The organism is Flavobacterium sp. H4147 (genome assembly GCF_029360735.1).
Taxonomy (GTDB): domain Bacteria; phylum Bacteroidota; class Bacteroidia; order Flavobacteriales; family Flavobacteriaceae; genus Flavobacterium; species Flavobacterium endoglycinae.
In genome coordinates this window covers 230,685-346,027 of record NZ_JARKNB010000001.1, presented here as the reverse complement: position 1 = coordinate 346,027, position 115,343 = coordinate 230,685, and the positions used below count along the sequence as shown (strand labels likewise).

The following is a 115,343-nucleotide window of genomic DNA, read 5'->3' as shown; positions in this document are numbered from 1 at the left end:
AATACTGTTTAAAGAATTGAATAAAAAATGTGGATTGGTTTGCTTACGCAGATAAATTAATTCAGTATTTGTTCGGTGTGTTTCGGCAATTAATTTGTTTTGCTGGTTGTTATAAAACTCCGTCAGGGTTCTTATAACCGCGCTTATCGTAATAATTAAAATATAAAAGAAAGAAGGACCGATTTTAAAGAAAAGCGGCTGTCTCATTTCTACTCTAAGATGTCTGCCTCTGGGTATAAAATTAGGATCGGGAGGCATCATTCTGGCAGGAACAACATTCGCAGGGCGTAAATGTCTGAATTCAGGAATAAAATAATTAATCCTGATAATCATAAAAATGGCAACAATTGCAAAAACAAAAAGAAAGTATTTCCAATATTTTTTCTGCAGAAGCAAAGCCGGTACCAAATAGAAATAATTCAAATAGAACAAAACAATTCCAGTTATCCATTGTACATAGAAATCATTATTGATCCTAAAAGGACTTTCGTAGAACTGAATTAATGATGTCAGAATAAAGAACACCCAAATCATGCAGTGGAATAAGATTTTGTTTGAATTTGTATTTCTAATGGTATCTATTTTCATTATAATTTTATTTTTAATAAAATTAATTCATTTTTGGTTACCGTTGGCGATGTGTGTTCTTTGAGTTTCTCGACTACTAAATCGGCAGTTTTTAAAGCGTCTTCTTCGGTCGAAAAACTTTTATTTTCACTTATAGCGGGAATAATGGACTGCCTTATAATAATTTGATCTTTATAGGCAATTGAATATCCCCAGCCAGTGTTGGTTTGAAACGATTCTGTTTTTAGAACTTCTTTTTTGTTGCAGGATGCGATTAGTAAAACAAGGAATAAAAACAGTAAATTCTTCTGGATTTTGCACCAGAAGAATTTGTTATGATTAATTGTCATCGTCGCTCTGTTCGTCTAGAGGTTTAAACTCCCATGCGTCGTCAAAATAAGTTGAACCTACTCTTCCTAACATGTAAAAACCACGGTTGTTTATAGTAAAACCTACAGCATCAGTTCTTGTTGCACCTTCCATCGGAGTTCTTTCTACCCAAAGATCAGTCGATGGATTGTATTCCCAAACGGTTTTAATGTTTTCACCACCTACAATATATCCAAGTCCATTCATAGAGAAACTAGAAGCATTGGCTCTTACGATCGCATAATCATCATTGTATGAGTAATCGTCGTCAGTATCTTTATCCACATCTCTTTTTCTGGTCCATACATCTGTTGCGGGATCAAATTCCCAAAAATCTTCTTGATAAACACCGTTGTTAACTCCAGTTACCAAATACGCTTTATCTGAAATTACAAATACAGTGGCATTACGTCTTTTGTTACCGCTGAATCCGTTTACAAGAGTCCATGTATTGGCTTGATCGTCGTATTGATAAAAATCTTTCAAATAATTTCCATCATATCCAGTTCCGAAATATGCTTTTCCGCCAGCTTGAAAACCTACTGCTGCATAACGTGCAGTTCCGCCAAAATCAGTTTTTTGGGTCCAGCTGTTGCTTGTTGGATCGTACTGATAGAAATCTTTCAGTCTGTTCGTTCCATCGTATCCAAGACCAACATATCCCTTAGAGTTTAAAGCAAAACTAGATGCAGAACTTCTTCCCACCCCAATAAAATCAGCTTTTTGTTCCCAATAATCTCCAGTTGAATTATAAGCCCATAAATCTTTTAGGTAAACATCTCCGGTATAACCAGTTGCTACATAAGCATAATCTCCAATAACAAAACTTGTTGCACTAGATCTTGCAGGTCCGTCAAATGCTGATTTTTTGACCCAGTTTCCCATTAAATCATCATCGTCATCGTCGTTGCTGCAGCTTACAAAAAAGAGACTGGTAAGCAGTGTCGCGAATAATAATCCTTTTTTAAAATTACTCATAGTGTTAAAATTTATTTAGTGTTTGTATTTGATCCCTATTCCTAACATATATCCATTTCCGGTATTAAAATCATAAGTTGTATGATTATCGCTGTCAGTCAATTTGTATTGTTTATTAAAATTATATCCAGCTTTAAAATTCAAAAACCAGTTTCTATCTACGTTTCTTTCATATTCCAAGGAAGTAGTCATTTGCGATAAAGATGCTTTTACTGTATTGTTTAAATTACTCTGAGCATCTAAATTGTAAAAGCTTCCGTTGAAACTATTATTCAGCATGAACTTATTTCTTGTATTGTTTGAATAAGAAATGCTGGACTCCGGAAAACCAATCCATACATTCGTTTTATCATTTGGCGTATAGCGTATGGATGCAGTTGGCAGGAATTTTGGATTTCCAAAAACTGTTGTTCGGGCTGCTCCAATACTTAAAGTTGTTTTCGGATTTAATTGCTGGCTTATTTCAAAACTTCCTAAAAGCGTAAAATCAGTAAAATCTAAATCCTGCTGGAAACTAAACATTGGCGTAACCGAAAAATGAAGTTTTGTTGAGTTTGAAATTTCCTGTGAGAATTCAATTTTGTCTTCTATTTTTTGGAATTTGTCGATGTTTTGAAATGATTCAAAATCTCCTAAATCATAGTTTACATTTAGATTCGAATAATTCACGGTGTTTTTGATAATGCTTTTTTGAGTCAGTTTTTCGTTGAAGAACAATGAAAAACTAGTTTCATTAAAATCAATTTTATCGACTGGCTCTGTTTTAAAATTCAATGCGGCCGAAAAGTTTTCCTGTGCATTCATGTTTAAAAACAGCATTACAAAAAACAAACAAATTATAAATCTTACTTTCATTACCTAATTTATTGGCTCAAAAGTAGGCTGACGACCGGGCTTAAAAAAAGAATATATATATACGGCTCGTTTTGATAGACAAAACAGCTGTTTTTAATGCCGAATGAAATATTAATGAGCGTAACACTGTCATAGATGATTTAAGAGCATTAATAGACCAAAAACACGCAGTAGTATATGTTATGATGCAGTGCAGAAGAGGGCAATTTATATTTGTCCAAAAAATTAGTTATGCGTAAGTTTTTATTACTGTTGTTTTTTGCTTTGACGATGTTTTCATGTGGCACAGATACAGATGCGGGAGAATTTGTTGTAGGATCTGATTATTTAGCTTTAAGCAATAAAGTAGTTATGATCGATACAGTAACAGTCGAAATGTCTACCATCAATTTTGATTCGCTGGTAACTTCAAGTCAAAGCCGTATTTTAATTGGAAATTATGATGATCCTATTTTCGGAAAAGTAAAATCAAACAGTTATTTTCAGCTTTCGGGTAGTTCCTATGCGCTGAACAATTCGGGTTCAGATACAGAAGCTGTAAATTTTGTCTTCGATTCTATTTCAATGATTTTAAAGTATGATAATTATTATTACGGAGATACGACGCAGGTTCAGAAATTTGATATTCATCGTCTTACACAAAAAGTAAAACCAAATACAGATGATGATAGTTTTTACAATAATTCAACTTTGACTTATAGTGATGAAAGTTTAGGAACGATTTCATATAAACCACGTCCAACAGAGAAAGACTCGATCAACATTAGAATGAATGATGCTTTAGGAGCCGCTCTTTTCCAAAAAATAAAAAGCAGGGAAATTACCAATTTTGATTCTTTTACAGAATATCTAAAAGGACTTGTTCTTGTTCCTTCCACTTCCAACTCTTCTAGTGTAATTGGGTTTAGTACTTCGACCAGCAAAGTGCGTTTGTATTATTCAAAATATCAAGCCGATACCGAAGACGAATCGTATTATCTTGATTTTACGGTTTTAAATACTGATAAACAGTTTAATTCTATTTCGCTCGATAAAACAGGAACACTTATTCAAAATCTGCCCATATCCAGCAGTAAACTTTCCAGTACGGCAACCAACAAACAAGGATTTATTCAGTCTGGAACCGGAGTGGCCTGTAGGATCGATTTTCCGAATATAAAAAAGCTCAAATACATTTCGGATAACGGAGCTATCGTTGATGCTAAATTAATTCTGAAACCCGTCAATAATTCGTATTCAGATAAATACCCTCTGGCAGATTCTCTTAAGGTGTATGTGGGAGATAATCTCAACAGAATCAGCGGTTCTCTACAGAGTTCATCAGGAGCGGCAGTATTCGGAATCCTAAACAAGAAAAGCGATGAGTTTAATGAGAATGTCGGTTATACCATTCCATTAGGGAATTTTCTTCAAAAGGAAATGCTGCGTTCGGCTGATTCCAGATCTTCTTTGATTTTGACTCTGCCAGGAATTTCTAAATCGGTTAACCGACTTGTTTTAGGAGATCAAAAACATCAGGACAATAAAATTCAACTCAAAATTTATTATCTCTCATATTAGATGAAAAATAAAATAGTTTTTTTAAGCTGCTTCATTTTAATGTCGCTGACTTCATTTTCGCAAAGTATTTCAAGTTCGCCTTATTCATTGTATGGAGTAGGAAGTGTATACGATTCAGATTTTGGTTCAATACCTTCAATTGGATCTTCAGGTATTGCATTGCCTTCAACTAGTTTTATCAATAATTTAAATCCTGCTTCATTAGGTTTCATGCCTCTAAATCATTTTATGTTTGACATAGGAGGGAAAGCAATCGGAACAACATATGAAAGCGGATCAAGAACCGAAAAGAGAAATAATTTTCAGTTTTCGCATTTAGCATTTGCTTTTCCGGTTACCAAAAATTCGGCTTTTAGTGTAGCATTAAGGCCTTACTCAAGTTCAACCTTTAAAATTTCAAACCTTGTTCTGCCTATTGCCGACAGTCAGGAAACCTATACTTTAACAGCAGAAGGTTCTGGAGGATTAAATAATTTCGATTTCTCTTACGGATATCGTTTTGGTAAAAAATTGACTGTAGGTGCATCAGCAGCTTTATTGTTTGGGAATGTTGTTGATGATCGCTCATTTTTAATTGCAAGTTCACTTACTACTGTTCATAAAAAGACAGATTATAATGGTTTTAGGGCGACTTTAGGAACGCAGTATGTTATCGATTCAACACTTACAATAGGAACCACTTTCAAACTTCCAGCACAAATAAAAGGTTCTAAAGTGCAATCTGTAGAAACTATTTCTAATGAAGTTGTAAGTTCTTTAGAATCTGAGGCATCTTCAAATGTTGATGATTATTACATGCCTCTAGAAATTGGAATTGGTATAAGCAAGCGATTTAAAAATGTTTTGAATATGACTCTAGATTACGAAAAGAGCCTTTGGAAAGATACCAACCAATCTGAGTTATATGGCACATTTGTAAATCAAGACCGATTTGCTTTGGGATTTACTTATTTTAATCCCAAGAAAAATATACGGAAATATTGGGATCGTGTTCAATATTCGGCCGGTGCTAATTTTGATACGGGTTACTTAGAAGTAGACGGAAAAAGGGTGAACAATGCCGCGATTTCTTTTGGTGTGAACCTGCCCATTGAAAACACTTTTTCAGCAATCAATATTTCATATTCATATGGACAAAAAGGACGTATTTCTGATAATTTAATTAAAGAGAATTATCATAAACTGTCTATTAATTTGTCTTTGGACGGAATTTGGTTTGTGAAACGAAAATTCGATTAATGGTTTAAAACTCTTTTTCTATAACGGGATATTTGTTGTCTAAAATAGAACTCAAAACCGCTGGGTTTGAATTTACATAAAATACAGGATCGTTGTGCTGAGCATCTGTAAAGCCAACCTTATCACGTAAAATATTTTGTGTTTGTCTTGCTACTGCTTCGCCTGAGTCTATAATTTTAATATGCTCTGGAAGTATTTTTTTAATTTGTGGAATCAGGTAAGGGTAGTGGCTGCAGCCTAAAACAAGGTAATCGATATTGGCATCGATCATAGGCTGTAGATAAGATTCTAATAATTGAGTCATTTCAGGAGAATATAAATTTCCATCTTCAATTAACTGTACTAATCCGTGACCTACCTGTTCGATAATGGTAGTGTGCTGAAACATCTCGGCCGTTTTGTTAAAAAGCTCACTGTTTAGTGTTCCTTGTGTTGCTAAAATCCCAATAACTTGTGTCTGCGAATTATTAGCTGCAGGTTTAATTGCTGGCTCAATACCTATAAAAGGAACGTCATAATCACGACGAAGTTCTGTAATAGCATTTGTGGTAGCAGTATTACACGCTACAACAATTAATTTACAGTTATTTTCTAGTAAAAATTCGACGTTTTTTTTGCTTAGCGCAACAATTTCATCTTTTGTTCTTTGCCCGTAAGGAGCATTTTTACTGTCGGCTAAATATATAGTTTTTTCGTGCGGAAGTAGTGCATGGATTTCGCTCCAGATTGAAGTTCCTCCAATTCCTGAGTCAAAAATGCCTATAGGATTATTGTTTGTCATACTACAAAATTAGTATTTTTTACTTTCTCTGCAATTTGGTTTTTTAAATAAAAAGATATTTTATTGTAAATAAAATACTATATTTATGCTTCACCCAAAAAACAATAACACTATGAAAATTATTGAAAAATTGTCATCTGAAAAGCTGACTAAAGAAGAGATGAAAAAAATTAATGGAGGAAATGCACCAGAGTGCTATGGCATTGCTTGTATCGTTGGATTTGATGAAGTCAGAAAGCCTATTTGGGAATGTTTTCCATCAGGGACTAAATGTCCTCCAAGAACTTAATGCACTTTTTGTGTATTGAAGAAGAAGGGGCTGGTATCAGTTCCCGTTTTTGAGTTTAATACGGTCAAAAAAAACGGCTCAAACTTTAAAGCTTGAGCCGTTTTTATGTAATTAAAGTTTTTCTTAGAAACCTAAGTCTTTTTTCACATCAGCAGTGATGTTTGGACCATCAGCTAATAATAAAGTAGAACCATCTAAAACGTATTGGTAACCTTTAGCTTTTCCAATTTTTTGGATTGAAGCTCTTACTTTTTCCATTAATGGTTTTACGATGTCAGTTTCTTTTTGTTGCAATTCTTTTTGAGCATTGTCTCTGTAATCAACAATTCTTTTTTGCATATCTTGAACTTCTTTAGAACGGTCACCGTTAACAGCTTCAGTTACTGTTGCAGCTTCTGCCTCATACTTTTTGATTTTAGTTTGATATTCATCAACCATTTTTTTGTATTCAGCATCATATGTCCCACTTAATTTTTGCAGTTGATTTTGAGCATCAAGCATCGCAGGCATTTTCGACATAATCTCGCTAACATCAACATGGGCAACCTTCGCCTGTGCGTTCATTGTGTTACTTGCTCCTAAAACTAGAATTGCAGCAATTAGTAAAGTTTTGATTTGTTTCATCATTTTTAAAATATTAATTAATTATTGGTCGTATTTGTTTTTTGTGTTTCGGCCTCTTTTGCTTTTTTGGCCGCTTCTCGCTCTTCGAGTATTTTTTTCCTTCTTTCCTCTAATTCTTTCTTACGTTGCTCATAAAGCTTTTGTCTTTCTTCAGCTTTATTTACTGCAGGTTCTGTTGTGGTTTCGCCTGTTACAGCGGGTTTAGCGGTTTCAGTTGTATTCGTACTTGTTTTTGCTGTTTCCGCAGGTTTAGCTGTTTCGGTTGTTTTAGCTGGTTCAGAAACCGTGCCATTTTTTTTAGCCTCTCTTTCAGCTTGAATTGCTTTTCTTCTGTCTTCGTATTCTTTTTTCTTCGCTTCTTGCTCTAAACGTCTGTCTTCAATAAGCTTTTCTCTCGCCGCTTTTTTATCGTCCAGTGCTTTCTGGCGATTCGCTAAAGTAGGATTTTCATCGATTTCGTTTTCACGATTTTCTTTTGCCTCCTGTTCTTTCAATTGTTTTTTAGTCAATTGTTCGCGTTTTTCGGTTCTGTTTAAAATACGTAAAACCTGATCGCTTATGTCATATCTTTTGTTGCTGAAAAGCATTGTTAAGTCTGCTGACTTATCGAAAACAAAATCGTAATTTTTTGCTTCGGCTATATCTTGAACTGCCGTGAAAACTTGATCTTGAATAGGTTTTGCCAATGCAGATTTTTGTCTCATTAAATTACCATCAGCGCCAAACTGTTTTTCTTGGTAATCCAGCATTTCAGTTTCAAGAAATTTAATTTCAGTTTCTCTTTCTTCAATTAATTCTTTGGTAAGTAATGCTTTTTCAGTATTTAAATTTTCTTTAAGTTTATTTATATTTAATTTTTTAGCCTCTATTTCCTGTTTCCATTTTTGAGCTTTTAACTCTAATTGGGACTTAGCTTCTTTATAATCGGATACATTCTCTAAAATGTATTCCATATCAATGTAGCCAATTCTAGTCGTTCTACTCTGTGCCTGACTTGTATTTGCTACAATCAAGGCTAAAAATATAAATAAAAATTGTTTTCTCATAACATTACTTTATTCGATGATTTTTAACCAAACGTTATTTCTTTAAAATTGTTGTCCAATAATAAAGTGAGTTTCCCAACCATTTGCTTTATTAGTAACAGATCCTGGCAATGCGTCGAAACCGTAACCAAAATCAATACCTAATAATCCAAATGCAGGCATGAAAACACGTAAACCAAGACCAGCAGAACGATTCAAGTCAAACGGATTATAATCTCTAAATGTCGGATAAGAAGAACCTGCTTCTAAAAATGTTAAGGCGTATATAGATGCTGATGATTTTAATGTAATTGGATAACGTAATTCCATTGAGAATTTATTATAAATCGTTGCTCCAATCTGTTGTCCGTATCTAGAACTAGTTCTGTCTTCGATAATTGGGGTTAACGAGTTATTAGGATATCCTCTTAATTGTATTGTTTCTCTACCATCCATAGAGTAGTTTGCCATACCGTCTCCTCCTAAGTAGAAACGCTCAAATGGAACAACTCCTCTTGATTGATCATAAGCTCCTAAGAAACCAAATTCTGTTAAGGTTCTTAAAACTAATTTACCATAAATCTTAGTATACCAGTCTGCTTTGAATTTAACTTTATAATATTCTAACCAATTGTATTTTTTCTGATCGACTTTTGCAACATCAGTATCAGCACTTTTATAGTCTGATCCAACACTTACAGTTCCAGATGTTCCGTTGATGGTTTCAGTTTTTGTATAATCACCAGGATTTATAGCCTGACCATCTGCACCTGTAGTGGTTGTTGTACCTGTATATTGTGTTTTGTATTCTTTTTGGTTTTGTAAATCACCATAATTAATACCATTAAATAAAGAGTACGGAGGTGTTACTTTTGCTGATAAACTGAACTCCGAACCATAAGTCGGGAATATTGGGTTAACCCCTTTATTACTTCTTGAAATTCCTATTGTATACGCAAGGTTTCGTGAAGCTCCATTACCAAAGGTAAACAATCCTGTGTAATAATTATTCAAATCATAATGCTGATAACTAACAGATTGTGAAAGAACGAAATAATCATCAGGTACAGTTAAACGTTTTGCTAAACCAACTTGGACTGTAAAAATATTAAAACTTTGGCTTCTATCAACAGTTCTTGTAATATAATTGTTGTTAAATTGTTTACTGTATGATATTGAAGAACTAAATTGTACTGGTTTTTTGCCTCCAAACCATGGTTCTGAGAATGATAAACTGTAGGTTTGGAAATATGTACTTCCTTGTAAACGAAGTGCTACTTTTTGTCCATCTCCCATCGGAAGCGGTTTATAGGCTTCTTTATCAAATAATTTTCTTGCCGAAAAGTTGTTGAAAGAAAGTCCCAACGTACCGATGAAACCTCCACCGCCGTAACCACCTTGTAACTCAACTTGGCTTGATCCTTTTTCTACTAATTGATATTCAATGTCAACTGTTCCTGCAGCAGGATCAACGTTTCTAAACTCAGGTTTAATAGATTCAGGATCGAAGAAACCTAATTGTCCAATCTCACGAATAGTTCTTACTAATTCTTCTTTACTGTATTTGTTTCCTGGTTTAGTTCTTAACTCACGGTAAATTACATGGTCATTTGTTTTGTCGTTTCCAGTAACATAGATTTTGTTGAAATAGGCAATAGGACCTTCTGTGATTCTAATTTCAAAATCGATTGTATCGTTTACCGTTTTTACCTCTACAGCGTTAATTTTAGAGAATAAATAACCGTTGTTTTGGTATAAGTTCGTGATGTCTTCACCATCAGGTTTTGAGTTATCAGCGATTCTTTTTTCAAGTAAAACGCCATTATAAGTTTCTCCTTTTTTGATTCCTAAATAACGGTTTAACTGTTGGTCTGAATATACTGTATTTCCTAAAAATTTAATATTTCCAAAGTAGTATTTGTTTCCTTCTTCTACATTAATTTTAATAGCAAGCATGTTCTTCTGTTTGTTGTAAGTAACAGAGTCATAGATGATACGTGCATCGCGATATCCTTTTTCTTTATAAGCTGCGATAACTTTTTCTAAGTCAGTTTTATACTTTTCTGGAATGAATTTAGAAGATTTAAATACACGTAAAATATTTTTCTGCTTCGTGTCTTTCATGGCAGATCTTAACTGACTGTCGCTGAGTTGTTCGTTTCCTGTAAAGTCAATTTTACTGATTTTTACTTTGTCGCCTTTATCAACTCGTACAAGCATATTTACCTGATGCCCAGATGTGCTGTCAGGAGTGGTTGTAATAGTTACTTTGGTATTGTAAAAACCGTCTTTTTTATATTTGTTTTCGATGTAATTTTTAGTCGTTGTAATTAAGTTTTCGTTGACAATTTTGTTTTTAGTCAGGTTGTTATCCTTAATAAGTCCTTCAATTTTACTCTTCTTAACGCCCGTTATTTTAACGTCGTTTAATTTTGGAAGTTCAACAATATTTAAATCTAAATAAATACTGTCATTTTCTACCTTATTTATATAGAAAGCAATCTCGTCGAAAAGACCAAGCTTTCCTAATTTTTTAATTGCACCACTGATTTCTTCGCCCGGAACGGTTATTTCCTGTCCTTTTTGAAGACCAGAAAAGGTAACGACAGTTTGTTCATTGAAGCTTATTTTACCAACAACAGAAACTTTAGCCAGAATGTATCTTTTTCCTTGATCAAAAGGAACTCTTTCCTGAGCTTTAACTTGTGAAAAACTACCCAATAGTAATAGGGTACAGATTATTTGCGGTATTCTTTTTTGTAACACTAAAAGTTTATTTAATTTGTTCACTGGTTTTTCCAAATCTACGTTCTCTTTTTTGATAACTAATAATAGCCTCATATAAATCTTCGTCTTTAAAGTCTGGCCACAAGACATTCGTAAAATACAATTCAGCATAGGCGATTTGCCACAGCAGAAAATTACTTATTCTATGTTCTCCACTTGTTCGTATTAATAAATCTACGTCAGGTAAATTTTGCGTGTAAAGATGCTCATTTATAATTGAATCGTCAATAGTGTCTATTGAAATTATATTATTTTTAACTTTATCACTAATCTGTCTGACAGCATTTACTAATTCCTCTCTTGATCCATAGCTTAAAGCGAGAGTTAACGTAAGTCTGGTATTGTTTTTAGTTTTGTCAATTACGTCTAAAAGTTCCTTTTGAGCGTTTTTTGGTAATTTGTCAAGATTCCCAATTGCATTAAGTCTGATATTGTTTTCCTGCAAGGTTACCAGTTCTTTTTTTAAGGAATTGATTAAGATTTTCATTAAGGCCTCGACTTCCATTTTAGGGCGGTTCCAGTTCTCTGTTGAAAAAGCGTAAAGAGTTAGGTACTCAATACCTAATTTAGCACAAGTTGTGATTGTTTTTTTTACAGATTTTGTTCCGTTTTCATGTCCAAAGGCTCTTAAAAAGCCTTGTTGTTTGGCCCATCGTCCATTTCCGTCCATAATTATGGCCAGATGTTTAGGTAAGTTTGAGTGGTCTATCGAGTCTATTAAATTCATTTTTATTATTGTGCGCAATAGCAGGGTTTTTGTCCAAAGGTATACGTTACGGTAATACCTGAAAAGACATACCAGTCATTATTGTTTAAATTTCCAAATTTTTTGATGCTTGTATTGCTGGTGCTGGGATTACTTCCGTCAATATTGTCTGTAAAAGTATATCTTGCTCCAACTTCGGCTCCTAAAACCAGGTTAGGGAATACATTAGATTTTACACCCAGTGTCATAGGTATCGCAAAGGAATTCGAATTAATTTTATGCGTGACATTTGGGGTATCAATATAACGGTATAAACCGTCATAAATAAAAAAGCTTACACCTGAATATATATAAGGTGTAACTTTTGTATGATAATCATGAAGATTGAAATCGAAAAAATTGAATTCTAAACCTGCAGAAAATTCTTTTACATCATTGTCAAAGCGATATCCTCTTTGGCTTCTGCCTGTTTCATCAGAATCTAAATCGTTTCCTGTAATGGTTGACTGCATGTAGGATAAACGGTAAGAATGTCTCGGACTTTTATTCCACTTATACAAAACGCCTAAAGTAAGCTTTTGAGGATTAATGTAAGTTGTGCTTCCAACGTCTCCAACAAAGTTGCTTCCACCAATAAAAACACCAAGCTCATTTATTTGAGCATTTAGTGTAATAAAAGGGAAAAAACATAACAATAAATTAAAAATTTTCTTCATTTAATTCAAAATTGCGTGCAAATATAATAATTATCGATACGAATCAACGTTCCTTTGATTAAATGTGCTTTTTTTTCAATTTATGATGTGATTTAGAGACATTTAATGATGATTCAATACAAGCAGAACGAGAAAATGTGGTATTATCGTATAGGAGGAAACAATAAATGCGCTTAATTTCTTTTGTCTTCTCCCCAAAGCAGTTTGTTTCTCAGTGTTTTTAAGAAAGTTTCGCCCGGAATTTCAACCATTTTAATTTTATAGTCGGTTTTTTTGATTTTGAGAATAGATTCATTCTTTACAGAAGAAATCCTTGAATCTAAAGAAACTAAATACTGGTCTTCTCGTCCTGTGACACGAAGAGTAATTTCGGTGTCGTCAGGGATAACCAGTGGTCTGGCGGTTAAGTTATGAGGTGCAATTGGAGTGATTACTAAGCTTTTTACATCCGGAGTTAAAATCGGTCCGCCACAGCTTAGAGAGTAACCAGTAGAACCAGTAGGCGTAGAAATAATAAGGCCGTCGGCCCAATATGAATTTAAATATTCATTGTTTAAATAGGTTTCAACAGTAATCATCGAGGTTGTGTCTTTACGGCTCACGGTAACCTCGTTCATGGCAAAATTAAGTTCTTTAAAAGCTTCATTATCTGGTTCAGAAGTCAGTCCCAGTAAAGTTCTTTCCGAAGTGGTATAATTTTGATCAATTACATACTGAAGTAAACTATCAATGTTTTCTTTTTGTACTTTGGCTAGAAATCCCAATCTTCCAGCGTTAATTCCTAATAATGGAACGCCTGAATTACGGACTAAAGCTGCGGCTCTTAAAATTGTTCCGTCGCCGCCAATACTAATTACCATCTCAAAACTATTATCTAAAATGGTACTTGGTGAAAACGTCTTATATTCTTTTTTTATAAGCTGTTTTTCATAGAGCATTTTCAGAAAATTTTCTTCTATTATAATTTCAACATTGTTGGCGTTGAAAAAAGAAAAAATATCTTTAATGATCGGCTCTGTACTGTTTTGATAATATTGTCCGTAAATGGCTATTTTCATTCTTTGCTAAATTAGAGAATTTGTCAATGTGTCAATTAGATAATTGGGAAATGCGAAAATTATCTAATTAACTAATTTTCTCATTGGCACATTCATAATTTATATATTAAGGTATTTGTCTAAATAATCAGACCTTTCTTTTAAACTGTTAATATAAGTGTCTTCCTGATGCTCTGAGATGATTTCGTAACCATATCGTCGGAACGTTTGAATTATTTCGTTGATGGCTCCCAAACCAATTTTTACTGTAATTTGGACATTTTCCAAATCAGCTTCGGAAATAAAACAGCCTAACACTTTTCCATTATTGCTCTCTACAATCTGTGTAATTTCACTCATCGAATAATCCAAAAGACCTTTTTGAACGATAATAATACCGCCTTGTTCTTTTAAAAATGGCGTTTCCTGAAAGAAATTCATGATGTCTTCCATTTCATAATACCCTATATAGGTATTATTTTCGTCAAGAATAGGGATTACGTTTGTGTGATTTTTGGCGAAGATTTCTAAGACATCCAGCCAGATCATTGATTTTCTGGCAAAAAAACGTTCTAAAGTATATTTGTAATCAATCGCTTTTTTGTCACTGTCAAAAGTGTCGATATCATCAGAAGAGATACTTCCAATGAAAACCCCGTCTTCTAAAATAGGGAAATGAGAAAAATTTACATCGATAAAAAAGTCTTGAATCGAGGCTATCGTTTCCTGACTATCAATCGCTCTGAAATCATTTGTGATATAGTTTGTAATTTCTGTCATAAATCAATTGAAGATATTTGATGCAAAATAATCAAAAAATACCAAAAACTGCTCTGTTTTACTTTGTATTTTTGCTGTAACAAATATAGTGTTACTAGAATTAATTATCTATTTATATGACAAAGTTAAGTGTAAATATCAATAAAATTGCAACGCTTCGAAATGCACGAGGCGGAAATGTTCCTGATTTATTAAAAGTAGCTGTCGATATTCAGCGATTTGGCGGACAAGGAATCACGATTCACCCGCGCCCAGACGAGCGTCATATCCGCTATCAGGATGCACGTGATTTAAAAGCAATTGTAACAACAGAATATAATATTGAAGGAAATCCGCAGCATAATTTTATTGATTTGGTTTTAGAATGTAAACCAGATCAAGTTACATTGGTTCCAGATGCCATTGGTGCCATTACTTCTTCTGCGGGCTGGGATACCATTAAAAATCAAGAATACTTAACCGAAGTAATTCATGAATTTCAAAAAAACGGAATCAGAACTTCAATTTTTGTTGATCCGATTCTAGAAATGATCGAAGGTGCTAAAAAAACAGGAACAGATAGAATCGAATTGTATACAGAATCTTTTGCACATCAATATAGTTTAGGAAACGAAAGAGGAATTGATCCGTATGTCGAAGCAGCTAAATTGGCAAACGAATTAGGTTTGGGAATCAATGCAGGACATGATTTGAGTTTAGATAATATCAAATTTTTTAAAGATAATATTCCAGGGTTATTAGAAGTTTCTATCGGCCATGCTTTAATTTCAGAAGCACTTTATCTTGGTTTGGATAATACGGTAAATATGTATCTTAATAAATTAAAGTAATTCTTTAAAGTAAAAAACAAAAAAATATGCTTTACTCAAAAATAGAAGGCGAAGGAAAACCATTTATAATCATGCATGGGTTTCTGGGAATGTCAGATAACTGGAAAACGCTTGCCGGACAATATGTAGAAGCCGGATTTCAAGTTCATATTTTAGATTTAAGAAACCACGGGCGCAGTTTTCATTCAGATGAATGGAGTTACGAAGCAATGGTTCAAGATGTGTTTGAATACTGCCAAGCTAATAATTTAACCCGAGTTGATATTCTTGGGCATTCAATGGGTGGAAAAGTGGCCATGCTTTTTGCGACAACGCATCCTGAAATTGTAGATAAATTAATTGTGGCAGATATTGGTCCGAAATTCTATAAACAACATCATCAGGATATTTTAGCGGGATTAAATGCAGTTGACTTTTCGGTAAAACCAAGCCGAAATGACGTAGAAGAAATCGTATCGCAATATGTTTCTGATGTTGGAACACGTCAGTTTCTGTTGAAAAATCTATATTGGAAAGAACCGGGACAATTGGCGTTTAGATTTAATCTGAAAGCTTTTAATAATAATCTTGATGCAATTGGAAAACCTTTAGCAGATGGATTAGTGTTTGATAAACCAACATTATTTATAAGAGGAGGAAACTCAGGATACATTCAAGATGCCGATGTTGATGCAATTCGCCAGCACTTTCCAAAATTACAGTTAGAGACCATTCCAAATGCAGGACATTGGCTTCATGCCGAAAATCCTAAAATGTTTTTTGAACTAACAGCGGCATTTTTAAAAGAGTAATAATAGATTTTAAAGCTTTGATTATAAAGTTTAATGCGATTTTTTTAAATGTTTAAATTTTAATGGGTGTTAATCTTGTAATCTGTGGTAAAAAAAAGTACTTTTAAATAAATTTAAACCCTGAGAAACTATGAAATTATTACTTAGACTTCTTGTTACTGCCGCTTTGGTTTTGTTATTGTCCAATCTGCTAACGGGAGTTCACGTTGCAAGTTTTGGTACAGCTGTAATTGTTGCAGTGGTTTTAGGATTACTGAATGTTTTTATAAAACCTATTCTGGTCGTATTAACACTTCCCGTAACAGTTATAACACTTGGGTTGTTTTTACTCATCATTAACGCTGTGATTATTTTATTGTGTACAAACATTGTGGGCGGTTTTGCAGTCGATTCGTTCTGGACAGCATTAATATTCAGTATTATTTTATCTATACTGCAGTCTATTACCTATAAAATATTAGGAGACGATAAATAATTAAATTTGAAAGCAGATTAAAACTGCTTCAAATACAATAAATTAAAAACTTGGCTGGGTTGCAAAAATTTTATAATTTTGCAACCCAATTTTATTATGTAAATTAAAGAAGAAGATGGATATTAAAAGAGTAGCAATAGACGCTGTAAACGAGACGATTGTTATGAACGTTGTTCATATGGATTATAAAGGTCAAGTAGCAAAAAGAATTAACGAAAAAATGCCTTTAGCGCAAGTAAAAGGATTTAGAAAAGGACAAGTGCCTAAAGATCTTGTTGAAAAACAATACGGAAAAGCTATTAAGCAAGAAGAGATCAAAAAAGTAGTTGATTTGGCTTTAGAGCGTTATATTCAATCTGAAAGATTAAATCTTTTAGGAACTCCGCTTCCAAAAGTAAATGAAGATTTTAACTGGGATGCCGAAGAATTAACTTTTGAATATGAAATTGGTTTAGTGCCAAACTTCGAAATTGATTTAGAAGCAAAAAACAATATCGTAAAATATATCGTTACGGCTGATGATAAATTAATCGACGGACAAGTTGAGCGTATTCAAAAACAATTTGGAAAAGCTATTCCTCAAGAAGTATCTGACGCAAACTCTGATTTAACTGGAACTTTCTCAAGCGAAGCAAACGGAATCAACAATACTACTACAATTTCAGTTGGAGCTTTCAGTAAAAAAGCTGGAAAACAATTTGTAGGTAAAAAAGTTGGAGATGTGGTTACAGTAAGCACAAAAGGTTTATTTGATGACGATCACCAATTAATGGATTACTTAAAAGTAGGTCACGAAGGCGTTCACGGTTTAGATGTTGAAGTAAACTTTACTATCGAAGCAATTAACGGTTCTGAACCAGCTGAATTAAATCAAGAGTTATTCGACAAACTTTTTGGTGAAGGAAAAGTAGCTTCTTTAGAAGATTTAAAAGCTAAAATTAAAGAAGATGCTGAAGCTCAATTTGCACAGCAAGCTGACCAAAAATTATTATTAGATGTTCAAGATTTCTTAATCGAAAATACAAAATTCGATTTACCAGCTGAATTCTTAAAAAAATGGTTACAAACTGTTGGTGAGAAAAAATTAACTGCAGAAGAAGCTGAAGTTGAATACGCAAGATCTGAAAAAGGTTTACGTTTTCAATTAATCGAAGGAAAAGCTTTAGCTCAAAGCAATATCCAAATTACATTTGAAGATTTGAAAGAGTTTACATCAAACGTTATCAGACAACAAATGGCTCAATTTGGTCAAACAAATCCAACTGACGAAGAAGTTCAAGGAATTGTGGCTAGAGTATTATCTAACCAAGATGAAGTAAAAAGACTTTCTGAGCAAGTTGTAGCAGCTAAATTATTAGATATCTTCAAAGAAAAAGCAAACCCAACAACAAAAGAGGTTACTTACGATGAATTTATTGCTGCTTCTTACGGAGAATAATTTCTGAAAAATAATTATATTTGAGCGTCGGCAGTTTTCTGCCGACGCTTTTTTTGTTTTAATTTTTGTAGAATGTAATATTCCAAAGTTTTTAAAGCTTTGAACCTTAAAATAAGACATAATGACACTCTTCATAAAAAGGTATGACCTTTGTGGAGATAAAAAATTATACACCAATAAAACGTAAAACAAATACATATGAACTACGGTAAAGAATTTAAAAATTATGCTACAAAGCACCACGGAGTAAATGCCATGTATTATGACAAAATCATCAGCGCTATGACGCCGACGAATTTAACTCCAAATATTATTGAAGAACGCCAGTTAAATGTTTCTATCCTTGACGTTTTCTCAAGATTAATGATGGACAGAATCATTTTTTTAGGAACTGGTATCGATGACCAGATTGCAAATGTTGTACAAGCGCAGTTATTATTCTTAGAAAGTGCAGATGCATCAAAAGATATCCAGATTTATTTAAACTCTCCAGGAGGAAGCGTTTATGCAGGTTTAGGAATTTATGATACCATGCAATTCATCAAACCAGACGTAGCGACAATCTGTACAGGAATGGCAGCTTCTATGGGAGCAGTATTATTATGTGCAGGAGCAGCAGGAAAACGTTCTGCATTACCACATTCACGTGTAATGATTCACCAGCCATCAGGAGGAGCACAAGGTGTTGCTACAGATATGGAAATCAACCTACGTGAAATGTTGAAACTAAAAGACGAATTGTACCATATTATTTCTCAGCATTCAGGACAATCTTTCGAAAGAGTTCATAAAGACAGTGAGCGTGACTACTGGATGATTGCTGATGAAGCAAAAGAATATGGTATGATCGATGAAGTATTAAGAAGAGGATAATTCTTAAACATAAAGTTTGTTTCAGATTTAAAGTTGTTTAATTAACTTGAAACCTGAAACTTGAAACAAAAAAATAAAAAATATTAAGCTGTAAAGAGTTAAGTTTTAAAGTTTTAGTTTAGAAAAGCTTAGAAACTTAGTATCTTTGCGGCTTAGTAACTTAAATAAAGAATGGCAAAAGTAGTATTAGAATGTTCGTTTTGTGGAAGAAAAAAGCCAGAAACTAATTTATTAATTGCCGGCATTAATGCACATATCTGTGATAAGTGTATTGAGCAGGCGCACGGAATTGTACTAGAAGAATTAAAGTCCAGCGGAAGTGCGAAATTGGTTGGTGATTTAATTTTAAAGAAACCAAAAGAAATCAGATCTTTCTTGGATCAATACGTTATTGGTCAAGACCAGACCAAAAAAGTAATGTCAGTTGCGGTTTACAATCACTACAAACGTTTAATGCAGCAGCAATTAGATGATGAAGTAGAAATTGAAAAAAGCAACATCATTATGGTTGGTCAGACCGGAACAGGAAAAACATTGGTTGCGAAAACAATCGCTAAAATGTTAGACGTTCCTTTGGCTATTGTTGATGCAACTGTATTAACAGAAGCAGGTTACGTGGGAGAAGATGTAGAAAGCATCCTAACCCGTTTATTACAAGCAGCAGATTACGATGTAACCAAAGCTGAAAGAGGAATCGTATTTATTGATGAAATTGATAAAATTGCCCGTAAGAGCGATAATCCATCAATTACACGTGACGTTTCTGGTGAAGGAGTACAGCAGGCACTTCTTAAATTATTAGAAGGAACTGTGGTAAACGTACCTCCAAAAGGCGGACGTAAACACCCAGACCAGAAGTTTGTTGAAGTTAACACACAAAACATCCTGTTTATTGCAGGAGGAGCTTTTGATGGAGTAGAACGTATTATTTCTAAACGTTTAAACCGTCAGGCAGTAGGGTATTCAACTTCTAAAAATGTAGATAATATTGACAAAAATAATTTATTGCAATATATTGTTCCTAAAGATATCAAAGACTTTGGTTTGATCCCTGAAATTATTGGTCGTCTTCCGGTATTAACCCACATGGATCCTTTAGATAAAGAAACGCTTCGTGCTATTCTAACACAACCTAAAAATGCATTGGTAAAACAATACCAAAAATTATTCTTAATGGATGAGGTTGAATTTAGCATTACTGATGAAGCTTTGGATTTTATTGTCGATAAAGCTTTAGAATACAAATTAGGAGCTCGTGGATTACGTTCGTTATGTGAAGCCATCTTAACAGACGCTATGTACGAACTGCCAAGTTCTGATGACAAAGTACTGTCAATCGATAAAGATTATGCAGAACATACTTTAAGTAAAAATCTTTTGAAGCGTATGGAAATTGCTTCTTAATTTTTTAAAAGATATTGCTCTAAAACCTGTTCATTTCGAACAGGTTTTTTTATGCATTTTTTATAGTAAAGACGCACTGCTTGCTGTCATCTATACAAAAATGAATTTTACTATTGAACCCTAAACTTCTCTCGATACTCAATAGGCTTCATACCAACCATTTTATAAAACACTTTTCTAAAAGCTTTTGGATCGTTGTAACCCGTTTTTTCGATAATTTCTGAAATAGAAAGCTGGGTTTGTTCCAAATATTTCTTAGAACTTTCAACTCGAATATTTTGCAGATATTCAATGGGCGGAATTCCCGTAACTTGTTTAAATCGGCGAGTCATGTTTCGAGTGCTGGTTGGAATATCTTTTGTGATTTCTTCCAATTTCTCTATAGAATGATATTGGCTTTCGATTTTTTGCTGCAGCATTGCCACCAAAGTATCATTGTGCAAATGATTCGGTCTAAAAGTACTGAAATAACTCTGTTTATAACGATTTAAATCAATTGAAAAAATCTTCGCAATCTGCACGGCAATTTCATTACCACAATATTTTTGAACCAATAAAATTAGTAAATGAAAAGTTGAAGTCGAACCTCCGCTCGTATATAAACTTCCATCAGCAGTTAATGTTTCTTCAGGTTTTAACTTCACAAGAGGAAAAGCTTTCGTAAAAGCACTGCAAGCATCAACATGAGTGGTTGCCAGTTTTTCATTTAATAATCCTGATGCAGCAAATAAAAAAGCTCCTGTACAAAAACTGGCCAGTTCGGCGCCATTTTGATGTTGTTTCTTCAGCCACGGAATAAATTTTTTATTCTTAGCAATCATTTCGCTCATATTATCTGTAGTAAAAGCTGGAATCAAAATAAGATCTAAGGCAATATCAGAATCTTCAATTGCGTTGGATTTATAACCAAAAGAAGTTTCCTGAGTAATTTGTTCAGTTAGCTGAAAAATCATGATATCAAATGTTTTTTCGGCTTTAGAACTCAATTTATTAGCTGTTTCAAATACTTCTAAAATGGCGGCAACACTCAGTAATTTATAGTCGTGAGGTATGATTAATCCTAACTTAGTGCTCATAATTTGTGGTTTTTTGGAAATTAACTTCAAACACAAAAGTAGGTAAAATTGTCTTAAATGCCCCTAAAGTTGACTTTTATTAGCACATCAGACAATTCTTAATATTTTAAATTTGCTATAAATAATTTGTAATTTTATATAATATGGACACAAAAATTTTCTTAAATCTTCCCGTAAAAGATTTAAATCGAGCGATATCCTTTTTTAATGATCTTGGTTTTCCAACCAATCCAAAATTTACAAATGAACAAGGAGCTTGTATCGTTATTAGTGAAAATATCAATGTAATGATTTTGGTTGAAGAGTTTTATTTAACTTTTACCAAGAAGCAAATTTGTGATGCCGCTAAAGCGAGCGAAGTGCTTATTTCGATTTCATTGGATTCTCGTGAAAAAGTAGATGAAATGCTGGAAAAAGCGGTTAAAGCCGGCGGAACAGATTATATTCCTGCAAAAGATTATGGATGGATGTACCAAAGAACTTTTCTGGATGTAGACGGACATCATTGGGAAGTTTTCTTTATGGATGAAAGCCAGATTCCGAATCAAATGTAAGGTATGATTAAAGTTCAAAATACAATCGATTCATCAATAGAGAAAGTCTGGAATTTGTGGACGTCTCCTGAACATATTCAAAAATGGAATTATGCTTTTGAAGAATGGTATACGCCTTACGCCGAAAATGATTTGCAGGTAAATGGTAAATTTAAATATGAAATGGGCACAAAGGATAAAAGTGAAGGATTTGATTTTGAAGGGATATATACGAAACTAGAAAAATTTCGATTGATAGAATATAAGCTATTGGATAACAGAACAGGAGCTATTTATTTTGAAGAAATTGGCAGCAAAGTCAAACTTACAGAAGTATTTGAACCTACAAAAGAAGATTCTGAAAGTATGCAGAAACAATGGTGTCAAAACGTAATTGATAACTTTAAAAAATACGTTGAAAGTATTTAAAACAATAAAAATCTAAAATATAATGCATTATGATAACAATAAAAAACACTGTTAACGCATCGCTTGATAAAGTTTGGAATTTCTGGAATACTCCTGAACACATTACAAAATGGAGTTTTGCTTCGCCAGACTGGCACACGCCTTATGCTGAAGCCGATTTAAGAGAAGGCGGAAAATTTAAATCGACAATGGCAGCGAAAGACGGCAGTATGAGTTTCGATTTTGAAGGTGAATTTACTTTAGTTAAACCAAATGAAGCACTTTCGTATGTGATGGGGGATGGCCGAAAAGTTGAAATTACGTTTACGCAGACTCCGGAAGGTGTTGAAATTATTGAAAGTTTCGAACCTGAAACACAAAATTCAGAAGAAATGCAGCGTGCTGGATGGCAGGCTATTTTGGATAATTTTAAAAATTATATTGAAGCAAATTAACGTTCAAAGTATAGATTCACAAAGGCTTAAAGGTTATAAATAAACTCAAAATAACTTACATTACTATATGGTTTAAAAAAAAAATAATTATCTAACAAAAAAAAACAAAAAACAATGACAAAACAAATTTGGTTAAATCTGCCAGTCAAAAACGTGGCAAGAGCAAAAGATTTTTTCTGGAAAATAGGTTTCTCATTCAATGAACAGCACGACACACCAAATTCGACCTGTATGGTTGTTGGAGAAAATCATTTTGTAGTAATGCTTTTTGAGGAAATTCTTTTTTCTGGTTTTTCTCAAAATTCTATTACTGATACAAAATCAAGTTCAGAAATATTGATTTCTATCGATGCCGAAAGCAAAGAGGAAGTAGATGAACTGGCCAAAAAAGTAGAAGAAGCCGGTGGAACTCTTTTTGCTCAGCCTGCCGAAAGTCAGGGCTGGATGTATGGTTTTGGTTTTGCCGATTTAGACGGTCATCGTTGGAATGTTTTATTCATGGATTTCAGTAAACTTTCTTAATTATGGAAACATTAGAATTTACAGTACAAATCAAAGCTAATCCAGACAAAGTCTGGAAAGTTTTATGGGAAGACGAAACGTATAAAAAATGGACAAGTGTATTTTGCGAAGGTTCATATACAGTAAGCGATTGGAACGAAGGTGACAAAATACATTTTATGTCGCCAAACGGAGAAGGAATGAATAGTATTATTGAAAAGAAAATTCCAAACGAATATATGGCTTTTAAGCATATAGGTGAAATAAAAGATTTTAAGGAGCAGCCTCTTGATGAAGAAACAAAAAAGTGGAGCGGCGCAATGGAAACTTATCGGTTAATTCCAAATGGAGAATTTACAGATTTAGTAGCTAAGGTCGATGCCGGCGAGAAATTTGTCGATTATTTTAAAGATGTCTTTCCTAAAGGTCTTGAAGTAGTAAAGCAATTATCCGAGGAAAATTAGACGAATTTTAGCATTCACAATTCATAATTTACAATTAACAATTAAAAAAATATCATGGCAGCAATAAACCCATACTTAATGTTTAATGGAACGTGCGAAGAGGCGTTTCTATTTTATAAATCAGTTTTTGGCGGCGAATTTCCATATATTGGAAAATATAAAGATGCTCCAGCAGAAGAAGGAGAAGTACTTTCTGAAGAAGCATTGAATCGAATCATGCACGTATCACTTCCAATTGGGAATACCATTTTAATGGGAAGCGATTCACATCCAAGATATGGAGATGTAGGTTTTGGCGATAACTTCTCCATTTCTATCAATACAGAAAGCACTGAAGAAGCAGATCGCATTTTTAATGGACTTTCAGCTGGAGGAAAAGTGGAAATGCCAATGAATAAAACATTTTGGGGAGCCTATTTTGGAATGTTCAAAGACAAATTCGGCGTTAACTGGATGGTAAATTTCGATGAAAATGAAGGAAATAAATAACTAAAAAGTTATGTTATTTTAATAATAAAACAGAATTGTTAAATTACTTGAAAAAGCGCATGAATATGCGCTTTTTCTTTGCAAAAAAAACAAGGATTATTCTTTTTTATAACCAAGAGATTGCCGATTTTTGTCGCTTTCAAAATCAATACGATACAATGGCAGTAGAGGATAATAAAGAAATAATTTTATTAAAAGTTTCTGGACACGATAAAATAGGGGTTACAGCAGGTTTAACAGCTGTACTGGCAGCGTATGATGCTAATATTTTAGATATTGGCCAAGCCGATATTCACGATACTCTTTCTTTGGGAATCTTATTCGAAATTGCAGCAGGTTCTTCTTCTGCTCCCGTTTTAAAAGATTTACTATTCAAAGCGTATGAGCTGGAAATCAAAGTGAAATTTATTCCGATTTCTATAGATGATTACGAGAAATGGGTAAAATCTCAATCTAAACAACGCTACATCATTAATATTTTGGGAGAAAAACTAGCCGCTTCCCAATTAGCCGCAGTAACCAAAATAATGTCAGATCAAAATCTCAATATTGACTCTATCATAAGACTTACAGGAAGAACTTCAATTGTTGAAAAAGAGCAATATCCTCGTTCTTGTATTCAATTATCTGTAACAGGTGAAATTGTAAATAAAATTGTCATGACGGCAAGTTTTATGGAAATTTCAAGAACTTTAAACGTTGATATTTCTTTCCAAGAAGATAATATTTACAGAAGAAACCGTCGTTTAGTATGCTTCGATATGGATTCTACTTTGATCCAGACAGAAGTTATTGACGAACTGGCAGAATTAAATGGAGTAGGAGATCAGGTTCGTGCCATTACCGAATCAGCTATGAATGGTGAAATTGATTTCAACGAAAGTTTTAAAAAACGTATGGCTTTGCTTGAAGGTTTAAGCGAAGAAGTATTGCAGAAAGTAGCCGTAAATTTACCCATTACACAAGGTGCGCATCGTTTGATGAAAGCCTTAAAATATTATGGATATAAAACTGCAATCCTATCTGGAGGATTTACCTATTTTGGAGAATATCTTCAAAAAGAATTAGGAATCGATTACGTTCACGCGAACCAATTAGAAATTAAAGATGGTAAGTTAACGGGTAAATACTTAGGTGATATTGTTGACGGACAAAAGAAAGCAGAACATCTTAAGGCTATTGCCGAAAAAGAGGGAATTCACATTAACCAGACCATTGCAGTTGGCGACGGAGCAAATGATTTGCCAATGCTGAACTTAGCAGGTCTTGGCATCGCTTTTCATGCTAAACCAAAAGTAAAAGAAAGTGCTTCAACTTCAATTTCTAGTCTCGGTCTTGACGGAGTTTTATACTTATTAGGATACCACGACAGATATATTGATATGATGTAGTCATCATCCTGAAAGAAGTAGAAGGGATTTATCTTCAAAAAAGGCTTCGAATTCGATTAGCCTGACAAACAAAAATGAACATATTTTTGTCATTTCATAAAAAACAAAACCTCAGTTTTCAATAAGCTGAGGTTTTTTAATTGAATAATTTTGTTTCTAGCTATTTGATTTTCAAAATATGATTTGATAAAAGATTAATTTACATCAAATGAAAATTCAATTTTAGTTTTTACGTGATAACCTTCATGTTCTCCTGGGAGCCATTTGGGAGATTTTTCAAGAACTTTTATAAGTTGTTTTCCTATTTTTTTACCAAGATCTTTTGTGATAACAACCTTTCTAATTGATCCATCCATGTCTACAATAAAATTGCAGTAAATTGTTCCTGTAATTTGTTTATCTTCTTTTGGCTTTTTGAATTTCATGTTAATATATTCAACAAATTTTTCTTCTCCACCAATAAATTCTGGTGCCACTTGAACGGTCTTTAATTCATAAGTTTGTTTTTGAATTGCACTTAATTGTTCTGTGTTTTGGGAAACTGATTTTTGAGCAAAAAAACTCAAAAATAAAAATAGAATTAGTTTCTTCATTGATAATATAAATTCAAAAAATTAAGTGCTGGCTTATTTACGAGATTCTATTTCTTTTGTGATTTCTTTCAAATTTTTAAGATTTAAAATAAGTATCGGAAGCAAAGCAATAGGAACCACATTGGCAACGCTGAAACCTTTAATAAAAACAATGAACAAATTAGAAATGAGCGAAAAAAAGAGCACAACTCCAAAAGTATAAGTCAGTGTTTTTAAAGTCTTATGATTTTTAACTAATTCCTCATTAGTCATTGCACTGTATTTCTTTTTATCGGCCATTTTTAAATAGAATTATCTTTTACACACATTTCTTTTAATTGTTCCAGATAATCTCTTTGATTCGAAAGTCTAGGGATTTTATTTTGTCCGCCCAATTTGTCGCGCTCTTTCAGCCAGTCGTAAAACAGATTTTCACGCGCCACATTAATCACCAAAGGATTTAAGGTCATATTATTATAACGTTTTGCTTCGTAATCAGAATTTAAGGTTTGAAGCGTTTCGTCTAATACTTTTTGGAAAAGACCCACGTCGGCTGGTTTTTTCTTGAATTCAATCATCCATTCGTGAGCGCCTTTTTCTTTGTCCTGCATAAAAATAGGAGCAACAGTATAATCAATAACTTCAGTTTGTGTAATTTGACAGGCTTTTGCAATGGCCTGATCAGTGTTTTCAACCATTAATTCTTCACCAAAAACATTAATATGATGTTTGGTTCTTCCAGTAACGCGTATTCTGTACGGATTTAGAGAAGTAAAACGAACTGTATCGCCAATTAAATAACGCCACAAACCAGAATTCGTAGTAATCACAATGGCGTAATTTTTATTCAATTCGACTTCAGAAAGAGGAATTACTTTTTGATTTGTCGACCCAAAAGTATCCATCGGGATAAATTCATAGAATATCCCGTAATCCAGCATCAACAGTAAATCACTTGAATTATTCAAATCTTGAATAGCAAAAAAACCTTCAGATGCGTTGTAAATTTCGTAATATCTAAAATCGTTGCTTGGCAGTAATTTTTTATATTGTTCTTTGTAAGGAGAAAAACTCACTCCGCCGTGAAAATACACTTCTAGATTTGGCCACAATTCCAGCAGACTTTGTTTGCCAGTATTTTCCAAAACCTTATTCATTAAAACCAGCATCCAGGAAGGAACTCCTGCGAAACTCGTAACATTTTCGTTTTTAGTTTCGTTAATAATAGCAGCAATTTTGGCTTCCCATTCGCTCATTAACGACGTTTTACTGCTTGGAGTACTGCTGAATTCAGCCCAAATGGGCATGTTTTCAATTAAAATTGCCGATAAGTCTCCAAAAAAAGTATTATTGTTTTCATAAATCTGAGAACTTCCGCCTAAGCGAAGACTTTTTCCTAAAAACAATTCAGAATCTTCATTGTTGTTCAAATACAAGCACAATAAATCTTTGCTTCCTTTATAATGACAATCTTCAAGAGCTTCTGTACTTACCGGAATAAATTTACTTTTAGCATTGGTTGTTCCGCTTGATTTGGCAAACCATTTTATAGGAGATTCCCAAAAAACATTTTGTTCTCCCTGACGAGTACGTTCGATTAAAGGCTGTAATTCTTCGTAGGTAGCAATAGGAACTCTTTCTGCAAAAGTTTTATAAGAGTTGATAGACTCAAAATCATATTTTTTTCCAATAACCGTATTTTCCGATGCCGTTAATAAATTATGTAATAGTTCTTCCTGAACTTCATTTGGATATTTTAAAAAAAGTTCTATTTGATGTATCCTTTGCTTAAGGACCCAAGATGCAAAAGAGTTTATTATAGATAAAGGCATGAAAAAAGTGGTTTTTGATGTTAGCTTTTACGTTTGGATGTAAAATCCAGAAACTTAAAATTTGAATATCAATAGACAAATCTTAACTTTGCTGTCATATCAAAAATAGTGTTTTTTGTAATAAAAAACACGCTGATTAAGCTAAAGATTTAACTCAATAGAAAAAGATTTCACGAATTAGAGGCCATGCTTTTTAAGCAGATTTTATAATCCAATACTAAAACTTTCAATTTTAAATTAAAATGACATATCAAGGAGTACTTACCAAAATGCAGACTGAATTAGGAAATCCAATTCAATATTACCTAGTTTTTGAAGACAGCTTTTTGAATGTTAATCAGTTATTAGATAAAGAAATTGAAATTAGCTTTGCAGGATTTCAGTGTTTAAACTGCCAGAAAAAGAAAAAAATCTACAGACAAGGATTCTGTTACGAGTGTTTTTATTCAAGCCCGGCAGTTGGCGACTGGATTATGAAACCAGAACTAAGCACCGCCCATTTAGGAATTGCCGATCGTGATTTAGAATACGAGCAGAAAGCACAATTACAGCCTCATATTGTTTATCTGGCTTTGTCAAGTGAAATAAAAGTAGGGGTAACTCGTAAAACACAAGTTCCAACACGATGGATCGATCAAGGTGCAACACAGGCCATTGCTATTGTTGAGGTGCCCAATCGCTATTTGGCCGGAATTACCGAGGTCGCTTTGAAAAACCATTATGCAGATAAAACCAATTGGCGAAAAATGCTGCAATGTACAGCAGAATCATGTGATTTGGTTTTAGAAAAATCAAAAGTGGAAAGCTTGATTCCATTTGAAGTGAAGGACTATTTCTACAGTCAGAAAAATGATATTTATGAATTGAAATATCCAATTTTAACTTATCCCACAAAAGTGGCAAGCTTGAATCTAGATAAAACCCCAACTTTTCAAGGAAAATTAGTAGGGATTAAAGGGCAGTACCTGATTTTCGAAAACGGGACTGTTTTTAATATTCGTGGTTCAGAGGGCTATGTTGTAAATATAAACGTCTAGTAGTATCGACTCTCCGTCTATTACTTTAAGGCATTTGTAGAATAGTCTCGAATAAATGTAATTAACTTTATATTTTAGGGGCTTTCTGAAATAAAAGATGTGAGTTTTGGTAAATTTTTTTACAATTTTGTAATGTTTGCTTATTCAAAGAATTTAATTTTAGGAAAAATTTAACTTATATTTGGTAAGTTCTAAGAAACGACCACCAAATTTACAAACAAACTTAATTCTAAAAACAATTTTAATTGAATGGGTAACTTAAACAAAGTTAACGTAGTCAGGCGCGGTTTAATGCGTGTTCTAACTAAAAACATCGGGGCTTCAAACGCTTCAAAAAGTGGAACGATTGATAAAAGCAAAATAAAAAAGGTCTTAATCTGTAGACCAAACGGCAGATTAGGAAACCTGCTTTTAATTACGCCGCTTATTCAGGAAGTTTCTAATACCTTTCCTGGATGCACAATTGATGTATTTGTAAAAGGAACGCTTGCTCCCATTGTATTTGAAAAATATGAGAATGTCGATAAAATAATCGATCTTCCTAAAAAACCTTTTAAAGAATTAATCCGCTACTTAAAAGTGTGGACATTGATCAGAAAACAGAATTACGACTTAGTAGTAAATGTTGATCAAAACTCTTCCTCTGGCAGACTTGCCGTGCAGTTTTCAACTGCGAAATATAAATTTTTTGGCGATCTTCCAGAAAATGTCAACTTAAACTTTGACGATTACGATCATATTGCAAAATATCCGGTTTATAATTTCAGATATTTTTTGAGCCAGTTTGGTATTGAAGACCAAAGAAAACCTGTAGAACTTATTGATTTAAAATTAACGCAGGATGAAATTAACAAGGGTAAAAATATTTTAGACGGAATTATCGACAATCAGAAAAAAACAATTGCGATTTTTACTTTTGCTACAGGCGCAAAATGTTTTTCGGTTGAATGGTGGGAAGAATTTTATTCGGCATTAAAAAAAGAATATCCAGATCATAATATTTTCGAAGTGCTTCCAGTTGAAAATGTTTCGCAGATTAACTTTCAAGCGCCTTCTTTTTACAGCAAAGACGTCCGCGAAATTGGATCTGTTTTAGCGAATGTTGATGTTTTTGTGGGAGCTGACAGCGGTATTATGCACTTATCAAGTGCTTCCAAAACATCGACCGTTGGATTGTTTTCTATTTCAAATTTAAAGAAATATGAGCCTTACGGAAACAACAGCGTAGGAATTGATACGAATACACTTGGAATTCCAGATTACATAAAAGCAATAAACAAAATCCTGAACGCTTAATTCAGGATCTATATAAAAAGAAACGGCTCCGAAATTTCGGAGCCGTTTTTATTTGAAATAAACTTTATTAGTTTTTCTTTTTGAAAAGACCATTAATTAAGTCACTTGCTTTTTTTGTAGCTTCTTGTGTCTTTTGTTCTTTTTCAGTTTTCGCCGCCTGAGTAGTGTCTTTCGCTTTTGTGTTTTTATTGATTAAATCCGTAAGCGCAGAAGTACCTTTTTGAGTCAGCTTTTCTTTTTGTTGATTCACCAGCTGAGTAGTTAAATTATTAACTGCTGTTTTCATATCAGTACTGATTTTCGGATTAGAAAAATTACCAGTTAACATAGCTGTTATTGGAATGTTGTCTAATTTCGTGGCATCAGAAGGTGATAATTTTGCAATTAAAGCATTAGCTTCAGTACCCAGATATTTAGCTGGAACATCTAATTTTAAATTGTAGTTCATGTTTTGGTCAAAACCATGCGTACCGCCAACTGTAATTTTAATATCTTGATATTTAATGTCAAATGGTTTTACATTTACTTTTCCGTCATCAAATGTCAATGCCATTTTCAAGTCGTTTAAATTCAATTTGTTTGCATCAAGGAATTTGATGTTTGAAGTCAATGAATTTAATACAGTAGAATTTTTAGCATTTACAGTAGTCGAAAGTAATTGTCCTAACAAATCCCCTGATAAAGACTTTAAATCTGGAGTTAATTCTTTCGCATCTAAATTTCCGTTTAATTTGATCGTCGAATTTAATTTACCATTAATGATTCCAGCAATTGGAGCAATTTTTTTCATCATGTCTAATTGCGTAAAAGTCTGCGCAATATCCACTTGATTGAAACCTAAATTCATGTCGAATGTTGGTACTTTTGATTTAGTTGAAACAGCACCAGTTAAGCCAATTGTTCCTCCAAAAATTGAGGTTTTAAAGTTTTCAAGCTGTGCTTTTTCATCTTTAATAATCAATTTACCAGAAACATCTTTTAGTTTTAAATTATCATATAAAACCGTAGTTGCTTTTGCATTTAAAGTACAGTTTAAGAAAGCAGGAATTTTCATTGCTTCAGCTGGTTTTGCTGGAGTTTTGGTTTCTTCTTTTGCCGGTTCTCCCGAAGTCATGAAATCATCAACAGCCAATTGATTTGAACTCATATTGAAGTTTCCTCTCAATTCTTGTTTTTTGAACATGAAACCATAGAAATTTTCTAAAACACCATTAATGCTTATGTCACTTTTTCCTGTTGTAGCATCAAATTGTTTCAAGTTGATTTTACTTGGATTAAACTCTACTAAAGCCGTGCTGATGTTCATTGACTTGTTATTTTCATCAGTATATTTAAATCCTGATAAACTCATTGTTCCAGCATTTTTTATGTTTTGATACTGACTTTTTTCAACAGAAGCCATATCAAAATTAGTCGTAACGTCTGCTTTTAAAATACCAGCCAGAGGTTTGTCCATTTTAATTGGATATGCTTTTGAAAGATTCGCTAGGTTAATCGTTCCTTTCAAAGCGGCATCAACAATAGGATTAACAGTAATGTTTTTAATATTCGCTTTAGCGCTAAAAACATCTTGATCGATTCTAAAAGATAATTTGTCTAGGTTTACATAGGTATCGTTTAGAATTCCGGTTTCGTTGATAATTTTCGTATCGATTACAATATTCTGAACTGATTTTGGAAGGTTCGGATATTGGAATGAAGCATTATTGGAAGCAATCGCAATGTTGAATTTTGGAACAGTTGTATCTGTTAATTCTCCTTTTGCAAAACCAACTACTGTAAAATCTCCCGTTGTTTTTACACCATCAAGACTTGAAGCGTAAGCAGCAGGAATTAGTCCTAAGAAATTTGTAAATGAAGAAGTAGGTGTTTTAAACTTCAAATCGTAAATCTGTGCTTTTTCAGCCATTTGAATGAATCCATCAAATTCTAAAGGAAGCTGATTGATTAAGGCTTTATTTTCCTTAAAAGTGTATTTACTTTTTTCTAAGTCAATTCCTAAAATCGCATCCAAAGTTAATTTTATGTTTTTCATATAATTAATCTTGTCCATATCCAAAGATACGTTTGCAGTAGTTTTGGTATTTAAATCCAGAACTGAATTGGTAAAATCTCCCGTTCCTTCATGATTTAAACTATCAATAACCATTTTAATTTTAGAACCCTGATCGATATATCTAAAAGTGAAGTTCTCTATTTTATAGTTTTGAATTTTTAAAGAAAGCGGACTGCTTTTGTCGTCTTTTTTATCTTCGTTCTTCTTGTCTTTTAAAGCAATATCAAAGTTTCCAACACCATCTTTATTGAAAATAATATTGATTAAACCATTTTCAGAAGTAATGCCTTCAATGTTTAATGGTTCGTCTTTTCCTTTGAAAAGTTCTTTGATACTCATTTTAAGATTTAATTCTCCTAGTGAAACCAAAGTATCTCCTTCAAAAGGCGCTTTGTTAATGATAACCAGTTTTTCGATTCCAACTGCTGCATTTGGGAAGTTTTTAAACAAACTTAAATCAGCATCGGCAAAGCTTACTTTGGCATCAACACTTTCGTTGATTGCATCTGCAATTTTGGCTTTGATCTGATCCTTGAACAAAAACGGAATGGCAAATAATGCGGCCACAAAAACCACAATTACAATGGCGGTTACTTTTAAAATTTTCTTTAGCATATTTATAGATTTGAGGTTTACTTTTGAAAATTGACTCTTTGCAAAAATAGCTTTTTTTGATTGAGTATGAAGATAAAATTTTCTTAAAAATGTAAGAAATTACTCTTGTTTAATGCAAAAAAATCCGTTTGAGAATTTCAAACGGATTGTCTATTTATTTTTTTATAAAAGAAACGATCTTATTAATCATCGTTTCAGAAATTGGCAGATTTTCATTTTTATAACTTTCCATGTTGGCTTGTTTGTCGCCTTCAATGGTTTTCATAATATGATTCATTTTATCGATAATGACCAATTCAGAGTTTTTGCTGGCTTTCGAAAGATTCTCGGCATCTTTAACATCAACCTGTAAATCGGTATTTCCTTGGATGATTAAAACTGGAATAGTCAATTTCTTAATCTCAATTTGTGGATCATACTTAAACCATGAAATCAAATAAGGCTGAATACTTGGTCTGAAAAGTGAATTCAGCATCGGATCAACTTTTTTAACCTGATTACCGCTTTTTAGACTGTCAATAATCGGAAAAGTCATGTCTTCTATCTGTTTATTGGATTTAGAAGAAATTTGATTTTTCAAAAGTTTATCTGCTGATTCTCCTGCACCGGCAATCGAAATAAATTTAGCTGCTTTTGCGCTGGCAATCATTCCAATTAAAGAACCTTCACTATGACCTATAATGATTAGCTGAGTAAAACGTTTGTCTTGTTTTAAAAAGTTAATCCAGCTTTTTGCATCTTCCGTATAATTTTCAAAAACCAAACTTGATTCTGCTGTCGCTGCCGGTTTGCTTTCACCAATTCCTCTTTTATCGTATCGTAGTGATGCAATTCCGTTTTGAGCCAGCGCTTCTGCCAGCATTTTCAGCGAATTGTTTTTCATCATCGGATTATTTCCGTTTCGGTCTGTTGGTCCAGATCCTGCAATTAGTAAAGCCACGGGGCATTTTTTTACATTATCTGGAACCGTCAGCGTACCAAAAAGCTTATCGACATTGATTTTTAAAGTAACATTAGTTTCTTTAAAAGTATCTTGTTTTGCATTTTGAGCATAAATACTGGTCAAAAACAAAACGCTCAAAAACAGCAGTATCTTTTTCATTTTCAGCGGAATTATTTAATATCTATTCCAAAAGGCATCATAGCCTGAACTCCTTTTTGTCTTTGAAATCTTTTTACCTGTTCAATCAGCATGTAATTTTCTTCGCCTATTTCTTCTTTAATAAAAGCTTCTTTTGTGCGTGAAAATGGCATATTGGCTAATAAGTCTCCAACCGTTTTTTCATATTCAGGATAATTCTGAGTACCGTAATCTTTAATTTTAGCAATTCTGGCAGCTTCTGCAATCGCATCATTTAAGCCGCCAATTTTATCTACTAAACCAATTTTTAAAGCTTCAGATCCTGACCAAACTCTTCCCTGAGCAATTGCGTCAACTTGTGCGAAAGTCATTTTTCGGCCTTCGGCAACGTGAGTTACAAAAGTATTGTAAACTTGTTCAATACTTTCAAGTGTAAATGCTTTGAATTTTTCGTCAACAGGAACAAACGGACTATAATTAGCCGAGTTTTCGTGTGTTTTTACTTGTTCGCTGTTGATTCCTAATTTATTAGCCAACGGAGTGAAATTTGGCAATACTCCAAAAACTCCTATAGAACCTGTAATAGTGTTGCTTTCAGCGAAAATTTTATTAGCGTTGCAAGCAATATAATATCCACCTGAAGCTGCGTAATTCCCCATAGAAACCACGACTGGCTTTACTTTTTTGGTAATTTCGATTTCTCTCCAGATTAAGTCAGAAGTTAAAGCACTTCCGCCTGGGCTGTCAATTCTTAAAACAATGGCTTTTATATCTTCATTTTTTCTAGCTTCTTGTAGAGAACGACGCATTGAACCTTCACCAATCATATTAACATCACCTTCACCGCCTGCAATTTCGCCTTGAGCGTAAATAATCGCAATTTGATCGTCAGCGATATTGGTTAAAGCTGTGGTCATGTTATTTTGGGTGTAATCTAAAATAGATATTTTGTTGTAATCGTCGTCGCCTTTTACTTTCAGTGCTTTTTTAATTGCATCATGATAAACGTCTTCATACGCTACAATATCTACTAAATGCTGGTTTTTTGCCATTTGTGGCGTTCTTGCCAATAAACCGTTCGCGATTTCATTTAGTTTGTCAACCGGAATATTTCTGCTTTTTGAAATATCACCGCAAACTGTTGACCAAATAGAATTTAAAAGTGCCGTAACTTGTTCTCTGTTGGCATCACTCATCTTATTTTCTAAGAAAGGTTCAACAGCGCTTTTGTATTTTCCGTGACGAATTACTTCCATGTGAATACCTGATTTTTCTTGAAAATCTTTGAAAAACATTATTTCAGACGAAAGTCCTTTAAAGTCTAAATCTCCCGCTGGATTTAAATAAATAGTATTGGCAACAGAGTTTAAATAATATTCTTTTTGTGAAAAAGTATTAGCATAAGCCCAAACAAATTTTCCTGATTTTTTGAAGCTTTCCAAAGCATTTCTTAAATCTTTGTATTGAGCAAGACCTAAAGAAGATTGATCGTTTAAAATTGAGATTCCTTTAATATTGTCGTCCGTTTTTGCTGCTTCAATAGCATTGATAACATCGCTTAAACCAACTCCTTTTTTATCTGAAAAAACAGTAACCCAAGGATCTTTGTATTTTCCTGCATAATCATTGTTAATACGGCTAAGGTCTAATTCGATTACCGAATCGCTTTTAACCGAAACTTTATCATCTCCTCCAAAAATAGCTCCGATTAGAATTACTCCAAAAAAGAAAATCATTATAAATACAAAAATACCAACAACTGTGGCAATTACATTTCCTAAAAATTTCATAAGTATATTTTTTTTAATATGTAGCGCGAATGGCTGATATGTTACAAATTTCGCACATTATTTTATTTACGTCTTTATGTCGTTTCACAAATATATTGGTTAATTCTAAAATAGTTTTAGTTAATTTGCATTTATTATGAAAACACAGCATCAGGTCGTTTTATCTATAGGCAGCAATCAGGGAAACAGGTTAGAAAATATCGAAAGTTGTATCGATTTGATACATCAGGAAGTAGGAACTGTGATTCGGGTTTCAAAGCTTTATGAAACGCCTGCTTGGGGTTTTGAAAGTGATGCTTTTTACAATTGTGCTTTATTACTTCACAGTTCTTCATCGGCACACAAAATATTAAATCAGGTTTTAAAAGTCGAAAAACAATTAGGCAGAATCCGTTCAAATCAAGAAGGATATCAAAGCCGTACAATCGATATCGATTTGATTGTTTTTGATGATGAAATTATCGATTCTGAAAAATTACAGATTCCGCATCCTTTAATGCAGAACCGAAATTTTGTATTGCTTCCGATACAAGATTTAAAATTAGACTGGAAACATCCCATTCTTCATAAAACTATTTCGGAGCTAATGGCTATTTCGCCTGACGACAGCGTTTGTACTGTTGTGCAGGATTTGAAATGTCCGTTAAACGAAATTGAGCTTGATAAGTTTAATTATATTGCTTTTGAGGGAAATATTGGCGCAGGAAAAACGACTTTGGTTCATAAAATTGCAGCTGATTTTAATGCAAAAACCGTTTTGGAACGTTTTGCTGATAATCCGTTTTTACCCAAGTTTTATAAAGATCAAAACCGATATGCTTTTCCGTTAGAAATGTCTTTTTTAGCCGATCGTTATCAGCAATTATCAGATGATTTGGCACAGTTTGATTTGTTTAAGGATTTTATTGTGGCTGATTATCATATTTTTAAATCATTGATTTTTGCTAAAATTACGCTTCAAGAAGATGAATATCGTTTGTACCGAAACTTATTTGATATCATTTACAAAGAAATGCCAAAACCAGATCTTTATGTTTACTTGTATCAGAATACTGAAAGGCTGCTTCAAAATATAAAAAAACGAGGCAGAAACTACGAACAGAATATCGAAGGAGAATATCTAGATAAAATCAACAATGGTTATCTGGAATACATAAAATCCCAAACCAATTTGAATGTTTTAATTATAGATGTTTCCGATCGTGATTTTGTAAAGAAACAAGAAGATTACGTTTTTATTTTAAACGAAATTAAGAAGAAGCTGGGTTGATAATTTGATAATTAGAAAATGTGTCAATTAGATAATTTTATGTGGTTTTGTTAAAATTATCTCATTGCCTAATTATCAAATTGCCACATTCTCAAAACTATCTTTTGAGTGAAAAATGCCCTCTTAGTATTGGTTTGGAATCATCTATTTTTAAAGCATACCAATAATCAGAAGCCGGAAGCGGCGTTTTTTCGAAAGTTCCGTCCCAGCTCATTTTTGATGAGTTTAACTGAGTGATTAGTTTACCGTAACGGTCAAAAATAGTTACTTCTGCCTGAGGATAATTTTCCATTCCGGTTACTTCCCATAAATCATTATACGAATCGTTGTTTGGAGTGAAAAATGGAGGGAAAACAAGTATTACAAAGTTTTGGGTAACACCACCACATCCGCTTTTTTCTCTTACATAAGCAGTTTGGAGTCCACCAGGAACATCATAAAAAATATTAGAATCCTGAAAGTTTACGCCATCAACAGAGTATTCAAAATAATTGCTTTCTTTTTTAAGATAAATAATCGCTCTTGTGCCATTTACGTCGATTCGGTCAATTTTTGGGGTTTCTCGTTCCTCAACAACAATGGTTTTTCGGCTGGTGCAGTTTTCAGGAGAAGGACTTGTAACATCAACCGTATACGTTCCGCCTTTAGTGACCACAATAGTTTGTGTGGTTTCGCCATTTGACCATAAATAATTCATTCCAAGAACTCCCGCGTTAAGCGTTACAGATTGTGATTGGCATAAAACAACATTTTCATCTGTAACCACTGGCGGATTGTAAATGATTATATCTACCGCAGTACGATTTGTATTGATACAGCCTGCGTTTGAAGCTTCGGCATAATAAGTGGTATTTGCTGAAAGATTTGGAGTTGTGAAACTTGTTCCGGTAAAAACACTCGTTCCGCCAACCGCAGATGTAAACCAATTAATACTTCCAATATTTGAACTGGCTGTAATTGTTACAGATCCCGGGCCGCAGTTGGTATAAGTAGTTTGGCCTGCAACTGGATTTGTTGGAGTTGCATTTACTGTAGCTGTAACCGATTTTCTGTTGGATACGCAGCCAGCATCTACATAATAAGTTGTGGTTGAATTTATGATTGGAGTAGTATAGCTGTTTCCCGTTCCTAATAGATTTCCTCCAACAGCGGCATCATACCAGCTGATGGTTGCGCCGGCAGTTGCAGTTGCATTAAAGGTAAAAGTTCCAGAATCACAAACAGGACTTGGATTTGCTGCTGGTGTTACAACTGGAATTGTAATTTTTGTACTCGCCGCAATTTCAAGTGGAGATTCACCGGGCATTCCGCCATATTCCACAACATAACCTTTTGGCTGATAAGCATCTCCAGGTGTTAAAGAACCTGTGTTAGAGAGATCGTTCCAAGAACCTCTAATTCCAATTCCCGGCTGTGTAATATGTGCATAATCTTCATCGCCTTGATTATTAGGTTCTCCTGTATTCCAGAACGTGTAACTCATTACAGTTCCTGCTTCAGGACCTGTAACCCATTTCCAAACACCTTCAGTTTCGGCATCGCTTCCGCCAATCCATCCAGTTCCAGAAGCTTGTTCACCAATTAATTGTGCTTCATCCTGAGATAAAATAGTAGCCAGATAACCTTTTAATCCATAATAAATGCTTGCTTCAGCAGCCGCTTTTGCACTTGTCCATGTAATACCAACATTCGGAACAAATAAATAATAATGCTGTGTTGAAGGTAAATAATTCGCATTCCCAATTGTTATTGAAAAGGTTCTGGTTCCAGAAGCTGAAGCCGAAGAATTCGTAAAAACCACATCTTTTACGGCGGCAACTAAATCAGAATATAAAACATCAATACCTGTTGGACTTGTTATGCTTAATTTTCCCGCTGTTGCATCCCAGTTTGTCGTTACATTAGGATGTGCTGCTACATTAGAAAGTGAAAGCAAATCTAACCCACTTGAATAACCAGATGAGATTTGAATATAAACACCTTTAATTCCTGTTTCTGCAGGGTCATGCGTAATACTAAAATCAGTTACAATTTTTATGATATTTTGTGGACAATATAATTGATCTCCAGTTGCTTTAACAATAGGAGCAGTTGTTGCAGAAAATTTACTGCGGTCATTTGAATATTTTGAGATCTTGTCTTGGTTGGTTGTCGAATTTGCAAAATGCTGATTAACAACAGAGGTGTCTTGTGCAAATCCAGCAAAAGGAGATAGTAATAAAAATAATCGTAATGATTTTAGGAAATAGATATTTTTCATTTTATAAAAATATTAATTTTATAATAATAAAAAAATATATTTGAATTTATGTCAAATAAAGTTTTAAATTAATGTAAAAACTATATTTTTAAAGCAGAAAAAGTTTTTAATTGTTAGGCCAGTTTAATTTCTGAAATAAATCCCAAACCACAATTCCTGCGCTCACAGAAATGTTCAAGGAGTGTTTTGTTCCAAGTTGCGGAATTTCGATACAGCCATCGCAGATCGCAACAGCTTCTTGAGCAACGCCATATACCTCGTTGCCAAAAACCAAAGCATATTTTTGATTTTTCTCCACTTTAAAATCTTGCAAGAAAATGGCACTTTCTACTTGTTCAATAGCAAGTGTCAAGATGTTTTCTTTTTTAAGATTTTCGATTACTTCCAGCACATTTTCATGATGTTCCCAAGCAACAGTTTCGGTTGCTCCAAGTGCAGTTTTGTGAATTTCTTTATTTGGGGGAGTAGCAGTAATACCGCAGAGGATTATTTTTTCGATTAAAAAAGCATCGGCTGTTCTAAACACAGATCCAATATTATGAAGGCTTCGAATGTCATCCAAAACTAATATTAAAGGGGTTTTGTCTGATTTTTTAAAGTCTTCTATAGATTTTCTATCTAGTTCGCTGTTTTCAAGTTTTCTCATTGGTGTAATTTCTGGTCATAAAAAAAGCTTCCAAAGATAAGGAAGCTTTTTGATTATTTACTTGTTTTTCAGATTAGCTTTTTACTGGATCTGGTAAAACTGTACCTTTAATTGTAAGTACTTTTGTTGGTTGTCCTTCAGCGTTAGAAGTTACAGTAACTGTTTTTGTAAATGCACCAACTCTATCAGTAGCATATTTTACACCAATAACACCTTTAGCTCCTGGAGCGATTGGCTCTTTTGGAGTAGTAGGAACAGTACATCCGCAAGATCCCTGAGTGTTTGTAATAATTAATGGTTTTGTACCATTGTTAACAAAAACGAATTCACGTTTACCGTCAGCATTGTGAGCAACAGTTCCGTAATCGATAGTTTCAGTTTCGAAAAGCATTCCTGCTCCTTCAACTTTAGCAACTTTAGCTGCTTTAGCTTTTTTAGTTGTTTGTGCGTTAGAAGCTGTAATACCAGCTACAGCTAACATAGCGAATAAGATTATTTTTTTCATCTTTATAGGGTCTTTTTTAAATGATAAACAAAGCTATATAAAATTCTCAAATCAGAACCTAAAAATATCTTAAAATATTTTAATTTTTGTAGTCCTTCGATATTCTTTCAAAATATCATAAATTCGCTGTCTTAATTTTTTCATTTAAAATATATCAATTTGGCAGCTAAAGAAAAAGTGGCGAAAGAAACGCCCTTAATGAAACAGTACAACGAAATCAAGAGAAAATATCCTGATGCATGTCTGCTTTTCAGAGTAGGGGATTTTTATGAAACCTTTGGTGAAGATGCTATCAGATCTTCTAAAATTCTAGGTATTACATTAACAAAAAGAGGAGCAGGATCTGATACAGAAACAGCTCTTGCAGGTTTTCCGCACCATTCTATCAATACCTACCTGCCTAAATTGGTTAAAGCCGGACTTCGTGTAGCAATCTGCGATCAGCTTGAAGATCCAAAAATGACCAAAACTATCGTAAAAAGAGGTGTAACAGAACTGGTAACTCCAGGAGTTTCTTTAAACGATGAGGTTTTACAATCCAAGTCAAACAACTTTTTGGCATCAGTTTCTTTTGCTAATAAAAATGTAGGAATTGCTTTTCTGGATGTTTCTACAGGAGAATTTTTAACAGCACAAGGAAATGCTGAATATATAGATAAGTTATTGCAGAATTTTAGTCCAAGCGAGGTTCTGGTTCCTAAAAACTGTAAAAATGAATTCAAGGATGCTTTTGGAGAAGATTTTCACAGTTTCTTCTTGGAAGATTGGATTTATAAAGAAGACTACGCTTTAGAAACGCTTACCAAACATTTCCAGACCAACTCCTTAAAAGGATTTGGAGTTGAAGAATTGAAAGAAGGAATTGTTGCTGCCGGAGCAATTTTGTATTATTTGTCAGAAACACAGCATAATAGAATACAGCATATTACCTCAATTCAAAGAATTGCAGAAGATGCGTATGTATGGATGGATCGTTTTACCATTCGTAACTTAGAACTGTATCACAGCTACAATCCAAATGCGGTAACACTTTTAGATGTAATCGACAGAACGCTTTCCCCAATGGGAGGTCGTTTGTTAAAACGCTGGCTGGCGCTTCCTTTAAAAGATAAAAATAAAATCAAAGGACGCCATGATGTTGTGTCATATTTAAAAGGAAATCCTGAAATTCTGCAGGACATTCAATATCAAATAAAACAGATTTCAGATTTAGAGCGTTTGATTTCTAAAATCGCAGCGGGAAAAGTTTCTCCGCGTGAAATTGTGTATTTAAAAGAATCGCTCGATGCTATTATTCCAATCAAAACACTTGCGTTGCAAAGTCCGCAGGAAGCAGTAAAAGTAATTGGAGATAGTCTGCATTCTTGTGATTTGTTAAGAGAAAAAATTCAAACTACTTTAAATCAAGATGCGCCGGTTGCTATTGCAAAAGGAAATGCGATTGCAAAAGGAGTTAATGAAGAATTAGATGAACTTCGTGCTATTTCTACTTCAGGAAAAGAATTTTTGGAAGGGATTGAAAAAAGAGAATCTGAGCGTACTGGGATTTCATCTTTAAAAATATCATTTAATAATGTTTTCGGATATTATATTGAGGTAAGAAATACACATAAAGATAAAGTTCCGGAAGAATGGATTCGTAAGCAGACTTTAGTAAACGCAGAACGTTATATCACCGAAGAATTAAAGGAATACGAAACTAAAATTTTAGGTGCCGAAGAGAAAATCTATAAAATAGAAACCGAACTTTTCGAGCAGTTAGTAGCTTGGATTGCAACTTATATTAAGCCGGTTCAAATGAATGCCTTTTTGGTAGCGCAACTGGATTGTTTATGTTCGTTTACACAGCTTGCAAATGAAAATCAATATGTGTGTCCTGAAATCGATGAAACTTTTGAGTTACAGATTAAAAACGGAAGACACCCTGTAATCGAAAAACAATTACCAGTTGGAACTCCATATATAGCGAATGATGTTTTCTTAGATCGAGAAACACAGCAGATTATCATGATTACAGGGCCTAACATGTCGGGTAAGTCTGCTATTTTAAGACAGACGGCTTTAATTGTTTTATTGGCTCAAATGGGAAGTTTTGTTCCTGCTGACAGTGTAAGAATGGGAGTGGTAGATAAAATTTTTACAAGAGTAGGAGCATCGGATAATATTTCGATGGGTGAATCTACTTTTATGGTGGAGATGAACGAAACAGCTTCGATTTTGAATAATATTTCAGACCGAAGTTTAGTCCTTTTAGATGAAATTGGAAGAGGAACGAGTACGTATGATGGAATCTCGATTGCTTGGGCAATTGCTGAATTTTTACACGAACATCCGTCAAAAGCAAAAACATTGTTTGCGACGCATTACCATGAGTTAAATGAGATGACCGAATCGCTGCCGAGAATCCAGAATTACAATGTAGCAGTCAAAGAATTAAAAGACACTGTTCTTTTTATTAGAAAACTGGAAAAAGGAGGAAGCGCACACAGTTTTGGAATTCACGTGGCAAAAATGGCCGGAATGCCGCAGTTGGTTATTTCGAAAGCTCAGAAACTTTTAAAGAAATTAGAAAAGAATCATTCTAGTGATGCTTTGAATGGAATAAAATCGGCTAATGATGAAATGCAGATGAGTTTCTTTAATTTAGATGATCCATTATTGGAAGAGATAAAAGAAGAAATTCTTGGTCTCGATATTAATGCAATTACTCCGGTTGAAGCATTGATGAAGCTGAATGAAATCAAAAGAATGTTAGTGAAGAAATAAGCTGTAAAAATTTTCAAGTTTAAAGATTAGGTTATCAGAATGTTATAAAAATATGTGGATTTTTTTTAGAAAAACACTTGTTTAATTGAATAAATGTCCTAAATTTGCACTCGCAATACGAAACAAACCAAGTATTGCAGGTTCTTAAATAAAATTTGAAATGCGAAAATAGCTCAGTTGGTAGAGCGCGACCTTGCCAAGGTCGAGGTCGCGGGTTCGAGCCCCGTTTTTCGCTCAAAACCATATAATGCTCGGATGGTGTTTTGTTTAATTAATTTTTTTTAAAAAATTAGCTAAAAAAACATTTAAAGCTTAATGCTCGGATGGTGAAATTGGTAGACACGCTGGACTTAAAATCCAGTGAACAGCAATGTTCGTGCGGGTTCAAGTCCCGCTCTGAGTACTAAAGCCTCTTCTTTTGAAGAGGCTTTTTTTATTCTGCAAACTTGCAGATTATAAATTTACGAAGTAAATTTATTAGGGAATCTAAAAATCAACAATCTAAAAACTAAAATTTCTAAATGGGTGCTTTTGTAATTAGCAGACGATTTAATGATGAATATAAATTTACCTTTACTTCGCGAAGAGGTAAAGTGATTTTTACAAGTTTGAGTTATGAGTTGAGGTTTGAGTGTGAAGAGGATATTGAGAAATTTAAAGCGAATATTGAACTTGCTAAATTTTTAAAATTTAAAGGCTCTGGAGGAAAGTATTTTTTTAAATTGATGCTTGGAGATGTTCATTTTGCAACAAGTCGAAAATACAGTACGGAATTGCTTTTGCAAAAAGGAATAAAAGAAATTGTAACCTACGCTTCTAGGTCTGAAATTTTGGATTTTTCTTCGAATGAATTGATTTTTGAAGATGAGGAAGTTTTGGAGGAGGAAGAGGTTGAGGATTGATTTTGGTGAGAAACAATAAAAAAAGCGTTCGCAATTGCGAACGCTTTTTTTATTGTTTGTGCTTGATAGCCAAATGCTGAGATTTGGGCAAAAAAAAACCATCGATTTCGATGGTTTTAAAATTTTTAGAACTTAGGTTCTAATTATTTTTTTACTTCTTTAGCAGCGTCTTCTACTTTTGCAGCAGCAGAGTCAACTTTTGCAGCAGCAGAATCAACAGTTGCAGCAGCAGAATCAACTACAGTAGCAGCAGAATCAACAGCAACAGCAGTAGAATCTACAGTTTCAGTAGCTGCAGCGTCAGCTTTTTTACAAGATACAACAGTTAAAACAGCAACAACAGCTAAACTTAAAAATACTTTTTTCATCTTACTTTATTATAAAAGGTTAATTATTAATTCGTGGCAAAGATATAAATTTTTTAATATGTAAAATATTTTTTCACTTTTTTTTTAAAATATTTTCCTTACTCACGATTATCTTAGTTATCAAAAAATATGCCAAAATAATAAAAATATATTAAATTGTTTAATGTTTTGCATAAATTATTTTTCGTTGCATAATTGATATTAAAAATACCAATTTTAATTCTTAGACTTGCGGTATATTTTGTTTTTTAAGAGTATTATATCTTCTTACAAAGTTCTAAAATTCGAATTATAAATCTCTTTTTAGAAAAATAAAGCGGGAAGAATCTGGTTTTTAGATCATATGGTCTATGAAACTATTTCCATTATGGTATTGGTTGCTCCTTTATGGTTTTGAATAAATAAACTGCAGATTTCACTTTTTTCCTTTAAAAAGCTCTTATCGTTAAGAAGACGATCTAAAATCTCTTTTAGTTCTTCTGCGTTCGATATTGGAATGCAGCCGCCAAGAGCAGTTAAAGAAACTGCTTCTGCAAAATTCGAATAATTAGGCCCAATTACTATTGGTATTCCGAACGTAGCAGGTTCTAGAATGTTGTGTATTCCAGGATTTCCAAAACCTCCTCCAACATAAGCAATGGTTCCGTAGCTGTAAATTTTGGTCAATAATCCAATCGTGTCAATTATAAAAACCTGATATGAGGCTAGGTCTTTGTTTTCTTTCTCAGAAAATAAAACGACAGATTTAGTGATTTGCGATTTAAGCTCTGCTATCTGATCTGGTTTGATGTTGTGCGGTGCAATAATGAATTTTACATGATCTGGTGCCTGATTAATATATTCCGCAATTAAAGCTTCATCTTTTGGCCATGAACTTCCAATCACTATTGTGGTTTGATTATTCTTGAAATTTTTAATGAAATCAAGTTTATTGTCTCTTTCTAAAATAGCATTTACGCGATCAAAACGAGTGTCGCCTGAAACGATTACATTTTTAAAACCTATTGCCTCAATTTTTTGTTTTGAGCTTTCATTTTGTACAAAAAAATAAGTGAACGCATTGAGTGCTTTTCTGTAAAAACCGCCGTACCATTTAAAAAACATTTGACTATCTCTGAAAATCCCAGAAATTAAATAAGTTGGAGTTGTATGGTTTTCAAGTTCTTTTAAGTAATTCATCCAAAATTCATATTTAATAAAAAATGCTTTTTCTGGATGAACCAGTTTGATGAATTTTTTTGCATTGCTTTTGGTGTCCAATGGAAGATAAACGGTCACATCTGCTACTGTATTATTTTTACGCACTTCGTACCCAGACGGCGAAAAAAAAGTAACCACAATTTTATGGGAAGGATATTTTTCTTTGATTTTTTCTATAACAGGAAGTCCTTGTTCGTATTCGCCAAGTGAAGCCGAATGAAACCAAATAGTCTTGTCTTCTGGTTTTATTTTTTCTTGCAATATGTAAAAAACATTTTTTCGGCCTTCCACAAAAAGGGTAATTTTCGGACTAAACAATGCAATGATTTTTAAGAAAAATCCTGCTATATAAATAACTAAATTGTATAAAAAAAGCATGTAGTAATTTTTGCAGCTAAATTACATTTCTTTCGACTATTTTCATTGGTGTGAAGCTATTAATAACTATTTTTGTTCCTCCTTTTAGAGATTTTGGTTTAAAAACAGGGTCTTTAATTTTTTAAATACACTCAAAAATGAAAAAAATTCAAATGGTTGACTTAAAAAGTCAATACGAAAAAATAAAATCTACTGTAGATGCTTCAATTCAAGAAGTTTTAGATACCAATACTTACATTAACGGACCTTTGGTTCATCAGTTTCAGAAAAATCTTGAAGATTATTTAGGAGCAAAACACGTGATTCCATGCGCAAACGGTACCGACGCTTTGCAGATTGCCATGATGGGACTTGGTCTTCAGCCGGGAGACGAAGTAATCACTGCCGATTTTACTTTTGCAGCAACTGTTGAGGTTATTGCTTTATTGCAATTAACTCCAGTTTTGGTTGATGTTGATTTAGTAAATATGAATATCGATATTGATGCTGTTAAAAAAGCAATTACTCCAAAAACTAAAGCAATCGTACCAGTTCATTTATTTGGACGTGCTGCGAATATGGATGCGATTATGGAAATTGCAGCAGAACATAATTTATATGTAATTGAAGATAATGCACAAGCAATTGGTGCAGATTATATTTCTAAATCAGGTTCAAAAGCTAAAGTGGGAACAATTGGCCACGTTGCAGCGACTTCTTTCTTTCCTTCTAAAAATTTAGGATGCTACGGAGACGGAGGAGCGATTTTTACCAATGATGATAAATTGGCGCATATAATCCGCGGAATTGTAAATCACGGAATGTATGAGCGTTACCATCACGATGTTGTGGGGGTTAATTCACGTCTAGATAGTATTCAGGCAGGAGTTTTAAATGCAAAATTGCCTTTGCTGGATGAATATAATAAAGCACGTCGTTTAGCCGCAACAAAATACAATGCAGCTTTTGCTGGAAATAAACATATTATTACGCCAGATTTCGATACAAATGAAAATGATCATGTTTTTCATCAATATGTGTTACGAATTATTGATGCAGACAGAAATGCTTTGATGCAGCATTTGTTGGATAAAGGAATTCCATGTGCAATTTATTATCCAATTCCGCTTCACTCTCAAAAAGCATATTTAGATCCTCGCTATAAAGAAGAGCAGTTTCCGGTAACCAATCAATTAGTTCAGGAAGTTATTGCATTGCCAATGCATACAGAACTTGATGACGAACAAATTAAATTTATTACAGACAGTGTTATCGAATTTTTGAAATAAAAATTATATATCAGCCAAAAAATAACCACAAAACAACCAAATAATGAAAGTATTAGTAACAGGAGGATTAGGATTTATAGGATCTCATACTGTAGTAGAATTGCAAAATGAAGGCTTCGAAGTAGTAGTAATTGATGATCTCTCTAACTCTTCCGAAGATGTTTTAAAAGGAATTGAGAAAATTACAGGAAAACAGCCTGTTTTTGAAAAAATCGATTTAAGAGAAAAGAAAGACGTTCAGAATTTCTTTAAAAAACACGAAGATGTTACTGGTATTATTCACTTTGCGGCCTCAAAAGCTGTTGGTGAAAGTGTTGAAAATCCATTATTGTATTACGAAAATAATATCAGCAGTTTAGTATATCTTTTACAAGGATTACAGCAAAAAACTGAAGCTAGTTTTATTTTTAGTTCGTCTTGCACAGTTTACGGTCAAGCCGAAAAAATGCCAATTACAGAAGATGCGCCAGTTCAGGCTGCCATGTCGCCTTATGGAAACACAAAGCAAATAGGCGAGGAAATTATAAATGATACGGCAAAAGTTACCAATATAAGCGCAATTTTACTGCGTTATTTTAACCCAGTTGGAGCGCATCCTTCTGCAGAAATTGGAGAATTACCATTAGGAGTTCCTCAAAATCTGGTTCCTTTTATTACACAAACGGGAGTAGGGCTGCGTCAGGAATTATCGGTTTTTGGTAATGATTATCCAACACCAGACGGAACTGCTGTTCGCGATTATATTCACGTTGTCGATTTAGCAAAAGCACACGTAATTGCTTTGCAGCGTTTATTGAATAAAAAGAATTTAGCAAAAGTAGAAACTTTCAATTTAGGAACAGGAAAAGGAAGTTCTGTACTCGAAGTAATTCATAGTTTTGAAAAAGTCAGCGGTAAAAAACTGCCGTATAAGATGATGCCACGCCGTGAAGGTGATATTACTGAAGCGTACGCAAATACAGATAAGGCAAATAATGTCTTAGGATGGAAAGCAGAATTAAGCTTAGACGAAGCAATGGCAAGTGCTTGGAAATGGGAACAAAAAGTGAGGAATAAATAGTTTTTTTATAAAATTATAAATTTTAAAGTCCCAGATTATAGCAATATAGTTTGGGATTTTTTTTAATGACATTTGGTTTTTATGAAACAAAATTTAGATTACAAATTGATTTTTGCCCTTGCAGCAGTTGGAATTATCTGGGGCACAACATTTTTAGGAATTAGAGTGGCGGTAGAAACGATTCCGCCTTGGTTTGTAACTTCCATCCGTCAAGGACTTGCGGGATTAATCATGATGATTATCTTGCTGTTTAAAAAAGAATTGAAATGGATTGGCTGGGAAAATTTAAAACATCAGCTCGTTCCTTCTATTTTGATGATCGTGGTGGCAAATGGTTTTACGACCGTTGCCGAACAAACTGTACCAAGCGGATTGGCTTCGGTAATTAGTGCGATGTCTCCAATACTTATTTTTCTGGGCAGTATTTTATTTAAATTGCAAAAGCCAAGTTTAAAAGGATTTGTTGGAGTTATAATAGGATTTTCGGGAGTCGTTTTTATATTCAAAGACGGATTGGGATCATTTTTAGATGCCGATTACAGAATAGGAATGATGTTTATGGGGTTTGCAATTACTGCTTGGGCGGCAGGAACAATTTATACCAAAATCCATGGGAATAAATCTAAGAATATAGTGCTTAATTTATTTTATCAGTTTACAATGGCTTCGTGCATCCAGATCGTTTTAGCGTTTATTTTTTCGCCTACTATCGATGTGAGCTTATGGAGCGCTACAAGTATTTTCGCAGCATTGTATTTGTCAATTTTTGGATCTGTAATTGCTTTTTTCAGTTATAATTATGCATTGAAACACGTAACGCCGGTTCAGGTTTCTATTTTAGCATATATTAATACTATAATTGCGGTATTTTTTGGATGGCTGATTTTGGATGAAAAGATCACCATTGATTTTATAATTGCAACAATCCTTATTATTTTAGGAGTTTTTATTATTAACTACAAAAAGAAGGAAAAGCTTCCAGGAATTGAAAACAAGTAATAAAAAACAAAATCCTCATCACTAATTAAAGTTGATGAGGATTTTTATTTTTATGCCTTCCTGCAAGGTTTTCAAAACCTTGTAGGTCTGTCTTTTATACATCTTAGATATCTACAAGGTTTTGGAAACCTTGCAGGAGTTGCAGTTGAATACTAAAAATTAAGCATTCGCAGTAACCGCTTCTTTATCGATTTTATTAATCAATCCAGTTAATACTTTTCCTGGGCCAACTTCAGTAAATAAAGTTGCACCGTCAGCGATCATTTGCTGAACAGACTGAGTCCATTTTACAGGAGCAGTCAATTGGATGATTAAGTTCTTTTTAATTTCGTTTGCATCAGAAACTGCATTTGCAGTAACATTTTGATACACTGGACAAATTGGAGTAGAGAATGTGGTTGATTCGATTGCAGCGGCTAATTCTTCTCTTGCCGGCTCCATCATTGGCGAGTGAAAAGCACCTCCAACAGGTAAAATTAAAGCACGTTTTGCTCCAGCCGCTTTCATTGCCTCACAAGCTTTTTCAACAGCAGAAGTTTCTCCAGAAATTACCAATTGACCTGGGCAGTTATAGTTTGCTGCGACCACAACTCCATCAATAGAAGCGCAAACTTCCTCAACAACATTATCAGCTAAACCTAAAACAGCAGCCATTGTAGATGGAGTGATTTCGCATGCTTTTTGCATAGCTAAAGCACGTTGAGAAACCAATTTAAGTCCGTCTTCAAAAGATAAAGTTCCGTTTGCAACTAAAGCAGAGAATTCTCCTAAAGAGTGTCCTGCAACCATTTCCGGTTTGAAATCTTCTAAAGTTTTAGCTAAAATAACCGAGTGTAAAAATACAGCTGGCTGCGTTACTTTAGTTTCTTTTAGTTCTTCGGCAGTGCCTTCAAACATGATATCTGTAATTCTGAAACCTAATATTTCATTAGCTTTTTCGAATAATTCTTTGGCTAAAGCCGAATTTTCATAAAGGTCTTTACCCATTCCTGTGAACTGTGCGCCTTGACCCGGAAATACGTATGCTTTCATTTGTCTAATTTAATTTTTACTTTTTTTAAAATTGAAAATTAGTTTCAATTGGAAGGCAAAAGTACTATTTTTTTAGCTCGTATAACCCTTAAACATATAAATCCATGCTAATCTTGAAAATCTAAGATTAAAAGGAGTAAGTAAAGTAATTACAACAGCAATAATAGGAAGGATTCTTAAATCGAAGTTGGTTTCGAAAAAATACTGTGCAATACAATACGTTGCAATTCCTTGAGCTACTGTTAATCCGTAGTTTACATACATGGCTCCGAAGAAATAACCAGGTTCTTTTTGAAATTTATAATGACAATGACTGCAGTATTCATTCATTTTTGGAAAACTGAAATTCAGAAAAATATTTTTGTCTGTAAAAACTTTTCCTTTATGACAAATCGGACATTCATTTCTTAAAATATGAGTTAATGCACTTGACATGATAGTATTGATTTTTGTTTATACAAAGGTAATTCAGAGGTTTGTAAAAGTCTTTTTTATATCTTCGCTTATTATAGCACAATAAAGACATTTTTTGGTAAATTTTCAAAATCTAAATTCCAAATTTCAAATCGAGCAATAGTATTCTGTAATCAGAAAACAATAAATATTTTTTATGAAAAGGTATCCAATTTATAGTGTTCAGAATTTTAGCTGTAACGACATTCACCGCGATTTTTATGTAAATACTTTTACAGAACATTTAAAAAGCCACAGTTTTGTCGAAGAACCGCATCGTCATGATTCGTATTTGATGGTTTTTTTCACCAAAGGATCAGGATTGCATGAAGTCGATTTCGATCAATTCGGAATCAAAAGAGGAAGTCTTTTTGTGCTGCAGCCTGGACAAATGCACCATTGGAATTTATCTGAAGATATTGAAGGTTTTGTGATTATCTTTTCTCAGGAATTGTACAATCTGTATTTCGGACAAAAAAAGATCAACGATTATAATTTTTACCATTCGATTCATAATAGGCCGGAAATGGTTTTTGAAGAGAATGAAATCCCAAAAATCCTTCCTTATTTCGATTTATTGATTCAGGAAAACAGTCAAAACAACAAATATCAATTGGATAAATTATTGAATCTTTTGGACTGCATTCATATTGAAGTAGCTCGAAAATACAGCGAAACGTATTCACATCAAACGCATTCCTACAATATCAAAATCAATACATTCGAATCGCTTTTGGAAGAATATTTCAGAACCGAAAAACTGCCTTCATTTTATGCAGAAAAACTAAATATCACACTAAAACATTTAAACAGAATCTGCAACGAAATCCTCCAAAAAACAGCAACGGAAGTAATTACAGATCGTGTTATTCTCGAAATCAAAAGAATGTTGATCGACAAGCAATTAGCTGTAAACGAAGTGGCTTTTAAAGTAGGTTATGAAGATTACTCATACTTCTCCAGATTCTTTAAAAAACAAACCGGAATGTCTCCAACAGAATTTAGAAACACTTTGCGTTGAGTTTTATAGCCACGAATTCACGAATTATTTTTTTATTAATCTTTGGCTATTATTTTGGTTTCACGCAGATTTTACAGATTGATGCAGATTAAAATAAAATCTGTGCTATCTGCTTAAATCAATTTAAATCTGCGTGAAATAAAATAATTCGTGAATTACTTTGTCTATTTGCTATCGCTCGGGTTGTGGCGAAAAAAAAGCCCTGCATTTATATGCAGAGCTTTTAACCAACCAATTAAATCTGATCTTAAAGCAAAAGATTAAGCTTGTTTTACGAATTGTAATTCAATGTTTAATTTTACTTCTTCACCAACTAAAACACCGCCAGTTTCAAGAGCTGAGTTCCAGTTTAATCCCCAATCTTTACGATTAATTTTTCCTTCTATGCTTAAACCAACTTTGGTATTTCCCCAAGGATCAGTCAAGATTCCGCTGTATTCTACTGGAAAAGTTACTGATTTTGAAACTCCTTTAATGTTTAAATCTCCAGTGATTTCATAGCTTCCTTCGTTGATTTTTTTGAAAGATGTAGCTTTGAAAGTCAATTTTGGATGATTTTCAGCATCAAAAAAGTCACCGCTTCTTAAGTGTCCGTCTCTGTCTGCATTTGCAGTGTCAACAGAAGCGATATCAGCAGAAAATTCGATAGCTGCGTTTTCGAAGTTGTCTCCGTCTGTAGTGATTGTAGCTTCGTAAGTTCCAAATTTTCCTGAAACATTAGTAAACATCATATGTTTTACTTTAAAACCAATTTCTGAGTGAGTTGGGTCAATTGACCATTTTGTAGTTGCCATAATTTTATTTTTAAATAATTAATTTGTTTCATTTTGATAGGACAAAGTTACGGTGACCGTTGTCCTGAAGCACTTAACCTAGATTAAGAAATGCTATATGTAAAAGGCTTTTTTAACCTGCGAGGACTTCTATTAATAATAAAGTTAAACTTTCTTATTTTGTTTTTTATCAATTAAAGGTTAAAAAAGAAACGATAACAATCTGATTTTTAGATTTGTTATCGTTTCAAGGTACAGGTGTTATTTGTTTTTTGTTTGAATTAATAATTCATCGGAATGTCCATCAATAAAAATTCAGCATCTGTATTGGCTTTAATATTTAAAGTATCAGTTCCTGAAATTCCAACCGCGTCACGAGAATTTAATTCCTGACCGTTGATGGTTACATTTCCTTTTAAAATGAAAGCGTAAACTCCATTTCCTTCTTTTTTGATTTTATATTCTGTAGAAATTCCAGCATCAAAATTTCCCATATTGAACCAAGCATCTTGGTGAATCCAAACGCCTTCATCATCTGCATTTGGAGATAAAACCTGAGATAATTTATTATGTCTGTCAGCAACATTTAAAGTAATTTGCTGATAACGTGGCGTAACGTTTCTTTTGTTTGGAAACAACCAAATCTGTAATAATTTAGTCTGCTGATCAGCATTCGGATTAAACTCGCTATGCTGAATTCCAGTTCCTGCACTCATGACCTGAATGTCACCATTTTTGATTACTTCAGTATTTCCCATGCTGTCTTTGTGAGCCAAATCTCCTTCAAGCGGAATCGTAATAATTTCCATATTATCATGAGGGTGAGTTCCAAAACCCATTCCGGCAGCAATGGTATCATCGTTCAAAACACGCAACGCGCCAAACTGAATTCTATCTGGATTGTACCAGCTCGCAAAACTAAAGCTATGATAAGCGTTTAACCATCCGTGATTTGCGTTTCCTCTTGTGTCTGCTTTGTGCAATACTATATTTTCCATGATTTTGTCCTTTTGTTATTTTTATAGTACAAAGATACGGTCATGGTAAAGGAAAAGCACTTAATCTAGGTTAAGTTCTTAGGTGCTGAGTTTTTTAGGTTCTAAGGGACTAAGGTTTTAGAAGCAAAAGTGCAGAGAGACAAAGGTTCAAAGGTTGTTTCAAACATTTTGGAGGAACAAAAGATGTTGTAGAGATGGATTTTAATCCATCCTACATAAAGGGAATCGCCAATTTTGTCGAGTTTCTAATGTAGATTGCTTTGCCATTCGTTACGCTCTGCGAATGACGATATTGAACGTAATAAACTATTTTATCTTAATCAATCGTCCTTTTCCAGTTACTATATTTAGGTAATCAGTATCATTCCTATCATGCATATCAAATTCAATAGTATCCTTTTGAATTTGATCTTGTGAAATGGTTATAACCAAATCAGTATTTATGAAGTTATCTAATACTATGGTATTTCCATAAAAAATTTTTCCTTTCGGCATAAACTTGTTGTCAAAAATAAAAACACTATCCTTAAAAGTAATTTTATCTTTTTGGATATATTGATTTTCGTCTTCTATTAAATAATTATAACGTCCATTAAGTTTGTCTGATTTCTGATTAAAGTTAATAGAAATCAGCGTTATTAGTAAAGTGAAAAATTTCATGTTATTCTAACTATATTGATTCATAAACTGCTGTACCACGGCATCTGTATTCTCATTACGTTTCTTCTTCTCCAAAACAATTGGCGGAGCAGCTCTTTCTAAACAATCTTGTACCGCGCAGGTTTCGCAAGTTACACCTACAATTCGTTTTACCAAAGGTTTTCCGTCAATGAATTTAAATTTCTTTTTCATTGTCGGATTAATTAAGATTCCAACCGAAATACTTCGGATATAATTTTCGGCAAAAGGATCTTTTGTAGCCGATGAAAAAACCAAATATTCGTTGCCGCTATTCGCATAACTCGAAATCTGTGCATCAAAAAAATGAGGTTTATTCTGTCTGATCGCTTCGTCAATCGTTTTTACCGAAACCCATCTTCTGCAATAATGTTCGTTCGTCTCATTGGCGTGTGGTTCCTGCTGATGCGTAATATGCAATTCCTTGTTGATTTGATAAACATCAGAACCAATTCGGTGCGATAATCTTAGGAAGAAAAGATTTTTCAGCTGAAAATCTTTTGGCAATAAATTGGTCAATCGCTGATAAAAAGATTCAGGCGAAACTTGGAAACTCTCAATCAAAGCCACAAATTCTTCTGGTCGCGGATTTTCGTTTTTCAAAAAAGCATTGATTTTATTGACAACCAATTTTCTTGGCAATAATAAAGCGCCGGCAAAATAAGAAGCATAAAAATTATTCAAGACCTGATCGAAATTTTCAAATTTAATCCAGCTGAAAGTCAGCAGGCGATCTGAAATCTGTAGATAATTGTACGCTATTTCTTTGGCTAAAATAAATGCTTTCTGGGGATCATCTAATTCGGTTGAAAGCAATAAAGTTCTACTTTTTGGAACATAAATTGAACGCAAATCTCCCAAAGCCTCCTGATCTGTAAACGCAATTTCTTTTATGGTGTATTCGTATTCTTCTTTTAAAATAGCTTCGAGTTCTTCAATGCTGATTTTCGAATCCAGATTAATCTGAAATGATTTCGAAAAAGCGATTACCTTATCTTCTAAATCTTCAAAATAATTGCTGTGTGCTTCCTGATACGAACGCAACGCGGCGAGGAAAAAACTTTCTCGGCTTAAATTATAATGCTGTGCAATTTCAATAATCGTACTGATAAACGCATTGACTTTTGCAGGAGCATTGGCAATAATATCAATTAAATCCGCTTCTTGAATTCCGAAAAGCTCCAGTGGAATTTCTTTTAAGATACCTGATTTTAAAATTTCACCAATTGGAGCGAGGTTGTTATCGAGTTTTAAAGATACCATTTGGTCATACGTAACATCCAAATGTTTGCATAAAAGCAAAATTTTATCTGCTTTGGGATATTTTTTCCCCTTTTCAATTTCGTTTAAGTATGATTTTGAAAGATTGGTCAGTTTGGCCAAACCGAAAAGAGACAAGTTTTTTTGCGTGCGAACTTGTTTCATTTTTAACCCAAAAATCAGCTTTATATAATCTTTTTCGATATCCATAACGTCAAATATAGAAATTCTAAAAACAATCGCAAAATAAATATTTTCAAAATTTAGCGAACGTTCGCTTGTTTTGTAAAAAACTTTTTTATAACATTGTACTGTCGAAACGAATTAATTATGAGTTAGTTATGATTTGTTGGTTTTGATAAAATGAAAAACGATTAAGAAGAATAACTTTTTAATCCAATAAAAATTAAAATCTGCAGCTATGAAAAACCAATTAGAGATTACTGAAATGGCTATAGAATTCCTAGCCGACAAAAAGCTTGCTTATCCGAAAATCTGGACAGAAGAAGCGACTGCGTTTATCATCGAATTGCACAAAAAATTCGATTCGCAAAGAAAATTATTGCTTTTGCAAAGAGAGCAAAAACAAGTTGCTTTTGATCAAGGCGTCATGCCGGTTTTTACCCCAGAAACAAAAAGCGTCAGAGAAAGTAATTGGACAGCTGGAGAAATTCCTAAAGATTTATTAGACAGAAGAGTCGAAATTACTGGGCCAGTTGACCGCAAAATGATTATCAATGCTCTGAATTCGGGTGCGAAAACTTTTATGGCCGATTTTGAAGACAGCACTTCGCCAACTTGGAAAAACCTAATGGATGGACAAGTGAATTTAATCGATGCGGTGAACAAAACCATTACGTATACCGATTTGGTAAAGCAGAAATCGTATCATTTAAATTCGAAAACAGCAACATTGATTGTACGTCCGAGAGGTTTGCATCTTCCTGAAAAACATGTTTTGATTGAGGGAAATGAAGTTTCGGGATCATTGGTAGATTTTGGTTTGTATGTTTTCCACAACCATAAAAGACTTTTAGAGAACAATTCTGGACCGTATTTCTACATTCCGAAATTGGAACATTATCTGGAAGCAAGATGGTGGAACAGCGTAATTGATTTTACAGAAGATTATTTGAAACTGAAACGAGGAACGATAAAAGTGACCGTTTTAATCGAAACGATTACAGCAAGTTTTCAATTGGATGAAATCATTTACGAATTGAAAGAACATATCGTTGGCTTAAACTGCGGACGCTGGGATTATATTTTCTCTTACATTAAAAAGTTTAGAAAAAATCCAAAATTCATTGTTCCAGACCGCGATCAGGTAAATATGACTTCACCTTTTATGAATGCATATTCAAATCTGGTAATTCAGAGATGTCATAAACGCGGAATTCATGCAATCGGCGGAATGGCAGCGCAAATTCCGATTCGAAATAATGATGAAGCCAATGCGATCGCTTTCGCGAAAGTGAAAACCGATAAAGAGCGCGAAGTTCGAAACGGCCATGACGGAACTTGGGTAGCGCATCCAGATTTGGTTCCGTTAGCAAAAGCCGTTTTTGATGAAGGAATGCCGAGTGCCAATCAGATTCATATTAAAAGAGAACATCGCAAAATAAAAGAAGAAGATTTAATTGAACCACCAATTGGATTGATTACTGAAAATGGTGTTCGAAAAAACATCAATGTTACCGTTCTATATCTCGCTTCATGGCTGAACGGACAAGGTGCTGCCGCTTTGCATAATTTAATGGAAGATGCTGCAACCGCCGAAATTTCGAGATCGCAATTGTGGCAGTGGCTTCAAAATAAAGTGATTTTGGATAATGGACGAAAATTAGATTTGGCGTATTATCACGAATTGGCTTTGGATGAATTTCAGAAAATCAAAACAGAATTAGGCGAAGAAAAACACGAAGAACAGCAATTTCCATTAGCCGAAAAAGTTTTGGAAAGACTAGTTGTAAATCAAGATTTCGTTGATTTCTTAACGATTCCATGTTACAAATATTTATAAAAGAATTGATTGAAATTCCTGCAAGGTTTCCAAAACCTTGTAGGTATTTTGATAGATTGCAAATACCTACAAGGTCAAAAAAAGACCTTGCAGGAAATTTAAAAAGCCGTAACAATATTACTTACTAACCAACTTAACTATACTATTTATGAAAACAACAGAAGACAGAATTCAAGAATTGATTAACGATTGGATTACGAACCCGAGATGGAAAGGAGTGGAGCGTCCTTACACTGCGAGTGAAGTAGTGACGCTTCAGGGATCGTATAAAATTGAGCATTCTATTGCAAAAATGGGAGCTGAGAAATTATGGAGAAAGTTAAAAAGTCAGGATTATGTAGCGGGTTTGGGAGCTTTAACAGGAAATCAGGCGATTCAGGAAGTGGATGCTGGTTTAGAAGCAATTTATTTGAGCGGATGGCAGGTTGCTGCTGATGCAAATCTGGCTGGAGAAATGTATCCAGACCAATCGCTGTATCCTGTAAACAGCGTTCCGATGGTGGTAAAAAAGATCAACAATGCTTTATTGCGTGCTGATCAGATTCAGACTGTAAATAATATTGAAGATAAAAAAGATTATTTAGTGCCGATTGTGGCCGACGCCGAAGCAGGTTTTGGAGGAAACTTAAATGCTTTCGAATTAATGAAATCTATGATTGAAGCCGGAGCTTCAGGAGTTCATTTTGAAGATCAGCTGAGTTCTGCTAAAAAATGCGGACACTTAGGTGGAAAAGTTTTGGTTCCGACACAAGAAGCGATTAACAAACTAATTGCGGCGCGTTTAGCCTCAGATGTTATGGGAGTTCCAACCTTAATTGTAGCCCGAACAGATGCTGATGCGGCTAATTTGCTGACTAGTGATGCAGATCCGCGAGATCGCAAATTTTTAACAGGAGAAAAAACCAGCGAAGGTTTCTTTTATGTAAACAACGGAATCGATCAGGGAATCGCTAGAGGTTTGAGCTACGCTCCGTATGCCGATTTGATTTGGATGGAAACCAGTAATCCGGATTTAGAGTATGCTAGAAAATTTGCAAAAGCCATGAAAAAAGAGTTTCCAGATAAAATGCTGGCGTACAATTGTTCTCCTTCTTTCAATTGGGCAGCGAAATTATCTGTTGCCGAAATGGAAACATTTAGAGAAGATTTGGCAGCAATGGGATACAGCTTCCAATTCATCACTTTGGCAGGATTCCACGCTTTGAACACGAGTATGTTCGAATTGTCTAAAGCCTACAAAGAACGCGGAATGGCGGGCTATTCTCAATTACAGGAAAGAGAATTCGCGTTACAGAAAAACGGATTCAGAGCTGTAAAACACCAAGCTTTCGTTGGAACTTCTTATTTCGACGCCGTTCAAAATACGGTTATGATAGGAAGATCATCCATAACCGCAATGAAACATTCTACTGAGGTTGAGCAATTTTAATTTTTTTTCCGCCACGAATTCACAAATTTTTATTTTCAAAGATTGTCAAAAAAATAATTCGTGAATTTGTGGCGAAAACTTTATTTTTTTAAAAGTCTTGCTTTCATTTTGCTGAAAAATTCAGGTGTTACACCAATGAAAGAAGCGATTTGTTTTTGAGGAACTTTATGAACTAATGTTCCGTATTTTTTAGTGAATTTTTCAAAACGTTCTTCAGCAGGTAAGCTTAAGTTGTCCATTAATCGCTGCTGATTTGCAACTAATGAATTCTCAATTAAAATCCTGAAAAAACGTTCCAATTTCGGAATTTCAAGATACAATTGCTCTTGATTTTCTTTGGATAAGGAAACTACTTCTGCTTCTTCTAAAACCTCAATAAAAAGCTGTCCAGGTTTTTGCGAAAAGTAACTGTACATGTCACTCATCCACCAGCCTTCGCAGGCAAAAGAAAGAACATGTTCTACAATATTATCGTTGATATTGAAACTTCTTAAAATACCAGAATTTACAAAATAGGAATGCTTGCAAACTTCACCAGCATTCAACAAAAGTGTTTTGGCTTTGTAGGTGTTGGTTTCTACTTTAGATAAAAAAAGTGCCTGTTCTTCTGGAGTCAGAGAAACGTGTTTGGCAATATTTTCGAGAATTAATGCCATTATTTTTTATCGTCTATTAAAGTGAATGATGTTGCTTTGAATCTGTTGTTTACTATTTCTCCTGTAACCAAGGCTTTGCTGATGGCATTGCAAAAACCTTTTTCGGCGTGAGCATCTCCGTGATCGTGAATCGTTGTTCCGTCAACAAAATAGCTTTTTCCATCAATACGCACAGCCAAATCACAGCTTTTGCCTTTCATTCCGAATTGGCATTCTCCGCATGAAGCTTCAACTACTGTTGGTTTGTCAAATTTCTTTTTGTTTTGCGCTTGTACAGCGATTCCAATAAAAAGGAAAGTCGCTAATATTATATTTTTCATGGTTAAGAATTTATAATTAATCTGTTGTGTGCACTATTTTAAACACATAGAATCATAGTTATGCTTTATAAATAAAGGCTTTTCACTTGTTTTAATGCATATAACTATGTGTGAAAACTTGTTTTTTCTTTTCTCTTTTTTTATTAGAATTAAAATCTATGTGTTAAAGAAAAATTTTAATTTAATTCTACGAATTTACAGTTATTAATTTTGCGGTTTCTTTAGCACGTTCTGTTACTTCATTTATTGGAGTAGAAAGCGTATCGTGACTTAAAACGACTCCCATTCTTCGGTAAGGTCTTGAAGTTGGTTTTCCAAAAATCCTAAAATCGGTTTTAGGTAAAGCAGCTACTTTTTCGATTCCAGTAAAAGTTGGATTTGTCGAATCTTCTGATGCTAAAATTACAGCGCTAGCTCCAGTTTTTTCTAAAGTGATTTCGAAAATTGGAAGGCTTAAAATCGCTCGTAAATGCAATTCAAATTCGTTGAAATTCTGTGTTCCTGCTAAAGTTACCATTCCAGTATCATGTGGACGTGGTGAAAGTTCAGAAAAATAAACGCCTTCATTAGTCAGGAAAAACTCCACGCCAAAAAGTCCCGCACCGCCAAGCGCTTCAGTAATTTTTTCGGCCATATCCTGAGCTTCGTACAGGTCTTTTTCTGAAACCAAAGCAGGCTGCCAACTTTCCTGATAATCACCTCTTTCTTGTCGGTGGCCAATTGGAGCGCAGAATAATGTTGGGTTATTATTTTGAGTAATTGTTAAAAGTGTAATTTCTGAATGGAAGTCTACAAAAGCTTCTACAATTACTTCGATAACATCACCACGTGAGCCTGCAACGGCGTATTGCCAAGCTTTTTTAATATCACCTTCAGATTTAATTGTCGATTGCCCTTTTCCAGAAGAAGACATTAAGGGCTTTACCACACATGGAATTCCCACTTCCTGAACAGCTTTTTGAAGCTCCTGTGCTGATGTTGCGTATTGGTATTTTGCAGTTCTTAATCCGAGCTCTTTTGCTGCTAAATCGCGGATTGCTTTACGGTTCATGGTAAAGTTGGCCGCTTTCGCAGAAGGGACAACGGTAATGCCTTGCTTTTCGTAATCGTAAAAACGTTCGGTGCGAATGGCTTCTATTTCGGGAACAATGAAATCGGGTTTATGTTTGGCTACGATTCGGTCAAGTGCTTCGCCGTCAAGCATATTAATAACCTCAAAACTGTGTGCAACTTGCATGGCTGGTGCATTTTCGTAACTGTCAACTGCGATTATAGTTTGTCCGATTCGTTGTGCAGCGATGACAAATTCTTTGCCTAATTCGCCTGAACCTAGGAGTAATATTTTCATTTTGGAGTAGTGTATTGTTGAGTAGTAAAAGTAAAGAAAAAGCTTCTTTTAACCGCAAAGTTTGTCTCTTGATTTTGCAGATTAATTTAACCGCAAAGTTCGCAAAGAATTACGCTAAGAGCGCTAAGTTTTGTTTTTAAGTAAAAGAAAAAAGTTCGCAAAGATTTTAAAATTAATCTTTGCGAACTTTGCGTAATTCTTTGCGCTCTTTGCGGTTAAAATAAAATTAATGGAATTGATCTTCTTCAATCTCAAATTCAGCATCTTTTTCCCAGATTTCCATTTCGCAGGGTTTGCAGTTGAATTTTAATTTGTATTCTAACTCCCCCTGTTTTAAAACCAAAGGTTCTTTTACCTTAACACCGACAATATCTTTTTGGTGTATCGGACATTTTTTTAATTCGTATTTGATGCAATATTTTGTGGTCATTACACGAGATTTTCCTGGATCCCATTGTAATTCGAATGCTTTTTCGATTTCGGTAACACCGTGGCGTTCGTAGAATTTACGAGCCGTTTTGTTCGAAACGTTGTACATGAAATCCAGTTTAGTTTCTGGATAAGGATGTGACGTTTTTACCAATTGGTGTTCTTCACGTTTGTAATTTGCCAAACGAATTTCTGATAATTGCTCGAAGACATTTCTTCTCATTTCGTTGATTTTTGAAATAGGAAGGAACCAGTTTTGAGAAAACATTACATTGATTTCATCGGCGCTGTAAGGTGTGAAACCCGTTTTTGCCAATTGAACTTTAATATTTTCTTCGATTGATTCGCCAGTTTTAGTAGGTTCTTTTGCGTGCTCTAATTTTACAGTGCTTACGTTTCCGTCTTCGTCGGTTGCGATTAATTCGAAACCATTTTCGTTTTCGGTAAGCAATAAAGTCGTTCCGATTTTACGGATCGCACTGTCTTCTCTTTCAACAATTTTGATGAAAGCAGTATCGTTATTACGATAAATGAAAGTCCCTTCTTTGATTTCTTTTAAAACGTTTGGATACACTTTTCCGTTTTCGGCTTTGTTAACGTAAATTCCGTCGGCTTCGTTGTTTTCGTTGATGAAACAAAGTCCGTCACCGTTATTTAATAATTCTCCGTTTTCGATTTCGTAAGCATCTCCGATAGTTCGGATTAATTTACCAATATATTGACCTTTTGATTTTGGACTTTCCCAAGAACCAATACTAGCGTGTCTTTCGTTTACGAAATAATCGGTATAACCACGGTTGAAAGTTCTGTTTAAAGAAGAATCAAAAGTATAAGTGCATTTTCCAGAAGAAGCTTTGATGTATTTATCACTTCCTTCTAAAAAACTATCTAATTTTTGGCGTAAGTAAGAAACGTTGTTTTTAACGTACGCTACATCTTTTAGTCGGCCTTCGATTTTGAAAGAAACAATTCCAGCTTCAATTAAATTCGGAATTTGATCTGAAACGTCTAAATCTTTAATCGAAAGCAAGTGACTGTTTCTGATTAAAGTATCTCCGTTTCCGTCGATTAAGTTATAAGGTAAACGGCAGTTTTGAGCGCAAGAACCACGGTTAGCGCTACGTTCTCCGTTTGCCACACTCATATAACAGTTTCCGCTGAAGGATACACAAAGTGCACCAGTTACGAAGAATTCTAGTTCAACATCAGCGTGATCGTAGATTGTTTTAATTTGATGCAAGTTTAGTTCACGCGCTAAAACCACACGTTTGATTCCGGCATCTTTCAAGAATTTGATTTTGTCTGCGTCACGATTATTGGCTTGTGTGCTGGCGTGAAGTACGATAGGAGGCAAGTCCATTTCCATAATCGCCATATCTTGAATAATCAAGGCATCTACACCAATATCGTATAATTCCCAAATCATGGCACGGCACGTTTCTAATTCGTTGTCGTATAAAATGGTATTCATTACCACAAAAACTTGAGCATTAAATAAATGTGCATATTTTACTAATGCGGCAACATCTTCAATAGAGTTGTGCGCATTAGAACGTGCTCCAAATTGAGGTGCACCAATATATACAGCATCGGCACCGCTGTTAATAGCTGCCATTCCGCCGATTAAATCTCTTGCTGGAGCTAATATTTCTATTTTCTTCTTCATTTCTAAAACTTTAGCCTTTTGTGGTATTCACGAAAAAAAGTGTGCAAAGGTCTAATAAATTATTTGAGTTTGCTAGAGATGAAGCGATTTTTTTGAAATTGTTAACTTTATATGGAATGATGCTAAAATATAAATGTTAAAAAAAATCATTTGAAATAATGAAAGAATAGAAATGATCTACCTGAAAATTTCTTTTAGTTCATCAAAATAACTGAGTTTATTTCGCCTAAATTTTTTAAATCTATCGAAATTTCATTTTTTAAATCATAGTAATTTTTGTGATAGTATTCAGAAATTTTTACGATTTTTTGGTTGTTTTTGATTAGATATAAGTATTCAAAACTTTGCCCTTTTGATGTTAAAATTGAAGTTTGGTAACCATCAAAATCTTTATACTTATACTTTTGCTTAAGTCCTAAATAATTTTTCTTTTCAATCTCAGTATTGTTCAATGAAACCTCTATTACCTTAGTCCTGAATTCACCAAATACAAGCCAAATCCAAGTAAAAACGACCAATAATGCCATATAAATATCAATCCATCGTAGCTCCTCTATTTTTATCGGTAAACTTTTAATCAAGATAAAAATAGAAATAAATGTAAACATTACGATCAAAAAAGGAATTAGTAGGGTTCTAAGTTTAAATTTTGATTTCATGATTCTTTATATCAATCAAGTGGGAAAGTGTATCCCAAAGCAAAAACCGCATTTGACTGTTTTGCAGCTGGATGAAAATAGCCAGAAATACCAATTTCGAAATTATTATGCCTGCCCACAGCTAATCCAATACTAAATGGAATATGCAATAAAACATCACTTTTATTAAAATTAACATTGGGTGTAAACGTTTCAAATTTACCTATTGAAGTTCCAATTCCACCTTCGATAAATGGTGCCACCCAAGGAATTGGGGCACAAAAACGTACTTTCCCTCCCAATAAAAAAGCATTAGTGGTTACTTTGTATTGAGGTTGATTTTGAATATTTTGATTTTTATCAACAGAGGTAAAAATTGCACCAGCATATGGTCTTACGCTAAACCATGATTTTAATCCTATAATATATTCGCCTTGTAGATAGAGTCCGCCTCCCATAACGTCAACTTCTTCTTGACTTCCATAATTTTCGATGTAATAAGAAGCGCTTGATGCGAAACCTATAGAGGCTTTTATAGAATTGCCTGTTGTTTGGGATTGTGTTTGGCTTGAAAAGAGAATTATAAAAAGAATAAAAAAATGATTTAAAGTTAATTTCATATTAGTTATGGATTTGGTTGTTAGATTTAATTGGGAGCGAATGTAAGAATTAATAGTAATTAAAAACAAAAAAACCACCCGATCCGAAGACCGAGCAGTTTCAAAAAAAAGCATGAACCAATCGATTAGTTTGCTCTCATTTTTATTTGCGATAAAGTATTTTGAATACTATTTAGTTGTTTAGAAACAATATATACCTGATCTTGTTCTAAATGGTTTTCTTCAAGTGCTTTTTTGTATTTTTCAATCGCAGCTTCTTCGCCTGTAATACAAGCATTTATAATAGCTTCTGCATCACCTCCGGTAAAAGCTGATTTGATATCAATCCAAGTACGGTGTAAAGCTCCTAATGGACCTCCGCCTGAATTATCGGTCGATTTTCCTAATTTATTGATCTGATCTTGTAATTCTACAATAAATAAATCTCTTTCGCGTGCGTATTCAAGAAAATCAGTTTTCATAGCCGGATTTTCTACATGTTGAGCAGCATCTGTATATCCTAGTTTTCCATCTTCAAGAATTGAAATTAATCCTTCTAAAGTTTTAACTGTTTCTTTTGTAGTTTCATCTGTATGTATCATGACATATAATTTTTTGGAATTTGTATAATACAAAGATGGCAACTTATAAGATGTTCTGTCTTACAGGATTATATTCTGATTTTTATAATATTTCCAAATGGGAATTTTGAAAGTTTAAAGAAAATTTCATTCATAATTAACTTGTAACCATAATAAGGATTGTGTCGTCAAAGTGTTAATCAATCATTAATCACATACTATATGAAAACAATTTTCAAATTTTTAATTCTTCTTTTAATTTTTCAGACTGGATTTGCTCAAAATTTAGAAACGAAAATAGACAGTTTAATTCCTGCTTCGTTTAAAGCTGAAAATCCTGGCGCTGTGTTTCTTGCTGTTAAAAAAGGAAAAGTTGTTTACAAAAAAGCTTTTGGAATGGCAGATTTAGAGATGAATGTAAAGATGGAACCCGAATTTATTTTTGAAATAGGATCGATGACCAAACAGTTTACAGCAGTTTCTATTTTAATATTAGCAGAACAGGGAAAGCTTAAACTTGATGATCAGATCACGAAATTTATTCCAGATTATCCAATGCAGGGAAATGTGATTACGATACATCATCTGCTTACGCATACTTCGGGAATTAAAGATTTTACTAGTATGAAATCTATTAAGAATATTGCCAGAGAAGATTTATCTCCAAAAGAACTAGTCGACTTTTTTAAGAACGAACCCATGGATTTTAAGCCTGGGGAACAATACAAATATTGCAATTCTGGTTATGTGCTTTTGGGATATATTATTGAAAAAATCTCAGGCCAGTCTTATGAAGAATTTATTTCCCAGCATATTTTTCAAAAAGCCGGTATGCAGAATACATCTTATGCCAGTCATGAGAAAATCGTTAAGAATAGAGTTTCAGGATATCGCGGGAAAGGTAATTATGTAAATACCAATTATATTAGTTTTTCTATTCCGTATGCTTCGGGCTCGATAATGTCTAATGTTGACGATATGCTGAAATGGCAGTATGCGATAAGTAATCATAAATTGCTAAGCGCCTCTTTTACTGAAAAAGCCTTCATTAATTATTCATTAAATAACGGACAGCAAATAGATTACGGTTATGGATGGCATATTGAAAAAATTAAAGATAAATTGGTGCATGATCACGGTGGCAGTATTTTCGGTTTTAAGTCGATGGGAGTTTACGAACCTTCTCAGCAGATTTATGTAATTGGATTAAGTAATTGCGATTGCAACTCACCCACATCTATAACTAAAGACATTGCAGCTCTTTTAATAGATTAAATAAAAAAGGGTGCTTCGAAAGAAAACACCCCTTTTACAATTTTTATTATATGGTTTTATGCAGTCAAAGCTTCTTTGATTCTGCGTAAAGCTTCTTTTAAAATATCGTTGCTTGTTGCGTAAGAGAAACGAATACAGTTTGGATTTCCAAAAGCGTCTCCGGTTACTGTAGCTACGTTTGCTTCTGCTAAAAGATACATCGAAACATCGTTTGCATCTTTAATTTCGTGTCCTTTTAAAGTTTTTCCGAAGAAAGAAGAAACATCTGGGAATACATAAAATGCACCTTCTGGAACGTTGATTTTTACGCCTGGAATTTCTTTTAATAATCCAACTACTAAATCTCTGCGTCCGTGGAAAGCCTGAACCATTTCGTTAAGTACGCTTGGATCTGCATCTACAGCTGTGATTGTAGCTCTTTGTGCAACAGAATTTGCACCTGAAGTTACTTGACCTTGAATTTTTGTACACGCTTTTGCGATAAATTCTGGTGCTCCAATATATCCAATTCTGTATCCTGTCATTGCAAATGCTTTTGCAACTCCATTTACAGTAATTGTTTTTTCTAACATTCCTGGGATTGAACCGATACTGCAGAAAGTTCCTGAGAAATTGATGTGCTCATAAATTTCGTCGGCAACAACATAAATATTTGGATGTTTTTCCAACACTTTAGCCAAAGCTGTTAATTCTTCTCTGCTATAAACAGATCCAGAAGGATTACAAGGAGAAGAGAACCACATCATTTTTGTTTTTGGAGTAATCGCCGCCTCTAATTGTTCTGGAGTGATTTTAAAATCTGTATCTACAGAAGTTGGAACTTCAACAGGAACTCCGCCAGAAAGTTTTACAATTTCGAAATAAGATACCCAGTACGGTGCAGGTAAAATAACCTCATCGCCATCATTTAACATTACCTGCGCAATGTTGTATAAAGATTGTTTTGCTCCTGTAGACACTACGATTTGAGATGGTTTGTAATCTAAATCATTGTCTCTTTTAAATTTTCGACAGATTGCCTCTCTTAGATCTAAGTATCCTTCTACTGGAGAATAGGTACTGTAATTATCGTCGATTGCTTTTTTAGCAGCTTCTTTAATAAAATCAGGTGTATTGAAATCAGGTTCACCTAGACTTAAACTGATAATGTCTTTTCCTTGTGCTTTTAATTCGCGTGCCAAAGCTGCCATTGCTAATGTTTGCGAAGTAGCAAGATTGTTGATTCTGTCCGAAAGAATATGGTTCATTATAAAAATTTTGATTGTCCTTAAATTTGCTGTGTTGATTAAGGAAGGTTAATTATTAATAGATTTTTTTTAGTTTCTAAACTGCTAATTTTGGTTTCATTCCCAATTCACGTAAATGCTTAAAGTGTGCAATAACGGCACTTCGCATAGTTTTGTATTCGTAATATGGTAAGTTGCATTCTTTTGCAGTTTCCTTTACAATTTTTGCAATTTTACCATAATGAATATGACTTATATTTGGAAAAATATGATGTTCGATTTGATGGTTTAATCCGCCTGTATACCAATTTACGATGGCGTTTTTAGGAGCAAAATTAGTTGTAGTATACAATTGGTGAATGGCCCAAGTATTGTCCATTTCGCCCAAATCATTTGGAGTTGGATTGGTTGTATGATCTACAACGTGTGCTAATTGAAATACAATGCTTAGAATTAACCCTGCAGTGTAATGCATTGCAAAAAATCCAATAAGAACTTTCCACCATGTTATTCCAATTACCATTGGTAAAACAATCCAAATTGAAACATAAATCATTTTGGTGATGATCAAAGTTGTCCAAAGAATTTTAGGACTTTTTGGTTCTCCATACGATAATCTTCTTTTTAAGTAGTTTCTCATCTGCTTAAAATCGGTAGTTAATGCCCAGTTAAATGTCAATAAACCGTATAAGAAAACAGAATAATAATGTTGAAAACGGTGAAAACGATGCCATTCAGCATGTTCTGTAAAACGAATAATCCTTCCTGCATCTAAGTCCTCGTCGTGACCTGGAATATTAGTATAAGTATGATGAAGCACATTGTGTTGTACCTGCCAGTTGTAAACATTTCCGGCCAAAACATAAATAGTTCCGCCCATAAATTTATTAATCCAGCTTTTAGTCGAATAAGAACCATGATTACCATCGTGCATTACGTTCATTCCAACACCGGCCATTCCAACGCCCATTACGATGGATAATAATAACATAAGCCAGAAAGGCATGTTAAGCGTAAGGATTAAAAAGTATGGCGTTAAAAAAACAGCAAATAGAATAACAGCTTTTAAATGTAGTTTCCAATTTCCGGTTTTTTTAATATTATTTTCTTTGAAATAATTGTTTACTCGAGAGTTAAGGGTTCTAAAGAACTTCAAATTGTCTTGCCTTGCAAAAGTTGGAGCAGAGTTATTCATAATTATTTTAAATAGTTTTCAAAGGTAATTATTATAAATTTTCAATTTGCAAAATTGAGTTAAATATTTCAATCGTAAAGTAGTACTTTTGTTAAAAATTTAGAGCAATGGATGAGATATTGAAATATTTTCCCAATTTGACCGAACTTCAAATTGAACAATTTCAAAAATTAGACTTTTTATACCACGATTGGAACGAGAAAATTAATGTGATTTCACGTAAAGACATTGATTCATTATATACTAAACATATTTTGCATTCATTAGGAATTGCCAAGGTTATGAAATTCGAACCTGGAGCAACCGTTTTAGATGTTGGAACCGGCGGAGGTTTTCCGGGAATTCCGTTAGCGATTCTTTTTCCTGAAACACGTTTTTATTTAATTGATGTTATTGCCAAAAAAATAAGAGTAGTTCAAGGCGTTGTTGATGCATTAGAATTAAAGAATGTAAAAGCAGAACAAAAACGTGCAGAATTAGTGAAAGGTGACTTCGATTTTATTGTGAGCCGTGCTGTTACGAATATGCCGGATTTTGTTTCTTGGATTAAAGATAAAATCAAAAAACAGCACAAACACCTTTTAAAAAATGGAATTCTGTACTTAAAAGGAGGAGATTTAGCCGAAGAATTAAAAGATTTTCCAAATGCCACTTTATATGATCTGGCTGATTTTTTTGAAGATGAATTTTTCGAAACTAAAAAAGTGGTTCATCTTCCTTTAAAATTTAAACCTTAAATTCTATATAAAATAAACAACCCGTTTAGAAAACTCTAAACGGGTTGTTTATTATTTTAATAGTTGATATTTAGTATTTTCAGTACTGTCTAAAAAGACTTGCATTTCTAAATCGTTTGTTATCAATTCATCTTTGTTCATAAACCAGTCATAATTTTCTAAGGCGATTGCATTTGGGTTAATTTTTAAAACTTTTTCAATTTGTGTTAAAAATTTATCCATAAAGATTTTAAATGATGATGCAACTAAATATACATCGTCAGAATCATTAGTTGAATAATATCCAAAATAATGGTCGCCTGCTTCATTTTTTTTATCAAGATATCCAAACGTATTTCCTGCACTGTCTCCAATATAAGCCCAAAATTTAAGAGTAAGAATATTACTTGAGAGCCATAATTCACGATGGTTTTCGTAAAGATTTGTGCCAAGTTTATTGTTTTTTAATCCCAAAAAGCAATAGTCCAGAATGGAAGCACCATTGGTTTCTTTCAAAAAGTCTATATATTGCGTATCTATTTCACCAGTAATTTTGCCCATATTCCTTAGGATAATATCCTTGCCGAAATCCTTATACAATTTTATATAGGGACTGTTACTTTCTAGTTTTTCTATACGATTTAAAATATTTTGCATTTACTATTTTTTTGTAACTAATATATAATTTGGAGAATGATCGCTTAGGTTTTCTTCAGATAGGGAACTTTCATTTTTTGACCTTTTTGGAATCCTAACTTTTATAACCTGTAGCTTCAATTAATTCTACACCTCTTAGATTTGCGTTCAAAATGGCTTTTGCTAGTTCTTCAGATACTAATGGTCGAACAGGAAGATTTTCAATGGCATATAAAATATGTGCATTTTGATTTATATTAGATTTAAGAACTAAACCTTCTATTTTACATAAAATTGGGACATATAAACGACCACGTTCAAATATTGGATTATTATTTTCATCGAGTTCAACTTCCTTACCATCTAAATAGACAAATAAATTAAGTTTGGGAACTCCATGATCAGCCCAAGTCTCGTACGAAGTAGTTTTTTCAAGATCAATAACAGCACATTTAGTTGGAATAGAAAAATAGTAATAATCTTCATTTTGTATAAGTCGATCATTTGAGAAAATTATCTTAGCTGGAACTCTGCAATAATCAATCTGTGCACCTACAAGGTCAAAAACCTTTTTCGCTTTTTTACTTAATAACCCTGTATTTGTAAATAATATAATATCTAAATCTTTTTTCTTACCTCTAATTGTAAAAGTTATATTTTCTGATATGTTTTCAGCATTATTGATTTCAAATATGTTTATGCTTTCTTTATTAACTATTATATTTTTAGGAATTACTTTTGTCAGTGTAACTCCTTCGGTATCTTTTAATATTTTCATATGTACCTTTTTTTAATTTACAATTCTTTCATAATGATTTTGGCTTTCTAGTTTTCTATACGATTTAAAATATTTTGCATATACTATTTTTTTATAACTGATGTATAATTTGGAGAATGATCGCTTAGATTTTCTTCAGATAGAGAACTTTCTTCTTTCCACCAATATTCTTCATAAGTTTGAGGATTCTTATATTCAAATATGGATATAATACCTAATAATGAACAGGGTGTATCTGCCATAAAATCCCAACCATCTTTTTCAGCACAATAAGTTTCCGTTATTTTATCATACCAAAGTTTGTATCCCTTCTTGGTGATGATAGTAAAAACGGTATTATGCACATTTGAATATTCTGATAATGCAGGCATAAAGTGTTTTTAAATTTTAAATGACCATTTTAACCTCGGATAAAACTTTTGCTTTTATCAAATGGTTCTGATTCAACTAAACTTTCGTAGTTTTTATCTTCATTTTTAAATGGTGCGGGCATCCATTTATCTTCAATCATATTATAGCATTTTGCTCGATAGTCATGTAAGGATATAATTTGTGTGATTTCTTTTTGAAAGTTCTTCTCATCATGCCACATACTACCGCATTCACCGCATCCAAAGAAACTTGAAGTTTTATCCTCGATTAAGTCTACCCAGCCTGCACAATGACTAACAGGACAACGATATGGAGAAGTGTTGTTATTTAAATTTTGCATTTTATTCTTAATTGATTAAAAAAGGGTCGAGTAATCAATAAGATACTCGACCATAATGAAATTGTTATCTCAGCAGATCGAAAATTTATGATGCCTTTCTAGAAAAATTTAAAAACGGATTTGCTTTAAGATCTAAGTTGTCTATAAAATTATGAAGTGCAGTTTCAGAAGCTTCTGCTGTGCATACAAATTCCGCATCAAAGAAGAATTCACGTGAAATTGCTGGCTCATGTGATGAATCATAAACAGCTTCATCGGTTTCATCCAAATCTTGCGCTCTATATTGACAAGGATATTGAAGAATTAATTTCGTTAAAACTTCATTAAACCAAATGTCAAATTTTTTCTTTTTTGGAGTAATATGACGTGCTAATAATATAAGTCCAATAAGTTCAGTCTGTAAAAAGTAAGATCCTTTTCTATAACGAACATCAATCATTCTAACATTCATTAAAGCAATCCACAAGGCACCGTTTACAGATCCTGTAGCTGGTAAATCAAGATCAGTATCAAATAATAACGGAAGTGTTTGTTCGCGGTTATTAATAGAACACCAAAGGGCTTCAATACGTTTTTGTGTATCTAAAAAATGTTGCGTATAACCTGTAAAACGCCAGTAGATCCATTCAAGCAGAGCAGCAGCTAATCCTACCGAAGCTTTATGATTAATCTGCATTAAAGTATTTTCAAAATCTTCATTACCTTCAAGCGGATCCAGTAATTCATCAATTTTCTTTTTTGTCCATTTAAAATTTATAGGATGACCAATACTTTTTGATTCTAAAATCACCTTCGGAACATTGTTTAAATTTCTCATATTTTCTTTTTTTAAATTTATTTTAAAAGCGGTATTAATAATGAGACAAAAGTATGATGAGGGTTTTTCTAAAATAGGAGCTAAACGTTTTAAAAATAATAAAATAAGTTTTTTCGTTGCTTTAAAATGCTGAATTTCAATATAATAAGAAAAGTATTACAAAATAAACTTGTAAGAACTAATTTGTAATAAAAACAAAACCCCGAATCAGTAAAGAGTCGGGGTTTTTATATTGATAGTCAAAAGATTATCCTAAGAAAGGGTATCTGTAATCTTCTGGCGTTACAAAAGTTTCTTTAATAGTTCTTGGAGAAGCCCAGCGTAATAAGTTCAATGCAGAACCAGCTTTATCGTTAGTTCCAGAAGCTCTAGCTCCACCAAATGGCTGCATTCCTACAACAGCTCCGGTTGGTTTGTCATTAATATAGAAGTTACCAGCCGCATTTTGTAATTTAGTGGTAGCCACTTCAATTGCATAACGATCTTGGCTGAAAACTGCTCCTGTTAAAGCATACTCAGAAGTAGTATCAACTAATTCAAGAGTTTCTTCCCATTTAGCATCTTCGTAAACGTAAAGTGTGATAACCGGTCCAAACAACTCAGTTTCCATTGTAGTATATTTTGGATTTGTAGTTACAATAACCGTTGGCTCAATAAAGTATCCAACAGATTTATCGTAATTTCCTCCAACGATGATTTCTGCATCGGCATCTTTTTTAGCTTGGTCAATGTAGCTGGCTAATTTGTCAAAAGAACCTTCGTGGATAACTGCCGTAATAAAGTTTCCAAAATCTTCTGGAGAACCCATTTTCATAGATTTTACATCAGCAATTAACTGCTCTTTTACAGCTGGCCATAAACTTTGAGGAATATAAGCTCTAGAAGCTGCAGAACATTTTTGCCCTTGGAATTCAAATGCTCCACGAGTAATTCCAGTAACTACTTGTTTTACATTTGCACTTGGATGAGCAATGATAAAATCTTTACCTCCAGTTTCACCAACAATTCTTGGATATGTTTTATAGTTGTTGATGTTTGCTCCAATTTTAGCCCAGATATCTTTAAATACATGAGTTGATCCTGTAAAGTGAATCCCAGCAAAATCACGGCTGGCTAAAACAGTATCAGTAATCATTAAAGCATCTCCGAAAACTACATTAATAACTCCGTCTGGAACTCCAGCTTCTTTGAAAACGTCTACAATAATTTTTGCAGAAAATACTTGGCTATCACTTGGTTTCCAAACCACAACGTTACCCATCATAGCAGCACTTGCAGGAAGATTTGCAGCAATAGCAGTAAAGTTGAATGGAGTAATTGCATAAACAAAACCTTCTAATGGTCTGTACTCTACACGGTTCCAAACAGTAGAATCTGATTTTGGCTGATCGTTGTAGATTTGAGTCATAAACTCAACATTGTAACGTAAGAAGTCGATTAACTCGCAAGAAGAATCGATTTCTGCTTGGTGAATATTTTTAGACTGGCCAATCATAGTAGCAGCGTTAATACGAGCTCTGTATGGTCCAGCAATAAGTTCAGCAGCTTTTAAGAAAATAGCAGCACGTTGTTCCCATGCCATGTTTGCCCATGCTTTTCTTGCTTCAAGAGCGTTGGCAATGGCGCTTTCAATATGTTTTTTTTCAGCTAAATGATATTTTCCAACTACGTGCTGGTGATCATGAGGAGCTGTAATGTTTTTTGTGTTTCCAGTTCTGATTTCTTCGCTTCCAATATATAAAGGAACGTCAATTTGAGAATTCCACATTGTGGTGTACGCTGCCTGAACAGCTGCTTTTTCTGGTGAGTTCGGTGCGTAGCTTTTTACAGGCTCGTTTACCGCTTTTGGTACATGAAAGAATCCTTTTAACATGGGATAAATTATTTTAAAATTTACGAATTGTTTAATTTTTTACAAAAGTACAAATGATAATTTGATTATATCACAATACAATATTAAAAAGTTGTAATTTAATAAACTAATCTAGTGAAGTTGTAAAACAACTCATTTTATAAAGCTTTAAATTTGAGTTACTTCTAAAAAGAATGTCTTAATTTGATTACTATGAAAATACCGCTTTTAGCTTTTAACGACAAAGGTATTTACTGCCAGCAGGCCGATGTTTATCTTGATCCGTGGAGACCTGTAAAAAATGCCATTATTACACACGGACATTCAGATCATGCTCGCTGGGGACATCAAAATTACATTACACATCATACCAATATTCCTATTATCCGCCATCGATTGGGGGAAATAAATGTGACGGGAAAAGAATGGGGGGAAACCTTTGTAATCAATAATGTAAAATTTTCGCTTCATCCTGCCGGACATATTATTGGAAGTTCTCAAATCAGGGTAGAACATAAAGGCGAAGTCTGGGTTTTTACTGGTGATTACAAAACCGAAGATGATGGAATTTCTACCCCTTACGAAAGCATAAAATGCCACACTTTTATAACCGAATGTACTTTTGGTCTTCCGGCTTTCAATTGGACACCACAGGCCGAAGTAATTTCGGAAATTAATAATTGGTGGGCAGAAAATAAAGCAGAAGGCAGAACTTCAATTCTATTTGGTTATTCTTTAGGAAAAGCACAAAGACTTTTAAAATATCTTGATACCGATATTGGCAAAATCTACACTCACGGTGCCATCGAAAATATGACGAATGTTTTACGGCCAATGGTTTATTTTCCTCCAACCGAATTAATAACAAGAGAAACCAAACGAGAAGCTCTTTTAGGAAATATAGTTTTGGCGCCGCCAAGCGCACACGGAAGTATCTGGATTAGAAAAATGACACCTTTTGTGACTGGAGCAGCCAGCGGATGGATGGCCTTTCGCGGAGCAAGAAGAAGAAGAGCTATTGATAAAGGTTTCGTATTAAGTGATCACTGCGACTGGCATTCTTTATTAGGAAGTATAAAAGCAACCGGTGCGGAAAAGGTAATCTGTACACATGGTTATACGGATATTTTTGCTAAATATTTAAGAGAATTAGGTTACGATGCCAGAACCGAGAAAACGCAATATGAAGGTGAAAGTGCAGAAATGGAAAAAGATGAAAAAGAAGTAGAAATAGATCAAGTCCAGACTTCGATTATTTCAGAAAAATAATAATTACGAAAAAATTAAACACTTAGAAACATAGGTTAAAATTGAAATCAAAAGAAGGTAAAGGAAAAACTAGTTTTCACACATAGCTATGTTTTTTTAAATAAATGAAATGCCTTTAAGAACAAAGAAAACCAATGATTCTATGGGTTTACTAATTATGCTCAACGATAGGATGTAAAAATGAAAAACTTTGCCCAACTCATAAAAACGCTGGACAGCTCCAATAAGACGAATGTAAAAGTCGATGCCCTTACGATGTATTTTAAAAATGCATCGCCTGAGGATAAAGTCTGGACCATTGCGATTCTTTCGCATCGTCGTCCGGCACGACCTGTTAATACCACTTTGCTGCGTCTTTGGGCAAACGAATTAGCGAATATTCCGTTGTGGCTGTTTGAAGAAAGTTATCATATTGTAGGCGATTTGGCCGAAACTATCGCATTGATAATTCCCACTACAAACGAACATTCTGATAAAAGTTTAACTGAATTTTTACAGGAAATAATCGCTTTGAAAAAGAAACCCGATTCGGAGAAAAAAGAATATCTGCATGAAAACTGGAAAGCACTGAATTATTATGAACGTTTTGTTTTTACTAAATTAATTACAGGAAGTTTCAGAATCGGCGTAAGCCAAAAATTAATGACACGAGCTTTATCAAAAGCAGAAGATGTAGATGAAGATGCTTTGGCTTATAAATTAATGGGAAACTGGAATCCTAATACAATCACTTTTCAGGAATTGATTTTGGATGAAAAAAGTTCAGATTATCTCTCAAAACCTTATCCGTTTTATCTCGCCTATCCCATTGAAGGAGAAATTGAAGATTTGGGAAGTCCAGAAGACTGGTCAATAGAACATAAATGGGACGGCATTCGTTCGCAAACTATTATTCGCGACAATGAAATTTATGTCTGGTCAAGAGGCGAGGAGCTGGTAACCGATAAATATCCAGAATTTCAGGCTTTCGTTGGATTGATACCAAACGGAACCGTAATTGATGCCGAAATATTAGCTTTTCCATCCAATCAAATAGGTACATTTAATGATCTTCAAGCTAGAATTGGAAGAAAAACTATCTCGGCAAATCTTTTGGAAAAAGTGCCGGTTATTTTAAAAGCATACGATATTTTAGAATGGGAAGGTCAGGATGTTCGAAATCTGGCTTACAGCGAAAGAAGAGCGTTACTGGAAAATTTATATGATGATATTAAAGATTTAAATACGCCATTTAGGTTATCCGAAAGAGTTTCGTTAAAAACTTGGGAAGATGTTACCAATGAGAGAATGCGTGCCCGAGAAATGAGAAGCGAAGGTTTGATGCTAAAACGAAATACATCGCCGTATCAGGTGGGGAGAAAAAAAGGTGATTGGTGGAAATGGAAAATAGAACCTTTAACCATAGATGCCGTTTTAACCTATGCCATGCGCGGACACGGACGAAGATCAAACCTCTTTACCGATTATACTTTTGCACTCTGGCAGACAAATGAAAACGGTGAAAAAGAACTCGTAACTTTCGCAAAAGCGTATTCCGGTTTAACCGATGCTGAATTTCGACGTGTTGATGATTTCATTAAAAAGAATACTTTAGAGCGTTTTGGTCCTGTGCGAAGTGTAACGCCTCAATTGGTTTTTGAAATTGGTTTCGAAGGAATTTCACTTTCTAAAAGACACAAAAGCGGAGTGGCGACACGATTTCCAAGGATTTTAAGATGGAGACACGACAAGAAAATAGAAGACGCCAATTCTATTGAAGATTTAAAAAATATGATTTCGTAAAAGCAACAAAGCAACAAAGTAACAAAGTAACAAAGTGTCAAATAAAAACCTTTTTACCTCTGAACCTTTATCACTTTGTACCTTAAAAAAATGAACAGAGAAGAACTATATATAATTGCCGAAAATTGGTTTAGAGATCAGGGCTGGAAAGCATTTCCGTTTCAAACCCAGACTTGGACTGCTTTTCTGCAAGGCAAAAACGGGCTGTTAAACGCACCAACTGGGAGCGGAAAAACTTATGCTTTATGGTTTCCGGTAGTTCTCGATTACATCAAAAAAAATCCCGATTATAAAACGAAGCACAAATCTGGATTAAAAGCAATCTGGATAACGCCTCTGCGTGCACTTTCGGTAGAAATTAAACAAGCAGCTGAACGAATTATCGATGATTTGGATTTGCAATTAACCGTCGGAATCCGGTCGGGAGATACTTCACAAAGCGAAAGGGCGAAGCAGAAAAATAAAATGCCGGATTTGTTAATTACAACACCCGAAAGTTTACAACTTCTGCTGGCTGCAAAACAATACGAAAAAACTTTTGCCAATTGCGGTTCAATTGTAGTAGATGAATGGCATGAATTGTTAGGAACGAAGCGCGGTGTGCAAATGGAATTGGCTCTTTCCCGACTTAAAACTATTGCGCCTAAAATGCGTATCTGGGGAATTTCGGCAACCATTGGTAATCTCGAATTAGCGCAGCAGGTTTTGTTAGGTCCAGATTCTGAGGCGTATCAAAATTCAGTTTTAATAAAAGCTCATATCAACAAAAAAATAAAAATAGAATCGATTCTTCCAGAGAAGATGGAAAGTTATCCGTGGCGCGGGCACATGGGATTACATTTAATCGATGAGGTGGCTAAAATTATCAGAAAAAGCAAAACTACTTTAATTTTCACCAATGTCCGTTCTGCCTGCGAAATCTGGTATCAGGCAATTTTAGAAAAATATCCTGAATTTGCAGGAGAAATGGCCATGCATCACGGCAGTATCAGCAGAGAAATTCGGTTATGGGTCGAAAGCGCTATTCGTCATGAAGAATTAAAAGTCGTGGTTTGTACTTCGAGTCTCGATCTTGGCGTTGATTTTGCGCCCGTAGAAACTATTATTCAGGTTGGCGGACCAAAAGGTGTTGCGCGTTTTTTGCAGAGAGCAGGACGAAGCGGACACCAGCCGGGAAAAGAAAGTGTCATTTATTTTCTCGCTACACATGCGATGGAATTAATTGAAGCTTCGGCATTAAAAAAAGCAGTTGCCAAAACCGTTGTCGAAGATCGAATGCCGTATTTAAACAGCTGGGATGTTTTGGTGCAATACCTAAATACACTGGCGGTTTCTGACGGATTTTTTCCAAATGAAATTTTTGAAGAAGTAAAAACGACTTTCTGTTATCAAAATATAACCAAAGAAAATTGGAATTGGATTCTCAATTTTATTACAAACGGAAGCCAGAGTTTGCAAGCTTACGATGAATTTAAAAAAGTAGAAATTGAAGAAGACGGACGTTTTAAAATCAACAGTCGTTTTATTGCGATGCATCATCGAATGCAGATTGGAACTATTGTGGGTGATGCCGTTTTGAATGTAAAATTTTTAAGCGGCGGATTTATTGGAACTATCGAAGAATGGTTTGCTTCGAAATTACAGCGCGGCGACGTTTTTACTTTTGCAGGAAGAAGGCTGGAATTGTTTCAGATTAAAAATATGCAGGTTCTGGTTCGAAAAGCCGATCCTAAGAAAACATCAAAAACCGTTAGCTGGATGGGCGGACGCATGACATTATCTGCACAAATGAGTAAATTGCTTCGGGAAGAATTATATGCAGCAAACACCGAAAACTTATCTCCGGAATTAAAAGCATTAAAACCCATTTTTGATAGACAGCGCAAAGAAAGTATCGTTCCTAATAATGACGAATTTCTAATTGAAACTTTTAAAACTAGAGAAGGTTTTCATGCTATTTTTTATCCTTTTGAAGGTCGTTATGTACACGAAGCTTTGGCCAGTTTAATTTCGTACAGAATCAGTCTGCTGTCGCCAATTACTTTTTCGCTGGCGTATAATGATTATGGATTTGAACTGCTTTCGGATCAGGAAATTGATATGGAAGCTGTTTTTGATAATGACTTATTTACAACTGCATATGTACATTATGATTTGCAAAAAAGTTTAAACTCAACCGAAATGGCGCGAAGAAAATTTCGCGATATTGCAGTTATTGCCGGCTTAGTATTTACCGGAATGCCTGGAAAACCCGTTAAAACAAAACATCTGCAAAGTGGTTCTCAATTGATTTTTGAGGTTTTCAGAGATTACGAACCTGATAATTTATTATTGCAGCAGGCTTTTACAGAAACATTCGAACATCAGCTCGAAGAAGGACGTTTGATTCAGGCATTGGAAAGAATCAACAATCAGAAAATCGTTTGGAAACAATGTTTAAAACCAACACCTTTTAGTTTTCCAATAATTACCGACCGTCTGAGAGAAAAATTATCGAGCGAAACTTTACAAGAAAGAATTAAAAAGATGACGGCGAGTTACATGAAATAATAAAAACATGAATATTACAATCAACAATCAAAATTTTATATTACATCCCTGCGGTGCGGCTTTTTGGGAAGAAAAGAAAATACTCTTAATCTCTGATCTGCATCTAGGAAAAATTGCGCATTTCAGGAAACACGGAATGGCAATTCCTGAAAAAGCGGTTCATGAAAATTTTAATAGGTTGAATGCTATTCTGCAATTATTTGATGTTGAAACAATTATTTTTCTAGGAGATTTATTCCACAGTAAAATTAATAATGAATGGGATTTTTTTGAAGATTGGACTAAAACCGTGACACAGCAGCTTATTTTAGTAGAAGGCAATCATGATATTATTTCTAAAAAATATTATACCGATTTGAATATCGGAATCTATTCAGAAATTACAATACATGATTTTCTGCTGACACATCATCCGTCAACACGAGAAAATTTTTTCAATTTATGCGGACACATTCATCCTGGAATAAAACTTAAAGGATTAGGAAGACAGTTTTTGAGTTTATCGTGTTTTTTTAGAAAACCAGATCAAATGATTTTTCCGGCATTTGGAGAATTCACAGGCAATTTTTATCTGGTTCCCGAAGAAAATGACAAAGTATATGTACTTGCAAAAGATGAGGTAATCGAAATAAAACGTTGATTAGTTTAATGCAAAAGGAGCACACATTCTAAAAGTAGGAACAATTACTTTGAATGTTTTAGTTGTGGTGAAATTGATCATATTGAAATGACCTTTCATAGCACCATAAGGAGATGATAATAAACAACCAGAGCTGTAAGTGTGGTTTTCGCCTGGTTTTAAAACAGGTTTTTTACCAATAACACCTTCACCGTCAACAATATCTAAATCGTTTAGTGAGTCGAAAATTTCCCAGTGGCGAGAAGTCAATTGAACAGAATCTTTACTATGATTTTCGATTGTAACCACATAGCTGAATGCAAAGTGAATCTTGTAGTTCTTGAAGTAAGTTCCTTCAAAACTAGTTAAAACCGATATTTTTATGCCTCGAGTAATTTGAGAAACCATACTAGCCTAGTAAATCTGTGTGTTATAGGTACAAAGCTACGAAAAAAAATTAGGAAACCTAAAACCTTAACAATGTTTTAATTAACGATATTTATCGAGTTTGCATTGCCTTTTCCTATCACTCTTTGATAACGATCTGTACTTTCTTTGTAATAAACGAGAATAGTATATTCGTTTTCTGTTTGATAGAAATTTCCATCTATAGCATTTTCATTATCAATATTTCCTTTTTTATCGGCTACTGTATACTGAAAATTGGTGAAACCTTGTTTAATCATTACGGCTTTTTCAAATACTGCTTTATCGGTATTATAATCCATTTTGTATTCTGGCGAAAGGCTGTAATTATTGAACATTCCAGTAATGTAAATGTCTTTGTTTAGTCTGAAAGCGGGAGCCGAAAGTGTAAAATATACCCAAGCATAATCGGCTTCGATACTGTTGTCGGAAGCATTTATATTTTTTACCACAAAATTACCGTTTACATCCTGATAATTGGTGTAAATCTGATTTCCTCTTGCGGCATTGGTATACAAATAGGCATTGTAAATATCATTGTTAGAACCAATTCGGCCTACATTATTATTAGCGGCACGAATGTCTTTATTCTCAAAATATAAAAATTCATTGCCAGCCCAAAATTGTGTTTCGGCATCATATTTATAAACGAGTTGATTTCCTATTGTATATTGTGGCACGACATTTTTAATAGCAGTATTGAAGTTTCCGTTTTGCAGTAAAAGCACTTTTACGTTTTGTGCTGGCGTTTGAAAAGTAATGTCATTTGAAGCAATAGTGAAATCTAGATTTTGTTTTTGATCAATATTGCTGAGGTTTCGGCTTCGTTTTACCTGCACAGCAACGGTAGAATGATTTTCGTAAACAATAAACCGTCTTGAAAAAACAACCTCTTTATCTTCATTTAAGATTTTCAGCATATAATTTCCAGATAATCTGATTTGTGTTGTAAACTGATTTGGAAAAGTAAGACGGTAATGCGAATAGATCTGAAGGGTATTGAAAGAATTCGAATAATCCATAATTCTCTGGCCGTCGAAACCACGTATGTAATCATTTTTTGGAATATCAGAAGGTTTCCAGTTGTAATCGCAGTGAACTAATTCAAAATAATAATTGGCTTCGTTTCCAAATAAATCATCAAACTGAAGTTCAATTGTAGAACCTAATTCAAATATAGGAACAACATTATTGCCATTCTGTACAAAAGTGACAGTTTTGATATTGTAAGGAGGATCGATTTCTTTTTCCTGCGCTTTTGCTAAAGTAAAAACAAAAAGAAAAATTAAGCTTGTATATAAAAATTTCGGCATCGCATTACGTTGTAAGATTGTAAATATAAGAATTTTATTAAACGTATTGCGATGCCGAATTATTGGGTTTTGTTAAGAATTTAAAATGTATTCTAAATTCGCTTCAATTTCGTCATTGATGTAGCTTTCCTCTAAAAGCGAATCCGATAATAGTTTTTTGTTTTCTTGCATCTTGATAATTTTTTCTTCAACCGTATTTTTAGAAATAAAACGAATCACATTTACTTTATTCAGCTGACCAATTCGGTGAGCTCGCGCCACTCCTTGTTTTTCAGCAAAAGGATTCCACCAAGGATCTAAAAACAATACATAAGAGGCTTTGGTAATGTTCAATCCAACACCTCCAGCTTTTAGCGAAATAAAAAACAACAATGGATTTTCTTTTTCCTGAAACATTTTAACCTGCTGTTCTCTTTTGTCTGAAGGCGTTTCTCCAGTAATTTCGCAAAACTCTATTTTGTTTTCTTTGCACCAATCAGTGTAAAAATTTAAATTGGTAACAAACGAACTAAAAATGATTACTTTTTGTTTTGCTTTGACTAAATTTTCCAGATAATTGGTCACTGCAATATATTTTCCCGAATCAATTTCTGAATCTGCGTCAACCATTTTTGGATGATTACTCAATTGTCGCAACTTCATTAAAGTATTGATAATGCTTATTTTATCTGGATTTGAATCTGTTTTCAGCAGGAAATTACGAGCTTTTGATTTTTCTTTCTCGTATAATTTTTCCTGTTCCGGATCCATATCGCAGTAATAAATCTGCTCCGTTAACTCTGGTAAATCTTTTAAAACCTGTTCTTTGGTTCTTCTTAAAATATACGGCTGGATAAGGTTTTTTAATTCTGTTAAAACTTCTTCGTTCTGCTTTTTCTCAATCGGATTTTTAAAATTTTCCATAAAGAAAGCATAACTGCTCAAAATATCTGGATTGATAAACTGCATTTGCGACCATAAATCGTCAAGCGAATTTTCGATCGGCGTTCCACTCAAAGCAATTTTATGTCCTGTGCTGATTTTATTGATGGCTTTAAAAATCTTAGAATTTTTATTTTTGATGTACTGACTTTCATCTAAAATCAAATAACGAAAATCGTGTTTTTCTAAAATTGAAATATCACGATGTACAATGCTGTAACTCGTAAAAATTAAGTCGGTAGAATTTATTCTGCTTGCCAATGATTTTCGATCATTACCCACATATTGCATTTTCGAAAAATGCGGTGTGAATTTTCCAGCTTCATTAAACCAGTTAAAAACCAATGATGAAGGAAGAACAATCAAAGCTTTTAAAGGTTCTCTTTCGATTGTTGTTTCGTTGGCAAACAAATCAAAATTGGTGGTTTTGGTGGTGAAGCCTAATTGTTCTTGAACAGAAACCAAAACCGATAAAGTCTGCAGCGTTTTTCCAAGTCCCATATCATCGGCTAAACAAGCGCCCATATTGGAATTAAAATGACCCAAAAGCCATTTTACACCATCAATTTGATACGGTCTTAAAGTCGCTTTTATCAAATCTGAACCAGTAAATTCGGCTTGGTGAATTTGGTCTAAATCATTGTCAATTTCCGAAATCCCGTCTAAAGCAGTAAAATTGCTTTTTCTAAGAAGTAAAGCGCCATTTTCTGTTTTGGCTAATTTTGCCAAAGAACCATATTTACTGAACCATTCCAGCGGAATCAGGAAAAAATTCCCGTCAGGCAAAAGGAAAAGTCTTTCTTTGCTCTTAATGTTTGGAATAATTTCGCTGAAATTGATTTTATAATGACCAACAGTAATGATAATTTTAATATCAAACCAATCTCCGTTTGTATCTTTTGAGGCAGAAATAGTATGGCTTTCAGTAATGATTTCTTTGCTTTCCAGTTTTAGATTTTGAATATTAAAACCTAAATCTTTCAGTTTTTCTTTATGGTCAATAATCAATTGAATGTTGATGTAAGGATCTGAATTTTCAACATCAGCATTTAATCCAAACAATTCATTTTTGATTTTTTCTAAACCAATTTCGGATAGTTTTTCAACATATAAACTTTCAGCAGCACTTCGTTTAAACTGAATGATTTTAGGTTCGTTGGCTACGCTGAAATCAACGAAGGAATGTGTTTTTTTAGTTTTGCTCGAGTCAAAAGAATATCCGTTGTAATCAAAATAAAGATTGAGATAATAACAGTTTTTAAAGAAATCAAAAACAGGCTGAATCGTGCAGGAAACAATTGTATCGCGAAGCTCGATTTCAAAACCTGTGGCTTCGATATCTAATTTCTTAGCGATCTGCGGAATAAAACTCTTGAAATAATCATCGACTAACTTTGATGGAATTTCAATGGATTGTTTCTTTAAAAACGGCATCAGTTTTTTTGAGTTCAACTCTTTTAACTGTCCTAGTTTTTTATTGATAATTAACCAGCCTGGTTCGTCTAAAAGAATATCTACAGTACTGTTCATTGGCAGAAATGTAGTTTCATTTTCCTTTAAAGAAAGCGTATAGGTAATACCTTCTGGATGTTTGTCGAATTGAATCTGCGGTTCAAACTCCAGCGGATCGATGCTGACTCTCGAACGGTAAAAGTCTTTTTCAGGTCCAATGTTTAAGGATAAAGGAAATTGTTCTTGTACAATCAAACTGTAAAAAGAGCCTAAATACAGTTTTAAATGCTGGCGAATAGCAAAATCAATTTTTGAATCTTTTTGAAGATCTGCAATTGTTTTGGCTGATTTGATTTTGGCACTGAATTTTTTGAAGATGTATTCAGGTCTTAGCGATTCGCATGCCGTTAGTATTCTTTTGGTATTAGAATCTAAATTTTCAAAAACGATTCCAAAACTTTCAAGCACATCTTTACTCGCTTTTTTGTCTAAATATTTAATGTCATCAGTATTCTCAACAATATAGGCTGTTGGGAGGTAAGTGTTTAGATTTTTTTCAAAACTGATGTCAAAGCAGAACTGAAATAAATTTGTAAAGTCCAAGGTTTAGGTTTTTTGTTTGGTTTTGATTTGGGAGGCTTATAAAAAAGAAAGAGTTTTCAAAATATCTAATTTGAAAACTCTTTTTGAATGAACTTATATCACTTATAGGATGAAAAATTAGTTTTCCTGTTTAAAGCAAAGCGGAATAATTTCTCCTTTTGCCAAACAGTATTTTTCAACCAATTCTGGTGCAATTTTGTTAGTGTAATCTTCTTCGATCACAATAAAACCAATACTTCTTAATTTGTCGAAATAATCGCGGCCGTAAACACGCACGTGATCGTATTGTCCGAAGATTTTAGCACGTTCTTTTTGATCAGTAATCGAATCATCTGCAAAAGTAACTTCGCGAGATAAATCCTGCGGAATCTGTAAAATTGCCATTCCGCCTGGTTTTAAAACACGATATAATTCCTGCATTGCTTTAGTATCGTCTGGAATGTGTTCTAAAACGTGATTGCATAAAATAACATCGTACTCGTTGTCTTGGAAAGGTAAATTACAGATATCTGCTTTTACATCTGCCAAAGGCGAAAGCAAATCCGTCGTCGTATAATCTAAGTTTTTCTGCTTGCGGAATCTTTTATAAAAAGCCTGCTCCGGAGCAAAATGCAATACTTTTTTGGGTGCTGTAAAAAAATCAGTCTGGTCATTTAAATACAACCAAAGCAAACGGTGTCTTTCTAAAGAAAGTGTACTTGGCGAAAGCACATTGTTACGTTGTTTTCCGTATCCGTAAGGCAAAAATGATTTAAAGCTTTTTCCATCAATCGGATCTGTAAATTTATCCCCTTTTAATGAAAAGGCTAAAATAGGACGAGCCACATAACTCAAACGAATTAATAATGGGCGAGGTATTGTATTTAAAACTAATTTGAAAAGTTTTTTCATGGGGTTATTCCAAAATATTTTTGTTTTCCTGCAAGGTTTTTAAAACCTTGTAGCTATTTAATGTTTGAAAAAAGACACCTACAAGGTTTTGAAAACCTTGCAGGAGCTCGAATGTTTTTTTAAAATTTTAGAATCTAGGCTAATAACTACAATACTAAAGGGACTTTTCTAAATTCATCTTCTTCATTGCTTTCAATTCCTAAAGCTTTGTAGATGTATTGAAAAGTCGATAATAATTCTGGTTTACCATCAACAAGTGCCACATCGTGTTCGAAATGCGCGCTGGCTTTTCCGTCGGCAGTTGTAATTGTCCAGCCATCTTTATGTTGTTTGATGTTTCTTGTTCCAAGGTTAATCATTGGCTCGATTGCGACAACCATTCCTTCCACAAAAAGTTTTCCGCGGCCGCGTTTTCCATAGTTTGGCATTTCCGGTTCTTCGTGCATTTTCTGTCCAACACCATGCCCAACCAATTCACGAACTACTCCGTAACCGTGGGCTTCAGTATATTTTTGAATCGCATTTCCAACATCTTCAACGCGGTTTCCAGCCTTAAATTCTCTAATTCCAACATAAAGAGATTCTTTCGTTACCTGCAAAAGTTTTTTAACTTCAGGTGCTACTTCTCCAATTTCGAAACTATAAGCGTGATCTCCGTGGTAACCGTTTTTAAAAGCACCACAATCTACAGATATCACATCACCACTTTGTAAAGGTGTATTATTTGGGATTCCATGAACGACTTGGGAATTTGGACTCATGCAAAGTGAATTCGGGAAACCATACAATCCTAAAAAGCTAGGAACGGCACCGTGGTCACGAATGAATTCTTCGGCTAATTTATCTAGATATAATGTAGTAACTCCTTCTTTAATTTCAGAAGCAATCATTCCTAATGTTTTCGATACGATCAAAGCACTTTCGCGCATTAATTCGATTTCCTCTCTGGTTTTTTGGATAATCATATTTTTCAGATTTTCAGTTGGCAAAAGTACAATTTTTATCTCATTTTTTTATGTAAATTTTTTCGCTTAGACTCGAACGAAATGACAGACGAAGCAATTCTCGAATCTATACAAATTGAAATTGGAGAAATTCAATTTTACCAATTTCAATTTTAGAGACTAAAAAAGAAAATTCGTTAATTCGTGGCTAATAACACAAAAGTTTCTCAGAAAAAAGCCATAAATTAGTAGTAAAAAGATTTGTAATCATGAAAACTACTCTAGATCACGATATAACCAAAGTAAAAGCGCTCAGAAAAATGAAGCGAAATGCTTTGGCTCTTTTGGGTATTGCAGTGCTTCTGTTTATAATTGCCATTTATTTTAAAATTCCAATGTTACAGGCTTTTAGCGAAGCTGCAATGGTAGGAGGTATTGCCGACTGGTTTGCAGTTGTGGCGTTATTTCGTCATCCTATGGGAATTCCGATTTGGCATACGGCAATTATTCCGACCAAGAAAAATGAAATTGGAGAAAATCTTGGAAATTTTGTTTCAGAAGAATTTCTGAATCGCGAAAAAATGGAGATTAAACTCGAAGAATTCAACTTTGCCGTTAAAGCTTCTGATTGGCTTTCGCAGGAAGAAAATGCAAATAAAATTGCCAATGTGGTAGCGGTAAATTTAATTCCAGGGATTTTAAAAACCATAAAAGACGAAGAAGTACGAAGGTTTATTCAGGTTCAGTTTAAAGAAAAATTAGAAGGAATCAATTTTGGGAATTGGGTGGCACTTGCATTAGAACCTTTGCAAAAAGGAAATGTAAAGGACGAGTTATTGACGAATCTTTTGCAAGTAATGAGTGCCGAATTGACAAATAACAAAGATCTAATCCGAAAAAAAGTAAAAGCGTCAACTCCGTTTTTGAGTTTTGGTTTGGCTGACAAAAGCATTTCAGAAGGGATTTTTAATGGTCTTCAGGATTTTTTAGAAGAAGCCAAAAATCCTCAAAGTGCTGTGAGAATTAAAATTGACGAGTACGTTTATAATTTTCTTGATAAAGTGAAGAACTCAGAAGAAATGAGATTGAAAATCAATGAAATAATTTTGGGTTTTGTTGGAAAAAAAGAAGTTCAGGATTATATCAACGGAATTTGGGATGAGATAAAACTTTCGATAACCAATGATTTAAATAAAGGTGATGATTCTTCTATTAAGAATAGTATTTCTGGGCTAATTCAGACTTTTGGAAATGGGATTAAAGAAGATCAAATTATGATTGACAAGATCAATAATTTTATTAAAAATGATTTGTTGTCGGTTCTTTTGAATAATAAAAAGGTAATCGGCGATTTGATTTCCTCAACTGTAAAAAGCTGGGACGGAAAAGAAGTTTCAGAAAAATTGGAACTTGAAATAGGAAAAGATCTTCAATACATTCGCATCAACGGGACTTTAGTAGGAGGTTGTATTGGACTTGTAATTTATGGTGTTGAACAGTTGTATCATTTTATATTTTGATTGCAAAAAAAATAAAAGCACAAGTGTCAGGCTGAGCGAAGTCGAAGCCTTCTTTGTTCCATAATGCTTCGACTTCGCTCAGGCTGACATCATTGTAAAAATAAAAACCATATAAATGAACTTATATCACTTATATGGTTTTAAATATTTATTGGGTAATTTTCTATAACAATGAATGACAAGTCATTGCATTTGGCTGCTGTACTCCCATTAATTCTAAGATAGTAGGAGCAACATCACCTAATACACCATCTTGGATGCTTTTTAATTGTTTGTCAACTAAAATAATCGGCACCGGATTAGTAGTGTGTGCCGTATTTGGACTTCCGTCAGGATTAATCATGGTTTCGCAGTTACCGTGGTCAGCAATTACGATTGTTGTATAATCGTTTGCAAGAGCTGCATCGATAACTTGTTTTGCGCAGGCATCAACAGCTTCACAAGCTCTAATTGCAGCACTCATGATTCCGGTATGACCTACCATGTCGCCATTTGCAAAGTTTAAACATACGAAATCAACTTCGCCTTTGTTTAATTCAGGAACAAGGGCATCTGCTAATTCGTAAGCGCTCATTTCTGGCTGTAAATCGTAAGTAGCTACTTTTGGAGAGTTTCTTAAGATTCTTGATTCGCCTTCAAAAGGAGTTTCTCTTCCACCTGAGAAGAAGAAAGTTACGTGAGGATATTTTTCTGTTTCAGCAATACGGATTTGTTTTTTACCTGCTTTTTCTAAAACCTCACCAAGAGTTTCTGTAATATTATCTTTGTTGTAAACTACTTTTACATTTTGGTATGTTTCGTCGTAGTTGGTAAGCGTTACATAATACAAGTTTAATTTGTGCATGTTTTGCTCGTGGAAATCATGCTGAGAAAGTGCTTCTGTAAGTTCGCGTCCTCTATCTGTTCTAAAGTTAAAGAAGATCACAACGTCGCCTTCAATAATCGTAGCAAGTGGTTTTTCGTTTTCATCAACTATAACAACCGGTTCGATAAATTCGTCAGTTACGTCTTTTTCATAGCTTGCTAAAACACTAGAAACGGCATTTTTAGAAGGAGTTCCAACTCCGTTTACTAATAAATCATAAGCTAATTTTACACGTTCCCATCTTTTATCACGGTCCATTGCATAGTAACGGCCCACGATTGAAGCGATTTTTACAGGAGTATCTTTAATATAATCTTCTAAATCGTGAATGTATTTGGCACCCGATTTTGGGTCAACATCACGCCCGTCTGTAAAAGCGTGAACATACACTTGATCTAAACCGTATTCTTGAGATGCATCGATTAAACCACGTAAATGAGAAGTATGAGAGTGAACACCTCCGTCAGAAACTAATCCTAAAAAGTGTACTTTTTTATTGTTTTCTTTCGCATAGGTAAAAGCATCAACTAATACTTGTTCTTTCGCTAGAGTTTTGTGGGCTACTGCTAAATTAATTTTTGCTAAATCCTGATATACAATTCTTCCGGCACCAAGGTTCATGTGTCCAACCTCGCTGTTTCCCATTTGTCCTTCTGGTAAACCAACGTTTAAACCGTCAGTACGAAGTTGTGCATTTGGGTAGTTTTTGTAAAGACTATTTATAAATGGAACATTTGCATTGTCTATTGCAGATACTTTAGGGTCAGGAGATTTTCCCCAACCATCTAAAATCATAAGGATAACTTTTTTGTTCATTTCTTTTTTGTTTTCTACAAAGATAAGTCATTTCTAAAGTTTAGAAGAAAGCAATGTTTACATTTATATTTAATAAAATGAAGTCTGAGAAAAAATATTAATTTAATTATAGAAGTCTTTATTTTTTAAAATTAATTCACGCTAAGCTCTCTTTCTAATCTTATTTTTGACAGCGTTGTAGTCTATAAAGTATTTTACACTCACAGAAAAGATATGTTTTAATGCATCGTTTGTGAGCAGATTTGTAACATTTCGCTTGAAATCTTTGTCAATAACACGTTCGAAATTAGAAGCATTGTTTCTGTATAATGCCGAAAGCTGGCTTCCAGGTGCAAACCACCACGAATATGATAAATCGGCGTTCCAAGAATAGAAGCTTGAATTTTTATTTTCAGTATATTGAGGATAAGGATCTAAACGTCCATCAGAATCCAGCTGAAGAATATTTTTATTTTCGGCAGAAGACCAATATTGTCGAACCGCTAAATTAAATGTCATGGCTCTGTTTATGGCGTATTTTCCGCTAAGTGTATTGGCATATGTTATCACATCTCTGTTGGCAAAAACAATGATTTCAGGAGTTGCTTCGTTATCATCGTCGTCATAGCTGTCGATATAACCTTTGTTATTGTTTTTCTTTAAAAGACTAAAAGTATAAGTGAGTAAAAGTTTGTCATTGAATCGATATCTTGGCCCAATATCGACTCCAAATGCAGCTCTTCCAGGCTCATCTGCAATAGAAAGAGTAGGATTTAAATCCAATGCAAATTTGTGATTGTAATTGGTAGATATACTTCCCCATAAATTTATTTTTTTAGGAGTAATAATATATCGGCCATCAGCTCTGGGTTCATAATAATCATACATTTCAACGGGGAAAATAGTTACTCCCATTCCGTAATAATTGTTTTTTACCGTAGAAAGATTCACATTGGCATCAATATTAAATTCTTGAACTTTTCCAGAATCTTTATTGAATTCCGAATACATATTATAATTAAGCCTAAAGCTATTGAAAAGTTTTGTTGGATTTAAGATTCTGTAATTGGCATTTCCATAAAAGCTGTAATAGTTGGTGTAGAAATTAATTCCCAAATCATTTGGATTAAAATCTTTGGTAACAAAATCAGAGCCAACGCTGTAACGGTATTTTCCGCTGGTTTCTGCAAAATTAATAGTACTAAACAAACCTCTTTTGTCTTCGCTGGCATTAATGGTGCTGTATTTTACATTCCCAGATAAATTGTAGGTATTGGCTTTTGTGTTTAAATCCCAAACTAATCCTGTTACATTGGCATCTCTAAAATGACCGTTTCTGATTACGTTAGTATTGATGAAAGTTACCGAAGAATTTTTTCTAAAACGCTGGTCAAGTACAACAACATTATAATTAGTAAGCGGTTCTACTATGGTCCGTCTGGTTTCTCCTGTTATAGTATCTTTTATGGTGGCAAAAGTTTTTTCGGTTACGGCATTTAAAATTCCAACTCCCAAACCATTTTTAGTTCTCCCGGAAAGTTTTAGAGCATTAATAAGATTTACGTTTTGTACCGTTTCTGCTATTTCTTCATTATCATTTAATTCTGGTTCAACAGAAGGTTTTCCGCCAATTCTTCTGGAATAGAACATATTTCCTTTGTTGAATAAATCTGTTCCTTCGGTAAAGAAAGCTCTGTTTTCATTAAACTGCTGTTCAAACGGACCTAAATTCAAAATCTGATCATCGTATTTCGTTTGACCAAAATCAGGAATTAAAATGGCATCTACAGTAAAAGCATCGTTGATTCCGTACTTAATATCCATACCGCCTTTTATGGTTCCATAAGTTTTCTGACCTTCTCCAGCGTTTAAATAATATGAAGCATAAGGCATAAAAAACAATCGGGTAGGAGGTTTGATGTTTTCAATTCCAGATAATATTCCAGCCTGCTGTGTAAACGTTCCCACTTTTCTGTCGACAAAATTCCAAGTGTATTTATAACGTGTTCTTTTGATTTCTCTAAAGAAATTAATTCCCCAAGTTTGTTTATTTTCTGCAGAAAAACGAAGCGCCGAGTATGGAATCTTAATTTCGACAATCCACCCGCTCTCGGTCAATGATGCTTTGCTTATCCAAACGGCATCCCAAGAATAATCTTCTCCATTTGCATCAGTCATAATACAATCGCCCTGAACGTCTGCTGCCGAAACATAGAACATGAAATCCTGTTGTCCATCATTGAAACCATTTATAAAAACGCCAAAAAGATCTGCGGTTCCAAAATTATCACGCTGTGAGATTTCTTTTAAAATCTTTGAAGGTTCGTCATCATACATTTTGGCACCTATATATATAGCGTCATTGTCATATAAAATTTTGACTTCTGTTTTTTTACCATCTGGAGCGGGTTTTCCATTATCAGGTTCTAAAGTGATAAAATCTGAAGCTATAGGAGCACTTTCCCAAGCAGTTTCATTTAGTTTTCCGTCGATAATGATATTTTGCGAAACAAGCTGTGCTTGTAACACTTTTTTCTGGCCATAACACCAGATATTGAGTAAAAGAAAACTGTAAAAAACTAGTTTTTTCATTGGATTTTTAATACAAAATGATTGCAAATGTAGTCTTAATATAAGGATAATAGACATAAAATTCTTCTACTTGTTACACTTTAAGTTTCAAATTTCCCATTTTGTTTTACTTTTTTTAAGAAAAAAGACTAAATCGTTATGATTTTTAGCGTGAGATAAAATCTTACATAAATAACAGAATTATGTTAATAATGTTAAATTTTCAACAAAAAATGCCTGATTTTCAGGCTTGTATTTTGCAAGGGTCGAAATTTTTATACTTTTGCCTTACCCAAATTTATTATTAACCTAAAGAAATTCAATGATTTACAAAATTTATCCTTTATTGGTGTTTTTATTATTGTCTTTTGGTAAAGATTCAAAAAACACAACCGACTTAAAAGTATCAGCAGCAAAATCTATTGCAAAGGTTGAAACAAACCTAAGTGTTGAGGCAAAAATTGAAACCGCTTATAATACATTGCATTCTAGCAGCAATTATAAGCTTCCTGAACTTAAAACTTTTTCAGAAGCCTTAAAAGGGTTTTACCTTTTGAAAGAAAGAGGAATTATTCAAAAAAACATCCTTACTCTAATTGACTTTAGTCTTTCATCAAACACAAAACGTCTTTGGGTGATTGATATGACTACTAACACTATTTTGTTTAATTCGTTAGTGGCGCATGGAAGAAACAGCGGAGAGGAATTCGCAGCTGCTTTTTCTAATATCAATTCATCTTTCAAAAGTAGTTTAGGTTTTTATGCCACTGGTGAAATCTATCAAGGAAAACACGGAGCTTCTTTACGCCTAGATGGTTTAGAAAGAGGAGTTAATGATAACGCCCGCGGAAGAGGAGTGGTTATGCATGGAGCAGATTATGTTTCAGAATCTTTTATAAGAGATCACAAAAGATTAGGCAGAAGCCAAGGTTGTCCTGCAGTTCCTGTAGAATTAACAGATGAAATAATTCAAGTAATAAAAGATAAATCGTGTTTGTATATCTATCATCCGTCAAGAAGTTTCACGATGGAGCAAAAATTAATGTCTTAATTTACTATACAAATCCGAATCTAAATTATAAATATCAGCTCTGAAAATGAGCTGATTTTTTTTGCACCATGCTGTCCAATACCATTGATACAAAGCATATTTTTTGTTGATTTTAAAACTCATCGTCTTTTTGGAAGCAATGATCGTGTCGATTCTGTCTTTTGAAAATCGTACAGAATCATTTAATATGTGTTTGGCCAGTTCTAAAGGGTTTTCTACTCGAACGCATCCAGAACTTAAAGAACGATTGCTTCTAACGAAATAATTTCGGTGATTTGTGTCATGCAGGTATACACTGTGATGGTTTGGAAATAAAATTTTCATTAATCCCAAAGAATTGTTGTAACCTGGACTTTGTATGTAACGGTAATTTCCTGGCTTGTTTTCGTTCCATGCCTGCGGATCTACTACATTGCCTGAGGTATCATAAATTGTAATATTCTTTTTAGCCAGATAATTTCGGTTTCGTTTCATGGCTGGAACTACATCTTCTTTTAAAATAGTAGGCGGAACTGTCCAAGTTGGATTAAATACTACTGTTTTTAGAATAGAAGTAATAACAGGAGTTCTTCTTTTGCTAGTTCCCACCACTACATTTCTAACCAGAGTCGTATCTTGATTTTCCACTACATTTAAGCTGTAATCAGGAATATTGATAATAAAATAATTTTCGGCCAATTCATTTGGGTACCATCTCCATCTTTCTAAGTTGGCAATAATCTGCTGTTTTCTTCTTTCTTTAGAATAATTTAAAGCGCTGATTGTTCCCGGACCAATTACACCATCATCGGCTAAACCATGTCGCGCCTGAAATTTTTTAACTGATTCAAAAGTTTTTGCGTCATATATATTGGTAAGACTGTCTTTTCCTGACATATCTTTCCAGAATAAAAGCTTTTGTTTGATTGCTATAAGCGCCGAATTGGTGTCTTTTACCGTAATTTTTTTTAAACTTTCAATAGTTTTGATGTCTTCGTCTGGAAACGAATTGATGATTTCCAATGATTTTATCAATTCCTTATAGGTTAATGATTTCGGCTGTATATTATCTACAATGCTATCTAGCTTATTTTTATTGAAAGCTTTAATTAAGACATTGTTTACGTCAAAAGTTTTTTCGTCAAGATCCCAATCGCTGTATAAGGTTTTAGGATTTAATTTTCCTTTGTATAAATGATTTAAGAATTTTTCAAAATTATAAGTAAGCAGAATGTCATAAGTGGCCAGATTTGCATCGTTTAAACTGCTTATTCTGCTTTCGAATTTTAATAACTGAGAAGCTTTATAGTCCTCAGGTTCAAGACCTAATTTGTCTGCGTTTTTTAGTTGAGACAAAACATAGTTACGCTTTTCGAGATTTCCCCAAACGGTTTTATTATCAGATGAAGCATAGAATTGTTTTAATGTTTCGCTTTTAAAAGTACTTAAAATTGCAGTGTCAATTTCTACTTTTCTTTCATCAGTAAGTATGATTTCTGGGGCTTTTCCAATGGCAGCAGGGATTTTTTTAGGTTCCTCTTTTTTACAGCCAATTAAACTGCATACCAATAAAAAAAAGTAAAGTTTCTTCATTCTATAATTTTTTATACATTAAATAATGTTCCCCAACATCTTTGATATCAAAAGGTTCTCCTAGAATTTGGTAATCCATTTTTTTGTAAAATCCAACTGCTGCTGTTCTGGCATTAAACCAAATAAGGTCAGTAAAGTGCTCTTTGCAATAATTTTCACAATGCCTTACTAATGCTTCGCCGTATCCTTTTTTCTGATTATTCTCTAAAATAGCCATACCGCGAATCTGAGCTTGATTTTTCTCGGCAAATATAGCGTTCGTTTGTTTGAATAACGAAATAATTCCTGTTAAATTTTTGTCAACGTACAATCCAAAATGGTGTGTAGAGTCCAAATCATCACCTTCAAAGAGGCAAGATTCGATAGTTTTTCCTTTTCTAAGAACAGGATGACGGACAATATGAGTTTCTTTTGAAGGTATTTCTTTGATAATAGTCATGATTTTTGAAAAATAATTGCTTTTATAACTTTTTAATTTTAAATAGGTTATAAAATAATGTTGTTTTTAATTCATTTTTTTTGCCCAAAAGCTTGTTTTGAACTTAACTTTCTTTTTATATTTGCACCAGCAATGCGAAAGTAGCTCAGTTGGTAGAGCTCCAGCCTTCCAAGCTGGTTGTCGCGAGTTCGAGCCTCGTCTTTCGCTCTAAAAAACCGGAACTTTAAAGTGTTTCGGTTTTTTTATCAAACTTAAATATTTTTTTATTTTTGTTTTTAGATTAAAAAAAAATATTTATATTTGCACCCTGTTAATGCGAAAGTAGCTCAGTTGGTAGAGCTCCAGCCTTCCAAGCTGGTTGTCGCGAGTTCGAGCCTCGTCTTTCGCTCTTCAAAAGCCTCAAACATTGTTTGAGGCTTTTTTGTGTTTATTGTTTTTTTAATCATATAAGTAATGTAAGGAAGTTTTTAGCTAAACTTGGTTTGAAATGAACTTATATTACTTATATGGTGATAAAAATTACTTTAGATTGCTCAGGTCGCTCTCACTTTCTAATTCAACCGGCGTTTCGTTTTGTTTGAACAAACGAGCTTTCAGGTTTCCTTTCAAGGTAATTTTTTCGCCCTTTACCTCAAGCCAGCTTCCTTCTCTTAAGCCTAAAACCGGAATCGAATTAAAAGCATGAAATTCTTTGATTCTAGTTTCGCGTGTTTCGCCCATGTGCTGAGAATTAGTGTCAGGATCTAAATAATGCGGATTTAAATTAAATGAAATTAATCCTAAAGTCTGGAAACTAGGCGGGTAGATAATAGGCATGTCGTTGGTGGTCTGCATAGATAAACCGCAGATGTTGCTTCCCGCGCTGGTTCCTAAATACGGAGTTCCGCTTTTTACTTTTTCGGCAAGTGCCTGCATAATTTTATGCTTGTATAATTGCGTTACAAGCAAAAAAGTGTTTCCTCCTCCAGTAAAAAAGCCTTCTGCATTTTGTATCGCTTCTTCGGGATTTTCGAATTCGTGAAGGCCGCGAAGATTAATATTGATAGAGGCAAAAGCTTCTGCTGCTTTTTTAGTGTATTCATCATGTGAAATCCCGCCTGGACGTGCATAAGGAATAAATATAACGTTTTTGCAGTTTTTAAAATGTGTTTCAAGTACAGGTAGTAAATACTCTAAATAGTTGCCGCCATGCAGTGTAGATGTGCTGGCGATGATAATGCTTTTCATAATTTTTTAACTCATATTCTGTGGGTTAAAGGTATGAAAAAACTCTCTTTTGAAATCTCTTAGCCAGAGTTTAATTAACATATTTTTACCAACTCCTTAATATTAAATTTGGAACACATTAGGATATTTTTACTTTTTCAATAATTTTCTAATTTTTTCATTTTGACAAAGAATATAGTATTTTTTTTGGTGGCTGTTATCAGTCAGAATTCCTGGTCGCAAAATCAAGAACGTTCTGTTATCAATGGGAAAATAAAAGCAAATACTAATGATCTCGAAGGGGTTTATGTGGTAAATGCCCAAACGGAAGTTATGGTTACTACAGATGCTGCCGGAGCTTTTTCTATTCAGGCAAAACCAAATGATACACTGGTTTTTTCTTCGATCCAGTTTAAAGAAAGCCGAATTGTATTGACATCTGAAAATTTTACCGATTTGAATTTCACGGTACGCTTAAATCTTGTAATGCATCAGTTGCAGGAAGTAGTGGTGAGAAGGTATGATAATATAAATGCAGTTTCATTAGGAATAGTTCCTGCGGGACAAAAAACATATACCGAGGCTGAAAGAAAATTGCACACCGCAACGGCATTAAATGCAGAAGCAAATGCAAACGGAATGGTAGGTGGTTCTATTTCTGCAGATCCGCTTTTTAACTTTTTTTCTGGTCGTACAGCTATGTTGAAAAAAGAAGTAGAAGTAGAGAAAAAAGAGTTTTTTATGAAGCTGTTGGAAAAAATGTTTAGCTGGGAACATTTTGTTGAGCGGTTAAAAATTCCTGAGGAATATGTAAAAGGCTTTGAATATTATGCAGTCGAAAATGATAAATTTACCACGATTTTAAATTCTAAAAATAAAACTTCAACCGAATTTTTGCTGGGAGAACTGGCTGTAAAATACAAAGAAATAATAGCAAGTGAGGCAAAATAATACGCTCTATATAATCTTATTCCTGTTTTTTGTTCAAATTTTTTTTGGGCAGAATGCTGTTTCCAAGCAGATAACTGGGCAGATTTATGAAAAATCTACTTCTGTCGACGGAGTAAATATTATTAATAATACAACACAAGTTTCTACGATTTCTGATTCTGAAGGTAAATTTACTATAGCTGCAAATGAAGGAGATGTCCTGGTATTTTCTGCAGTAAATCTAGAGCCTCTTAAACGCAGAATTTCTGTTGAAGATCTTAATACAACAGTTTTAGTAATAAAAATGACAGCCAAAGAAATTGAATTAAAAGAAGTGGTTGTAAATGATAATATGGGAATTACAGCCGAAAACTTAGGAATAGTGCCTCGCGGACAAAAAACGTATACGCCTGCAGAACGAAAAGTTTATGCCGCTACTTCTACATCGGTAGATAAGGTTTTAAATGCTATTTCCGGCAGAACATCAATGTTGAAAAAAGAAATAAATGTAGAGAAAAAAGAGATGTTGTTTAAGAAACTTGAATATCTCTTTGATGAGAATTATTATACCGAAAGATTGAAAATTCCTGCAGATGATATCAAAGGATTTCAGTTATATTGTGTGGATGATGCCGAATTTGCCGTATCTTTGAATACAAAGAACAAAACAATGAGTATGTTTTTGATCACAGATTTAGCCAGAAAATATCTAATTATTCTCGAAAATGAAAAATAAACTAGGAGTATTCATTGTTTGCCTGTTTTGTCAAATAATGTTCGGACAAAATGAATTAAGAAAGCCTCTGCACGGTCAGGTTACTAATCAATCACTTGCGATAGAAAGTGGTTATGTAATGAATATAAATGCCAAATCAAGAACTTTTATTGGTCCCGGCGGACTGTTTGATATATTGGCTAAGCCAAAAGACACATTGTTGTTTACGGGTTTAGCGTTTCAATCAAAAAAGATTGTTTTAACAGAGAAGGACTGTTCTCAGATTTTGTTCTCAGTTACTTTGGATTTGGTTAGCAATGAGCTGAAAGAGGTTTTGGTTAAAAAAGACCTGAAAGTAAAATCGCTTGATAAAAATACACAGAAATATGTAGACATGCAGTTTGAAGATGATAAGCAGTCTACAGCTAAAAATACAGTAATGTATTCTGATCAAACCATTAAATATGGAACTGATTTCGTGCGACTGTTTAAAGATTTGAAAAAGCTGCTTTCTAAAAATGATAATGTCAAGGAAGAAGTGATTACAGATATGGCTTTTGTAGAATATTCAAAAGCAAATTTCAAAACTGATTTTTATACCAAAACTCTTGGTTTGAAAGAAGATGAAATTGATTTGTTTTTAATGTACTGTTCAAATGATCCAGAATCTAAAAGACACGTAAATCCTGATCAGAAGTTTGAATTGATTGATTTCTTAATCAACAAAAACAAAGAATTTAAATTAGTGAATGCCCAGCAGTAATGAAAAAAATATTGATTTATCCTTTCATAGGGATAGTGTTTTTGTCACTTTCAGCTTTCGCATTTCATAAGTTTTATGTTGCAGTTTTTCAGGTTGAATATGCGGCCGAAAAAAAGATGGTTCAAATAACCTCCCGTATTTTTATCGATGATTTGAATAACGGACTGGAAAAAAAGTATCATAAAAAAACTTTTGTAGGTACAGAAAGAGAAACTGCGGCCGATGCTGATTTGCTGAAAAAATACCTTTCAGAAAATTTTTCTATAAAAATAAACGGTCAGGCAAAACCAATTACATTTCTTTCTAAAGAAGTAGAAGGTGATGTGCTGATCTGTTATTCTCGAATTAAGGATATTGATAAATTCAAAAACATTGAAATCTCAAATTCGATACTTTTGGACTGGAATAATGATCAGCAAAATATTACACATATTTCAGCATTCGGTACCAAAAAGACGGTTCTCTTTACGGAATCTTCAAGGAAAGAATTGTTAAAGTATTAATTAATAAGTCAAATTAATATTTTAATTGTTATTTTCACACCCGACTAAAATTACCATTTATATTTTATGAAAAAACTTTCATTATTATTACTTTTTCCTGCAATACTAGTTGCTCAGGAAAAAACTACTGCACCAAGACAGCAGGGCAAATACGATACAAACAAATTCAGCCAGATGTATGATTTGCTGGCAACTCCAAACATGTTTCGTACTGCTTCTGGAGCACCAGGACCAGCATATTATCAACAACAAGCAGATTATAAAATTGATGTTGAATTAGATGATAAAAATTCAAAATTAAGTGGTTCTGAAACGATTACGTATTCTAATAATTCACCAGATAGTTTAGAGTATTTATGGGTTCAATTAGATCAGAATCAAGCGCGAGCAAATGGACAGACTTCTCTCGCTGAAGGAGAAAAAATAAGCCAAGTACTGCCTCTTGAAGGGTTTTCTACTAAATACTTAAAAAAAGATTTAGAAAGAGGATTTAATATTGAGCAGGTTAAAGATGCTAAAGGAAATCCATTATCGTATACCATCAACGAAACGATGATGCGTATTAATCTTGCTTCACCTTTAAAACCAGGAGAAAAGATTTCATTTTCTATCAAATGGTGGTACAACATCAATAATTACAGAAAAGAAGGCGGACGTTCAGGTTATGAATTGTTCGAAAAAGACGGTAATAAATTATATGTAATTGCCCAGTTTTATCCAAGAATGGCAGTTTATAACGATGTTGAAGGATGGCAGAATATGCAATTCTGGGGAAGCGGTGAGTTTGCACTTCCTTTTGGAAACTTCGATGTAAATATTACAGTTCCTGCAGATCACGTTATTGATGCTACGGGAGAATTAACGAATAGAAGCGAAGTGTTTACAGCAGAACAGGTAAAACGCTACGAACAAGCTCAGAAATCATTTGACAAACCCGTTGTGATTGTAACACAAGCTGAAGCTGAAGCTGCTGAAAAAGGTTTTTCTGAAAAGAAAAAAACATGGAAGTTTAGTGCTAAAAATGTTCGTGATTTCGGAATTGCTTCTTCAAGAAAATTCATTTACGATGCAATGGCTGTGAAAATTGGAAACAGAACTGTTATGGCAGAATCTGTATATCCAAAAGAAGCAAATCCGCTTTGGGGAGAAACCTCTACTATGGTTGTAGCTCATACTTTAAAAAGTTATTCGGCACATACTTTTGATTATCCTTATCCAAAAGCCGTTTCTGTTTCTGCTGAAGATCAGGGAATGGAATATCCAATGATTTGCTGGAATTATGGTCGTCCAGATGAAAACGGTGTAACTAGCAAAGAAGTTAAAAACGGAATGATTGGAGTAATTATTCACGAAGTTGGACATACTTTCTTCCCAATGATTGTAAACTCTGATGAGCGTCAGTGGACTTGGATGGATGAAGGTTTGAATTCATTTTTAGAATATCTTGCTGAACAGGAATTGGATCCAACTTTTCCATCAAGACGCGGACCAGCGAAGAATATTGTTCCTTACATGAGTGGTGATCAAAAATTCTTAGAGCCAATTATGTCCAACTCTGAAACCATTCACCAATTTGGTAATAATGCTTACGGAAAACCAGCTACAGGACTTAATATTTTAAGAGAAGTAGTAATGGGAAGAGAATTATTTGATTATGCATTTAGAACGTATGCAAACAGATGGAAATTCAAACACCCAACGCCTGAGGATTTCTTCAGAACTATGGAAGATGCTTCTGCAGTTGATTTAGATTGGTTTTTTAGAGGTTGGTTTTATTCAACAGATTTCGTAGATATTGGAATTAAAGATGTAAAACAATATTATGTTTCTGAATCTCCTACAGCAGATATTAAAGATGTTAAAGTGAGAAAAGGAAGATTCGGTTTTGAAAAAGGACCTTTTGTTTACTTGGTTTCTGGGGATAATCCAGAAGTAAATGCTTCTAAGAAAAAAGCATTAAAAGTTGAAGACATTAAGCCGTTGGCTGATTATGTAGACCAGACTTTTACAGCTGAAGAAAAAGCAAGTATAAAATCGCCTAAATATTTCTACGAAGTTGAATTTGACAAACCAGGCGGAATGATTATGCCGATTTTAGTTGAAATCACGTATGAAGATGGTACAAAAGATAATTACCAATATCCAGCACAAATTTGGAGAAAAGGAAACGAATCTGCTAAGAAAGTATACGCTACTACAAAAGCTATAAAAAGTATTCAGATTGATCCAAAATTGATGACAGCTGATATTGATGTAACGAATAATTCATGGCCAAAAGTTGAACAAAAATCAAAATTTGACTAGGAACAAACTAAAAGACTCTGAAAAGAGTCTTTTTTTTTAAGGAAATTTTAAAACTGTAAGCATCAAAATTTAATATCTTTGTGACCACACAAAAATAAAAGATATGTTCGGTATAGGAGGAGGAGAATTAGTTTTCATACTATTTATAGTGCTTATGCTTTTTGGTTCTGATAAAGTGCCGGAGATTGCACGTACAATGGGTAAAGCTATGGCTCAGTTAAAAAATGCGACTAACGATATTAAAAGCGAAATTCAAAAAGGAGCTGAGGCTAATGGTCTTGATACAAAATCTTTGAACAGCTTAACGGGCAATATTAACGCCGAAATCGAAAGTGCAAAATCAAACTTATTGGGTGACACTAATAATTTGCTGGGCAATACTGCAACTGAAATTGATAAAGTAAAAGAAGATATCGATTCTCTTACAGGACCTATAAAACGCCAGAGATAATATGCTTGAAAAAATACAAGAATTAGATGCTAGTTTACTGGTATATCTAAATAGTCTGGGTTCTGAAACATATGATAAAGTATGGCTGATTATTACTAATCAGTTGTATTGGACTCCGTTTTTCTTATTACTGTTTTATCTTATCTATAAAAAAATAGGAGGAAAGCAGACCTTGTATTTATTGCTTTTTATAGCTGTTTTGATCGCATTTACAGATCAGACTTGTAATTTATTCAAACACACTTTTCAGCGATTACGACCATGTAATGATCCAAATTTGAATTCTATTATCCGAGTGGTTCAGGTTCGAAAATCGTTTAGCTTTTTCTCTGGACACGCTGCTAATACTATGGCAGTTGCGACATTTTTATTCTTGGTTTTAAAACGTCATTTCAAATATTTAGGATTCTTATTTTTGTGGCCTTTAATCTTCGCTTACAGCCGAATTTATTTAGGGTTGCATTTTCCTGGAGATATTCTTGCCGGATATTTCTTCGGAGCTCTTTTTGGTTTCCTTATTTATTTAGTGTATCGAAAGTTGAAACCACTTTATTTCCCGGGATAAGTTCTTTTTTTAAGGTGCTAAGGAGCTTAGGTTCTGAGGTTCTAAGTTTTTAAATAATAAAAGGCTTTAGCCAAAATACAGATAAGTATTTGGTTAAAGCCTTTTTACTTAAATTTAGTTAGAATTTATAATATTCTAGAAACAGTTAATCCATCACGAATAGGCAATAAGACCGTTTCTACTCTTGGATCTTCTTTTAAAAGTTTATTGTATTCCAGAAGCACTTGCGTGCTTACGTCATTTGGATGAACTGGTTCCAGAATTTTACCACTCCATAACACATTATCTGATAAAATAATTCCGCCTTTATTCATTTTCGGAACAATCATTTCCCAGTAATTGAGATAGTTTTCTTTATCAGCATCAATAAAAACCAGATCAAATTTTAAATCTAAATCTGGAATGATGTTTACAGCTTCTCCGAGATGCTGAAAAATTTGATTTCCCCAAGGAGAAGCATCAAAATATTTTCTCTGAAAATCTACTAATTCTTCTTTTATGTCAATGGTGTGTAATTGTCCATTTTCCTGCATTCCTTCACATAAACATAAAGCGGCATAACCAGTATAAGTCCCGATTTCAAGAATATTTACCGGTCGAATAAGTTTAGATAACATGCTTAATACACGCCCTTGAAAATGTCCGCTGAGCATTCGCGGAAGCAAAATCTTTTGATAGGTTTCTTTATTAAGTTTTGCGAGTAATTCTGGTTCGTTTTCGGAATGCTGTTCGATGTAATCTTCTAGTTCTTGTGATATAAAATGCATGGTGTAGTATCTTGTAATTATGAAGGCAAAAATACAAAAATATAAACTCGTTTTTAGGCATAAAAAAACCATTCGTTTTGCGAATGGTTCCTGCTTTTTAATTAAAATGAAAATTATTTTTTCAATGCTTCATTAACTTCTTTTGCTGTTTTTACAGTTCCGTCTTTAGCGGCTTTAGCAGCATTTTCTACTTTTTCTGCTCCTTTTTTAGTAGCATCTTTTACATCAGCAGCTGCTTTTTTAGTAGCGTCTTTTACATCTTGAACTGCTCCTTCTGATGCAGCTTTTGCTTTTGCGGCCGCGCCTTCAGCTTTACTAACAGCACTGTCTTTTGCTTCTTGAATATCTGTAGTCAACGAGTCAACTTTGTTTCCAAGAGTTAATTCTTCATCAGCTGGTTTTGTTTCTTTCTTGTCGCAAGATTGTACCCCAAATGCTAATAAAGCAACCACAGCTAAGCTTAAAATTTGTTTTTTCATAATGAATTGTCTTTTTAGGTTATCAAAAATTTAAAAGGTTATAAAGTGGAATAATAAAAATACAAATTTTTAAAATTACGCGCGATCTGTAAGATTATTTTTCTTCTGACAGTAAGACAATTCTCATGCCAAAAAAATCAATTTTGAAATATGAAATGAAATATTTTTTAGAAAAGACTTTTAATTTTTATATAAACTAAAATTAATAACAATGTCGTCTTTAACTTTAATAAGGCCAGCCATTTTTACTGGTGGTTCCAGGTCTATATCAGAGAATTTAAGATTAAGTGTTCCCTGAATTTTATCATCTGAATTGTATAAAATGAAATCTTTGTATTTGAGTGTTTTGTCTGTGATGCAAAAGTTGAGTCTGCATTTGTAATTTTTACCGCTTGGTTTTACATCAGAAATACAAACTGTGCTGTTGGGGAATTTTTTTACCTTGACAGTACCTTGTAAATCTTTGGTCATAATTTTATTACCGCAATCAAAGTTAGACATTTTAATTTCGGTATTAAAAGCATTCTTTTTAGTTGAATTTATGTATAGCGTATCTGTTGTAAAAAAGGTATTTGAGCAATTGTATTTGCCAACAGTAGATGCTCCCGTAATTTCTATTTTTATTTTATTTATTACTAGGGCAGTATCTTCTGCTAAAAAAGTGGGTTTAGCACTTCCTAGTAAAAAGAACATTGCTAAACCCATCATTATTATTTGAAATCTTTTAAACATTTTATTAGAATGAAATTACTGCTTCAAACATCAGTCCTTTAAAACTGCCGCCAAAAAGGTCGTTTGGAGTGGTTCCATTAAATTGACCGAAGTTTTTATAATTTTGATCTACATATTCAAGTTTTGCTAAAACGTTTCGGGTCATGAACCATCCGGCTGCAGCTTCAAATCTGTTGATCTGAATATTTTGAGCGTTAGCATTTGCTAATTTTCCATCCACTAAATTGTATTTTCCGCCTACATAAAATCTTTCATTTTCTCCAAAACGATATATAAGATCACCCACATATTGGTTTACTTTACGAGTATCATCTGTTCCTTTATAATCACCGCCAGAAGTAAATTCTAATGTTCCAAAGAATTCTAAACCTCTATATTTGATAAAAGGGTTTACCATGTATGATGTGGCCCAGTTTCCATAGTTAGGATTAAATCTTCCTGTATCTTTGTTTGCAGTTGGGTCAAAGTTATTGGCAACGCTGCTTAAAGTTGCCCCAGTTGCTGGATCGATAATGTTATAGTCTGAGTGGCTCATTACTCCGTAAAAACGGCTTCCTGCTCTATCAGAAGCGTATAAATTACCGCTTGAGTTGGCTGTATGATAATAAGAACCTGTTACTCTAATTCTCAAATCGTCGTTGATTTGTTTGTCCCAACCTAATTTTGCAAGTATAGAAGGGCTGATTGTTGTGTTATTGTCTGGTTTTGTTGGTGTAGCCGCTGATGGTACAACTTCTTGAACATTTTGGTTTAATTTAGAGTTAGTAACTCCAATCATACTTACAAAACCTGATCTGTTATAGTAAATTTCAGCACCCATTTCCGTAATAAAAGCATCCATGATATTGTTTCCCACAAACGGATTCATAAACGCATTACCGTTATCAGATCTTCTAAAGTGAGCATCACCATAGTTGTTTTCCATCTGACCAATTTTAATGGTTGTGTATTTCATGAAATCAGCAAGGAAATCTTTTTTGATGAAGTCTAACTTGTCGATTTGTAAATAACCACCTTTTACCCATGTTTCGTTGTGGTGTCTAGATGCTAAGTACACATCTAAGTTCACACGTACACCATCGTATAACTGAGCGCCAATTGTAAAGTTGGCATTTGGAAGGTTAAAATTATTTGTTAGATTATTTAATCTGTAATTAGGAGCAGTAGCTAAGTTTTTTTGATCGTTAAACGAATTTACTGCCTGAAATTGAAGTGCAAATGCAGCACCCATGTCGACACTTAGTCCTTTAAAAGCAACAGTATCTTTTTTTACATCAAACTGATTGATACCTTTCTGGCTTCTTGGAATTTGATTTTGAATATGCCCAAAGCTAACTTGTGCATTGACAGCAAACGTACTAATTAAGGTTACGAATAGAATATAAATTTTCTTCATGGCTGTTATAGATTAAAGTTTAAATTAAATTTGATAGTTAGGTCTTGACCTGTTTTGATGGTTCCAAGCATTGCTGTTGGAGATTTCATTCCAAATTCTGTAAAAGTGATTTTGTTAGAACCTTGAAGGTTTAAGCCATCTTTAGTAACTGTTGTTTTTACCGTTGTTTTGTACACTTTGCTTACGCCGGCAATCGTGTAAGTTCCGGTAAGTTCCCAAGTGCTTTCGTTTACTTTTTCAGCAGATTTTAGAACATACTTAATCGTTTTGTTTTTGTCTGTTTTTAGAGCTTCGTAAGCCACTTTATCCATGCTTTTTTTCTCGCTTTTTATGCTTTCGGCTAAAAGTGTTACTGATAATGATTCGATGTCAATCAGCTTAGAATTAGTGATGGTTAAGCTTGCTGTTCCAGTTCCTGAAGTTGATTTCATTTCCCAGTCATGTAATGTGGATGTGCCTGCAACCGTAAAATTAGATTTGTTGTCTAAAGTGTATGATTTTTGTGCTGTGGCGAATGAAGTCATTCCTAAGAAGGTAATTACAAACGCGAAGAATTTTACATTAGTTTTCATTTTTGTCATGTTTTTAGTATAAAAAATAAGTTAATAAGTAGGTCAAGTTTTTATTACTACTAAGAGTATTATTTTAACTTGAGTCAAAGGTCAGCCTATTAATCAGGATAATACATGATAAAAGTCATTGTTAAAATTTTATTAAATAGTTATTTAATAACTACAACGTTTTCATTTTTGCCAGAATTAACCTATTTGATAAAAAGGAATATGTTTTTTTGTCAAAATTGATGTATTACTGTTTTCTTGAATAAAAAAAAGAGGGACTAAAAGTCCCTCCGAGAAATGGTTTTATGTTAGAATTTAGCTCAGGATAATATTAAAGATAACGGTTAAATCTTTTCCTGCTTTTACAACTCCAAGAGCAGCTTTTGGAGGTGTCATTTCAAAATCACCAAAAGTAATCTGATTAGAACCCTGTAAAATAAAAGTTCCTTTGTTTGCCGTTACTTTTACCTGAGTTTTGTATTCTTTACTTACGCCAGCAATAGTATAAACTCCTGTAAGCGTCCAAGTGTTGTCGTCTATTTTCTCTGCAGATTTTAAAACGTATTCGATATTTTTATGAGTTTCGGTGTCTAAAGCTTCGTAGGCTACTTGATCCATGCTTGATTTGTAACTTTTTAAACTTTCTGCTAATAATGTAATGGATAAACTGTTTATCCCAGCCAGTTTAGAATCTTTAACGATTAGTACAGCAGTCCCGTTTCCTTCAGTTGATTTCATTACCCAGTCGTGTACGGTAGAAGTTCCGGCTACTTCAAAAGTAGAGTTGGTATTTACGGTATACATTTGTTGTGCGTTTGTGTGTAATGATATTGTTGTAAAAATAACAGCCATTACAATAAATTTAATTGTTTTCATCTTAGGAATGTTTTTGGTTAATCTTAAATAAGGAAATCGTAATTCGATTAGTGGATAGAATTAAAAATTATCCTTATTTCTTGGATCAAATGTATTGCAGATCAATAAGACAAGAAATGATAAAAATCATGGCAGAAATTTTATTAAATTATTATAGTAAAGGATAGAGAAGTTAACCGAACCTGATTTTTGTTTTGCAGAGAATGAACAAATCAGTAAGTATTTCTTAATTAGCTGTTTAAGTAGTTTACCTTTTTTAGAAGAAATATTTCTGCTTAAAAATTAAGAAAACATCTAAATGACAGAAAAAATGACAAAAGTGATTAACTTTGCACCATGCAAATTGAGAAAAAAGATATAAGAGCCCTTTCAAAAGATCAATTACGTGATTTTTTTGTTGCGAATAACGACAAAGCATTTCGTGGAAATCAAGTGTATGAATGGCTATGGAATAAAGGAGCGCATAGTTTTGATGATATGACCAATGTTGCCAAATCAACTAGGTCTATGCTGGAAGAAAATTTTGTAATTAACCATATTAAGGTAGATACCATGCAGCGCAGTAATGACGGAACGGTGAAAAATGCCGTACGTCTGCACGATGGTTTAGTGGTAGAATCGGTTTTAATTCCAACAGAAACCAGAACAACTGCCTGTGTTTCGAGTCAGGTAGGTTGCAGCTTAGATTGTAATTTCTGTGCAACGGCAAGGTTAAAACGTATGCGAAATCTAGAGCCAGGAGAAATCTACGATCAGATTATGGCAATCGATAAAGAAAGCCGTTTGTATTACAATCATCCGCTTTCGAATATTGTATTTATGGGAATGGGAGAACCTTTAATGAATTATAACAATGTCATTAAAGCAATCGATATGATTACTTCTTCTGAAGGTTTAGGAATGTCTCCAAAACGTATTACACTTTCAACATCGGGAATCCCGAAAATGATTAAAAAAATGGCCGATGATGAAGTAAAATTCAAATTGGCGGTTTCTCTGCATTCGGCAATTGATGAAACTCGTGCGAAGATTATGCCTTTCAGCAAAAACTTTCCTTTAAAAGATTTGAGAGAAGCATTAGAATATTGGTACAGAAAAACCAAAAGCAAAATTTCATACGAATATGTAGTTTGGAAAGGAATTAATGACGATAAAGCTTCGGTTGATGCATTGGTGAAATTCTGTAAATATGTGCCATGTAAAGTGAATTTAATTGAATATAACCCAATTGATGAAGGTGAGTTTCAACAAGCTTCAGAAGAATCGATTAATGCTTATATAAAAGCATTGGAAAATATTGGAGTAGTGGTTAAAGTACGCAGAAGTCGAGGAAAAGATATTGATGCGGCCTGCGGACAATTGGCCAACAAAGAAGGATAAAACAAGAACTAGTTCCTTATAGAACATTATTATTGCTTTCAATTTTTTTATCAATATTTTTATCTCTCCGGGATTCCATCATTTATAAAAACTCCGTTAGGAGTTACAAATGGGTTGAAAAAACGATTTTAGGTATAGATGTCCCGTAGCGACTACATTATTAATAACATAAAAAAGCATTAAAAACAAGGATGAAATCTTGTTCTTAATGCTTTTTTTCTGGGCAAAAAGGGATTCTATTTTTTCAAATCTATTTCTTCTGTAACACCATCTTTGGTTACAGCAGCAAGAGTATCGCAATCTCCATTACCGTAGTTAATAGTAGCCGAAGCTCCGTTTTTAGTTATCGATACAACACCTTTCACAGCAAATGATTTTCTGCATGAAGCTTTAAATTCTAAAGGAGTTGTAATTTCTGCCGAAAAGGTATCCCCGTTAGGAAATGTCGTAGTGCCGCTTCCTGTTACCACAAAAACATTATCTTCCCAGTTAAACCAAGTATTGTATCCTGCAGTCATTTCTTTTACCAAAGAACCTTTTCTAGAATACACTTTTCCGTCATCAAAAGTAATGGTCAAATCAATTTCAGCGGTTAGAACTGGGTGAGCTTCTGCTTGTAAATCAGTTGATTTAACAGTTCTCACGATGCTTTTGCTTCCTTGAAGTTTTTTACCATTATGATAAAATCCTTCAAATGTATAACTGATGGTTTGTGTTGAAGCCGAAAAATCATTAGAAAACGAAATAACCATTTTTCCTTTTACAGTATTTCCGTTGTCAAGCGTACAGCCGTCAACGCCAAAATCTACCGTTTTTGTAAAAGTATTATTCGTAAGAACAGTTGTGATAACCGCGCAGCTTGGCAAAAAGTTTTTTACAGGACCGCTCGCTTTACTGTTTATGTTTAATTGTGAATTAAATTGGTCTTCGGCAATATTTGTAACATCATCTATAGAAGCATCAATTTTAGCGTTTGCTACTATTTCATCATTTGTAATTACTTTACTAGATCCGTCATTTGTGCTTTCATCAGAATTACAGCTTGTAAAGAATGATAAAGCGATGCATGTTCCCATTAATAAAAATTTTGTTTTCATAATAAATAGCTTTTTTGGTTTTACTTTTAATTAGTGAATTCAAATTAGTATTAGATTGAGATGTTTTTGGATTGGTTTTTTTAATTAGTATTGAAATTGTTGATATACTAACATAAAATAGACAACGTTTTTTTATTTAAAATAGTATATTTGGAATCGAAATGAATATTACTTCACAAATAAAACAGCCGATCATTACCGAGATGGAACTTTTCGAAAAAAAGTTCCATGAATCGATGACTTCGAAGGTTGCGCTGCTGAACAGAATTACCTATTATATTGTAAACCGAAAAGGAAAACAAATGCGTCCGATGTTTGTGTTTCTTACAGCAAAAATGGTTTCTGGCGGTACTGTAAACGAAAGAACGTATCGTGGTGCTTCGGTTATTGAGTTAATTCATACGGCCACTTTGGTTCACGATGATGTTGTGGACGATAGTAACCGCCGCCGCGGATTTTTCTCAATCAATGCACTTTGGAAAAATAAGATTGCCGTTTTAGTGGGGGATTATTTACTCTCAAAAGGATTGCTTTTGTCAATCGATAATGGCGATTTTGATCTTTTAAGAATCATTTCGGTAGCGGTTCGTGAAATGAGCGAAGGAGAATTACTTCAAATTGAAAAAGCCCGCCGACTTGATATTACCGAAGACGTTTACTACGAAATCATCAGAAAGAAAACAGCAACGCTTATTGCCGCTTGTTGTGCGCTTGGTGCAAAAGCCGTAATTGAAGATGATGCGCAAGTTGAAAACATGCGTAAATTTGGTGAATTGATTGGAATGGCGTTTCAAATCAAAGACGATTTATTCGATTACAGCGAAGAAGCCATTGGCAAACCAACCGGAATCGATATTAAAGAGCAGAAAATGACTTTGCCTTTAATTCACGTTTTAAATACCTGTACTCCGCAGGAAAAAAAGTGGCTGATAAACTCTATCAAAAACCACAACAAAGACAAAAAGCGCGTAAAAGAAGTAATTGCCTTTGTAAAAAATAATAATGGTTTGGCTTACGCCGAAAACAAAATGGTACAGTTTCAGCAGGAAGCACTTTCTCTTTTAGAAAATTACCCAGATTCTGATTTCAAAGCAGCACTTACTTTGATGGTGAATTATGTTATTGAGAGAAAAAAGTAATTTCTTCGATTAAATAATTAGAAAATTTATCCACTAAATAATTTGGTTTACATTGTTGTAAATCAGCTGTTTTTTTGTGCAATTTTGGAATTTGGATTTTTTTTATTGAAATTTTTCACTCTTCATGCAACCATTTCAAATCGACAATCGTCTATGCTAATAGAAGTCTATTTCTAAAACCAAAACCAAAAACAAAAAGCTTATTAATGAAAATTATTTCGTTACATCAAGAAGAAACCAAAATCATAAAGTTGGCTGTCGAAAGCAATCGTCAGGCTCAGCAGCAGATTTACGGTAAATATTCTTCGAAAATGTTAAGCGTGTGCCGGCAATATATAAAGGACATTCAGCTGGCAGAAGATGTAATGATTACCGCTTTCATGAAAGTGTTTACCAATCTAAATAAATTTGAACACAAAGGAAGTTTTGAAGGCTGGATCCGCCGAATAATGGTAAACGAATGTATTTCGTACTTAAGAGTTCAAAAGAAAGTACAATTTGCCGAAGATGAATTTTTTACAGAAGAAAGTTTCAATGAAATCGATAGCCAATTTACGGTAGAACAAATTCAATATTTAATTGATGCTTTACCGGACGGTTACAAAATGGTTTTCAATTTATATGCAATTGAAGGTTACAAACACAATGAAATTGCCAAGATGTTAGGAATTAATGAAGGAACATCTAAATCGCAATTATCGCACGCTAGAAAAATGCTGCAAACACAAATTACTATTTTAAAAAAACAAGATAATGGAACCGAATAATTTTGAAGAGGATTTCCGTGAAAAACTAAATCAACGCAAAATTGAGCCAAGCAGCAAAGCTTGGGATCGATTGGATGCTATGTTGAGTGTAGCCGAAGAAAAGAAACCGGAGAAAAGCACAAAATGGCTGTATATCGCAGCGAGTTTTATTGGATTTTTACTCGTTGGAACTTTCTTTTTCAATCAAAAAGGAAATACAATCGAATCGCCTAAAAATGTTGTAGTAGAAAAAGAAATCAGAAAAGATTCTGTCGAAAAACCGCTTATGAATACCGGTGATTCCATTAAAACAGAAATAGCGATTTCAGAGAATCCTTCAAAAGAAGCCTATCAAGAAGAAAAAAAGCCTAATCAGCAAAAGAATACACTTCTTCAAAATAAATCAAATCAAATCGCGGAGTCTTCAGTCATCATCAAAAACAATCAAGAACAACAATCAACAAACAGCAATCAAACTGTAATTGCCGAAAATCCTAAAAAAGAAAACATAGATCAATTGCTTCAAACTGCCGAAAATAAAGTTATAGCAGAAAATGCAAACAAAACTAAAAAAGCCAAAGTAAAAATAAATGCGGCCGATTTACTGAATCAGGTCGATGGCGAATTAGAACTTTCATTTAGAGAAAAAGTAATTACGAAAGTCAACAAAAATTTTCAGGAAGTAAAAGTGGCTTTGTCTAACAGAAACAAGCAAGAATAGAGCGTTAAGAGCATAGAAGCAAAAAGCAAGAAGGAAGAATATGAATTTTCAGTTCCGAAGGAACAATCTATACTGTAGCGTCGGGTTTTAACCCGCTGGATGAAACAACAATTCATCATTTACAATTCATCATTAAAAAATCATCAATCAAATATTCAATCATTTTAAAACAATCAATCATGAAAAATTTTACCATTTATTTTATACTTTTCTTCTTTTTGGTAGTAAGTAAAGTAATAGGACAAGAGACTTTTGAATCTGAAGCCAAAAGAATTGCCAATAAAATCGAGAAAATCACCAAAGAAGAAAAAGAAGCTTTAAAAGAAGAAATCGAAGCCGTAAACGTTCAGTTGTCAGAAGGTAAAATCACACAAGAACAAGCTGATAAACGTAAAAGAGAACTAGCAGAAGCAAGAGCTGTAATTATTGAGGAAAAAATAACTCTGGCTCAAAATGAACTAAATGACTTGGTTCAGAAAAAAGTTGATGGGAAAATAAAAGAAGATTCTGCAAAAGTCTATATGATTCGATGGAAATCCTTTAAACATAATAAAGATTCTATCCGAGGCGAAAAAAGAACCACTTCGCAGTTCGTATTTGCAATGGGTTTGAATAATACACTTGCTGATGGAAAACTTCAGGATTCAAAATATAGTTTTATAGGTTCGCATTTTTACGAATGGGGTTTTACCTATAATTCAAGATTGATGAAAAACCACAATCTGCTTCATGCCAAATACGGACTCTCGTTGATGTACAATAATATCCGTCCCACTGATAATAAAAGTTTTGTAGTAAACGGAGATCAAACGGATCTCGAAGTTAACCCAATTCACTTGACTGAATCTCGTTTTAGAAATGTCTATTTAGTTGCTCCAGTCCATTTAGAATTCGATTTCTCGAGACCCGTTCAAAACAATGGAAAAACTTATTTTAAAACGCATAATAGTTTCCGTTTTGGAGTAGGGGGATATGCTGGAGTGAATGTGAAATCTAAACAAATCCTCAAATTCGAAGAGGATGATTTAAAGTACAAAACCAGAATAAAAGGGGATTATAATGTAAATAATTTTATATACGGATTGAGTTCTTATATAGGGTACCGAGAATTGAGTTTGTACTTTAAATATGATTTAAATCCGTTGTTTCAGAATAATTTAGTTAAAGAAAATAATATTTCTTTAGGCTTGCGTTTCGATTTAAATTAAAAATAAAGTTGAGTTTAGTTAGTGAAAAAGTGCCTCGAGAGAGGCACTTTTTTTATTTTAATAATAAAAATTCAGCTTGGATTTACGTATTTTTACAGGCTAAAATTTTTAAAAAATAAATTACGTTTTGATTTCACAAAGTACAATAGACGCTGTTTTTGAAACTGCTCGAGTAGAGGAGGTTATTGGCGATTTTGTCAATTTGAAACGTGCCGGAAGTAACTTTAAAGGTCTGAGCCCGTTTTCAGATGAACGTTCGCCTTCGTTTATGGTTTCTCCAGCAAAAGGAATCTGGAAAGATTTCAGCTCCGGAAAAGGAGGGAATTCTGTCGCTTTTTTGATGGAACATTCTCATTTTACCTATCCAGAAGCCATTCGTTATCTGGCTAAAAAATACAATATTGAAATTGAAGAAACTGAGCAGACAGATGCTGAAAAAGCAAATACAGACATTCGCGAAAGTATGTATCTGGTTTCTGAATTTGCAGCCAAGTATTTTCAGGATGTTTTAATCAATTCTGAAGAAGGGAAAGCAATAGGATTATCTTATTTCAAAGAAAGAGGTTTTACTAACGAAACCATCAAAAAATTTAATTTAGGATATTCGCCTGAAACCTGGGATGCTTTAACAAAAGAAGCCCTCGGAAAAGGTTACAAATTAGAATTCTTAGAAAGCACTGGTTTAACAATTCCGAGAGAAGACCGTCCTTTTGACCGATTTAAGGGACGTGTAATGTTTCCCATTCATAGTATGTCGGGACGAGTTTTG

General features: G+C 33.8%; 110 protein-coding genes and 4 tRNA genes (2 of these 114 cut by a window edge). 52 read left to right on the top strand and 62 right to left on the bottom strand.

The window, feature by feature from the left end:
* The 4 genes in view from P2W75_RS01560 to P2W75_RS01545 are tightly spaced (at most 15 nt apart) and all read right to left on the bottom strand, a layout consistent with a single transcriptional unit that may run on beyond the window.
* Nucleotides 1-588, bottom strand: partial view of a sensor histidine kinase gene (locus tag P2W75_RS01560; RefSeq protein WP_207297737.1) — the 5' portion only. It extends 522 nt beyond the left edge of the window; the window shows 588 of its 1,110 coding nt (coding positions 1-588); the start codon lies at nucleotides 586-588; the stop codon falls past the left edge of the window.
* Nucleotides 588-917 (bottom strand): DUF4907 domain-containing protein, encoded by a 330-nt coding sequence (locus tag P2W75_RS01555; RefSeq protein ID WP_207297736.1) that lies wholly within the window; start codon nucleotides 915-917, stop codon nucleotides 588-590. The genes P2W75_RS01560 and P2W75_RS01555 overlap by 1 nt, the downstream gene beginning before the upstream one ends.
* Entirely contained in the window at nucleotides 907-1,914 is a 1,008-nt protein-coding gene (locus P2W75_RS01550; RefSeq protein ID WP_207297735.1) for a kelch repeat-containing protein, read from the bottom strand. The genes P2W75_RS01555 and P2W75_RS01550 overlap by 11 nt, the downstream gene beginning before the upstream one ends.
* A gap of 15 nt (nucleotides 1,915-1,929) precedes the next feature.
* The gene (locus P2W75_RS01545) at nucleotides 1,930-2,769 is read right to left on the bottom strand and encodes a DUF6268 family outer membrane beta-barrel protein (RefSeq protein WP_276378648.1); all 840 of its coding nucleotides are present in this window, start codon (nucleotides 2,767-2,769) and stop codon (nucleotides 1,930-1,932) included.
* 231 nt (nucleotides 2,770-3,000) lie between these two features.
* Here P2W75_RS01545 and P2W75_RS01540 point away from each other — a divergent pair, with 231 nt between their 5' ends.
* Complete coding sequence (locus P2W75_RS01540) at nucleotides 3,001-4,329, top strand: DUF4270 family protein (protein WP_276378647.1); 1,329 nt, start codon at nucleotides 3,001-3,003, stop codon at nucleotides 4,327-4,329.
* The gene (locus tag P2W75_RS01535) at nucleotides 4,330-5,568 is read left to right on the top strand and encodes an aromatic hydrocarbon degradation protein (protein ID WP_207297732.1); all 1,239 of its coding nucleotides are present in this window, start codon (nucleotides 4,330-4,332) and stop codon (nucleotides 5,566-5,568) included.
* A gap of 4 nt (nucleotides 5,569-5,572) precedes the next feature.
* Here the strand turns inward: P2W75_RS01535 and murI are convergent, their stop codons facing one another.
* Nucleotides 5,573-6,349 carry a glutamate racemase gene (murI, locus tag P2W75_RS01530; RefSeq protein ID WP_276378646.1) on the bottom strand — a complete coding sequence of 259 codons (777 nt, stop codon included), beginning with the start codon at nucleotides 6,347-6,349 and terminating at the stop codon, nucleotides 5,573-5,575.
* Between the two features lie 112 nt (nucleotides 6,350-6,461).
* Here murI and P2W75_RS01525 point away from each other — a divergent pair, with 112 nt between their 5' ends.
* Nucleotides 6,462-6,638, top strand: a complete 177-nt coding sequence (locus tag P2W75_RS01525) for a hypothetical protein (protein ID WP_276378644.1) — start codon at nucleotides 6,462-6,464, stop codon at nucleotides 6,636-6,638.
* Between the two features lie 123 nt (nucleotides 6,639-6,761).
* Here P2W75_RS01525 and P2W75_RS01520 read toward each other — a convergent pair whose 3' ends face one another.
* The 7 genes from P2W75_RS01520 to P2W75_RS01490 all read right to left on the bottom strand — a co-directional run bounded on the left by P2W75_RS01520 (nucleotide 6,762) and on the right by P2W75_RS01490 (nucleotide 14,313).
* Nucleotides 6,762-7,265 (bottom strand): OmpH family outer membrane protein, encoded by a 504-nt coding sequence (locus tag P2W75_RS01520; protein ID WP_207297729.1) that lies wholly within the window; start codon nucleotides 7,263-7,265, stop codon nucleotides 6,762-6,764.
* A 14-nt stretch (nucleotides 7,266-7,279) separates the two neighbouring features.
* A complete protein-coding gene (locus tag P2W75_RS01515; protein WP_276378643.1) occupies nucleotides 7,280-8,308 on the bottom strand; it encodes an OmpH family outer membrane protein in 1,029 nt (342 codons plus the stop codon).
* 42 nt (nucleotides 8,309-8,350) lie between these two features.
* Nucleotides 8,351-11,128, bottom strand: coding sequence for an outer membrane protein assembly factor (locus P2W75_RS01510; RefSeq protein ID WP_207297727.1), 2,778 nt, complete (start codon nucleotides 11,126-11,128; stop codon nucleotides 8,351-8,353).
* Entirely contained in the window at nucleotides 11,061-11,801 is a 741-nt protein-coding gene (locus P2W75_RS01505) for an isoprenyl transferase (RefSeq protein WP_207297726.1), read from the bottom strand. The genes P2W75_RS01510 and P2W75_RS01505 overlap by 68 nt, the downstream gene beginning before the upstream one ends.
* A gap of 5 nt (nucleotides 11,802-11,806) precedes the next feature.
* Nucleotides 11,807-12,496 carry a DUF6089 family protein gene (locus tag P2W75_RS01500; protein WP_207297725.1) on the bottom strand — a complete coding sequence of 230 codons (690 nt, stop codon included), beginning with the start codon at nucleotides 12,494-12,496 and terminating at the stop codon, nucleotides 11,807-11,809.
* A gap of 173 nt (nucleotides 12,497-12,669) precedes the next feature.
* Nucleotides 12,670-13,554 (bottom strand): NAD kinase, encoded by an 885-nt coding sequence (locus tag P2W75_RS01495; protein ID WP_276378640.1) that lies wholly within the window; start codon nucleotides 13,552-13,554, stop codon nucleotides 12,670-12,672.
* 99 nt (nucleotides 13,555-13,653) lie between these two features.
* The gene (locus tag P2W75_RS01490; RefSeq protein WP_207297723.1) at nucleotides 13,654-14,313 is read right to left on the bottom strand and encodes a CBS domain-containing protein; all 660 of its coding nucleotides are present in this window, start codon (nucleotides 14,311-14,313) and stop codon (nucleotides 13,654-13,656) included.
* A 116-nt stretch (nucleotides 14,314-14,429) separates the two neighbouring features.
* Here P2W75_RS01490 and P2W75_RS01485 point away from each other — a divergent pair, with 116 nt between their 5' ends.
* From P2W75_RS01485 to clpX, 6 genes are all read left to right on the top strand, one after another.
* Nucleotides 14,430-15,143, top strand: coding sequence for a pyridoxine 5'-phosphate synthase (locus P2W75_RS01485; protein ID WP_276378639.1), 714 nt, complete (start codon nucleotides 14,430-14,432; stop codon nucleotides 15,141-15,143).
* A gap of 26 nt (nucleotides 15,144-15,169) precedes the next feature.
* On the top strand, nucleotides 15,170-15,934 hold the full coding sequence (locus P2W75_RS01480; RefSeq protein WP_276378638.1) for an alpha/beta fold hydrolase: 765 nt from the start codon (nucleotides 15,170-15,172) through the stop codon (nucleotides 15,932-15,934).
* A gap of 130 nt (nucleotides 15,935-16,064) precedes the next feature.
* Nucleotides 16,065-16,409 carry a phage holin family protein gene (locus tag P2W75_RS01475; protein ID WP_207297720.1) on the top strand — a complete coding sequence of 115 codons (345 nt, stop codon included), beginning with the start codon at nucleotides 16,065-16,067 and terminating at the stop codon, nucleotides 16,407-16,409.
* Between the two features lie 115 nt (nucleotides 16,410-16,524).
* Entirely contained in the window at nucleotides 16,525-17,847 is a 1,323-nt protein-coding gene (locus tag P2W75_RS01470; RefSeq protein ID WP_276378637.1) for a trigger factor, read from the top strand.
* A 198-nt stretch (nucleotides 17,848-18,045) separates the two neighbouring features.
* Nucleotides 18,046-18,720 carry an ATP-dependent Clp endopeptidase proteolytic subunit ClpP gene (clpP, locus tag P2W75_RS01465; RefSeq protein ID WP_207297718.1) on the top strand — a complete coding sequence of 225 codons (675 nt, stop codon included), beginning with the start codon at nucleotides 18,046-18,048 and terminating at the stop codon, nucleotides 18,718-18,720.
* A gap of 171 nt (nucleotides 18,721-18,891) precedes the next feature.
* Nucleotides 18,892-20,124 (top strand): ATP-dependent Clp protease ATP-binding subunit ClpX, encoded by a 1,233-nt coding sequence (clpX, locus tag P2W75_RS01460; protein WP_207297717.1) that lies wholly within the window; start codon nucleotides 18,892-18,894, stop codon nucleotides 20,122-20,124.
* A gap of 110 nt (nucleotides 20,125-20,234) precedes the next feature.
* Here the strand turns inward: clpX and P2W75_RS01455 are convergent, their stop codons facing one another.
* Nucleotides 20,235-21,200, bottom strand: coding sequence for a GlxA family transcriptional regulator (locus P2W75_RS01455; RefSeq protein WP_207297716.1), 966 nt, complete (start codon nucleotides 21,198-21,200; stop codon nucleotides 20,235-20,237).
* 143 nt (nucleotides 21,201-21,343) lie between these two features.
* On the opposite strand from P2W75_RS01455, the gene P2W75_RS01450 reads away from it, so the two are divergent.
* The 7 genes from P2W75_RS01450 (at nucleotide 21,344) to serB (ending at nucleotide 25,441) form a co-directional block, all read left to right on the top strand.
* On the top strand, nucleotides 21,344-21,754 hold the full coding sequence (locus tag P2W75_RS01450; protein WP_207297715.1) for a VOC family protein: 411 nt from the start codon (nucleotides 21,344-21,346) through the stop codon (nucleotides 21,752-21,754).
* A 3-nt stretch (nucleotides 21,755-21,757) separates the two neighbouring features.
* The gene (locus P2W75_RS01445; RefSeq protein WP_207297714.1) at nucleotides 21,758-22,162 is read left to right on the top strand and encodes an SRPBCC domain-containing protein; all 405 of its coding nucleotides are present in this window, start codon (nucleotides 21,758-21,760) and stop codon (nucleotides 22,160-22,162) included.
* A gap of 29 nt (nucleotides 22,163-22,191) precedes the next feature.
* Complete coding sequence (locus tag P2W75_RS01440) at nucleotides 22,192-22,596, top strand: SRPBCC family protein (RefSeq protein WP_276378635.1); 405 nt, start codon at nucleotides 22,192-22,194, stop codon at nucleotides 22,594-22,596.
* 114 nt (nucleotides 22,597-22,710) lie between these two features.
* Nucleotides 22,711-23,118 carry a VOC family protein gene (locus P2W75_RS01435; RefSeq protein WP_276378634.1) on the top strand — a complete coding sequence of 136 codons (408 nt, stop codon included), beginning with the start codon at nucleotides 22,711-22,713 and terminating at the stop codon, nucleotides 23,116-23,118.
* Between the two features lie 2 nt (nucleotides 23,119-23,120).
* Nucleotides 23,121-23,561 (top strand): SRPBCC domain-containing protein, encoded by a 441-nt coding sequence (locus tag P2W75_RS01430; protein WP_276378633.1) that lies wholly within the window; start codon nucleotides 23,121-23,123, stop codon nucleotides 23,559-23,561.
* Between the two features lie 54 nt (nucleotides 23,562-23,615).
* A complete protein-coding gene (locus tag P2W75_RS01425; RefSeq protein WP_276378632.1) occupies nucleotides 23,616-24,050 on the top strand; it encodes a VOC family protein in 435 nt (144 codons plus the stop codon).
* A 158-nt stretch (nucleotides 24,051-24,208) separates the two neighbouring features.
* Nucleotides 24,209-25,441: a phosphoserine phosphatase SerB gene (serB, locus tag P2W75_RS01420; RefSeq protein WP_207297709.1), complete on the top strand. Its 1,233-nt coding sequence runs from the start codon at nucleotides 24,209-24,211 to the stop codon at nucleotides 25,439-25,441.
* A 194-nt stretch (nucleotides 25,442-25,635) separates the two neighbouring features.
* Here serB and P2W75_RS01415 read toward each other — a convergent pair whose 3' ends face one another.
* The 3 genes from P2W75_RS01415 to P2W75_RS01405 are packed head-to-tail and all read right to left on the bottom strand — an operon-like array spanning nucleotide 25,636 to nucleotide 27,845.
* Nucleotides 25,636-26,034, bottom strand: a complete 399-nt coding sequence (locus P2W75_RS01415; protein ID WP_276378631.1) for an energy transducer TonB — start codon at nucleotides 26,032-26,034, stop codon at nucleotides 25,636-25,638.
* A gap of 33 nt (nucleotides 26,035-26,067) precedes the next feature.
* Complete coding sequence (locus P2W75_RS01410) at nucleotides 26,068-26,313, bottom strand: redox-active disulfide protein 2 (protein ID WP_207297708.1); 246 nt, start codon at nucleotides 26,311-26,313, stop codon at nucleotides 26,068-26,070.
* Between the two features lie 2 nt (nucleotides 26,314-26,315).
* A complete protein-coding gene (locus tag P2W75_RS01405) occupies nucleotides 26,316-27,845 on the bottom strand; it encodes a GH3 auxin-responsive promoter family protein (RefSeq protein WP_207297707.1) in 1,530 nt (509 codons plus the stop codon).
* 242 nt (nucleotides 27,846-28,087) lie between these two features.
* Between P2W75_RS01405 and P2W75_RS01400 the strand changes: the two genes are divergently transcribed.
* Nucleotides 28,088-28,882: a DUF2797 domain-containing protein gene (locus P2W75_RS01400; protein ID WP_276378630.1), complete on the top strand. Its 795-nt coding sequence runs from the start codon at nucleotides 28,088-28,090 to the stop codon at nucleotides 28,880-28,882.
* Nucleotides 28,883-29,131: 249 nt separating this feature from the next.
* The gene (locus tag P2W75_RS01395; protein WP_276378629.1) at nucleotides 29,132-30,178 is read left to right on the top strand and encodes a glycosyltransferase family 9 protein; all 1,047 of its coding nucleotides are present in this window, start codon (nucleotides 29,132-29,134) and stop codon (nucleotides 30,176-30,178) included.
* 67 nt (nucleotides 30,179-30,245) lie between these two features.
* Here P2W75_RS01395 and P2W75_RS01390 read toward each other — a convergent pair whose 3' ends face one another.
* The 3 genes from P2W75_RS01390 to sppA all read right to left on the bottom strand — a co-directional run bounded on the left by P2W75_RS01390 (nucleotide 30,246) and on the right by sppA (nucleotide 35,720).
* Nucleotides 30,246-32,849 (bottom strand): AsmA-like C-terminal region-containing protein, encoded by a 2,604-nt coding sequence (locus tag P2W75_RS01390; protein ID WP_276378628.1) that lies wholly within the window; start codon nucleotides 32,847-32,849, stop codon nucleotides 30,246-30,248.
* Between the two features lie 154 nt (nucleotides 32,850-33,003).
* The gene (locus P2W75_RS01385; protein WP_276378627.1) at nucleotides 33,004-33,951 is read right to left on the bottom strand and encodes an alpha/beta fold hydrolase; all 948 of its coding nucleotides are present in this window, start codon (nucleotides 33,949-33,951) and stop codon (nucleotides 33,004-33,006) included.
* 11 nt (nucleotides 33,952-33,962) lie between these two features.
* Nucleotides 33,963-35,720, bottom strand: a complete 1,758-nt coding sequence (gene sppA / locus P2W75_RS01380) for a signal peptide peptidase SppA (protein WP_276378626.1) — start codon at nucleotides 35,718-35,720, stop codon at nucleotides 33,963-33,965.
* Nucleotides 35,721-35,856: 136 nt separating this feature from the next.
* Here sppA and folK point away from each other — a divergent pair, with 136 nt between their 5' ends.
* On the top strand, nucleotides 35,857-36,990 hold the full coding sequence (gene folK / locus P2W75_RS01375) for a 2-amino-4-hydroxy-6-hydroxymethyldihydropteridine diphosphokinase (RefSeq protein WP_276378625.1): 1,134 nt from the start codon (nucleotides 35,857-35,859) through the stop codon (nucleotides 36,988-36,990).
* Nucleotides 36,991-37,087: 97 nt separating this feature from the next.
* On the opposite strand, the gene P2W75_RS01370 is transcribed toward folK, so the two are convergent.
* From P2W75_RS01370 to P2W75_RS01360, 3 genes are all read right to left on the bottom strand, one after another.
* On the bottom strand, nucleotides 37,088-39,250 hold the full coding sequence (locus P2W75_RS01370) for a T9SS type B sorting domain-containing protein (protein WP_276378624.1): 2,163 nt from the start codon (nucleotides 39,248-39,250) through the stop codon (nucleotides 37,088-37,090).
* A 106-nt stretch (nucleotides 39,251-39,356) separates the two neighbouring features.
* Nucleotides 39,357-39,896 carry an RNA methyltransferase gene (locus P2W75_RS01365; protein ID WP_207297699.1) on the bottom strand — a complete coding sequence of 180 codons (540 nt, stop codon included), beginning with the start codon at nucleotides 39,894-39,896 and terminating at the stop codon, nucleotides 39,357-39,359.
* Nucleotides 39,897-39,969: 73 nt separating this feature from the next.
* The gene (locus P2W75_RS01360) at nucleotides 39,970-40,401 is read right to left on the bottom strand and encodes a DUF1573 domain-containing protein (RefSeq protein ID WP_194138804.1); all 432 of its coding nucleotides are present in this window, start codon (nucleotides 40,399-40,401) and stop codon (nucleotides 39,970-39,972) included.
* A 159-nt stretch (nucleotides 40,402-40,560) separates the two neighbouring features.
* Between P2W75_RS01360 and mutS the strand changes: the two genes are divergently transcribed.
* From mutS to P2W75_RS01340, 4 genes are all read left to right on the top strand, one after another.
* Entirely contained in the window at nucleotides 40,561-43,167 is a 2,607-nt protein-coding gene (gene mutS, locus P2W75_RS01355) for a DNA mismatch repair protein MutS (RefSeq protein WP_276378623.1), read from the top strand.
* A gap of 162 nt (nucleotides 43,168-43,329) precedes the next feature.
* Nucleotides 43,330-43,402, top strand: a tRNA-Gly gene (locus P2W75_RS01350).
* Nucleotides 43,403-43,484: 82 nt separating this feature from the next.
* Nucleotides 43,485-43,570 (top strand) — tRNA-Leu (locus P2W75_RS01345).
* A gap of 118 nt (nucleotides 43,571-43,688) precedes the next feature.
* Nucleotides 43,689-44,069 (top strand): DUF1508 domain-containing protein, encoded by a 381-nt coding sequence (locus tag P2W75_RS01340; protein ID WP_207297697.1) that lies wholly within the window; start codon nucleotides 43,689-43,691, stop codon nucleotides 44,067-44,069.
* Nucleotides 44,070-44,212: 143 nt separating this feature from the next.
* On the opposite strand, the gene P2W75_RS01335 is transcribed toward P2W75_RS01340, so the two are convergent.
* Both P2W75_RS01335 and P2W75_RS01330 read right to left on the bottom strand, forming a co-directional pair.
* A complete protein-coding gene (locus P2W75_RS01335) occupies nucleotides 44,213-44,437 on the bottom strand; it encodes a hypothetical protein (RefSeq protein WP_012023801.1) in 225 nt (74 codons plus the stop codon).
* 348 nt (nucleotides 44,438-44,785) lie between these two features.
* Nucleotides 44,786-46,015 carry a 3-deoxy-D-manno-octulosonic acid transferase gene (locus P2W75_RS01330; RefSeq protein WP_276378622.1) on the bottom strand — a complete coding sequence of 410 codons (1,230 nt, stop codon included), beginning with the start codon at nucleotides 46,013-46,015 and terminating at the stop codon, nucleotides 44,786-44,788.
* A 137-nt stretch (nucleotides 46,016-46,152) separates the two neighbouring features.
* Here P2W75_RS01330 and P2W75_RS01325 point away from each other — a divergent pair, with 137 nt between their 5' ends.
* The 3 genes from P2W75_RS01325 (at nucleotide 46,153) to P2W75_RS01315 (ending at nucleotide 49,342) form a co-directional block, all read left to right on the top strand.
* Complete coding sequence (locus tag P2W75_RS01325) at nucleotides 46,153-47,283, top strand: DegT/DnrJ/EryC1/StrS aminotransferase family protein (protein WP_276378621.1); 1,131 nt, start codon at nucleotides 46,153-46,155, stop codon at nucleotides 47,281-47,283.
* 43 nt (nucleotides 47,284-47,326) lie between these two features.
* Entirely contained in the window at nucleotides 47,327-48,343 is a 1,017-nt protein-coding gene (gene galE / locus P2W75_RS01320) for a UDP-glucose 4-epimerase GalE (protein ID WP_276378620.1), read from the top strand.
* An 81-nt stretch (nucleotides 48,344-48,424) separates the two neighbouring features.
* The gene (locus P2W75_RS01315; protein ID WP_276378619.1) at nucleotides 48,425-49,342 is read left to right on the top strand and encodes a DMT family transporter; all 918 of its coding nucleotides are present in this window, start codon (nucleotides 48,425-48,427) and stop codon (nucleotides 49,340-49,342) included.
* A 159-nt stretch (nucleotides 49,343-49,501) separates the two neighbouring features.
* Here P2W75_RS01315 and fabD read toward each other — a convergent pair whose 3' ends face one another.
* On the bottom strand, nucleotides 49,502-50,374 hold the full coding sequence (gene fabD / locus P2W75_RS01310; RefSeq protein ID WP_276378618.1) for an ACP S-malonyltransferase: 873 nt from the start codon (nucleotides 50,372-50,374) through the stop codon (nucleotides 49,502-49,504).
* 72 nt (nucleotides 50,375-50,446) lie between these two features.
* Nucleotides 50,447-50,809 (bottom strand): DUF983 domain-containing protein, encoded by a 363-nt coding sequence (locus P2W75_RS01305; RefSeq protein WP_207297691.1) that lies wholly within the window; start codon nucleotides 50,807-50,809, stop codon nucleotides 50,447-50,449.
* Nucleotides 50,810-50,984: 175 nt separating this feature from the next.
* Here P2W75_RS01305 and P2W75_RS01300 point away from each other — a divergent pair, with 175 nt between their 5' ends.
* The gene (locus P2W75_RS01300; RefSeq protein WP_276378617.1) at nucleotides 50,985-51,848 is read left to right on the top strand and encodes a helix-turn-helix domain-containing protein; all 864 of its coding nucleotides are present in this window, start codon (nucleotides 50,985-50,987) and stop codon (nucleotides 51,846-51,848) included.
* A 260-nt stretch (nucleotides 51,849-52,108) separates the two neighbouring features.
* On the opposite strand, the gene P2W75_RS01295 is transcribed toward P2W75_RS01300, so the two are convergent.
* From P2W75_RS01295 to P2W75_RS01280, 4 genes are all read right to left on the bottom strand, one after another.
* Nucleotides 52,109-52,642 carry a YceI family protein gene (locus P2W75_RS01295; RefSeq protein WP_207297689.1) on the bottom strand — a complete coding sequence of 178 codons (534 nt, stop codon included), beginning with the start codon at nucleotides 52,640-52,642 and terminating at the stop codon, nucleotides 52,109-52,111.
* A gap of 260 nt (nucleotides 52,643-52,902) precedes the next feature.
* Nucleotides 52,903-53,619: a pirin family protein gene (locus P2W75_RS01290; protein WP_207297688.1), complete on the bottom strand. Its 717-nt coding sequence runs from the start codon at nucleotides 53,617-53,619 to the stop codon at nucleotides 52,903-52,905.
* A gap of 306 nt (nucleotides 53,620-53,925) precedes the next feature.
* Nucleotides 53,926-54,279: a hypothetical protein gene (locus tag P2W75_RS01285; RefSeq protein ID WP_276378616.1), complete on the bottom strand. Its 354-nt coding sequence runs from the start codon at nucleotides 54,277-54,279 to the stop codon at nucleotides 53,926-53,928.
* A gap of 6 nt (nucleotides 54,280-54,285) precedes the next feature.
* The gene (locus tag P2W75_RS01280) at nucleotides 54,286-55,767 is read right to left on the bottom strand and encodes a helix-turn-helix domain-containing protein (RefSeq protein ID WP_276378615.1); all 1,482 of its coding nucleotides are present in this window, start codon (nucleotides 55,765-55,767) and stop codon (nucleotides 54,286-54,288) included.
* Between the two features lie 211 nt (nucleotides 55,768-55,978).
* Here P2W75_RS01280 and aceB point away from each other — a divergent pair, with 211 nt between their 5' ends.
* Together aceB and aceA are read left to right on the top strand one after the other, a co-directional pair.
* Nucleotides 55,979-57,580 (top strand): malate synthase A, encoded by a 1,602-nt coding sequence (gene aceB, locus P2W75_RS01275; protein ID WP_276378614.1) that lies wholly within the window; start codon nucleotides 55,979-55,981, stop codon nucleotides 57,578-57,580.
* Nucleotides 57,581-57,728: 148 nt separating this feature from the next.
* Complete coding sequence (aceA, locus tag P2W75_RS01270) at nucleotides 57,729-59,009, top strand: isocitrate lyase (protein ID WP_276378613.1); 1,281 nt, start codon at nucleotides 57,729-57,731, stop codon at nucleotides 59,007-59,009.
* A gap of 80 nt (nucleotides 59,010-59,089) precedes the next feature.
* Here the strand turns inward: aceA and P2W75_RS01265 are convergent, their stop codons facing one another.
* The 7 genes from P2W75_RS01265 to P2W75_RS01235 form a co-directional block, all read right to left on the bottom strand.
* Entirely contained in the window at nucleotides 59,090-59,665 is a 576-nt protein-coding gene (locus P2W75_RS01265) for a Crp/Fnr family transcriptional regulator (RefSeq protein WP_276378612.1), read from the bottom strand.
* Nucleotides 59,665-59,985 (bottom strand): DUF6370 family protein, encoded by a 321-nt coding sequence (locus tag P2W75_RS01260; RefSeq protein WP_207297682.1) that lies wholly within the window; start codon nucleotides 59,983-59,985, stop codon nucleotides 59,665-59,667. Before P2W75_RS01260 ends, P2W75_RS01265 begins: the two co-directional genes overlap by 1 nt.
* Before the next feature lie 187 nt (nucleotides 59,986-60,172).
* On the bottom strand, nucleotides 60,173-61,333 hold the full coding sequence (gene purT, locus P2W75_RS01255) for a formate-dependent phosphoribosylglycinamide formyltransferase (protein WP_207297681.1): 1,161 nt from the start codon (nucleotides 61,331-61,333) through the stop codon (nucleotides 60,173-60,175).
* Between the two features lie 226 nt (nucleotides 61,334-61,559).
* A complete protein-coding gene (locus P2W75_RS01250) occupies nucleotides 61,560-63,428 on the bottom strand; it encodes a U32 family peptidase (protein WP_207297680.1) in 1,869 nt (622 codons plus the stop codon).
* A gap of 194 nt (nucleotides 63,429-63,622) precedes the next feature.
* Nucleotides 63,623-64,087: a hypothetical protein gene (locus tag P2W75_RS01245; protein ID WP_276378611.1), complete on the bottom strand. Its 465-nt coding sequence runs from the start codon at nucleotides 64,085-64,087 to the stop codon at nucleotides 63,623-63,625.
* A gap of 11 nt (nucleotides 64,088-64,098) precedes the next feature.
* On the bottom strand, nucleotides 64,099-64,686 hold the full coding sequence (locus P2W75_RS01240; protein ID WP_276378610.1) for a hypothetical protein: 588 nt from the start codon (nucleotides 64,684-64,686) through the stop codon (nucleotides 64,099-64,101).
* Between the two features lie 125 nt (nucleotides 64,687-64,811).
* On the bottom strand, nucleotides 64,812-65,267 hold the full coding sequence (locus P2W75_RS01235) for a PA2169 family four-helix-bundle protein (protein ID WP_207297677.1): 456 nt from the start codon (nucleotides 65,265-65,267) through the stop codon (nucleotides 64,812-64,814).
* A 201-nt stretch (nucleotides 65,268-65,468) separates the two neighbouring features.
* Here P2W75_RS01235 and P2W75_RS01230 point away from each other — a divergent pair, with 201 nt between their 5' ends.
* On the top strand, nucleotides 65,469-66,521 hold the full coding sequence (locus tag P2W75_RS01230; protein ID WP_207297676.1) for a serine hydrolase: 1,053 nt from the start codon (nucleotides 65,469-65,471) through the stop codon (nucleotides 66,519-66,521).
* 56 nt (nucleotides 66,522-66,577) lie between these two features.
* Here P2W75_RS01230 and P2W75_RS01225 read toward each other — a convergent pair whose 3' ends face one another.
* Together P2W75_RS01225 and P2W75_RS01220 are read right to left on the bottom strand one after the other, a co-directional pair.
* Entirely contained in the window at nucleotides 66,578-67,768 is a 1,191-nt protein-coding gene (locus tag P2W75_RS01225) for a pyridoxal phosphate-dependent aminotransferase (RefSeq protein ID WP_276378609.1), read from the bottom strand.
* A gap of 76 nt (nucleotides 67,769-67,844) precedes the next feature.
* Nucleotides 67,845-68,942, bottom strand: a complete 1,098-nt coding sequence (locus tag P2W75_RS01220) for an acyl-CoA desaturase (protein WP_207297674.1) — start codon at nucleotides 68,940-68,942, stop codon at nucleotides 67,845-67,847.
* Between the two features lie 107 nt (nucleotides 68,943-69,049).
* Here P2W75_RS01220 and rsmG point away from each other — a divergent pair, with 107 nt between their 5' ends.
* Nucleotides 69,050-69,679, top strand: a complete 630-nt coding sequence (gene rsmG / locus P2W75_RS01215; protein ID WP_276378608.1) for a 16S rRNA (guanine(527)-N(7))-methyltransferase RsmG — start codon at nucleotides 69,050-69,052, stop codon at nucleotides 69,677-69,679.
* A gap of 51 nt (nucleotides 69,680-69,730) precedes the next feature.
* Here rsmG and P2W75_RS01210 read toward each other — a convergent pair whose 3' ends face one another.
* From P2W75_RS01210 to pruA, 6 genes are all read right to left on the bottom strand, one after another.
* Nucleotides 69,731-70,315, bottom strand: coding sequence for an SMI1/KNR4 family protein (locus tag P2W75_RS01210; protein ID WP_276378607.1), 585 nt, complete (start codon nucleotides 70,313-70,315; stop codon nucleotides 69,731-69,733).
* Nucleotides 70,316-70,409: 94 nt separating this feature from the next.
* On the bottom strand, nucleotides 70,410-71,072 hold the full coding sequence (locus P2W75_RS01205; protein WP_276378606.1) for a hypothetical protein: 663 nt from the start codon (nucleotides 71,070-71,072) through the stop codon (nucleotides 70,410-70,412).
* Between the two features lie 83 nt (nucleotides 71,073-71,155).
* Entirely contained in the window at nucleotides 71,156-71,443 is a 288-nt protein-coding gene (locus tag P2W75_RS01200) for a hypothetical protein (protein ID WP_276378605.1), read from the bottom strand.
* A 29-nt stretch (nucleotides 71,444-71,472) separates the two neighbouring features.
* Nucleotides 71,473-71,784 (bottom strand): hypothetical protein, encoded by a 312-nt coding sequence (locus P2W75_RS01195; RefSeq protein ID WP_276378603.1) that lies wholly within the window; start codon nucleotides 71,782-71,784, stop codon nucleotides 71,473-71,475.
* An 85-nt stretch (nucleotides 71,785-71,869) separates the two neighbouring features.
* Nucleotides 71,870-72,601 (bottom strand): hypothetical protein, encoded by a 732-nt coding sequence (locus P2W75_RS01190; RefSeq protein ID WP_276378602.1) that lies wholly within the window; start codon nucleotides 72,599-72,601, stop codon nucleotides 71,870-71,872.
* A 247-nt stretch (nucleotides 72,602-72,848) separates the two neighbouring features.
* Entirely contained in the window at nucleotides 72,849-74,474 is a 1,626-nt protein-coding gene (gene pruA / locus P2W75_RS01185) for an L-glutamate gamma-semialdehyde dehydrogenase (RefSeq protein ID WP_207297671.1), read from the bottom strand.
* 192 nt (nucleotides 74,475-74,666) lie between these two features.
* On the opposite strand from pruA, the gene P2W75_RS01180 reads away from it, so the two are divergent.
* The 4 genes from P2W75_RS01180 (at nucleotide 74,667) to pdeM (ending at nucleotide 80,694) form a co-directional block, all read left to right on the top strand.
* A complete protein-coding gene (locus P2W75_RS01180) occupies nucleotides 74,667-75,722 on the top strand; it encodes a ligase-associated DNA damage response exonuclease (protein ID WP_207297670.1) in 1,056 nt (351 codons plus the stop codon).
* Nucleotides 75,723-75,902: 180 nt separating this feature from the next.
* Nucleotides 75,903-77,504 carry an ATP-dependent DNA ligase gene (locus tag P2W75_RS01175; protein WP_276378601.1) on the top strand — a complete coding sequence of 534 codons (1,602 nt, stop codon included), beginning with the start codon at nucleotides 75,903-75,905 and terminating at the stop codon, nucleotides 77,502-77,504.
* Between the two features lie 90 nt (nucleotides 77,505-77,594).
* Nucleotides 77,595-80,054: a ligase-associated DNA damage response DEXH box helicase gene (locus P2W75_RS01170; protein WP_276378600.1), complete on the top strand. Its 2,460-nt coding sequence runs from the start codon at nucleotides 77,595-77,597 to the stop codon at nucleotides 80,052-80,054.
* A 7-nt stretch (nucleotides 80,055-80,061) separates the two neighbouring features.
* Complete coding sequence (gene pdeM / locus P2W75_RS01165) at nucleotides 80,062-80,694, top strand: ligase-associated DNA damage response endonuclease PdeM (RefSeq protein WP_276378599.1); 633 nt, start codon at nucleotides 80,062-80,064, stop codon at nucleotides 80,692-80,694.
* On the opposite strand, the gene apaG is transcribed toward pdeM, so the two are convergent.
* From apaG to map, 5 genes are all read right to left on the bottom strand, one after another.
* Complete coding sequence (apaG, locus tag P2W75_RS01160; protein ID WP_012023834.1) at nucleotides 80,695-81,081, bottom strand: Co2+/Mg2+ efflux protein ApaG; 387 nt, start codon at nucleotides 81,079-81,081, stop codon at nucleotides 80,695-80,697.
* Between the two features lie 77 nt (nucleotides 81,082-81,158).
* A complete protein-coding gene (locus P2W75_RS01155) occupies nucleotides 81,159-82,412 on the bottom strand; it encodes a DUF5103 domain-containing protein (protein WP_207297666.1) in 1,254 nt (417 codons plus the stop codon).
* Nucleotides 82,413-82,484: 72 nt separating this feature from the next.
* Nucleotides 82,485-85,388: a DEAD/DEAH box helicase gene (locus P2W75_RS01150; RefSeq protein ID WP_276378597.1), complete on the bottom strand. Its 2,904-nt coding sequence runs from the start codon at nucleotides 85,386-85,388 to the stop codon at nucleotides 82,485-82,487.
* A 117-nt stretch (nucleotides 85,389-85,505) separates the two neighbouring features.
* Nucleotides 85,506-86,279: a class I SAM-dependent methyltransferase gene (locus tag P2W75_RS01145; RefSeq protein WP_276378596.1), complete on the bottom strand. Its 774-nt coding sequence runs from the start codon at nucleotides 86,277-86,279 to the stop codon at nucleotides 85,506-85,508.
* 146 nt (nucleotides 86,280-86,425) lie between these two features.
* Nucleotides 86,426-87,244 carry a type I methionyl aminopeptidase gene (gene map, locus P2W75_RS01140; protein ID WP_207297664.1) on the bottom strand — a complete coding sequence of 273 codons (819 nt, stop codon included), beginning with the start codon at nucleotides 87,242-87,244 and terminating at the stop codon, nucleotides 86,426-86,428.
* Nucleotides 87,245-87,492: 248 nt separating this feature from the next.
* Here map and P2W75_RS01135 point away from each other — a divergent pair, with 248 nt between their 5' ends.
* Complete coding sequence (locus P2W75_RS01135) at nucleotides 87,493-88,743, top strand: DUF445 domain-containing protein (protein WP_276378595.1); 1,251 nt, start codon at nucleotides 87,493-87,495, stop codon at nucleotides 88,741-88,743.
* 163 nt (nucleotides 88,744-88,906) lie between these two features.
* Here the strand turns inward: P2W75_RS01135 and gpmI are convergent, their stop codons facing one another.
* Both gpmI and P2W75_RS01125 read right to left on the bottom strand, forming a co-directional pair.
* Nucleotides 88,907-90,424 carry a 2,3-bisphosphoglycerate-independent phosphoglycerate mutase gene (gene gpmI, locus P2W75_RS01130; protein ID WP_207297662.1) on the bottom strand — a complete coding sequence of 506 codons (1,518 nt, stop codon included), beginning with the start codon at nucleotides 90,422-90,424 and terminating at the stop codon, nucleotides 88,907-88,909.
* Nucleotides 90,425-90,565: 141 nt separating this feature from the next.
* Nucleotides 90,566-92,995 (bottom strand): DUF5916 domain-containing protein, encoded by a 2,430-nt coding sequence (locus tag P2W75_RS01125; protein WP_276378594.1) that lies wholly within the window; start codon nucleotides 92,993-92,995, stop codon nucleotides 90,566-90,568.
* A 301-nt stretch (nucleotides 92,996-93,296) separates the two neighbouring features.
* Here P2W75_RS01125 and P2W75_RS01120 point away from each other — a divergent pair, with 301 nt between their 5' ends.
* Nucleotides 93,297-94,025, top strand: a complete 729-nt coding sequence (locus P2W75_RS01120; RefSeq protein WP_207297660.1) for a murein L,D-transpeptidase catalytic domain family protein — start codon at nucleotides 93,297-93,299, stop codon at nucleotides 94,023-94,025.
* Here the strand turns inward: P2W75_RS01120 and P2W75_RS01115 are convergent.
* Entirely contained in the window at nucleotides 94,014-95,597 is a 1,584-nt protein-coding gene (locus P2W75_RS01115) for a murein L,D-transpeptidase (RefSeq protein ID WP_276378593.1), read from the bottom strand. The genes P2W75_RS01120 and P2W75_RS01115 overlap by 12 nt on opposite strands.
* A 1-nt stretch (nucleotide 95,598) precedes the next feature.
* Nucleotides 95,599-96,036 (bottom strand): GNAT family N-acetyltransferase, encoded by a 438-nt coding sequence (locus P2W75_RS01110; RefSeq protein WP_276378592.1) that lies wholly within the window; start codon nucleotides 96,034-96,036, stop codon nucleotides 95,599-95,601.
* A gap of 134 nt (nucleotides 96,037-96,170) precedes the next feature.
* Between P2W75_RS01110 and P2W75_RS01105 the strand changes: the two genes are divergently transcribed.
* Both P2W75_RS01105 and P2W75_RS01100 read left to right on the top strand, forming a co-directional pair.
* Nucleotides 96,171-96,243, top strand: a tRNA-Gly gene (locus P2W75_RS01105).
* Between the two features lie 108 nt (nucleotides 96,244-96,351).
* A tRNA-Gly gene (locus P2W75_RS01100) sits at nucleotides 96,352-96,424 on the top strand.
* A 131-nt stretch (nucleotides 96,425-96,555) separates the two neighbouring features.
* Here P2W75_RS01100 and pepE read toward each other — a convergent pair.
* The gene (pepE, locus tag P2W75_RS01095) at nucleotides 96,556-97,263 is read right to left on the bottom strand and encodes a dipeptidase PepE (protein ID WP_276378590.1); all 708 of its coding nucleotides are present in this window, start codon (nucleotides 97,261-97,263) and stop codon (nucleotides 96,556-96,558) included.
* Nucleotides 97,264-97,425: 162 nt separating this feature from the next.
* Between pepE and P2W75_RS01090 the strand changes: the two genes are divergently transcribed.
* The 7 genes from P2W75_RS01090 to P2W75_RS01060 all read left to right on the top strand — a co-directional run bounded on the left by P2W75_RS01090 (nucleotide 97,426) and on the right by P2W75_RS01060 (nucleotide 103,473).
* On the top strand, nucleotides 97,426-98,193 hold the full coding sequence (locus tag P2W75_RS01090; protein ID WP_207297656.1) for a carboxypeptidase-like regulatory domain-containing protein: 768 nt from the start codon (nucleotides 97,426-97,428) through the stop codon (nucleotides 98,191-98,193).
* A complete protein-coding gene (locus P2W75_RS01085) occupies nucleotides 98,180-98,908 on the top strand; it encodes a carboxypeptidase-like regulatory domain-containing protein (protein WP_276378589.1) in 729 nt (242 codons plus the stop codon). Before P2W75_RS01090 ends, P2W75_RS01085 begins: the two co-directional genes overlap by 14 nt.
* Entirely contained in the window at nucleotides 98,898-99,650 is a 753-nt protein-coding gene (locus P2W75_RS01080) for a hypothetical protein (RefSeq protein ID WP_207297654.1), read from the top strand. Before P2W75_RS01085 ends, P2W75_RS01080 begins: the two co-directional genes overlap by 11 nt.
* Nucleotides 99,650-100,153 (top strand): DUF6702 family protein, encoded by a 504-nt coding sequence (locus P2W75_RS01075; RefSeq protein ID WP_276378588.1) that lies wholly within the window; start codon nucleotides 99,650-99,652, stop codon nucleotides 100,151-100,153. The genes P2W75_RS01080 and P2W75_RS01075 overlap by 1 nt, the downstream gene beginning before the upstream one ends.
* A gap of 66 nt (nucleotides 100,154-100,219) precedes the next feature.
* Entirely contained in the window at nucleotides 100,220-102,457 is a 2,238-nt protein-coding gene (locus tag P2W75_RS01070; protein ID WP_276378587.1) for a M1 family metallopeptidase, read from the top strand.
* Between the two features lie 103 nt (nucleotides 102,458-102,560).
* Nucleotides 102,561-102,908, top strand: coding sequence for a twin-arginine translocase TatA/TatE family subunit (locus tag P2W75_RS01065; protein ID WP_276378586.1), 348 nt, complete (start codon nucleotides 102,561-102,563; stop codon nucleotides 102,906-102,908).
* Between the two features lies 1 nt (nucleotide 102,909).
* A complete protein-coding gene (locus P2W75_RS01060; protein WP_276378585.1) occupies nucleotides 102,910-103,473 on the top strand; it encodes a phosphatase PAP2 family protein in 564 nt (187 codons plus the stop codon).
* A gap of 125 nt (nucleotides 103,474-103,598) precedes the next feature.
* On the opposite strand, the gene P2W75_RS01055 is transcribed toward P2W75_RS01060, so the two are convergent.
* The 6 genes from P2W75_RS01055 to P2W75_RS01030 all read right to left on the bottom strand — a co-directional run bounded on the left by P2W75_RS01055 (nucleotide 103,599) and on the right by P2W75_RS01030 (nucleotide 108,283).
* On the bottom strand, nucleotides 103,599-104,240 hold the full coding sequence (locus P2W75_RS01055) for an O-methyltransferase (RefSeq protein ID WP_276378584.1): 642 nt from the start codon (nucleotides 104,238-104,240) through the stop codon (nucleotides 103,599-103,601).
* Nucleotides 104,241-104,353: 113 nt separating this feature from the next.
* On the bottom strand, nucleotides 104,354-104,719 hold the full coding sequence (locus tag P2W75_RS01050) for a hypothetical protein (RefSeq protein WP_207297647.1): 366 nt from the start codon (nucleotides 104,717-104,719) through the stop codon (nucleotides 104,354-104,356).
* A gap of 180 nt (nucleotides 104,720-104,899) precedes the next feature.
* A complete protein-coding gene (locus P2W75_RS01045; protein ID WP_276378582.1) occupies nucleotides 104,900-105,451 on the bottom strand; it encodes a hypothetical protein in 552 nt (183 codons plus the stop codon).
* A 4-nt stretch (nucleotides 105,452-105,455) separates the two neighbouring features.
* Complete coding sequence (locus P2W75_RS01040; RefSeq protein ID WP_207297645.1) at nucleotides 105,456-106,847, bottom strand: hypothetical protein; 1,392 nt, start codon at nucleotides 106,845-106,847, stop codon at nucleotides 105,456-105,458.
* A gap of 5 nt (nucleotides 106,848-106,852) precedes the next feature.
* Nucleotides 106,853-107,419 (bottom strand): YceI family protein, encoded by a 567-nt coding sequence (locus P2W75_RS01035; RefSeq protein ID WP_239023267.1) that lies wholly within the window; start codon nucleotides 107,417-107,419, stop codon nucleotides 106,853-106,855.
* A 303-nt stretch (nucleotides 107,420-107,722) separates the two neighbouring features.
* Nucleotides 107,723-108,283, bottom strand: coding sequence for a YceI family protein (locus tag P2W75_RS01030; protein ID WP_276378580.1), 561 nt, complete (start codon nucleotides 108,281-108,283; stop codon nucleotides 107,723-107,725).
* A gap of 336 nt (nucleotides 108,284-108,619) precedes the next feature.
* Here P2W75_RS01030 and rlmN point away from each other — a divergent pair, with 336 nt between their 5' ends.
* Complete coding sequence (rlmN, locus tag P2W75_RS01025; RefSeq protein WP_276378579.1) at nucleotides 108,620-109,663, top strand: 23S rRNA (adenine(2503)-C(2))-methyltransferase RlmN; 1,044 nt, start codon at nucleotides 108,620-108,622, stop codon at nucleotides 109,661-109,663.
* Between the two features lie 236 nt (nucleotides 109,664-109,899).
* Here the strand turns inward: rlmN and P2W75_RS01020 are convergent, their stop codons facing one another.
* A complete protein-coding gene (locus P2W75_RS01020) occupies nucleotides 109,900-110,760 on the bottom strand; it encodes a hypothetical protein (RefSeq protein ID WP_276378578.1) in 861 nt (286 codons plus the stop codon).
* A 161-nt stretch (nucleotides 110,761-110,921) separates the two neighbouring features.
* On the opposite strand from P2W75_RS01020, the gene P2W75_RS01015 reads away from it, so the two are divergent.
* The 5 genes from P2W75_RS01015 to dnaG form a co-directional block, all read left to right on the top strand.
* The gene (locus P2W75_RS01015; RefSeq protein WP_276378577.1) at nucleotides 110,922-111,899 is read left to right on the top strand and encodes a polyprenyl synthetase family protein; all 978 of its coding nucleotides are present in this window, start codon (nucleotides 110,922-110,924) and stop codon (nucleotides 111,897-111,899) included.
* Between the two features lie 206 nt (nucleotides 111,900-112,105).
* Entirely contained in the window at nucleotides 112,106-112,666 is a 561-nt protein-coding gene (locus tag P2W75_RS01010; protein ID WP_276378576.1) for an RNA polymerase sigma factor, read from the top strand.
* Complete coding sequence (locus P2W75_RS01005) at nucleotides 112,653-113,366, top strand: hypothetical protein (protein ID WP_276378575.1); 714 nt, start codon at nucleotides 112,653-112,655, stop codon at nucleotides 113,364-113,366. Before P2W75_RS01010 ends, P2W75_RS01005 begins: the two co-directional genes overlap by 14 nt.
* Before the next feature lie 179 nt (nucleotides 113,367-113,545).
* Complete coding sequence (locus P2W75_RS01000) at nucleotides 113,546-114,574, top strand: hypothetical protein (protein WP_276378574.1); 1,029 nt, start codon at nucleotides 113,546-113,548, stop codon at nucleotides 114,572-114,574.
* 127 nt (nucleotides 114,575-114,701) lie between these two features.
* Nucleotides 114,702-115,343 carry the 5' end (the start) of a DNA primase gene (gene dnaG, locus P2W75_RS00995; RefSeq protein WP_207297636.1) on the top strand. It continues 1,434 nt past the right edge of the window, so only the first 642 of its 2,076 coding nucleotides appear in the window; its start codon is at nucleotides 114,702-114,704; the stop codon falls past the right edge of the window.

Bases quoted from the DNA above. Each gene is read 5' to 3' on its own strand.
- P2W75_RS01555 (WP_207297736.1), bottom strand. From the start codon at position 917: ATGACAATTAATCATAACAAATTCTTCTGGTGCAAAATCCAGAAGAAT.
- P2W75_RS01550 (WP_207297735.1), bottom strand. From the start codon at position 1,914: ATGAGTAATTTTAAAAAAGGATTATTATTCGCGACACTGCTTACCAGT.
- P2W75_RS01545 (WP_276378648.1), bottom strand. From the start codon at position 2,769: ATGAAAGTAAGATTTATAATTTGTTTGTTTTTTGTAATGCTGTTTTTA.
- P2W75_RS01540 (WP_276378647.1), top strand. From the start codon at position 3,001: ATGCGTAAGTTTTTATTACTGTTGTTTTTTGCTTTGACGATGTTTTCA.
- P2W75_RS01535 (WP_207297732.1), top strand. From the start codon at position 4,330: ATGAAAAATAAAATAGTTTTTTTAAGCTGCTTCATTTTAATGTCGCTG.
- murI (WP_276378646.1), bottom strand. From the start codon at position 6,349: ATGACAAACAATAATCCTATAGGCATTTTTGACTCAGGAATTGGAGGA.
- P2W75_RS01525 (WP_276378644.1), top strand. From the start codon at position 6,462: ATGAAAATTATTGAAAAATTGTCATCTGAAAAGCTGACTAAAGAAGAG.
- P2W75_RS01520 (WP_207297729.1), bottom strand. From the start codon at position 7,265: ATGATGAAACAAATCAAAACTTTACTAATTGCTGCAATTCTAGTTTTA.
- P2W75_RS01515 (WP_276378643.1), bottom strand. From the start codon at position 8,308: ATGAGAAAACAATTTTTATTTATATTTTTAGCCTTGATTGTAGCAAAT.
- P2W75_RS01510 (WP_207297727.1), bottom strand. From the start codon at position 11,128: ATGAGGCTATTATTAGTTATCAAAAAAGAGAACGTAGATTTGGAAAAA.
- P2W75_RS01505 (WP_207297726.1), bottom strand. From the start codon at position 11,801: ATGAATTTAATAGACTCGATAGACCACTCAAACTTACCTAAACATCTG.
- P2W75_RS01500 (WP_207297725.1), bottom strand. From the start codon at position 12,496: ATGAAGAAAATTTTTAATTTATTGTTATGTTTTTTCCCTTTTATTACA.
- P2W75_RS01495 (WP_276378640.1), bottom strand. From the start codon at position 13,554: ATGAAAATAGCCATTTACGGACAATATTATCAAAACAGTACAGAGCCG.
- P2W75_RS01490 (WP_207297723.1), bottom strand. From the start codon at position 14,313: ATGACAGAAATTACAAACTATATCACAAATGATTTCAGAGCGATTGAT.
- P2W75_RS01485 (WP_276378639.1), top strand. From the start codon at position 14,430: ATGACAAAGTTAAGTGTAAATATCAATAAAATTGCAACGCTTCGAAAT.
- P2W75_RS01480 (WP_276378638.1), top strand. From the start codon at position 15,170: ATGCTTTACTCAAAAATAGAAGGCGAAGGAAAACCATTTATAATCATG.
- P2W75_RS01475 (WP_207297720.1), top strand. From the start codon at position 16,065: ATGAAATTATTACTTAGACTTCTTGTTACTGCCGCTTTGGTTTTGTTA.
- P2W75_RS01470 (WP_276378637.1), top strand. From the start codon at position 16,525: ATGGATATTAAAAGAGTAGCAATAGACGCTGTAAACGAGACGATTGTT.
- clpP (WP_207297718.1), top strand. From the start codon at position 18,046: ATGAACTACGGTAAAGAATTTAAAAATTATGCTACAAAGCACCACGGA.
- clpX (WP_207297717.1), top strand. From the start codon at position 18,892: ATGGCAAAAGTAGTATTAGAATGTTCGTTTTGTGGAAGAAAAAAGCCA.
- P2W75_RS01455 (WP_207297716.1), bottom strand. From the start codon at position 21,200: ATGAGCACTAAGTTAGGATTAATCATACCTCACGACTATAAATTACTG.
- P2W75_RS01450 (WP_207297715.1), top strand. From the start codon at position 21,344: ATGGACACAAAAATTTTCTTAAATCTTCCCGTAAAAGATTTAAATCGA.
- P2W75_RS01445 (WP_207297714.1), top strand. From the start codon at position 21,758: ATGATTAAAGTTCAAAATACAATCGATTCATCAATAGAGAAAGTCTGG.
- P2W75_RS01440 (WP_276378635.1), top strand. From the start codon at position 22,192: ATGATAACAATAAAAAACACTGTTAACGCATCGCTTGATAAAGTTTGG.
- P2W75_RS01435 (WP_276378634.1), top strand. From the start codon at position 22,711: ATGACAAAACAAATTTGGTTAAATCTGCCAGTCAAAAACGTGGCAAGA.
- P2W75_RS01430 (WP_276378633.1), top strand. From the start codon at position 23,121: ATGGAAACATTAGAATTTACAGTACAAATCAAAGCTAATCCAGACAAA.
- P2W75_RS01425 (WP_276378632.1), top strand. From the start codon at position 23,616: ATGGCAGCAATAAACCCATACTTAATGTTTAATGGAACGTGCGAAGAG.
- serB (WP_207297709.1), top strand. From the start codon at position 24,209: ATGGCAGTAGAGGATAATAAAGAAATAATTTTATTAAAAGTTTCTGGA.
- P2W75_RS01415 (WP_276378631.1), bottom strand. From the start codon at position 26,034: ATGAAGAAACTAATTCTATTTTTATTTTTGAGTTTTTTTGCTCAAAAA.
- P2W75_RS01410 (WP_207297708.1), bottom strand. From the start codon at position 26,313: ATGGCCGATAAAAAGAAATACAGTGCAATGACTAATGAGGAATTAGTT.
- P2W75_RS01405 (WP_207297707.1), bottom strand. From the start codon at position 27,845: ATGCCTTTATCTATAATAAACTCTTTTGCATCTTGGGTCCTTAAGCAA.
- P2W75_RS01400 (WP_276378630.1), top strand. From the start codon at position 28,088: ATGACATATCAAGGAGTACTTACCAAAATGCAGACTGAATTAGGAAAT.
- P2W75_RS01395 (WP_276378629.1), top strand. From the start codon at position 29,132: ATGGGTAACTTAAACAAAGTTAACGTAGTCAGGCGCGGTTTAATGCGT.
- P2W75_RS01390 (WP_276378628.1), bottom strand. From the start codon at position 32,849: ATGCTAAAGAAAATTTTAAAAGTAACCGCCATTGTAATTGTGGTTTTT.
- P2W75_RS01385 (WP_276378627.1), bottom strand. From the start codon at position 33,951: ATGAAAAAGATACTGCTGTTTTTGAGCGTTTTGTTTTTGACCAGTATT.
- sppA (WP_276378626.1), bottom strand. From the start codon at position 35,720: ATGAAATTTTTAGGAAATGTAATTGCCACAGTTGTTGGTATTTTTGTA.
- folK (WP_276378625.1), top strand. From the start codon at position 35,857: ATGAAAACACAGCATCAGGTCGTTTTATCTATAGGCAGCAATCAGGGA.
- P2W75_RS01370 (WP_276378624.1), bottom strand. From the start codon at position 39,250: ATGAAAAATATCTATTTCCTAAAATCATTACGATTATTTTTATTACTA.
- P2W75_RS01365 (WP_207297699.1), bottom strand. From the start codon at position 39,896: ATGAGAAAACTTGAAAACAGCGAACTAGATAGAAAATCTATAGAAGAC.
- P2W75_RS01360 (WP_194138804.1), bottom strand. From the start codon at position 40,401: ATGAAAAAAATAATCTTATTCGCTATGTTAGCTGTAGCTGGTATTACA.
- P2W75_RS01340 (WP_207297697.1), top strand. From the start codon at position 43,689: ATGGGTGCTTTTGTAATTAGCAGACGATTTAATGATGAATATAAATTT.
- P2W75_RS01335 (WP_012023801.1), bottom strand. From the start codon at position 44,437: ATGAAAAAAGTATTTTTAAGTTTAGCTGTTGTTGCTGTTTTAACTGTT.
- P2W75_RS01330 (WP_276378622.1), bottom strand. From the start codon at position 46,015: ATGCTTTTTTTATACAATTTAGTTATTTATATAGCAGGATTTTTCTTA.
- P2W75_RS01325 (WP_276378621.1), top strand. From the start codon at position 46,153: ATGAAAAAAATTCAAATGGTTGACTTAAAAAGTCAATACGAAAAAATA.
- galE (WP_276378620.1), top strand. From the start codon at position 47,327: ATGAAAGTATTAGTAACAGGAGGATTAGGATTTATAGGATCTCATACT.
- P2W75_RS01315 (WP_276378619.1), top strand. From the start codon at position 48,425: ATGAAACAAAATTTAGATTACAAATTGATTTTTGCCCTTGCAGCAGTT.
- fabD (WP_276378618.1), bottom strand. From the start codon at position 50,374: ATGAAAGCATACGTATTTCCGGGTCAAGGCGCACAGTTCACAGGAATG.
- P2W75_RS01305 (WP_207297691.1), bottom strand. From the start codon at position 50,809: ATGTCAAGTGCATTAACTCATATTTTAAGAAATGAATGTCCGATTTGT.
- P2W75_RS01300 (WP_276378617.1), top strand. From the start codon at position 50,985: ATGAAAAGGTATCCAATTTATAGTGTTCAGAATTTTAGCTGTAACGAC.
- P2W75_RS01295 (WP_207297689.1), bottom strand. From the start codon at position 52,642: ATGGCAACTACAAAATGGTCAATTGACCCAACTCACTCAGAAATTGGT.
- P2W75_RS01290 (WP_207297688.1), bottom strand. From the start codon at position 53,619: ATGGAAAATATAGTATTGCACAAAGCAGACACAAGAGGAAACGCAAAT.
- P2W75_RS01285 (WP_276378616.1), bottom strand. From the start codon at position 54,279: ATGAAATTTTTCACTTTACTAATAACGCTGATTTCTATTAACTTTAAT.
- P2W75_RS01280 (WP_276378615.1), bottom strand. From the start codon at position 55,767: ATGGATATCGAAAAAGATTATATAAAGCTGATTTTTGGGTTAAAAATG.
- aceB (WP_276378614.1), top strand. From the start codon at position 55,979: ATGAAAAACCAATTAGAGATTACTGAAATGGCTATAGAATTCCTAGCC.
- aceA (WP_276378613.1), top strand. From the start codon at position 57,729: ATGAAAACAACAGAAGACAGAATTCAAGAATTGATTAACGATTGGATT.
- P2W75_RS01265 (WP_276378612.1), bottom strand. From the start codon at position 59,665: ATGGCATTAATTCTCGAAAATATTGCCAAACACGTTTCTCTGACTCCA.
- P2W75_RS01260 (WP_207297682.1), bottom strand. From the start codon at position 59,985: ATGAAAAATATAATATTAGCGACTTTCCTTTTTATTGGAATCGCTGTA.
- purT (WP_207297681.1), bottom strand. From the start codon at position 61,333: ATGAAAATATTACTCCTAGGTTCAGGCGAATTAGGCAAAGAATTTGTC.
- P2W75_RS01250 (WP_207297680.1), bottom strand. From the start codon at position 63,428: ATGAAGAAGAAAATAGAAATATTAGCTCCAGCAAGAGATTTAATCGGC.
- P2W75_RS01245 (WP_276378611.1), bottom strand. From the start codon at position 64,087: ATGAAATCAAAATTTAAACTTAGAACCCTACTAATTCCTTTTTTGATC.
- P2W75_RS01240 (WP_276378610.1), bottom strand. From the start codon at position 64,686: ATGAAATTAACTTTAAATCATTTTTTTATTCTTTTTATAATTCTCTTT.
- P2W75_RS01235 (WP_207297677.1), bottom strand. From the start codon at position 65,267: ATGATACATACAGATGAAACTACAAAAGAAACAGTTAAAACTTTAGAA.
- P2W75_RS01230 (WP_207297676.1), top strand. From the start codon at position 65,469: ATGAAAACAATTTTCAAATTTTTAATTCTTCTTTTAATTTTTCAGACT.
- P2W75_RS01225 (WP_276378609.1), bottom strand. From the start codon at position 67,768: ATGAACCATATTCTTTCGGACAGAATCAACAATCTTGCTACTTCGCAA.
- P2W75_RS01220 (WP_207297674.1), bottom strand. From the start codon at position 68,942: ATGAATAACTCTGCTCCAACTTTTGCAAGGCAAGACAATTTGAAGTTC.
- rsmG (WP_276378608.1), top strand. From the start codon at position 69,050: ATGGATGAGATATTGAAATATTTTCCCAATTTGACCGAACTTCAAATT.
- P2W75_RS01210 (WP_276378607.1), bottom strand. From the start codon at position 70,315: ATGCAAAATATTTTAAATCGTATAGAAAAACTAGAAAGTAACAGTCCC.
- P2W75_RS01205 (WP_276378606.1), bottom strand. From the start codon at position 71,072: ATGAAAATATTAAAAGATACCGAAGGAGTTACACTGACAAAAGTAATT.
- P2W75_RS01200 (WP_276378605.1), bottom strand. From the start codon at position 71,443: ATGCCTGCATTATCAGAATATTCAAATGTGCATAATACCGTTTTTACT.
- P2W75_RS01195 (WP_276378603.1), bottom strand. From the start codon at position 71,784: ATGCAAAATTTAAATAACAACACTTCTCCATATCGTTGTCCTGTTAGT.
- P2W75_RS01190 (WP_276378602.1), bottom strand. From the start codon at position 72,601: ATGAGAAATTTAAACAATGTTCCGAAGGTGATTTTAGAATCAAAAAGT.
- pruA (WP_207297671.1), bottom strand. From the start codon at position 74,474: ATGTTAAAAGGATTCTTTCATGTACCAAAAGCGGTAAACGAGCCTGTA.
- P2W75_RS01180 (WP_207297670.1), top strand. From the start codon at position 74,667: ATGAAAATACCGCTTTTAGCTTTTAACGACAAAGGTATTTACTGCCAG.
- P2W75_RS01175 (WP_276378601.1), top strand. From the start codon at position 75,903: ATGAAAAACTTTGCCCAACTCATAAAAACGCTGGACAGCTCCAATAAG.
- P2W75_RS01170 (WP_276378600.1), top strand. From the start codon at position 77,595: ATGAACAGAGAAGAACTATATATAATTGCCGAAAATTGGTTTAGAGAT.
- pdeM (WP_276378599.1), top strand. From the start codon at position 80,062: ATGAATATTACAATCAACAATCAAAATTTTATATTACATCCCTGCGGT.
- apaG (WP_012023834.1), bottom strand. From the start codon at position 81,081: ATGGTTTCTCAAATTACTCGAGGCATAAAAATATCGGTTTTAACTAGT.
- P2W75_RS01155 (WP_207297666.1), bottom strand. From the start codon at position 82,412: ATGCCGAAATTTTTATATACAAGCTTAATTTTTCTTTTTGTTTTTACT.
- P2W75_RS01145 (WP_276378596.1), bottom strand. From the start codon at position 86,279: ATGAAAAAACTTTTCAAATTAGTTTTAAATACAATACCTCGCCCATTA.
- map (WP_207297664.1), bottom strand. From the start codon at position 87,244: ATGATTATCCAAAAAACCAGAGAGGAAATCGAATTAATGCGCGAAAGT.
- P2W75_RS01135 (WP_276378595.1), top strand. From the start codon at position 87,493: ATGAAAACTACTCTAGATCACGATATAACCAAAGTAAAAGCGCTCAGA.
- gpmI (WP_207297662.1), bottom strand. From the start codon at position 90,424: ATGAACAAAAAAGTTATCCTTATGATTTTAGATGGTTGGGGAAAATCT.
- P2W75_RS01125 (WP_276378594.1), bottom strand. From the start codon at position 92,995: ATGAAAAAACTAGTTTTTTACAGTTTTCTTTTACTCAATATCTGGTGT.
- P2W75_RS01120 (WP_207297660.1), top strand. From the start codon at position 93,297: ATGATTTACAAAATTTATCCTTTATTGGTGTTTTTATTATTGTCTTTT.
- P2W75_RS01115 (WP_276378593.1), bottom strand. From the start codon at position 95,597: ATGAAGAAACTTTACTTTTTTTTATTGGTATGCAGTTTAATTGGCTGT.
- P2W75_RS01110 (WP_276378592.1), bottom strand. From the start codon at position 96,036: ATGACTATTATCAAAGAAATACCTTCAAAAGAAACTCATATTGTCCGT.
- pepE (WP_276378590.1), bottom strand. From the start codon at position 97,263: ATGAAAAGCATTATCATCGCCAGCACATCTACACTGCATGGCGGCAAC.
- P2W75_RS01080 (WP_207297654.1), top strand. From the start codon at position 98,898: ATGAAAAATAAACTAGGAGTATTCATTGTTTGCCTGTTTTGTCAAATA.
- P2W75_RS01075 (WP_276378588.1), top strand. From the start codon at position 99,650: ATGAAAAAAATATTGATTTATCCTTTCATAGGGATAGTGTTTTTGTCA.
- P2W75_RS01070 (WP_276378587.1), top strand. From the start codon at position 100,220: ATGAAAAAACTTTCATTATTATTACTTTTTCCTGCAATACTAGTTGCT.
- P2W75_RS01065 (WP_276378586.1), top strand. From the start codon at position 102,561: ATGTTCGGTATAGGAGGAGGAGAATTAGTTTTCATACTATTTATAGTG.
- P2W75_RS01060 (WP_276378585.1), top strand. From the start codon at position 102,910: ATGCTTGAAAAAATACAAGAATTAGATGCTAGTTTACTGGTATATCTA.
- P2W75_RS01055 (WP_276378584.1), bottom strand. From the start codon at position 104,240: ATGCATTTTATATCACAAGAACTAGAAGATTACATCGAACAGCATTCC.
- P2W75_RS01050 (WP_207297647.1), bottom strand. From the start codon at position 104,719: ATGAAAAAACAAATTTTAAGCTTAGCTGTGGTTGCTTTATTAGCATTT.
- P2W75_RS01045 (WP_276378582.1), bottom strand. From the start codon at position 105,451: ATGTTTAAAAGATTTCAAATAATAATGATGGGTTTAGCAATGTTCTTT.
- P2W75_RS01040 (WP_207297645.1), bottom strand. From the start codon at position 106,847: ATGAAGAAAATTTATATTCTATTCGTAACCTTAATTAGTACGTTTGCT.
- P2W75_RS01035 (WP_239023267.1), bottom strand. From the start codon at position 107,419: ATGAAAACTAATGTAAAATTCTTCGCGTTTGTAATTACCTTCTTAGGA.
- P2W75_RS01030 (WP_276378580.1), bottom strand. From the start codon at position 108,283: ATGAAAACAATTAAATTTATTGTAATGGCTGTTATTTTTACAACAATA.
- rlmN (WP_276378579.1), top strand. From the start codon at position 108,620: ATGCAAATTGAGAAAAAAGATATAAGAGCCCTTTCAAAAGATCAATTA.
- P2W75_RS01020 (WP_276378578.1), bottom strand. From the start codon at position 110,760: ATGAAAACAAAATTTTTATTAATGGGAACATGCATCGCTTTATCATTC.
- P2W75_RS01015 (WP_276378577.1), top strand. From the start codon at position 110,922: ATGAATATTACTTCACAAATAAAACAGCCGATCATTACCGAGATGGAA.
- P2W75_RS01010 (WP_276378576.1), top strand. From the start codon at position 112,106: ATGAAAATTATTTCGTTACATCAAGAAGAAACCAAAATCATAAAGTTG.
- P2W75_RS01005 (WP_276378575.1), top strand. From the start codon at position 112,653: ATGGAACCGAATAATTTTGAAGAGGATTTCCGTGAAAAACTAAATCAA.
- P2W75_RS01000 (WP_276378574.1), top strand. From the start codon at position 113,546: ATGAAAAATTTTACCATTTATTTTATACTTTTCTTCTTTTTGGTAGTA.